112 protein-coding genes and 2 pseudogenes (1 of these 114 only partly in view) are annotated in these 111816 nt (G+C 64.9%); 58 read left to right on the forward strand and 56 right to left on the reverse strand.

Annotated features, from left to right (window positions below; genetic code table 11):
• Positions 1 to 57 precede the first annotated feature (57 nt).
• From rpsD to murI, 4 genes and pseudogenes are all read right to left on the reverse strand, one after another.
• Positions 58 to 675: a 30S ribosomal protein S4 gene (gene rpsD, locus AXW67_RS20455; RefSeq protein ID WP_018647416.1), complete on the reverse strand. Its 618-nt coding sequence runs from the start codon at positions 673 to 675 to the stop codon at positions 58 to 60.
• A 200-nt stretch (positions 676 to 875) separates the two neighbouring features.
• Positions 876 to 1229, reverse strand: a pseudogene (locus AXW67_RS20460) (acyltransferase); the annotation flags it as partial.
• Between the two features lie 156 nt (positions 1230 to 1385).
• On the reverse strand, positions 1386 to 2159 hold the full coding sequence (locus tag AXW67_RS20465; protein WP_027552563.1) for an HpcH/HpaI aldolase family protein: 774 nt from the start codon (positions 2157 to 2159) through the stop codon (positions 1386 to 1388).
• Positions 2160 to 2217: 58 nt separating this feature from the next.
• Positions 2218 to 3015: a glutamate racemase gene (murI, locus tag AXW67_RS20470; protein WP_027552562.1), complete on the reverse strand. Its 798-nt coding sequence runs from the start codon at positions 3013 to 3015 to the stop codon at positions 2218 to 2220.
• Between the two features lie 172 nt (positions 3016 to 3187).
• Between murI and AXW67_RS20475 the strand changes: the two genes are divergently transcribed.
• Positions 3188 to 3745 (forward strand): cytochrome b, encoded by a 558-nt coding sequence (locus AXW67_RS20475; protein WP_063679300.1) that lies wholly within the window; start codon positions 3188 to 3190, stop codon positions 3743 to 3745.
• Positions 3746 to 3765: 20 nt separating this feature from the next.
• Here AXW67_RS20475 and AXW67_RS20480 read toward each other — a convergent pair whose 3' ends face one another.
• Both AXW67_RS20480 and AXW67_RS20485 read right to left on the reverse strand, forming a co-directional pair.
• Positions 3766 to 4572 (reverse strand): Crp/Fnr family transcriptional regulator, encoded by an 807-nt coding sequence (locus AXW67_RS20480; protein WP_027552560.1) that lies wholly within the window; start codon positions 4570 to 4572, stop codon positions 3766 to 3768.
• Between the two features lie 283 nt (positions 4573 to 4855).
• Positions 4856 to 5938, reverse strand: coding sequence for a SecDF P1 head subdomain-containing protein (locus AXW67_RS20485; protein WP_063679301.1), 1083 nt, complete (start codon positions 5936 to 5938; stop codon positions 4856 to 4858).
• Between the two features lie 153 nt (positions 5939 to 6091).
• Here AXW67_RS20485 and AXW67_RS20490 point away from each other — a divergent pair, with 153 nt between their 5' ends.
• Both AXW67_RS20490 and AXW67_RS20495 read left to right on the forward strand, forming a co-directional pair.
• The gene (locus AXW67_RS20490) at positions 6092 to 6874 is read left to right on the forward strand and encodes a hypothetical protein (protein WP_082907970.1); all 783 of its coding nucleotides are present in this window, start codon (positions 6092 to 6094) and stop codon (positions 6872 to 6874) included.
• Between the two features lie 127 nt (positions 6875 to 7001).
• Positions 7002 to 8909 carry an acyl-CoA synthetase gene (locus AXW67_RS20495; protein ID WP_063679302.1) on the forward strand — a complete coding sequence of 636 codons (1908 nt, stop codon included), beginning with the start codon at positions 7002 to 7004 and terminating at the stop codon, positions 8907 to 8909.
• Positions 8910 to 8978: 69 nt separating this feature from the next.
• Here the strand turns inward: AXW67_RS20495 and AXW67_RS20500 are convergent, their stop codons facing one another.
• On the reverse strand, positions 8979 to 10355 hold the full coding sequence (locus tag AXW67_RS20500) for an ABC transporter substrate-binding protein (protein ID WP_063679303.1): 1377 nt from the start codon (positions 10353 to 10355) through the stop codon (positions 8979 to 8981).
• Between the two features lie 203 nt (positions 10356 to 10558).
• Here AXW67_RS20500 and AXW67_RS20505 point away from each other — a divergent pair, with 203 nt between their 5' ends.
• From AXW67_RS20505 to AXW67_RS20515, 3 genes are all read left to right on the forward strand, one after another.
• Positions 10559 to 12412, forward strand: a complete 1854-nt coding sequence (locus AXW67_RS20505) for an ATP-binding protein (RefSeq protein WP_063679304.1) — start codon at positions 10559 to 10561, stop codon at positions 12410 to 12412.
• A 117-nt stretch (positions 12413 to 12529) separates the two neighbouring features.
• The gene (locus AXW67_RS20510; RefSeq protein ID WP_063679305.1) at positions 12530 to 14380 is read left to right on the forward strand and encodes a caspase family protein; all 1851 of its coding nucleotides are present in this window, start codon (positions 12530 to 12532) and stop codon (positions 14378 to 14380) included.
• 79 nt (positions 14381 to 14459) lie between these two features.
• The gene (locus tag AXW67_RS20515; RefSeq protein ID WP_430648726.1) at positions 14460 to 16280 is read left to right on the forward strand and encodes a caspase family protein; all 1821 of its coding nucleotides are present in this window, start codon (positions 14460 to 14462) and stop codon (positions 16278 to 16280) included.
• Positions 16281 to 16443: 163 nt separating this feature from the next.
• On the opposite strand, the gene AXW67_RS20520 is transcribed toward AXW67_RS20515, so the two are convergent.
• Both AXW67_RS20520 and purB read right to left on the reverse strand, forming a co-directional pair.
• On the reverse strand, positions 16444 to 17616 hold the full coding sequence (locus tag AXW67_RS20520) for a M20 aminoacylase family protein (protein WP_063679306.1): 1173 nt from the start codon (positions 17614 to 17616) through the stop codon (positions 16444 to 16446).
• Between the two features lie 100 nt (positions 17617 to 17716).
• Positions 17717 to 19024: an adenylosuccinate lyase gene (gene purB, locus AXW67_RS20525; protein ID WP_063679307.1), complete on the reverse strand. Its 1308-nt coding sequence runs from the start codon at positions 19022 to 19024 to the stop codon at positions 17717 to 17719.
• A gap of 573 nt (positions 19025 to 19597) precedes the next feature.
• Here purB and AXW67_RS20530 point away from each other — a divergent pair.
• A complete protein-coding gene (locus AXW67_RS20530) occupies positions 19598 to 20185 on the forward strand; it encodes a TetR/AcrR family transcriptional regulator (RefSeq protein ID WP_063679308.1) in 588 nt (195 codons plus the stop codon).
• 233 nt (positions 20186 to 20418) lie between these two features.
• Here the strand turns inward: AXW67_RS20530 and AXW67_RS20535 are convergent, their stop codons facing one another.
• From AXW67_RS20535 to AXW67_RS20550, 4 genes are all read right to left on the reverse strand, one after another.
• Positions 20419 to 20724, reverse strand: a complete 306-nt coding sequence (locus tag AXW67_RS20535) for a hypothetical protein (RefSeq protein WP_027552550.1) — start codon at positions 20722 to 20724, stop codon at positions 20419 to 20421.
• A gap of 95 nt (positions 20725 to 20819) precedes the next feature.
• Entirely contained in the window at positions 20820 to 21860 is a 1041-nt protein-coding gene (locus AXW67_RS20540) for an MBL fold metallo-hydrolase (RefSeq protein ID WP_063679309.1), read from the reverse strand.
• A 258-nt stretch (positions 21861 to 22118) separates the two neighbouring features.
• On the reverse strand, positions 22119 to 22772 hold the full coding sequence (locus AXW67_RS20545) for a response regulator (RefSeq protein ID WP_027552548.1): 654 nt from the start codon (positions 22770 to 22772) through the stop codon (positions 22119 to 22121).
• 7 nt (positions 22773 to 22779) lie between these two features.
• Positions 22780 to 24150, reverse strand: a complete 1371-nt coding sequence (locus AXW67_RS20550) for a sensor histidine kinase (RefSeq protein WP_063679310.1) — start codon at positions 24148 to 24150, stop codon at positions 22780 to 22782.
• A gap of 189 nt (positions 24151 to 24339) precedes the next feature.
• Between AXW67_RS20550 and AXW67_RS20555 the strand changes: the two genes are divergently transcribed.
• The 5 genes from AXW67_RS20555 (at position 24340) to AXW67_RS20575 (ending at position 28664) form a co-directional block, all read left to right on the forward strand.
• A complete protein-coding gene (locus AXW67_RS20555; protein ID WP_063679311.1) occupies positions 24340 to 25101 on the forward strand; it encodes a MotA/TolQ/ExbB proton channel family protein in 762 nt (253 codons plus the stop codon).
• Positions 25091 to 25762 (forward strand): DUF2135 domain-containing protein, encoded by a 672-nt coding sequence (locus AXW67_RS20560; protein ID WP_063679312.1) that lies wholly within the window; start codon positions 25091 to 25093, stop codon positions 25760 to 25762. Before AXW67_RS20555 ends, AXW67_RS20560 begins: the two co-directional genes overlap by 11 nt.
• Entirely contained in the window at positions 25755 to 26360 is a 606-nt protein-coding gene (locus tag AXW67_RS20565; protein WP_063679313.1) for a hypothetical protein, read from the forward strand. The genes AXW67_RS20560 and AXW67_RS20565 overlap by 8 nt, the downstream gene beginning before the upstream one ends.
• Positions 26361 to 26478: 118 nt before the next feature.
• Positions 26479 to 27219, forward strand: coding sequence for a metallophosphoesterase family protein (locus AXW67_RS20570; protein ID WP_027552543.1), 741 nt, complete (start codon positions 26479 to 26481; stop codon positions 27217 to 27219).
• Positions 27220 to 27224: 5 nt separating this feature from the next.
• Entirely contained in the window at positions 27225 to 28664 is a 1440-nt protein-coding gene (locus AXW67_RS20575) for a serine/threonine protein kinase (RefSeq protein WP_063679314.1), read from the forward strand.
• A 20-nt stretch (positions 28665 to 28684) separates the two neighbouring features.
• Here the strand turns inward: AXW67_RS20575 and AXW67_RS20580 are convergent, their stop codons facing one another.
• From AXW67_RS20580 to rpe, 4 genes are all read right to left on the reverse strand, one after another.
• On the reverse strand, positions 28685 to 28867 hold the full coding sequence (locus AXW67_RS20580; RefSeq protein ID WP_027552541.1) for a hypothetical protein: 183 nt from the start codon (positions 28865 to 28867) through the stop codon (positions 28685 to 28687).
• Positions 28864 to 29067 (reverse strand): hypothetical protein, encoded by a 204-nt coding sequence (locus tag AXW67_RS20585; RefSeq protein ID WP_051310621.1) that lies wholly within the window; start codon positions 29065 to 29067, stop codon positions 28864 to 28866. The genes AXW67_RS20580 and AXW67_RS20585 overlap by 4 nt, the downstream gene beginning before the upstream one ends.
• A 5-nt stretch (positions 29068 to 29072) precedes the next feature.
• Positions 29073 to 29207 (reverse strand): hypothetical protein, encoded by a 135-nt coding sequence (locus AXW67_RS44770; RefSeq protein ID WP_283806462.1) that lies wholly within the window; start codon positions 29205 to 29207, stop codon positions 29073 to 29075.
• Positions 29208 to 29358: 151 nt separating this feature from the next.
• Positions 29359 to 30060, reverse strand: a complete 702-nt coding sequence (rpe, locus tag AXW67_RS20590; protein WP_063679315.1) for a ribulose-phosphate 3-epimerase — start codon at positions 30058 to 30060, stop codon at positions 29359 to 29361.
• Positions 30061 to 30313: 253 nt separating this feature from the next.
• On the opposite strand from rpe, the gene AXW67_RS20595 reads away from it, so the two are divergent.
• Positions 30314 to 31096, forward strand: a complete 783-nt coding sequence (locus AXW67_RS20595) for an EF-hand domain-containing protein (protein WP_063679316.1) — start codon at positions 30314 to 30316, stop codon at positions 31094 to 31096.
• Positions 31097 to 31184: 88 nt separating this feature from the next.
• Here the strand turns inward: AXW67_RS20595 and AXW67_RS20600 are convergent, their stop codons facing one another.
• Positions 31185 to 32180 (reverse strand): P1 family peptidase, encoded by a 996-nt coding sequence (locus AXW67_RS20600; RefSeq protein ID WP_063679317.1) that lies wholly within the window; start codon positions 32178 to 32180, stop codon positions 31185 to 31187.
• A 58-nt stretch (positions 32181 to 32238) separates the two neighbouring features.
• On the reverse strand, positions 32239 to 35022 hold the full coding sequence (locus AXW67_RS20605) for a PAS domain S-box protein (protein ID WP_201723697.1): 2784 nt from the start codon (positions 35020 to 35022) through the stop codon (positions 32239 to 32241).
• Between the two features lie 260 nt (positions 35023 to 35282).
• Here AXW67_RS20605 and AXW67_RS20610 point away from each other — a divergent pair, with 260 nt between their 5' ends.
• Positions 35283 to 35669 carry a response regulator gene (locus tag AXW67_RS20610; protein WP_063679319.1) on the forward strand — a complete coding sequence of 129 codons (387 nt, stop codon included), beginning with the start codon at positions 35283 to 35285 and terminating at the stop codon, positions 35667 to 35669.
• 66 nt (positions 35670 to 35735) lie between these two features.
• On the opposite strand, the gene AXW67_RS20615 is transcribed toward AXW67_RS20610, so the two are convergent.
• The 5 genes from AXW67_RS20615 to AXW67_RS20635 form a co-directional block, all read right to left on the reverse strand.
• The gene (locus AXW67_RS20615) at positions 35736 to 36854 is read right to left on the reverse strand and encodes a branched-chain amino acid ABC transporter substrate-binding protein (RefSeq protein WP_027552535.1); all 1119 of its coding nucleotides are present in this window, start codon (positions 36852 to 36854) and stop codon (positions 35736 to 35738) included.
• Positions 36855 to 37003: 149 nt separating this feature from the next.
• Positions 37004 to 37738 carry an ABC transporter ATP-binding protein gene (locus AXW67_RS20620; RefSeq protein WP_063679320.1) on the reverse strand — a complete coding sequence of 245 codons (735 nt, stop codon included), beginning with the start codon at positions 37736 to 37738 and terminating at the stop codon, positions 37004 to 37006.
• A complete protein-coding gene (locus tag AXW67_RS20625; protein WP_027552533.1) occupies positions 37735 to 38568 on the reverse strand; it encodes an ABC transporter ATP-binding protein in 834 nt (277 codons plus the stop codon). Before AXW67_RS20625 ends, AXW67_RS20620 begins: the two co-directional genes overlap by 4 nt.
• Entirely contained in the window at positions 38565 to 39887 is a 1323-nt protein-coding gene (gene livM / locus AXW67_RS20630; protein WP_063679321.1) for a high-affinity branched-chain amino acid ABC transporter permease LivM, read from the reverse strand. Before livM ends, AXW67_RS20625 begins: the two co-directional genes overlap by 4 nt.
• A 13-nt stretch (positions 39888 to 39900) precedes the next feature.
• On the reverse strand, positions 39901 to 40818 hold the full coding sequence (locus tag AXW67_RS20635) for an ABC transporter permease subunit (protein WP_063679322.1): 918 nt from the start codon (positions 40816 to 40818) through the stop codon (positions 39901 to 39903).
• Positions 40819 to 41084: 266 nt separating this feature from the next.
• On the opposite strand from AXW67_RS20635, the gene AXW67_RS43250 reads away from it, so the two are divergent.
• Both AXW67_RS43250 and AXW67_RS20640 read left to right on the forward strand, forming a co-directional pair.
• On the forward strand, positions 41085 to 41252 hold the full coding sequence (locus AXW67_RS43250) for a hypothetical protein (RefSeq protein ID WP_198024720.1): 168 nt from the start codon (positions 41085 to 41087) through the stop codon (positions 41250 to 41252).
• Positions 41253 to 41581: 329 nt separating this feature from the next.
• Entirely contained in the window at positions 41582 to 42103 is a 522-nt protein-coding gene (locus tag AXW67_RS20640) for a hypothetical protein (protein ID WP_027552530.1), read from the forward strand.
• Here the strand turns inward: AXW67_RS20640 and AXW67_RS20645 are convergent.
• The 3 genes from AXW67_RS20645 to AXW67_RS42035 all read right to left on the reverse strand — a co-directional run bounded on the left by AXW67_RS20645 (position 42065) and on the right by AXW67_RS42035 (position 44775).
• Complete coding sequence (locus AXW67_RS20645; RefSeq protein ID WP_063679323.1) at positions 42065 to 42457, reverse strand: carboxymuconolactone decarboxylase family protein; 393 nt, start codon at positions 42455 to 42457, stop codon at positions 42065 to 42067. The two genes, AXW67_RS20640 and AXW67_RS20645, sit on opposite strands and share 39 nt — an antisense overlap.
• 164 nt (positions 42458 to 42621) lie before the next feature.
• Positions 42622 to 43404 (reverse strand): 3-oxoadipate enol-lactonase, encoded by a 783-nt coding sequence (gene pcaD / locus AXW67_RS42030; protein WP_063679324.1) that lies wholly within the window; start codon positions 43402 to 43404, stop codon positions 42622 to 42624.
• 15 nt (positions 43405 to 43419) lie between these two features.
• Entirely contained in the window at positions 43420 to 44775 is a 1356-nt protein-coding gene (locus AXW67_RS42035) for a 3-carboxy-cis,cis-muconate cycloisomerase (protein ID WP_063679325.1), read from the reverse strand.
• Between the two features lie 170 nt (positions 44776 to 44945).
• Here AXW67_RS42035 and AXW67_RS20660 point away from each other — a divergent pair, with 170 nt between their 5' ends.
• The 11 genes from AXW67_RS20660 (at position 44946) to adhP (ending at position 54279) form a co-directional block, all read left to right on the forward strand.
• Positions 44946 to 45392, forward strand: coding sequence for an SRPBCC family protein (locus AXW67_RS20660; protein WP_027552526.1), 447 nt, complete (start codon positions 44946 to 44948; stop codon positions 45390 to 45392).
• Between the two features lie 134 nt (positions 45393 to 45526).
• On the forward strand, positions 45527 to 46012 hold the full coding sequence (locus AXW67_RS20665; protein ID WP_063679326.1) for a (2Fe-2S)-binding protein: 486 nt from the start codon (positions 45527 to 45529) through the stop codon (positions 46010 to 46012).
• A 39-nt stretch (positions 46013 to 46051) separates the two neighbouring features.
• Positions 46052 to 46858 carry an FAD binding domain-containing protein gene (locus tag AXW67_RS20670; protein WP_063679327.1) on the forward strand — a complete coding sequence of 269 codons (807 nt, stop codon included), beginning with the start codon at positions 46052 to 46054 and terminating at the stop codon, positions 46856 to 46858.
• A gap of 62 nt (positions 46859 to 46920) precedes the next feature.
• A complete protein-coding gene (locus AXW67_RS20675) occupies positions 46921 to 47844 on the forward strand; it encodes an AAA family ATPase (protein ID WP_063679328.1) in 924 nt (307 codons plus the stop codon).
• Positions 47845 to 47994: 150 nt separating this feature from the next.
• The gene (locus tag AXW67_RS20680; RefSeq protein ID WP_063679329.1) at positions 47995 to 49197 is read left to right on the forward strand and encodes a vWA domain-containing protein; all 1203 of its coding nucleotides are present in this window, start codon (positions 47995 to 47997) and stop codon (positions 49195 to 49197) included.
• Between the two features lie 9 nt (positions 49198 to 49206).
• Complete coding sequence (locus AXW67_RS20685) at positions 49207 to 49530, forward strand: XdhC family protein (RefSeq protein WP_027552521.1); 324 nt, start codon at positions 49207 to 49209, stop codon at positions 49528 to 49530.
• A 2-nt stretch (positions 49531 to 49532) separates the two neighbouring features.
• Positions 49533 to 50234: an XdhC family protein gene (locus AXW67_RS20690; RefSeq protein WP_063679330.1), complete on the forward strand. Its 702-nt coding sequence runs from the start codon at positions 49533 to 49535 to the stop codon at positions 50232 to 50234.
• Positions 50231 to 51835 carry an NTP transferase domain-containing protein gene (locus tag AXW67_RS20695; RefSeq protein WP_063679331.1) on the forward strand — a complete coding sequence of 535 codons (1605 nt, stop codon included), beginning with the start codon at positions 50231 to 50233 and terminating at the stop codon, positions 51833 to 51835. Before AXW67_RS20690 ends, AXW67_RS20695 begins: the two co-directional genes overlap by 4 nt.
• A 353-nt stretch (positions 51836 to 52188) precedes the next feature.
• Positions 52189 to 52578 (forward strand): DUF4189 domain-containing protein, encoded by a 390-nt coding sequence (locus AXW67_RS20700; protein ID WP_063679332.1) that lies wholly within the window; start codon positions 52189 to 52191, stop codon positions 52576 to 52578.
• 126 nt (positions 52579 to 52704) lie between these two features.
• The gene (locus AXW67_RS20705) at positions 52705 to 53115 is read left to right on the forward strand and encodes a DUF2000 family protein (RefSeq protein ID WP_063679333.1); all 411 of its coding nucleotides are present in this window, start codon (positions 52705 to 52707) and stop codon (positions 53113 to 53115) included.
• A gap of 138 nt (positions 53116 to 53253) precedes the next feature.
• Positions 53254 to 54279 carry an alcohol dehydrogenase AdhP gene (gene adhP / locus AXW67_RS20710; RefSeq protein ID WP_063679334.1) on the forward strand — a complete coding sequence of 342 codons (1026 nt, stop codon included), beginning with the start codon at positions 53254 to 53256 and terminating at the stop codon, positions 54277 to 54279.
• 112 nt (positions 54280 to 54391) lie between these two features.
• Here adhP and AXW67_RS20715 read toward each other — a convergent pair whose 3' ends face one another.
• Entirely contained in the window at positions 54392 to 54880 is a 489-nt protein-coding gene (locus AXW67_RS20715; RefSeq protein WP_063679335.1) for a cupin domain-containing protein, read from the reverse strand.
• Positions 54881 to 55508: 628 nt separating this feature from the next.
• Between AXW67_RS20715 and AXW67_RS40670 the strand changes: the two genes are divergently transcribed.
• The 4 genes and pseudogenes from AXW67_RS40670 (at position 55509) to AXW67_RS20730 (ending at position 59982) form a co-directional block, all read left to right on the forward strand.
• The gene (locus tag AXW67_RS40670; RefSeq protein ID WP_082907971.1) at positions 55509 to 56045 is read left to right on the forward strand and encodes a ParB N-terminal domain-containing protein; all 537 of its coding nucleotides are present in this window, start codon (positions 55509 to 55511) and stop codon (positions 56043 to 56045) included.
• Between the two features lie 293 nt (positions 56046 to 56338).
• Positions 56339 to 56464: pseudogene (locus tag AXW67_RS45060) on the forward strand (double zinc ribbon domain-containing protein); the annotation flags it as partial.
• A 105-nt stretch (positions 56465 to 56569) separates the two neighbouring features.
• Positions 56570 to 59668, forward strand: a complete 3099-nt coding sequence (locus AXW67_RS20725) for an ATP-binding protein (protein ID WP_283806463.1) — start codon at positions 56570 to 56572, stop codon at positions 59666 to 59668.
• A gap of 95 nt (positions 59669 to 59763) precedes the next feature.
• Complete coding sequence (locus tag AXW67_RS20730; RefSeq protein WP_027552513.1) at positions 59764 to 59982, forward strand: hypothetical protein; 219 nt, start codon at positions 59764 to 59766, stop codon at positions 59980 to 59982.
• 121 nt (positions 59983 to 60103) lie between these two features.
• Here the strand turns inward: AXW67_RS20730 and AXW67_RS20735 are convergent, their stop codons facing one another.
• The 3 genes from AXW67_RS20735 to AXW67_RS20745 are packed head-to-tail and all read right to left on the reverse strand — an operon-like array spanning position 60104 to position 61326.
• Positions 60104 to 60517 carry a GFA family protein gene (locus AXW67_RS20735; RefSeq protein WP_063679338.1) on the reverse strand — a complete coding sequence of 138 codons (414 nt, stop codon included), beginning with the start codon at positions 60515 to 60517 and terminating at the stop codon, positions 60104 to 60106.
• A gap of 15 nt (positions 60518 to 60532) precedes the next feature.
• Positions 60533 to 60994, reverse strand: coding sequence for an SRPBCC family protein (locus AXW67_RS20740; protein ID WP_063679339.1), 462 nt, complete (start codon positions 60992 to 60994; stop codon positions 60533 to 60535).
• On the reverse strand, positions 60991 to 61326 hold the full coding sequence (locus AXW67_RS20745; protein WP_027552510.1) for an ArsR/SmtB family transcription factor: 336 nt from the start codon (positions 61324 to 61326) through the stop codon (positions 60991 to 60993). The genes AXW67_RS20740 and AXW67_RS20745 overlap by 4 nt, the downstream gene beginning before the upstream one ends.
• Before the next feature lie 108 nt (positions 61327 to 61434).
• On the opposite strand from AXW67_RS20745, the gene AXW67_RS20750 reads away from it, so the two are divergent.
• From AXW67_RS20750 to AXW67_RS20795, 10 genes are all read left to right on the forward strand, one after another.
• Positions 61435 to 62139: a TetR/AcrR family transcriptional regulator gene (locus tag AXW67_RS20750; RefSeq protein ID WP_245315649.1), complete on the forward strand. Its 705-nt coding sequence runs from the start codon at positions 61435 to 61437 to the stop codon at positions 62137 to 62139.
• On the forward strand, positions 62136 to 62924 hold the full coding sequence (locus tag AXW67_RS20755; protein WP_063679340.1) for an HlyD family secretion protein: 789 nt from the start codon (positions 62136 to 62138) through the stop codon (positions 62922 to 62924). Before AXW67_RS20750 ends, AXW67_RS20755 begins: the two co-directional genes overlap by 4 nt.
• Positions 62921 to 63859, forward strand: coding sequence for an ABC transporter ATP-binding protein (locus tag AXW67_RS20760; protein WP_027552507.1), 939 nt, complete (start codon positions 62921 to 62923; stop codon positions 63857 to 63859). The genes AXW67_RS20755 and AXW67_RS20760 overlap by 4 nt, the downstream gene beginning before the upstream one ends.
• Positions 63856 to 65019: an ABC transporter permease gene (locus AXW67_RS20765; protein WP_063679341.1), complete on the forward strand. Its 1164-nt coding sequence runs from the start codon at positions 63856 to 63858 to the stop codon at positions 65017 to 65019. The genes AXW67_RS20760 and AXW67_RS20765 overlap by 4 nt, the downstream gene beginning before the upstream one ends.
• A 29-nt stretch (positions 65020 to 65048) precedes the next feature.
• Complete coding sequence (locus tag AXW67_RS20770; protein ID WP_063679342.1) at positions 65049 to 66356, forward strand: adenylate/guanylate cyclase domain-containing protein; 1308 nt, start codon at positions 65049 to 65051, stop codon at positions 66354 to 66356.
• A gap of 130 nt (positions 66357 to 66486) precedes the next feature.
• Positions 66487 to 66684 carry a hypothetical protein gene (locus AXW67_RS20775; RefSeq protein ID WP_027552504.1) on the forward strand — a complete coding sequence of 66 codons (198 nt, stop codon included), beginning with the start codon at positions 66487 to 66489 and terminating at the stop codon, positions 66682 to 66684.
• Between the two features lie 127 nt (positions 66685 to 66811).
• A complete protein-coding gene (locus AXW67_RS20780) occupies positions 66812 to 67543 on the forward strand; it encodes a GntR family transcriptional regulator (RefSeq protein WP_063679343.1) in 732 nt (243 codons plus the stop codon).
• A 49-nt stretch (positions 67544 to 67592) separates the two neighbouring features.
• Complete coding sequence (locus tag AXW67_RS20785; protein WP_063679344.1) at positions 67593 to 68834, forward strand: MFS transporter; 1242 nt, start codon at positions 67593 to 67595, stop codon at positions 68832 to 68834.
• A gap of 16 nt (positions 68835 to 68850) precedes the next feature.
• Complete coding sequence (locus tag AXW67_RS20790; RefSeq protein WP_063679345.1) at positions 68851 to 69750, forward strand: amidohydrolase family protein; 900 nt, start codon at positions 68851 to 68853, stop codon at positions 69748 to 69750.
• Between the two features lie 121 nt (positions 69751 to 69871).
• The gene (locus tag AXW67_RS20795) at positions 69872 to 70786 is read left to right on the forward strand and encodes a PhzF family phenazine biosynthesis protein (RefSeq protein WP_063679346.1); all 915 of its coding nucleotides are present in this window, start codon (positions 69872 to 69874) and stop codon (positions 70784 to 70786) included.
• A gap of 111 nt (positions 70787 to 70897) precedes the next feature.
• Here the strand turns inward: AXW67_RS20795 and AXW67_RS20800 are convergent, their stop codons facing one another.
• Both AXW67_RS20800 and AXW67_RS20805 read right to left on the reverse strand, forming a co-directional pair.
• Positions 70898 to 71359, reverse strand: a complete 462-nt coding sequence (locus AXW67_RS20800; protein ID WP_063679347.1) for a DUF488 domain-containing protein — start codon at positions 71357 to 71359, stop codon at positions 70898 to 70900.
• An 8-nt stretch (positions 71360 to 71367) separates the two neighbouring features.
• A complete protein-coding gene (locus AXW67_RS20805) occupies positions 71368 to 72204 on the reverse strand; it encodes a DUF72 domain-containing protein (protein ID WP_145927748.1) in 837 nt (278 codons plus the stop codon).
• A 103-nt stretch (positions 72205 to 72307) separates the two neighbouring features.
• Here AXW67_RS20805 and AXW67_RS20810 point away from each other — a divergent pair, with 103 nt between their 5' ends.
• From AXW67_RS20810 to AXW67_RS20825, 4 genes are all read left to right on the forward strand, one after another.
• Entirely contained in the window at positions 72308 to 72685 is a 378-nt protein-coding gene (locus AXW67_RS20810; RefSeq protein WP_027552497.1) for a hypothetical protein, read from the forward strand.
• A gap of 89 nt (positions 72686 to 72774) precedes the next feature.
• Positions 72775 to 72978: a hypothetical protein gene (locus AXW67_RS20815; protein ID WP_063679348.1), complete on the forward strand. Its 204-nt coding sequence runs from the start codon at positions 72775 to 72777 to the stop codon at positions 72976 to 72978.
• Positions 72979 to 73218: 240 nt separating this feature from the next.
• Entirely contained in the window at positions 73219 to 74364 is a 1146-nt protein-coding gene (locus AXW67_RS20820) for a glycosyltransferase family 2 protein (RefSeq protein WP_063679399.1), read from the forward strand.
• 17 nt (positions 74365 to 74381) lie between these two features.
• Positions 74382 to 75884, forward strand: a complete 1503-nt coding sequence (locus tag AXW67_RS20825; RefSeq protein ID WP_063679349.1) for a glycosyltransferase family 39 protein — start codon at positions 74382 to 74384, stop codon at positions 75882 to 75884.
• 12 nt (positions 75885 to 75896) lie between these two features.
• Here the strand turns inward: AXW67_RS20825 and AXW67_RS20830 are convergent, their stop codons facing one another.
• The gene (locus tag AXW67_RS20830) at positions 75897 to 77786 is read right to left on the reverse strand and encodes a CHASE2 domain-containing protein (protein ID WP_063679350.1); all 1890 of its coding nucleotides are present in this window, start codon (positions 77784 to 77786) and stop codon (positions 75897 to 75899) included.
• A 63-nt stretch (positions 77787 to 77849) separates the two neighbouring features.
• Positions 77850 to 78386 (reverse strand): FecR domain-containing protein, encoded by a 537-nt coding sequence (locus AXW67_RS20835; protein ID WP_063679351.1) that lies wholly within the window; start codon positions 78384 to 78386, stop codon positions 77850 to 77852.
• A gap of 645 nt (positions 78387 to 79031) precedes the next feature.
• Here AXW67_RS20835 and AXW67_RS20840 point away from each other — a divergent pair.
• Entirely contained in the window at positions 79032 to 80114 is a 1083-nt protein-coding gene (locus AXW67_RS20840; protein ID WP_063679352.1) for a DUF2778 domain-containing protein, read from the forward strand.
• Positions 80115 to 80121: 7 nt separating this feature from the next.
• Here AXW67_RS20840 and AXW67_RS20845 read toward each other — a convergent pair whose 3' ends face one another.
• Both AXW67_RS20845 and AXW67_RS20850 read right to left on the reverse strand, forming a co-directional pair.
• A complete protein-coding gene (locus tag AXW67_RS20845; protein ID WP_063679400.1) occupies positions 80122 to 80751 on the reverse strand; it encodes a glutathione binding-like protein in 630 nt (209 codons plus the stop codon).
• An 11-nt stretch (positions 80752 to 80762) separates the two neighbouring features.
• Positions 80763 to 81356 (reverse strand): cysteine hydrolase family protein, encoded by a 594-nt coding sequence (locus AXW67_RS20850; protein WP_063679353.1) that lies wholly within the window; start codon positions 81354 to 81356, stop codon positions 80763 to 80765.
• Between the two features lie 125 nt (positions 81357 to 81481).
• Here AXW67_RS20850 and AXW67_RS20855 point away from each other — a divergent pair, with 125 nt between their 5' ends.
• Both AXW67_RS20855 and lepB read left to right on the forward strand, forming a co-directional pair.
• On the forward strand, positions 81482 to 82324 hold the full coding sequence (locus AXW67_RS20855) for a LysR family transcriptional regulator (protein ID WP_027552488.1): 843 nt from the start codon (positions 81482 to 81484) through the stop codon (positions 82322 to 82324).
• A gap of 103 nt (positions 82325 to 82427) precedes the next feature.
• Positions 82428 to 83174: a signal peptidase I gene (gene lepB / locus AXW67_RS20860; protein ID WP_063679354.1), complete on the forward strand. Its 747-nt coding sequence runs from the start codon at positions 82428 to 82430 to the stop codon at positions 83172 to 83174.
• A gap of 75 nt (positions 83175 to 83249) precedes the next feature.
• Here lepB and AXW67_RS20865 read toward each other — a convergent pair whose 3' ends face one another.
• From AXW67_RS20865 to AXW67_RS20875, 3 genes are all read right to left on the reverse strand, one after another.
• Complete coding sequence (locus AXW67_RS20865) at positions 83250 to 83537, reverse strand: GIY-YIG nuclease family protein (protein ID WP_063679355.1); 288 nt, start codon at positions 83535 to 83537, stop codon at positions 83250 to 83252.
• A 151-nt stretch (positions 83538 to 83688) separates the two neighbouring features.
• On the reverse strand, positions 83689 to 85329 hold the full coding sequence (gene groL / locus AXW67_RS20870) for a chaperonin GroEL (RefSeq protein ID WP_027552485.1): 1641 nt from the start codon (positions 85327 to 85329) through the stop codon (positions 83689 to 83691).
• 45 nt (positions 85330 to 85374) lie between these two features.
• Positions 85375 to 85689 (reverse strand): co-chaperone GroES, encoded by a 315-nt coding sequence (locus AXW67_RS20875; protein ID WP_027552484.1) that lies wholly within the window; start codon positions 85687 to 85689, stop codon positions 85375 to 85377.
• Positions 85690 to 86054: 365 nt separating this feature from the next.
• On the opposite strand from AXW67_RS20875, the gene AXW67_RS20880 reads away from it, so the two are divergent.
• Complete coding sequence (locus AXW67_RS20880) at positions 86055 to 86342, forward strand: usg protein (protein WP_027552483.1); 288 nt, start codon at positions 86055 to 86057, stop codon at positions 86340 to 86342.
• A 173-nt stretch (positions 86343 to 86515) separates the two neighbouring features.
• The gene (locus AXW67_RS20885; RefSeq protein ID WP_027552482.1) at positions 86516 to 87064 is read left to right on the forward strand and encodes a cupin domain-containing protein; all 549 of its coding nucleotides are present in this window, start codon (positions 86516 to 86518) and stop codon (positions 87062 to 87064) included.
• Positions 87065 to 87149: 85 nt separating this feature from the next.
• Here AXW67_RS20885 and AXW67_RS42785 read toward each other — a convergent pair whose 3' ends face one another.
• The gene (locus tag AXW67_RS42785; RefSeq protein ID WP_245315651.1) at positions 87150 to 87314 is read right to left on the reverse strand and encodes a hypothetical protein; all 165 of its coding nucleotides are present in this window, start codon (positions 87312 to 87314) and stop codon (positions 87150 to 87152) included.
• A 197-nt stretch (positions 87315 to 87511) separates the two neighbouring features.
• Between AXW67_RS42785 and AXW67_RS20890 the strand changes: the two genes are divergently transcribed.
• Positions 87512 to 88729, forward strand: a complete 1218-nt coding sequence (locus AXW67_RS20890; protein WP_027552481.1) for a rhomboid family intramembrane serine protease — start codon at positions 87512 to 87514, stop codon at positions 88727 to 88729.
• Positions 88730 to 88923: 194 nt separating this feature from the next.
• Here the strand turns inward: AXW67_RS20890 and AXW67_RS20895 are convergent, their stop codons facing one another.
• Entirely contained in the window at positions 88924 to 90174 is a 1251-nt protein-coding gene (locus tag AXW67_RS20895) for a NupC/NupG family nucleoside CNT transporter (RefSeq protein ID WP_063679356.1), read from the reverse strand.
• Between the two features lie 145 nt (positions 90175 to 90319).
• Here AXW67_RS20895 and AXW67_RS20900 point away from each other — a divergent pair, with 145 nt between their 5' ends.
• Positions 90320 to 91570, forward strand: coding sequence for an MFS transporter (locus AXW67_RS20900; protein ID WP_063679357.1), 1251 nt, complete (start codon positions 90320 to 90322; stop codon positions 91568 to 91570).
• A gap of 260 nt (positions 91571 to 91830) precedes the next feature.
• On the opposite strand, the gene AXW67_RS20905 is transcribed toward AXW67_RS20900, so the two are convergent.
• The 5 genes from AXW67_RS20905 to AXW67_RS20925 form a co-directional block, all read right to left on the reverse strand.
• Positions 91831 to 92589 (reverse strand): SDR family oxidoreductase, encoded by a 759-nt coding sequence (locus AXW67_RS20905; RefSeq protein ID WP_027552478.1) that lies wholly within the window; start codon positions 92587 to 92589, stop codon positions 91831 to 91833.
• 26 nt (positions 92590 to 92615) lie between these two features.
• Positions 92616 to 93374 (reverse strand): proteasome-type protease, encoded by a 759-nt coding sequence (locus AXW67_RS20910; RefSeq protein ID WP_027552477.1) that lies wholly within the window; start codon positions 93372 to 93374, stop codon positions 92616 to 92618.
• Between the two features lie 201 nt (positions 93375 to 93575).
• On the reverse strand, positions 93576 to 94421 hold the full coding sequence (locus tag AXW67_RS20915) for a transglutaminase family protein (protein ID WP_063679358.1): 846 nt from the start codon (positions 94419 to 94421) through the stop codon (positions 93576 to 93578).
• Between the two features lie 107 nt (positions 94422 to 94528).
• Complete coding sequence (locus AXW67_RS20920) at positions 94529 to 95473, reverse strand: alpha-E domain-containing protein (protein WP_027552475.1); 945 nt, start codon at positions 95471 to 95473, stop codon at positions 94529 to 94531.
• 4 nt (positions 95474 to 95477) lie between these two features.
• The gene (locus AXW67_RS20925) at positions 95478 to 96896 is read right to left on the reverse strand and encodes a circularly permuted type 2 ATP-grasp protein (protein ID WP_063679359.1); all 1419 of its coding nucleotides are present in this window, start codon (positions 96894 to 96896) and stop codon (positions 95478 to 95480) included.
• A gap of 226 nt (positions 96897 to 97122) precedes the next feature.
• Here AXW67_RS20925 and AXW67_RS20930 point away from each other — a divergent pair, with 226 nt between their 5' ends.
• The 3 genes from AXW67_RS20930 to AXW67_RS20940 all read left to right on the forward strand — a co-directional run bounded on the left by AXW67_RS20930 (position 97123) and on the right by AXW67_RS20940 (position 99322).
• A complete protein-coding gene (locus tag AXW67_RS20930; RefSeq protein WP_063679360.1) occupies positions 97123 to 97860 on the forward strand; it encodes a competence/damage-inducible protein A in 738 nt (245 codons plus the stop codon).
• Between the two features lie 124 nt (positions 97861 to 97984).
• Positions 97985 to 98500, forward strand: coding sequence for a xanthine phosphoribosyltransferase (gene gpt, locus AXW67_RS20935; RefSeq protein ID WP_027552472.1), 516 nt, complete (start codon positions 97985 to 97987; stop codon positions 98498 to 98500).
• A 165-nt stretch (positions 98501 to 98665) separates the two neighbouring features.
• Positions 98666 to 99322, forward strand: a complete 657-nt coding sequence (locus tag AXW67_RS20940; protein WP_063679361.1) for a hypothetical protein — start codon at positions 98666 to 98668, stop codon at positions 99320 to 99322.
• 304 nt (positions 99323 to 99626) lie between these two features.
• On the opposite strand, the gene AXW67_RS20945 is transcribed toward AXW67_RS20940, so the two are convergent.
• A complete protein-coding gene (locus tag AXW67_RS20945; protein ID WP_035684879.1) occupies positions 99627 to 99860 on the reverse strand; it encodes a hypothetical protein in 234 nt (77 codons plus the stop codon).
• Positions 99860 to 100882 (reverse strand): methionine synthase, encoded by a 1023-nt coding sequence (locus AXW67_RS20950; protein WP_063679362.1) that lies wholly within the window; start codon positions 100880 to 100882, stop codon positions 99860 to 99862. The genes AXW67_RS20945 and AXW67_RS20950 overlap by 1 nt, the downstream gene beginning before the upstream one ends.
• Before the next feature lie 107 nt (positions 100883 to 100989).
• Between AXW67_RS20950 and AXW67_RS20955 the strand changes: the two genes are divergently transcribed.
• The 3 genes from AXW67_RS20955 to AXW67_RS20965 all read left to right on the forward strand — a co-directional run bounded on the left by AXW67_RS20955 (position 100990) and on the right by AXW67_RS20965 (position 103414).
• The gene (locus AXW67_RS20955; RefSeq protein ID WP_063679363.1) at positions 100990 to 101709 is read left to right on the forward strand and encodes a glutathione S-transferase N-terminal domain-containing protein; all 720 of its coding nucleotides are present in this window, start codon (positions 100990 to 100992) and stop codon (positions 101707 to 101709) included.
• Positions 101710 to 101828: 119 nt separating this feature from the next.
• Positions 101829 to 102437: a 2-hydroxychromene-2-carboxylate isomerase gene (locus AXW67_RS20960; RefSeq protein ID WP_063679364.1), complete on the forward strand. Its 609-nt coding sequence runs from the start codon at positions 101829 to 101831 to the stop codon at positions 102435 to 102437.
• Positions 102437 to 103414, forward strand: a complete 978-nt coding sequence (locus AXW67_RS20965) for an NADPH:quinone oxidoreductase family protein (protein ID WP_063679365.1) — start codon at positions 102437 to 102439, stop codon at positions 103412 to 103414. The genes AXW67_RS20960 and AXW67_RS20965 overlap by 1 nt, the downstream gene beginning before the upstream one ends.
• 105 nt (positions 103415 to 103519) lie before the next feature.
• Here AXW67_RS20965 and AXW67_RS20970 read toward each other — a convergent pair whose 3' ends face one another.
• From AXW67_RS20970 to AXW67_RS21000, 7 genes are all read right to left on the reverse strand, one after another.
• Positions 103520 to 104206 (reverse strand): alpha/beta fold hydrolase, encoded by a 687-nt coding sequence (locus AXW67_RS20970; protein WP_063679366.1) that lies wholly within the window; start codon positions 104204 to 104206, stop codon positions 103520 to 103522.
• Positions 104203 to 105093 carry a crotonase/enoyl-CoA hydratase family protein gene (locus AXW67_RS20975; RefSeq protein WP_063679367.1) on the reverse strand — a complete coding sequence of 297 codons (891 nt, stop codon included), beginning with the start codon at positions 105091 to 105093 and terminating at the stop codon, positions 104203 to 104205. Before AXW67_RS20975 ends, AXW67_RS20970 begins: the two co-directional genes overlap by 4 nt.
• A gap of 176 nt (positions 105094 to 105269) precedes the next feature.
• The gene (locus AXW67_RS20980) at positions 105270 to 106691 is read right to left on the reverse strand and encodes an amidase (protein ID WP_063679368.1); all 1422 of its coding nucleotides are present in this window, start codon (positions 106689 to 106691) and stop codon (positions 105270 to 105272) included.
• On the reverse strand, positions 106684 to 107856 hold the full coding sequence (locus tag AXW67_RS20985; protein WP_063679369.1) for a M20 aminoacylase family protein: 1173 nt from the start codon (positions 107854 to 107856) through the stop codon (positions 106684 to 106686). Before AXW67_RS20985 ends, AXW67_RS20980 begins: the two co-directional genes overlap by 8 nt.
• A gap of 13 nt (positions 107857 to 107869) precedes the next feature.
• Positions 107870 to 109375, reverse strand: coding sequence for a M81 family metallopeptidase (locus AXW67_RS20990; RefSeq protein WP_063679370.1), 1506 nt, complete (start codon positions 109373 to 109375; stop codon positions 107870 to 107872).
• A gap of 269 nt (positions 109376 to 109644) precedes the next feature.
• Complete coding sequence (locus AXW67_RS20995; protein WP_063679371.1) at positions 109645 to 111294, reverse strand: ABC transporter ATP-binding protein; 1650 nt, start codon at positions 111292 to 111294, stop codon at positions 109645 to 109647.
• A 129-nt stretch (positions 111295 to 111423) separates the two neighbouring features.
• Positions 111424 to 111816: the end of an ABC transporter permease gene (locus AXW67_RS21000; RefSeq protein WP_063679372.1), read on the reverse strand. Its footprint extends 495 nt past the window's final position; 393 of the gene's 888 nt are visible here — the last part of the coding sequence; its start codon lies beyond the right edge, outside the window — the gene reads right to left on this strand; it ends in the stop codon at positions 111424 to 111426.

Raw genomic sequence — 111816 nt, forward strand, 5'->3', positions numbered from 1 at the left:
GAGTGGCCGCCTCAAATGAAAAGGCCCCGGCGAACCGGGGCCTTTCGAACTTCGTTATCAGCGCGAATAGAATTCGACGACCAGGTGGGGCTCCATCTGCACCGGGAACGGCACGTCGGAGAGGCCGGGGATGCGCGCGTATTTCGCGGTCATCTTGCCGTGGTCGACTTCGAGATAGTCGGGCACGTCGCGCTCGGGGAGCTGGCTCGCCTCGAGGACGTGCGCGAGCTGCTTGGAGGCTTCCTTGACCTCGATCACGTCGCCGACCTTGAGCTGGTAGCTCGAGATGTTGACCTTGCGGCCGTTCACCTTGATGTGGCCGTGGTTGATGAACTGGCGCGCGGCGAAGATCGTGGAGACGAACTTGGCGCGGTACACGACCGCGTCGAGACGGCGCTCCAGGAGGCCGATCAGGTTCTCGCCGGTGTCACCCTTGAGGCGGCTCGCCTCGACATAGATGCCGTGGAACTGGCGCTCGGAGATGTTGGCGTAATAGCCCTTCAGCTTCTGCTTGGCGCGGAGCTGCACGCCGAAGTCGGAGAGCTTGCCCTTGCGGCGCTGGCCGTGCTGGCCGGGGCCGTATTCGCGGCGGTTCACAGGGCTCTTCGGGCGGCCCCAGATGTTCTGGCCCATACGGCGATCGATCTTGTACTTCGCCTCACTGCGCTTAGTCATCGCGTCCTCTTCGGGTTCATGGTTTGAAGAAACGCGCCCTCCTGTGTGCCGGGCTAGCCCGGCACCGACAGGTCCGATCCCCAAAGCTTGGAAAGGGACAGGACCACGGGTCGCGAAACGCTTCGCGGGCCGAAATCGGCCCGCGAGCAGGGGGCTTTTAGGAGAGTTTGGGCCGCCCTGTCAATGCGATTAGCCCGGAATCAGGCCCTCACCGCCCGGATCGGCTTCGACCGAGCCGTCAGCAATTCGGCAGCAATTTCAGTGTTCAGCACCTGTTCCAGCCGGGTCAGGACCCGGGCGATCGGGGCGGCATCGGTCACGCGGTGATCCCAGCGGATCACGACATTTATGGTCTGGTCGGGCTCGACCACCCCATAGCTGACGATAAAGGGGCCCGGCGTGATGGCATGGAGCGCACCGCCGCCATAGGCCGCGATAGAGGTCACCGAGAAGCTGCCGAACCAATTGCCCCGCTGCCGGCCGAAATTCAGCCCGACCGCCCAGGACAGCCGCCGCAGCGGCCGCGGCAGGCGGGTCGCCCGCCGCTTTGATCTAGCATGAGCGAACCGGTCCGGGGCCGACCGTTGTCGCGCCCCCACGACGGTTAATAACTCAGGCGAAGATCTCCATAAATCGTGTCTTATCAATGGTTTGAATGGTTAATTTGACGTAACTTCGTACCCTCCTGCAAGATCGCCGGAACCTGCAATCTACCGCTTGATCCCCTCGAATGCGGCCATGATGCCGCGCTGGAACAGCGACCAGTCGAAGCCGAGCGCGATCGCGCGGTAGCCGCGGTCGATCAGGCGGTTTGCCTGCTCGGCGGTGCGGGCGACGCCGCCGATCGGCACACCGCTTTTGAGGATGCCGGCCTCGGCGCGGGCGATCAGTTCGAGCAACTCCGGATCGTCCATCTGTCCGCGCTTGTTGATCGAGGTGGCGAGGTCGCCGGGGCCGATCACCGCGACGTCGATGCCGGGCGTCGCCATGATCTCGTCGATGCGGTTGACGGCGTCGACATGCTCGATGGTGATCATGCAGATCATCTCGTCATCGGCGCCGGCCATGTAGTCCGGCATCGACTGGCCCCAGCGGAACGGCGCGTGGAAGGGACCCCAGAGCCGGTCGCCGCGCGGCGGGTAGCGCACGCTGCGCACGGCCTTCTCGGCATCAGCGCGGCTCGCGATCATCGGAAAGTTGATGCCGAAGGCGCCGATGTCCATCGGCGCTTTCGCAAGCCACGGCTCGTTCGCCGCGATCCGCACCAAGGGCGTGCATGGCGTGCCCGTCGTGGCAGCGATCATCGCATGCGCTTCCGAAAGGCCGATGGGCCCGTGCTCGAGATCGACGATGATCCAGTCGAGCGAGCGCGCCATGATCTGCACGGTCTGCACGCTCGGGATCGTCGCTATCGCACCGAAGGCGGGACGGCCCTCGCGCCAGAGTTGGCGGAGGCGGTTGAGCGGCGTTGGCGAGACCGACATGGGAAACCTGCGGGGACGATGACGGCGGAGCCTAGCAGTGCGCCGTTGACGCGAGAAGTCAGGCCGGCACGCGGCCGCCGAAGAACGGCGTCAAGGTGGGCCCAAGCCCGTGTACGCGGTTCGAGGTGAAGATCATTTCCGCACCGGTCTGCACGATCTCCGCGGCCCGCGGACCGAGCAGGTCCGAGACGCGGCGTGCGATCGCGGGCGCTGGATCGATCCAGTCGACCGGCCAGGGCGCGAGTTTTTTCAAGCGCTCGAGCAGCAACGGATAATGCGTGCAGGCGAGCACCACCGTGTCGGTGCGCGCGCTCGCATCGTCGGGATCGCCGACAAAGCAGGGCTTCAGCTCGGCGAGAATGTCGCCGTCGCTGATCGTATGGCCGCCGAGCGCGGCTTCGGCGAGTGAGGCGAGCTCGGGCGAGCCCACAAGCGTCACCTCGCAGCCTTGCGCGAAGTCACGGATCAGCGCCTTCGTATATTCGCGCTTCACCGTGCCCTTGGTGCCGAGCACCGAGACACGGCGGGTCTTCGACTGCGCACAGGCCGGTTTGATCGCCGGCACCGTGCCGACGAAGGGCAGGGAATAAGCGGCGCGCAGATGCGATAGGACCAGGGTGGACGCCGTGTTGCAGGCGATGACGGCGAGGTCAGGATCATGTGTGCCGATCAGTTCCCCCATCAGCGGGACCACGCGGGCGATGATCTCGTCCTCGCTGTGGTGGCCGTAGGGGAAGAAGGCGTCGTCGGCGACGTAGACGTAATGCGCGTCCGGGCGCGCGGCCACGACCTCGCGCAGCACCGTGAGCCCGCCAAGGCCGGAATCGAACACCAGGATGGTTGGAGTGTCGGTCACGTGGTTACCCTAGTCCTCGCATGGTTACCATTCGGTTTTTGGGGCGGTTTTGCGGCCGAGCCGCCATGGTGCCGATTTGGAATGATTCCATTTCGCGGCTGCCGCATTGTCCCGCTATCAGCAGCCACGCTGCGGTGCGGGCCGGGATGCCTTCCGCAAACGGGGAGCTGACATGATCAGAAACACGAATGCCGGCTGGGGCAGCGTCGCCCGGTGGCTGCACTGGATTTTGGCGCTGGCGATCATCGGCATGATCGGCTTCGGCTGGTGGATGAACCACGTCCCGGCGCGCCCGGACCGGTTCTTTTACCGCTCGATCCACGCCGACATCGGCTATGTGATCCTGCTGCTCACACTCATTCGCATGTCCTGGCGCGCTTTGAACCCGACGCCGGCGCTGCCGGCCGAGACCTCGCGCTGGCAGAAGATCGCGGCCCACATCAGCCATGGCGCGCTGTATCTCGTGGTCATCCTGGTCGCGGCGCTCGGCTGGGCGCATTCCGGCGCACGTTCGCCCAACTACTCGGACTTCTTCGGCCTGTTTCACATGCCGCAATTCACCTCGCCGGACCGCGCGGCAGCGGACGCCTACGAGCACCGCCACATCTTCTTTGCCTATGTCCTGCTCGCGCTGATCGCGGTTCACGTGATCGCCGCCCTCTGGCATCAGTTCATCCGCCGCGACCGCGTGGTGGCGCGAATGGTGAGCGGCGAGGCCGAGGCGGGGTAGGAGCGTCTCTGGGCGGCCGATCACGCAATCCTGTTCGTGGTCGCGGCCCGTTCGGCAGCTAACTGCTTCTGCAAGCGGTCGATGTTTTGCAGGAGGCGCTGGCTGGTCAGTACCAGGAAGTAATAGCCGAACTGTGGGTCCTGAAAATAGATCTCGAGCAGCCGGTCATAGGTGATCGTCAGCACCTGTCCGTCTTCGACGCATTCGATCGTTCCGGTTCGCCGGTTATCCGGCGTCAGGAATCCGAGCTCTCCCATGAGAGCTCCGGGCCCGATCTCGACGTTGATCTCCTTGACCAGGAACTTGCCGGTTACCGTGAGAAGCATCTCCTTGGCTGGATCGCCCAGCCTGAACAGGGTATCGCCGCGGCGGTATTTTCGTTCGGTCATGAACGGCTTGAGCCATTCGATCGACATGTCGCCTTCGGCCGCATGGCGCGCCTTCTTGACGAGCTTGAGCATCTGCCGCAGGCGCACGGCGTTGATCGGAAGCAGCAGCAGATAGAGGAGAAACGTCGAGACATTCGCGGAGAGCGCGCCGAAGGCGGCGAAGAACACGCAGCCGACCATGTTGGCGACGCGCAACGGCACCATCGTCCGCATCAAGAGTGTGGCGACGAAGAAGCCGGCGCCGATGGCGGCGAGCAGATTGGCCAGCGTGATGTTGTGCAGGAAGATCTCCAGCAGCCGATTGAAGATCGCGTCGTAGGTGACGTTGTTGGGATCGAGGCCCATCTGGACCAAGATCTTCGCGATCCTCAGATTATCCGTTGCCGCATCGAGAATGCGGTCGAGGATCGACGAAATGTCTGCGCTGCCGGACGCCATGATATGTCCCCGCGAAAGGCCTTCAGTCCAGGTCGATGGTCTCAAGACGTATAGCCGAAATCGAATGACGACCGCTTGAATGGAATTTCCGGCGGTCTTGCCGCAAGAGGCAAATTTTAGCCTGAACGGGGGTTTCGGCAATTGCCCGTTCGTTGCGCCTGTGATCCGAGCGGTTCGTGATTCGGGAGCCCGGTTGGCGGCTTCGGACCTATGAATGGACTTGTGGGCGGGCTTGGCCCGCGTCAAGGCCATCAGCACGGGGGAGCGTCGGCGATCCCGTACCTTATGGCTTGGCGGCGGGCTGGACGACCTGCTGCTCGACGAGGGAAAGGTGCCCCGGCAGCGCGCCGGCGCGCAGCAGCATGGCGACTCTGTTGGCCTCTTCGAGAGTGAAATTGCCGGAGATCTGGACCGAGCCGCCGGTGATGGGCTCACGGATCACGGGGGCCGAAATCACCTTGTCGTCGAGCACGATGGCAAAGGGCTTGCCGATGTTCTCTTCCGTGACGTGCGCGAAGCGCCGGGCGCCGCGCGCATTGAAGGTGAACGAGGCAATCGGATCCTTGGTGCCCGTGGCAAAGCCCGGGCCGGCATAGCTGATGTCGCCGCCGTCGAGCGCGCTGTCCTTCGAAACCAGGTAGGATCGCTTGTCCTTGAAGCCGAACAGGACTTCGGAGCCGGCGGGAGGGCTGCTGAGCTCAGCCTGCTCCGCCGGCATCGAGAGGTCGACCGTGCGGAAGCTGACGCGCACTTTTTTGGCGAAGATCGCGATCACGCGCTCGGGCTCCATCATGCCCGGCAGGAAGATGCGGATGCGGTCCGGCCCGTCCGGCTGCACGCTGGCGAGCTTGATGTCGTTGTCCTTGAGGCGCTGCTCGATCATGGCGATGGAGTCTTCGACCAGATCGTGCTGCCGCGCGGCGAGGGCGGCATCCGCGGGCGTGAGCCTGATCAGTCCATCGCCGGCGTCGGCCACGGTGAACGCGTGCGCGGGCAACGTGTTTGCCACCGAGGTGAGCTTGCGCTCGAGCTGATCACGGCCCTTGGCGTCGGCGATCTTGACCTCGACGCTGCCGGCACGGATCGCAAGGCCTGAGAATGCAATGTGGCCGTCTCGCAGGTTTTTGTAGACGTCGTCGCGCAGGTCTGTGACGGCAGCCTCGCGCAGGCCATCCGTATCGACCTTGTAGACGATGCGCGATCCGCCCTGCTTCTCCATCATGTTGCCGACGAGTGCCGAGATTTTCGCTCGCATCTTGTCGAGATGGGTTTCCTCGGCGCGGGCGGTGCGGGGCAGGGCGATCGCCGATGCAATCGTGAGTACGACAATCAGCCGTGTCATCCGCTGCTGCAGGGTCGTGGTCATGGAGTCCTCAATTTGCGCAAGCGCGGGGTCAGGTGGCGAGGCCAGCGCCAGTTGTTGGTCCCCCGATCGCGCGTGGAGGTTCAAGAATGAGGGGTCGAACCTCGTGGGCGCCAGGCGCAACTCACAGCAACGCTGCCGACTTTGGAACATGCCATGCGAGCCGGGATCATCGGAATCATGTTGAGTGCGATGCTGGCCCTGGCCGCAGGCCCGGCAGTCGCCTACGACACGTATGACAGCCGAAGCCTGTTCGCCAACCCGATGTTCATCGACCGCGGTACCAGCGACGTCGCCTATGACCCCCGAAGCTGCGCCGGCGTTGATTGGGACGACGAGGTCGTGGTGGCGCGGGTGACGGCCGGCCCGCGCGTCAACTTCGTCAAGAGTCCGGACGACGAGACCGGCAAGGCCCCAAGCTGCCCCGCGGCGGGCGGGGCCTGCCGCAAGAAGTCCTATCTCGTGCCCGGCGACTTCGTGCTTGCTGGCCGGACGCGGGGCGATTTCACCTGCATCAGCTACCGCTCGCCGGTGAGAAGGATCCCGGCCTGGCGCAACGGCTGGCTGCCGCGCGCGGCGCTGAGCCCGGTCGCACCGATGCCGGCTCCACAGCTCAGCGATTGGCTGGGCACCTGGAGCCTTCCGAACGGCAGCATCGCCATCACCGACGATGGCATCGGCGGTCGTCTGCATATCGTGGGCGAGATGGCCGTGGCCACGATGCGCGACGTCCACACCGGCACGCTCGACGCGCAGGTGAAGCCTGCAACGGACAACATCGCCTTCCTCGAGGACGGCTGGCTGCCGTTCGAGACCAATTGCGACAGCGGCTGCCGGGTGCGCATGCGGCGCGCCGGCCCGTTTCTGCTGGTGCAGGACAATGGCGATTGCGGCGGCGCCGGAGCCAGTTTCACAGGGCTCTATCGCCGCAGCCCGTAGGGAATGGACGAACGCCAAATCATCCATCATTCTGTCCGCGCCCGACCGGCAATCGGCCGGGACCTCGCCTGAACCAAAATGTCAACGACAAGGGGCGGGGAATGAACATGAGGGAGGACGAAATTCCATGGCGGGCATCCACGCGCTCGATCGGCTCATCGGCAACGACTACCCGGACCTGGCAACGGACGCGGAGGTGCGGGCCTTCGAGCAGGTCCCTTACGCGGATCGCGTCGCGGCCGAGAGCACTTATGACGCCATCACGCTCGGCGCTGAGCGCAACCCCGACGGTCCGGCGATTCAGTTCCTGCAAAATGCCGATCCGGCCGACACGCCGCTCGTCGTCAGCTACCGCGACTTCATCGCGCGCGTCACGCAGGCCGCCAACATGTTTCACGCGCTCGGTGCGGAAAAGGGCGACGTCATCAGCTTCATGCTGCCGCTGGTGCCCGATGCCTTCGTGACGCTGTTCGGCGCGGAGGCCGCGGGCATCGCCAATCCCGTCAACCCGTTGCTGGAGCCGCACCAGATCGCGGAGATCCTGGAAGCCGCAAACACCAAGATCCTGGTGGCGCTCGGGCCGATGCCGGGCACCGACATCTGGCAGAAGGTCGAGCAGATCCGCCCGCAGCTGAAACATCTCAAGGCGATCGTGCAGGTGTTCGGCGGCGGCGATCCCGCCAACGGAATCTACGCGTTCAACGATCTCATCAAGCAGCAGCCGTCCGACCGGCTTGTCAGCGGGCGTAAGATTCCTGGGAGCGACATCGCCGCCTATTTCCACACCGGCGGCACCACTGGCACGCCGAAGCTGGTGCGGCACACCCATGCCAACCAAGTCTATCAGGCCTGGGCGCTCGGTCTGATGCTGAAGTCGAAACCCGGTGGCAACATGCTGTTCGGCATGCCGCTGTTTCACGTCGGGGGATCGCTGACGCAGGTGCTGCTGACGCTGTCGAGCGGCGGATCGCTCGTCGTGCTGTCGCCGAGCGGATGGCGCAATCCGAATTCGGTGAAGAACATCTGGGGACTGGTCGAACGCTTCAGGCCCGAGGCGCTGTCGAGCGTGCCGACGGTGCTCGCCGCCGCGCTCGCGGTGCCGCCGGGCAATGCCGACATCTCCAGCCTGAAATATGCCGCCGGCGGTGGCTCGGCGATTCCCGTCGCGGTCGGCTCGGCGATTCAGGACAAGCTCAGCTTGCCGGTGGTCGAGGTCTACGGCATGACGGAGACCTCGAGCGTGCATACGCTGGCCTATCCGTCGCGGCCGATCCGGCTCGGCTCGGTCGGTCTGCCGATGCCCTATGCGGGCGTGCGCATCGTGCAGCTCGATGCCGACGGCCGGCTGATCCGTGACTGCGCACCTGACGAGATCGGCGTCGTGATCATGGCCGGTCCCGGCGTGTTCGGCGGCTATCTCAACGGCGAACACAACGAGGGCGCCTTCGTCGACGAGGTCTGGGTCAATTCCGGCGATCTCGGCCGGTTAGATGCCGACGGCTATCTCTGGATCACCGGCCGCGCCAAGGATCTCGTGATCCGCGGCGGCCACAACATCGATCCGGCGCCGATCGAGGAGATCATGTTCCGCCATCCTGCCGTGGGCTTCGCCGCGGTGGTCGGCCAGCCCGATGCCTATGCCGGCGAGTTGCCGATCGGCTATGTGCAGTTGAAGCCGGGTGCCCAGGTCGAGCCCGGCGAGCTCGAGACGTGGGTACGCGAGCGCACGCCCGAGCGCGCCGCCGTGCCCGTGCAGATCATCCCGATCGATCCAATGCCGGTCACCGGTGTCGGGAAGGTGTTCAAGCCGCAGCTGCGCTGGGACGCGGCGCAGCGTGTCTTCGCCAAGGTGCTGGCGCCGATCGCCGAGCGCGGCATCGACTGCAAAGTAAAAGTCGGCGCCCATGGCAGCCACGGCTCGATCGCCACCGTCACGCTTGCGGGACTCGCGGCGGAGCAGCGCGAGGTGGTCGCCGGCGAGGTGCACGCGCTGCTTGCACCGTTCGTGATGCGGCATGAGGTCGGATTCGCCTGACCGGCATTGCCGAGCGGCTAGGCCCGATGGAGCCGCGCACAGCACGGCTCCAGCACTACCGATTGGCCGCTACCCGCGGATCGCCGCATTGGCCTGCTCGGCCGCGCCTGTCATCGCGTCCTTTGCCGATTTCGCCCCGTTGACCACTTCGTTGACGCCGATCATGAAGGCGTCGAGGATCAGCTTCGATTGCGGGTGGAAAAGAATGGCCTTGGCGCGGTCGACATCGGCATTTTGCAGGTTGGTGAGCGCCGCCTCAGCGGCCTCCGCGCCGAACGCCGTCTTGAAGCCTTCGCTGGACCACGCCGACACGCGTGTCGTGGCCAGCCCGGCTGCAGCCGTCTGCAGCGATGTCGGCTTGCTCGTCGCCCAGAGCAGGAACAGGAACGCTGCCCGTTTGTTTCGTGACTTGGAATTGATGCAGGCCTGCCAGTGCGACATGAAGGGAACGGGTGCACGGCCGGGGAGATGCGGGAAAGTTGCATACCCGGCGTGCCCAGCCACACGGCTCTTCGCGGGATTGGAGATGTCGGTCGCGAAGTTGCTGCTGTCGATGGCCATTGCGGTCCTGCCCTGCAGGAAATCATCCAGCACGTGGTACCATTCATAGCTGCCGGCGCCGAAAGGTCCGGCCTGGCTCAGTATCTGTCCGTACATCTCGACGGCCGCGATCGCCTCGGGGCTCGCGAAAGCGGCCTTGTTGTCCTTGACCATGGCTCCGCCGTACGAGAACACGAAGCCCAAGGCCGGCGGGCAGGAATTGAAGCTGGCCTGGGCCCGCATGGCGATGCCCGACATCTCGCTCGTCTTGACCGCCTTGGCTGTGGCAAGCAGCTCTTCGAATGTCTGGGGAACCGGCAGGTTCCTGGCTGCCAGCGCATCCTTGTTGATGAACAGGGTCATCGCCTCCGAGGTGATCGGGATGGCGTAGCGTTCGCCGTCCGACCACAGCGGGAAGGCTCGGGCTGTTTTCAGCAGGTCGTTCTCGTCGTACCAGCCGAGATCGGTCAGCGACCTCTGGGAGTAATAGTGGTTCAGCGGCTCGAGCCATCCTGCCGAGATGCCTTGACCGTAGATCGTGAACATGAAGACGTCGGGCGTGCTGCTGCCGCGCGCGAGCCTGATCGGCAGAGCGCTCATGAACGTGGTTTCCAGCTGGAAATCGGCGTCCACCGTGATGCCCGTGAGCCTGGTGAACTCCGGCAGCAGCGGCGCGATCGCATGCGACCAGGGATGGATCGCACCCGCAAGCGTGATCGTCTGCCCAGCAAACTGCTTCCAGTCGATGGACGCGCTTGCGTAAGCCGCAGTGGTATCCTCGGCAAAGCCCCAGCGCGGCAGCGCGGTCAGAGCCGGCAGGACTACGCCAGCCGTCCCCAATCCCCTGACGAAGCTGCGTCGGCTCGCCCGATAGCGACGGCCCGATGAGTTTTCACCCTGCGCCATGTTGATGCTCCCTCGATCACCAAGGGCATTCATTCATAGCACGCGGCGCGGGGCCGTACCCCTGCGACATCGCGGCCCTCGCCACTGACGTGGTCCGACCAATGTCGGGTTCCCGACCCACCTATCCGTGCTATTGTCCTATCATGCTCTGGCGTCGACACCAGAACACGCACGGTCACAGGAGCATCGAAGACCCACGGCCAATGTCCGTCCCTGTTCGGGCACTGTCTTTGCGATGGCTTGCTCGTCCGCTGGTCCTGGCGGTCGCGGCGCTCCTGATGCTGTTCGCCGCGACCGCAATTCTCGGCCTGCAATATTGGCAGGAGCGGCAATCCACTCATCACGTGGTCGGGCATAGCCGCCAAGTCCTCGAAACACTCGATCGGCTGCGGGCGATCATCGCGGAACTGGAGGCCGAACGTCGCGGGTATCTGATGACCCTCGACCCGGCCTATCTCAAGGCCTACGGCGTCTCCGACGAAGGTGTGCGGCGAGAGGCGCAGGCGCTGCAGGCGCTGGTCGCGGACGATCCGTTGCAGAGGCTGCGCGCTCAACATCTGGCGCTGACCGTTACAGCCAAGCTGCGCGAGATCGACGAGATGGTGAAGACGGCCGGCACGTCCGGGCTGGCGGCGCTGGCGATGATCCGCAGCATGGATGAGATCCGCTCGCAGATCGACCTGATGGTGGATCACGAGCGCTTCCGTCTCGCCGACCGCGAGGCGCGCGCCGAAGCCTTCGAGCAACGCTGGACATGGTGGATCGCCGGCGCCGTTGTCCTCGTCGTCGCGCTGGCTGGAGCTGCGCTGGCGCTCGCGCGGCTCGAAGCGAAACGGCGCAAAAAGGCGACCGAGGAGAACATCCAGCTCCAGAGCGATGTTGCAGCGCGCGATATCAAGATCCGGCGCCTGTTCGATGCCAACATCATCGGCATCATCATCTGGGAGGTCGAGGGACGCATTCTCGAGGCCAACGATGCCTTCCTGCGCATCGTGGGATACGACCGGGAGGATCTCGTCTCGGGGCGCGTGCATCGGACCGACCTCACGCCGCCGGAATGGCGCGACCGCGACCTGCAAACCGTGGGGGAATTGAAGCGGGTCGGGACGGCCCTGCCATTCGAGAAGGAGTATGTGCGCAAGGACGGAAGCCGCGTGCCCGTGCTGATCGGCGGGACCATGTTTGCAGAAGGCGGGGATCAAGGGGTCGGCTTTGTGCTTGATCTGACGCCTCTCAAGCGGGCGGAAGCCGAAGCTCGCGAACACGAGCGGCGCTACCATGAAGCCCTGATTGAGCTCGCGCACGCCAATCGCGTCACCACGATGGGGCAGCTCACCGCTTCGATTGCCCATGAAGTCAACCAGCCGATCGCCGCGATCGTGGCGAACGCCGAGGCCGGGTTGAATTGGCTTCAGGCTCAACCCCCAAATCTGGAGCGGGTCAGGCAGACGTTCGGCTGGATCACCGCTGATGGCATGCGAGCCGGCGACATCATCGGCCGGATCCGAGCGCTGATCAGGAAGGCGCCCCCGCAAAAGGAGGACATGGAGATCAACCAGGCGGTGCTCGAGGTCATTGCGCTGACCCGCAGCGAAGCGTTCAAGAACGGCGTCTCGGTGCGAACGCAACTTGCCGAAGGCTTGCCGCCCGTTCAGGCAGATCGGGTTCAACTTCAGCAAGTGATCCTCAACCTGATCGTCAACGCGGTCGAGGCGATGGCTGGGGTCGGCGAGGGGGGACGCGAGTTGCTGATCAGCACCGGCAGAGATGCATCGAACGGCGTGCAGGTCAGTTTGCGGGATTCCGGTCCGGGACTGGATCCGAAGAATGTGGAGCGCCTGTTCGACGCCTTCTACACCACCAAGCCGACAGGCATGGGGATGGGCCTCGCCATCTGCCGCTCGATCATCGAGGCGCATGGCGGACGGATGTGGGCCGGCGCGAACGAGCCTCACGGCGCCGTCTTTCAGTTCACCCTGCCTCTCGCGCCAGACGAGACTGCATCTCGCCTGCTGAGGGCGGGTGAGCCAACGGCTCTACGCTCTGCGGCCCGATGACGGGCATTATCCATAGACCCGCTTGGGTGCCTTTATGTGACGCTTGTCACAGAAGGGAGATTGCTTTCGGCCATGCTGTGAATAGTGTGTTCTGGAATTGCATCCGGGGGGACTGCAGTGATTCCGTTTCGGTCTTTTGGTTTATTGATTTTTGCAATCTGGCTGACTTGCGGACCGGCTCATGCCGAGAAGCGGGTCGCGCTCGTGATCGGCAATTCCGCCTACAAGAGCGTGCCGCGGCTCGCTAATCCCGTGAGCGATGCCGGCCTGATCGGCGGCATGTTCAAGAGGGCTGGCTTCGACGCGGTCGATGTTAAACAGGATCTGAGCGGCGCCGAGATGCGCAAGGCGCTGCGCGAGTTCGGCACCCGCGCGCGCGATGCCGACGTCGCGGTCGTCTACTATGCCGGCCATGGCATGGAGGTCGATGGCAACAACTACCTCATTCCGATCGATGCCGCTCTCGAGACCGATACCGACGTCTACGACGAGGCGTTCCCGCTTGATCGCGTGCTGGTGAGCATCGAGCCGGCGAAGCAGCTTCGGCTGGTCATCCTGGACGCCTGCCGCGACAACCCCTTCGCCAAGACCATGAAGCGGACGGTGGCCTCGCGTGCGATCGGCCGGGGCCTCGCCAAGATCGAGCCGACCAGCCCGAACACCATGATCGCCTTTGCGGCGAAGGCCGGCTCGACCGCCTCCGATGGCGATTCCAAGAACAGTCCGTTTGCGACGGCGCTGGCCGATCATCTGCCGAAGCCCGGCCTCGATCTGCGCAAGGCGTTCGGGTTCGTGCGCGACGATGTCCTGAAGGCGACGAGCTACAAGCAGGAGCCGTTCGTCTATGGTTCGCTGGGCGGCGATGACGTGGCGCTGGTGCCGGCGAAGCCCGCCGCGGCCGGCCCGCAGGCCAATCCGCAGGACAGCGTACGCCGCGACTATGAGCTTGCGCTGCAGGCGGGCCTGCGTGAGGCCTGGGAAGCGTTTCTCCAAGCCTATCCCGACGGGTTCTATGCCAATCTGGCCCGCGTGCAGCTGAAAAAGATTGCGGCCGAAGAGGAGCGCGCCACGGCGACCGAGAAGGCGCGTCTGGCCGAACAGGAGAAGACAAGGCTCGCCAGCGAGCGCGTCCAGAAGGCGGAGCTGGAAAAGGCCACTGCGGCGGCGAAGGCCGCAGAGGACGCGCGCGTTGCCGCCGAGAAGGCCAAGCAGGTCGAGCAGGCCAGGGCGGAGGCGGCCGAGCAGCAGCGCAAGGCAGCGGAAGCTGCCGCTGCGAAGGCGGTTGCGGAGAAGCAGGCGGCGGAGAAGGCCAAGGCCGAACTCGCCGCCAGGCAGGCCGCGGAGAAGGCGTCAGCCGAGCAGGCCGCAAAGCAGGCAGCCGATCGGCAGATGCCGGAGGGCGAGCAGAAAGTTGCAGCCCTTTCGCCCGCGCCGGCGTCCACACTATCGGCGGCTGATCTGGCGAAATCCGTGCAGAGCGAATTGCGCCGCGTCGGCTGCCTCTCCGCCGTTGCCGACGGCGACTGGAGCGCCGCATCGCAGCGCTCGCTGACTCTGTTCAACAAATATGCGGGCACCCAGTTCGACGTGAAGCTTGCCAGCGTCGACGCGCTCGATGCGCTGAAAGCGAAGCCGGGCCGGGTCTGTCCGCTCGTTTGCAATTTCGGCTTCAGGGCCGATGGTGATCAATGCGTCAAGATCACCTGCCGCGCCGGCTACCGCATCAACGACGACAATGAATGCGAGAAGGTTCAGGAGAAGAAGCCGGTCGCGACGCGCGAGAACTCCTCAAAGCGTGACGCGGAGCGCAAAGCAACCGAATCGTCACCGTCCAAGCCTGAGGCGAGTGGGCAGATTATTTGCACTCAGACAGGCTGTCGCCCGGTGCAAAAAGGGTGCCGGCTGGGCAGCGGAGTTATCCCCGGAAGGGTCCAAATCACCGGGGTCGGCCAAGAGGTGTGCAATTAGGTTTGCGTACGACCGGTTCTATGCCGTGCATCAAGACCCGTGGGTGACTAGCGTGAATATCACTCGATTTTGCTGTGCTTTGATTTTCGTAGCTGTCGTCACTTGCGCACCCGCGCAGGCCGAGAAGCGCGTCGCGCTTGTCATCGGCAATTCCGCCTACAAGAACGTGCCGCGGCTCGCAAACCCCGTGAACGATGCCGGCCTCGTCGGCGAGATGTTCAGGAAGGCGGGCTTCGATGCGGTCGACGTCAAGGTCGACCTCAATGCCGCCGACATGCGGCGGATGCTGCGTGAGTTTGCCGGCAAGGTCCGCGACGCCGACATGGCGGTGATCTATTACGCCGGCCACGGCATCGAACTCGACGGCAACAACTATCTGATCCCGACCGACGCCACGCTGGAGACCGACGGCGACGTTCTGGACGAGACGGTCGCGCTCGATCGCGCGTTGTTCGCGGTCGAGCCGGCGAAGCGGTTGCGTCTCGTCATCCTCGATGCCTGCCGCGACAACCCCTTCGCCAAGACCATGAAGCGCACGGTCGCCTCGCGTGCGATCGGCCGCGGGCTCGCCAAGATCGAGCCGACCAGCCCGAACACGATGATCGCCTTTTCGGCCAAGGCGGGATCGACGGCATCCGACGGTGACACCGGAAATAGCCCGTTCGCCACGGCGCTGGTCGATCATCTGCCCAAGCCCGGGCTAGATCTGCGCAAGGCGTTCGGCTTCGTGCGTGACGACGTCTTGAAGACCACCGGTAACAGGCAGGAGCCGTATGTTTATGGCTCGCTGGGCGGCGACGATGTGGCGCTGGTGCCGGCGAAGCCGGCCGCGACCGGCCCGCAGGCCAATCCGCAGGATGCCACTCGCAGGGATTATGAGCTCGCGCTCCAGCTCGCCACGCGCGACGCCTGGGAAGCGTTTCTGGCGCAATATCCGGAGGGTTTCTATGCCAATCTGGCCAAGGGCCAGTTGAACAAGATCGCCGCCGAAGAGGTGCGCGCGGCGGCGACCGAGAAGGCGCGTCTGGCCGAACAGGAGAAGACAAGGCTCGCGGCGGAGCGCGCGCAGAAGGCGGAGCTGGAAAAGGCCGCCGCGGCGGCGAAGGCGGCCGAAGACGCGAGGGTCGCGGCCGAGAAACAGAAGCAGGTTGAGCAGGCCAAAGCGGAAGCGGCCGAGCGGCAGCGCAAGGCGGCCGAGGCTGCGGCCGCGAAGTCCGCCGCCGACAAGCAGGTGGCCGAGAAGGCGGCCGCGGATCTCGCGGCAAAGCAGCAGGCCGAGCGCGCGGCAGCGGAAGCTGCGGCCAAGCCAAAGCAGGACGGAAGCGAGGCTGACAAGAAGGTCGCTGCGCTGGCCACGGGGCCAAATTCCGCATTGTCCGACGCCGACCTCGCGAAATCCGTACAGCTCGAATTGCGGCGCGTCGGCTGTCTCACCTCAGGCGCTGGTGGTGAATGGAATTCGGCGGCGCAGCGCTCGTTGACGCTGTTCAACAAATACGCCGGTACCAAGTTCGACGCGAAGCTTGCGAGCACCGACGCGCTGGATGCGCTGAAGGCCAAGCCGAGCCGCGTCTGCCCGCTGGTCTGCGATCACGGCTTCAGGGCCGATGGCGATCAATGCGTCAAGATCACCTGCCGTGCCGGCTATCGCGTCAGCGACGACAATGAATGCGAGAAAGTTCCGGACAAGAAGCCGGTCGCGACGCGCGACGACGCGAGGAAGCGGGACGGCGAACGGAAGCTAGATGAGGCCACTCCTTCCAAGCCGCAGGTCAGCGGTCAGATGATCTGTAACCAAGCAGGCTGCCGTCCAGTCAGGAGTGGGTGCAGACTGGTGGGGCAAAAATCCGGCCTCAACACGGCCGGTTACTATGGTGGACAGATGGAAGTGTGCAATTAAGCGCTCGCGTCGAGACGGCATCGTAGCCCGGATGAGAGCGGCGATATCCGGGACCTTGCTGCAACCTGGCGAGAACCCTCCCGGGTGTCGCTTCCGCCCTCGCTTCTTGAGCTACGACGGCCAAGTCCTCACCCGGCTGGAGTGACTGCGAATGCGGTCCTAGCTAACCCGCCGGCATCCTCGTCTCGATCAGGCGCACCCAATAGGAGGCGCCGTGGCCGAGGATGTTGTCGTTGAAGACGTAGGCCGGATGGTGGCACTCGTTGCCGTCGCCCATGCCGACCAGGATCATCGCGCCGGGGCGCGCTTCCAGCATGAACGAAAAATCCTCGGCGCCCATCATCGGGATGAACTTCTCGTTGACGCGCTCGGCGCCGACGATGTCGCGTGCGACATCGGCGGCGATGCCGGCCTCGCGCGGATGGTTCATCGTCACCGGATACATGCGCGTGTACTTCGTCTCGGCCGAGCCGCCATAGGCGCGCGCGACGCTGTCGGCGACCTCGCCGATGCGACGCTCGACGAGATCGCGCACTTCGGGATCGAGTGTGCGCACGGTGCCGCTGAGCTCGGCGACCTCGGGGATGATGTTGAAGGCGGTGCCGGCGTGGAATTGCGTGACGGAGATGACCGCCGATTTCAGCGGATCGACATTGCGCGCGACGATCGACTGCAGCGCGTTGACGATCTGTGAGCCGATCAGCACGCTGTCGACCGCCTTGTGGGGGCCGGCGCCGGCGTGGCCGCCCTTGCCGTAGACGGTGATCTGGATGTTGTCGGAGGAGGCGAGCATCGGACCAGGCGTGGTCGCGAAATGGCCTTCGGCGAGGCCCGGCATGTTGTGCATGCCGTAGACCTCCTGGACGTTCCAGCGCGTCATCAGCCCGTCCTCGACCATGGCCTTGCCGCCGCCGCCGCCTTCCTCGGCGGGCTGGAAGATCAGAACTGCGGTGCCGTCGAAATTGCGCGTTTCAGCGAGATACTTTGCGGCGCCCAGCAGCATCGCGGTGTGGCCGTCATGGCCGCAGGCGTGCATCTTGCCGGGGAACTTCGAGGCGTAGGGCACATCAGCGGTTTCCATGATCGGCAGCGCGTCCATGTCGGCGCGCAGGCCGATGGTCTTGCCGGACGCGCTCTTGCGGCCGCGGATCACGCCGACCACGCCGGTGCGGCCGATGCCGGTCACCACCTCGTCGCAGCCGAACTCGCGCAGCCTGTCGGCGACGATGCCGGCGGTGCGGTGGACTTCGTAGAGCAACTCGGGATTCTCGTGGAAGTCATGGCGCCAGGCGGCCATTTCGTCGGAGAGGGCGGCGATGCGGTTGACGATGGGCATGGGGAGGGTCCGTTCTCTGGGATTCTTGAGCTACCGTATCGTCATTCCGGGGCGACGCGCCAGCGTCGAACCCGGAATCTGGAGATTGTGACCAAGGGGGTTACGACTCCCCGAACACGCGCTTGAAGATCGTGTCGACGTGCTTGAGGTGGTAGCCGAGGTCGAACTGCTCCTCGATCTCGGCGTCGGTGAGATACTTCTTCACCTCGGCGTCCTTCTTCAGGAGCTGGAGGAAGTCGCCTTCGCCGCGCCAGACCGGCATCGCGTTGCGCTGCACGAGCTTGTAGGCGTCCTCGCGGCTCGCGCCCTTCTGCGTCAAGGCAAGCAGCAGGCGCTGCGAATGCACCAGGCCGCCGAGGCGGTCGAGATTCTTCTGCATGTTGGCGGGATAGACGAGGAGCTTGTCGATCAGGCCGGCGAGGCGCACCAGCGCGAAGTCGAGTGTCACGGTGGCATCGGGGCCCATCATGCGCTCGGCCGAGGAGTGCGAGATGTCGCGCTCGTGCCAGAGCACGACGTTCTCCAGCGCCGGCGTCACATAGGCGCGCACCATGCGCGAGAGGCCGGTGAGGTTTTCCGACAGCACCGGGTTGCGCTTGTGCGGCATCGCGGACGAGCCCTTCTGCCCTTCGGAGAAGAACTCCTCGGCCTCCAGCACCTCGGTGCGCTGGAGATGGCGAATCTCCACCGCGAGGCGCTCGACGGAAGAGGCGATCACGCCGAGCGTCGAAAAATACATCGCGTGACGGTCGCGCGGGATCACCTGCGTCGAGATCGGCTCCGGCGTCAGGCCCATGGCCTTGGCGACATGCTCTTCGACGCGCGGATCGATCTGCGCGAAGGTGCCGACGGCGCCGGAGATGGCGCAGGTCGCAACTTCTTTCCGCGCCGCGATCAGGCGCTCCTTGGCGCGCGAGAACTCGGCATAGGCATAAGCGAGCTTGAGGCCGAAGGTGACCGGCTCGGCATGGATGCCGTGGCTGCGGCCGATGGTCGGCGTCATCTTGTGCTCGAAGGCGCGCTTCTTCAGCGCCGCCAGCACCTTGTCGAGGTCGGCGAGCAAGAGGTCGGCGGCGCGGGTGAGCTGCACGTTGAGGCAGGTGTCGAGCACGTCGGAGGAGGTCATGCCCTGGTGCACGAAGCGCGCCTCGGGGCCGACGATCTCGGCGAGATGGGTGAGGAAGGCGATGACGTCGTGCTTGGTCTCGCGCTCGATCTCGTCGATGCGGGCGACGTCGAAAGTGGCGTTCTTGGCCTTTTCCCAGACCGTCTTGGCAGCCTGTTTCGGGATCGTCCCGAGCTCGGCCAGCGCGTCCGCCGCATGCGCCTCGATCTCGAACCAGATCTTGAACCGCGTCTGCGGCTCCCAGATCGAGGCCATTTCCGGTCGAGTATAACGGGGAATCATCTGACGGCTCCAGAAGGTGGGGCGGGGGCGCCCCGTGGGAGGCAAGGGGCGCGGCTCCGGCCAAAATGCTTTTTACGCCGCGATTTAGCAGAGCGGGGAGGGCGAAACAAACGGCCAGGACGAGGTAGCGGGGGATGACCGGAAGCCACGCGCCAAACGCGGCCGTTCCGGCCCTAACCGACGGCTCAGAAATTAACTGTCAATCACGGATCATTGACTGACAGATATTGAAATCTGTCAGCGTGAGGTGTATATCCGTTCGGGGACGCTCCACTTGGGCGTCCCGCGGTCACCTCCCGGGGGCCCCAGCGTCCGAAACAGTCACGGATCGAGGGACGTAATTGAAGGGCGAGGGCCGCGGACGAATGGAGAATAAGAAAATGACGACCGAAATCATCAACTTCACCGGGACGATTGGGCATTGGCTCAATTTGCTGGTGGCGCGCCAGATCGCGGCGCAGGCTGCAAAACTGCCTCATTAAGGCGAGAGCCTTCCGAACGACCGGCGCGGCCGCTTCGGAAGTGGTCCTATCGCCGGGTAACTGAGCCCTTTAGCGGGAACATGGTGCTGGCATGAATGAAGCCGTTGTACTGACGCCGGAGCGGATCCTCGAAGTCACCGAGGACGTGCTTCGGCGCTACGGACTTGCCAAGGCCACCGTGGTCGATGTTGCTCGTGCGCTCGATGTGAGCCATGGCAGCGTCTACCGGCATTTTCCGAGCAAGGCGTCGCTGCGCGAGGCGGTGGCCAAACGCTGGCTCGAGCGCATCGACGGGCCGTTGCGCCAGATCGCTGAAGACGCTGCTGGTCCCGCGCCGGAGCGGCTCGACCGCTGGCTGCGCACGCTGTTCGCCGCCAAGCGCGAGCGCGTCTGCGACGATCCCGAGATGTTCCAGACCTATCTGACGCTGGCGCGCGAAGCCTGCGCGGCGGTGAAGTGCCACAAGGATGGTCTGATCGACCAGATGTCGGCGATCCTCGTCGACGGCGTGAAGCAGGGCGTGTTCAGTGTCACCGACACCAAGGCCACCGCACGCGCGATCTTCGACGCCACCAGTCGCTTCCACCATCCGGCCCATGCCGACGAGTGGAAAGATGCCGATCTGCCCGCACGCGTCGACGCGACGCTGGCGCTGCTGCTGCGCGGGTTGCAGGCCTAGACCGGCACGCCCACTTTAAAGTGCGCAACGGTGCTGTCCTAGTTGGCCCGATCGTCCAGGCCCGATAAGCGACCGACGCGCTCGCCAAGGCACACGGTATCGCGGCGCACTCTGGTGATACGCTCTGTGGCGCGGATGCTCTGGCCTGAGGTCAGGCAGTCAAACGAAGAGACCGCCAACTGAGGCGGCCCCTTTAGGGCAGACAATCGGACGCCATACCTTTGAGTAAGACTTCACCCTCTCGCCTTGTGAAGAAGCGCGTCATCGCGCAGCGGCGGCGAGGGAGCCGCGTGTCTGCGCGCGTGCAACGCGGCGCGGGTCGACGGCACAACCGGCGGGCTTTCCGGGTATGCATTGACTGCGATTTCGACGACGTCCTTTGACCGCTTGCGAAGGCGGTAGAATGTCAGCTCCTGATCGAGCATGGGGCAGCGGAAGTTGACGACGGCCGTATCCGGCAAGCGGCAAAGTTCGTCGATGAGCTCGCCGACCGTGATGATCGGGGGATGAGGGACTGCCTTGTGATTAGCCTTACTCATGGCGCTACTCCTTCACTCCTCTACTAACCACAGCGTGACGGCCTCGGTTCCGTTCCGCGCAGCTCGAACAAAGGTACGAACTACGCACCTATGCGCTAGAGATTCGATCCCAACCGCAGGCCTCGCGACCGCAATATGCCGAACGGGTCTTCACGAGCGGCCAGTCTGCGATATGTCGTGAGGTCCTCGGGCGTCGGACCTTCCCCGCGTCTGACATTCGTGCCAGCAGTCGTTCCGAGCGGAATCGACGTGCCGAGGCCGGCATAGAGATAATTGTCGCCGAACGCCTTCTTGAGCGCGGCAAAAGTCGGCTCACCGGTGCAATGTCCCGGCGCGATGCTGTCGACCCTGAACCTGTCCTTCAGCGCGGTGACGACCTTCGCGATCATCTCGTCAGGCGCAACGACGAGATGAAATCCACCCGCGATGAGATGAATCCTGGGATTGATGGCGGTCGCCGCCTCGACGATGCGCTCGATCCCGGGATGCGAACAACCGACCAGAAGGACCACTCCGTCTGCAGTGTTGACGGCCAAGGACAGCTCCTTGAGTTCTTTGGTCCCGGGGGCATCGGAGACCAGCGAGATAAGCGTGATCCCGGGAGCAATCTCGGTCGCCTGGTCGATCAGTTCGAAATTTGCGTTGGCCCATGCCGAGCCGAACTTCATCACCTCGGGGGGCCTGCCAGCATAGTACCGCATCTCCGGCGGTAGCGCCTCGTCCTTCCGATAGAAGCTGGACGGCAGCGACGAGCCGTAGATGCCAAATCCCTCCTTTGGGGCATAGACCTTGACGGTCGGATTGACGCTCAGGACGTAGGACAGACCGGCCATGTGATCGGAGTGACGGTGCGAAAGAACGACAAAATCGAGGTCGGAGAGGTTGACCCCCTTGGCCTTCACGTTTGCCGCGAAGATCTCGGGGTTATCGCCCGTATCGAACAAGATGCGCTTTCCCGCGATTTCGACGAGGGCTGAATAGCCCCAGTCTTTTGTCATCGCGTCATTTGTGCCGAAGGCATCATAAAGAATGGTGATCTGATTTTTCGCTTCGGTCGCGGAGCTTTCACCTGACGGGGCCATCGCAAGAATGCCCGAGGCAATCAGTGTTGCAAGAAGACTGTCCCTGATGTTCATGGAAGCGTCTCCTGTTGTCGTGCAAAACACACAACGGGAACGAGGCGGCTTCTGAGGAGCAGTTCAAACTGGCTCGCGTTGAAAAACCCGAGCCCGATAGACAGTCGCCGACCTTGTGCCAGATGTCGCGCGCGAACCAGCTTAGCATGGTCTGGGAAAGACTGGATGTTCTTCGTTGGGGAGGCGGTCGGAACGCCGTGCGGTAGCATATGGCCGATGGAGAAGGTGCTTTGGGTGCCTCGTAGGGGCTGCGAAGCACTAGATCTTCGTCAGCCCGCACGTTGCCGCGAGTCGCACGAGCTGCGCGTCGGTGCGTGCGCCGGTCTTGGTCTTGATGAGATAGTGATAGTTCTGGACCGTCTTCACACTGAGATTGAGGTGTGAGGCGATCTGCTCGGTCGTCGCGCCGCCGGCGAATTGGCGCAAAATCTCGATTTCCCGTTCACCCAGTTGATCAAGCACCGAGCCGGTCGGCGACAGGCTGTCCTCGGCCAGCACATGGGCGATGTCGTCGCTCATGGCGCGCTCGCCGCGGGCAACGCTGCGGATCGCGGTGACGACTGCTGACGGCTCGCTGCTCTTGGTGACGAAGCCGCTGGCGCCGGCGCTGAAGGCGGCTTTCACCAGCACCGCCTCGTTGTGCATGGTGAAGACGAGAATGCGCGCACGCGGGCTGCGGGCGCGGATGTTGCGGATCGCCTCCAGCCCGCTCGCGCCGGGCATCGAGATATCCATCACGACGACGTCGGGATCGTGCACCTTGAAGGCGCCATAGGCGTCCGCGGCATTGTCGGCTTCCGCCACGACATGGAGGTCGCCCTGGCTCTCCAGCACGCGCCGATAGCCCTGCCGGACGATCGGATGATCGTCGACCAGCAGCACGGAGATGCCTGTCGCCGCAACCTCGGTCATGCCCGCCTCATGCCGCGAGCGGGATCGTGGCGGCGACGCTGAGGCCGCGCGTTGCGGGGAGGATCGACAGCGAGCCGCCGGCGGCCGCGACGCGCTCGCGAATGCCGGTGAGGCCGAAGCCGGCGGAGCGCGCCACGCGCTCGGCATCGCCGCCGCCGTCATCCTCGACCCGGATCAGAAGCGCATCATCCCCGCCGGAACGGCGCTCGATGTGCAACGAGATCTCGCGGGCCGCGCTATGGCGCAGCGCGTTGGTCAGGCACTCCTGGGCGACGCGATAGGCGGTGGTGGCGGCCGGGCCGCTGATGTCGGCGAGGTCGCCCTTGAGATCGAGCTGGATCGTCGGCTGCGCCGCGCTCTGCGAGCGCCAGCGGTCGACGAGATTGACGAGGCTAGCCTCGAGCCCGAGCTCTTCGGGCAGGGGATTGCGCAGGCGCTTCAGTGTGTCGCGCAAGGACGCCATGATGCGGTGGGTCGCCTGCGAGATCATGCGTGCATCCTGTGCGGTGCCGTTGTCCTTGCTCTCCCTTGCGGCCGCGGTCTCGATCGTGTTGGCGAAGGCGAGGATGGCCGAGAGGTTCTGCCCGAACTCGTCGTGAAGTTCGCGGGCAAGCGCGCGCCGCTCGTCGTCGCGAATCTCGATCAGTCGCCTTGTCAGCGCCGCGCGCTGCTCGGTCGCCTCTTCCAGGCGCGCGCCGAGCTCGCCGACGGCCTCGCCGATCATTGCGAGCTCCATCGAGCGGAAGCGCGGCAGCTTCGTGCGATACTGTCCGCGTGCCATGCGCTGCAACGCGGTGACGATCGCGCGCGCCGGCGCCAGCGCGTGTGCGATTGCGAGCGAGGCGAGCAGCGCGATCGCCGCCGACATCAACAGCGCGACACCGACCACGTTGAGGATGTACTCCCAGGCCAGCGAGATCGCGGCGGCGGCATCGGGTGTCGCAACGACCGTGCCGGCCGCCGCGGCGCGGGGACTGACAGGGCGCACCACCTCGGCATGGCTGCCGAGGAACGTCGGCACGATGGCTGCGAACCAGCGCGGCGGGATTTTGCCGATGCCTTGGTTCTGGCCGCAGAGCGGCTTCTCGAATGCGGCCGCCGGCTGGAACTCGACGCATACGCCGGGCGAGATCAGCTTCATCGTCTCGATCGTGCGCCAGTCGGGAACCGGCAGCAGGTGCTCGCGCATCCTGTTGCTGCGCAACAACAGCTCGTGCCAGTACAGCGCCTGAAGCGCCTTCGCGACACGCTGCGCCGACGCCGCGGTCGCGCGGTCGACGCTGCGATAGGCGTCGAACGTAGCCCATACCGTCGCCGCCCCCAAGCAGAGCACCACGATGAGAAGCAGGCGGGCGACGAGCTGGAGCACGAGACGCATGCGATCATCCCCAACGTTTGCTAAGCTCACAGTAACAACGTCGCCGCGCCTTGCCAATTCTCGGGGAAGGGCAGAGCTGCTGCTCGGGCAAATTTCCCAAGCCGATTTGGGCATGGCTCTTTGGACCGGGCGCGGCGACTTTGATCTAATCCGCGACGAAAGATCGTTGCAGGCCCGGAGCGATGCAGCATGAGCTCGATCACGATTGGACCGACCGCACGGCAACCGGCCGACCCGGCCGAGCGGAGCGCGCTCCTGTTCTGGATGATTTTCACAGGCCTTTCCATCTTCGCCGTCATCCTGTTGTGGCGGTTCGGGCTGATCCATCTGATGCTCACCTCGGACCGGACCTACATTTCGAGCGTGATCGCGGTGCTCTACATCGTCACCTGCGGTCACTGCTTCCTGCGCACGCGGGCGATCGCGCGTGAGGGGGCGGCGGCGCGGCGCTGCCGCGCGGTGCTGGCGGCAGCCGGTGGCGGCAAGGCGCTCGACGCCAGCGGGGCCGCGCTGCCGCGCGGGCTGGTGCGGGATCACATCGACAGCCTGGTGACGAAGGCGGCAGCGCAGGACTACCGGCCGGTCGACCAGACGCTGCTGCTTCGGACGCTCGCCGACCGCCTGCGCGGCTCCAACGGGTTCGGTGCCTTCGTCTCCGACACGCTGATGAAGCTCGGCCTGCTCGGCACTATCATCGGCTTCATCATCATGCTGGCACCGATCGCGGGGCTGGACGCCGCCGACAAGGTCGCGATGCGCTCCTCGATGGGGATGATGAGCGACGGCATGGCGGTCGCGATGTACACGACGCTCGCGGGTCTCATCGGCTCGATCCTGGTCCGGATCCAGTACTACATGCTCGACGCCGCGACCCAGCGGGTGTTCTCGGACGCCGTCGTGCTGACCGAGACCTACGTCACGCCGGCTCTGGAACGCCGTCATGATGGATGATTTCGGTCTCTATCCGCGCGAGGAGTCGTTCGATCCGCTGGGCGTGATGCTGTTCAAGGCGCTCCAGGTGATCGCCTTCCTGTTCTTTCTCGCTCTGCTCGCGGTGTCCCCAGATGCCAAGGACGGCAAGATCGACTCCAAGGCCGAGTTCATGATCACGCTGGACTGGCCGGACAATCACCCCGACGATCTCGACCTGTTCGTGCAGGATCCCGCCGGCAACATCGCCTGGTACCGGCACCGCGAGGCCGGATTCCTCACGCTCGACCGTGACGATCGCGGCGGCGCCAACGATTTCATCACGGTCAACGGCAAGAAGATCGCTTCGCCCATTCGCGAGGAGATCGTCACGGTGCGCGGCATCGTCGCCGGCGAATACACCGTCAACGTCTCGCATTTCCAGGCCACGACCGGCGAGCCCGTCTCGGCCAATGTGAAGGTGCAGAAGCTCAATCCGACCGCGCAGGTCGTCTTCGACAACAAGCTGACGCTCGACCACACCGGCGACGAGAAGACGGCGGTGCGGTTCCGGCTCGATGCCGAGGGCAAGGTGGTCAACGTGGATCAGCGGCCGAAATCGCTGCTGGAGACGTTCCGCAGCAGCTGGCGCAACGGCGGCGACATCGATCCGAAGACCGGTGTGAGGATACGCCGTGAGTGATCTTCAACTGGTCATCCTGACGCTGTCGATCGCCTACGCCGTCATCGGCGCGCTGCTGCTGGTCGTGCTGGTCTATGCCCGCCTGCACTGGTCGCTGAAGGCGATCGCGGTGGTCGTGACCAGCGTATTCTATGTCGTCAGCTTCGGCGGCATGCGCTCCCTGCTCGGCTGGGCCAGCGCGGAGCGGATGCCGACCTCGTTCAAGCTGCTCCAGGCGCGCATCGTCGAGCCGCATTCGCTCGCGGGCGACCCGGGCTCGATCTATTTCTGGATCGAGGAGCTCGATGAGGACAACCGCCCGAGCGGCATCCCGCGGGCCTTCCGCGTGCCCTACAACGACAGGCTGGCCGACAAGACCCACGCTGCGCAGAACGAGATCGCGGCCGGGCATCCGCAGGGCGGGCGCGCGGCGGATTTCGGCGGCGGCGACGGCAGCCTCATCGACATGGTCCGGGAATATGTGACGCCAAAGGCCGTGCTCGAGACGTCCGGCGGCGATTCCTCGACCGGCGAGTTCAACGCCCCGCCGGCCGGCGCGCAAGGCGCCGTCTTCACGCCGCTGCCGCCGCCCCGGATGCCGCCGAAGGACGAGCAATAGGCTCTTCACCATGGCAGCAAGCGACGCGCTGGAAAATAGCCCGGCGCTGGCGCATCTTGTTGACGTCCCTCAAATTGGCTTTATCGGCGTCCAGATAGCCTTCGAGGGTGGAGGGTGCGTGCTCCTAGCTGTCTTCTCGGATATCCATGGCAACCGGCAGGCGTTCGATGCCTGCCTGAAGGCCGCGCGGGCCCGCGGGGCGGAGCGGTTCGTGCTGCTCGGCGATCTCGTGGGCTATGGCGCCGACCCGGAGTGGGTGGTGGACACCGCAATGGAGCTGGTGGCCCATGGCGCCGTCGCGGTGCGCGGCAATCACGACCAGGCGGTGAATTCCTCGGCCGAGACCATGAACGCCGAGGCGCAGATCGCGATCGAATGGACGCGGGGGCGGCTCGACACCGCGCAGCGCCGGTTCCTCGCCGAGCTGCCGATGCTGGTCGAGGATGGTGACCGTCTGTTCGTGCACTCGGAAGCCTCGAGTCCCCAGCGCTGGCACTATATCCGCTCGACGGCGGATGCCGCCAAGAGCCTGATTTCGACACCCGCCCACGTCACCTTCTGTGGCCACATCCACCGTCCCGCGCTCTATTCGATGTCGGTGACGGCGAAGATGACGAGCCTCGTGCCCAAGACCGGTGTCTCCGTGCCGCTCCTGCGCGGGCGGCAATGGCTCGCCGTACTCGGTGCGGTCGGCCAGCCGCGCGACGGCGATCCGTCCGCGGCCTTCGTGCTGTTCGATACGGTCTCGTGCGAGATCACCTATTGCCGCGCGCCCTATGACATCGCGAGCGCGGCGAGCCGGATCCGCGAGAACGGCCTGCCGCCCTGGCTCGCCGACCGGCTGTCGGAGGGACGCTGACAGCGATGCCGATACCCCTGGTCAAGCCCGGCGCCGAGATCGACGGTTACACCATCGGCGAATGCGTCCATGCCGGCGGCATGGCGACGCTGTGGATGGTCACCCATCCCGGCATCGACACCCCGCTGCTGATGAAGATCCCGCGGGTGTCCGAAGGCGAGGACCCGGCGGCGATCGTCTCCTTCGAGATGGAGATGATCATCCTGCCGCGGCTCGCAGGACCGCATGTGCCGGCCTGTTTCGGCACTGGCGATTTCGCCCGCCAGGCCTATGTCGTCATCGAGCGCATTCCGGGGACCACGCTGTACAAGCGGCTGCCAGACCTGCCGCTGCCCTACGAGGAGGCGCGGTCGCTGGTGGCCAGGATTGCGACCGCGCTCGCCGACCTGCACCGGCAGAACGTGATCCATCACGACATCAAGCCGAGCAGCATCATGTTCCGCGACTCTGGCGAGGCGGTGCTGATCGATTACGGCCTGTCGCACCACAACCATCTGCCCGACCTGTTGCAGGAGGAGTTCCGCCTGCCTTACGGCACCGCGCCCTACATGGCGCCGGAACGGCTTTTGGGCGTGCGCGATGATCCGCGCAGCGATCTGTTTTCTCTCGGCGTGCTGCTCTATTTCTTCACCACCGGCGAGCGGCCGTTCGGCGAGGGCGAGACGCTGCGTGCGATGCGGCGGAGGCTGTGGCGCGATCCGCATCCGCCGCGCACGCTGCGCGCCGACTATCCGCCCTGGCTCCAGGAGGTGGTGCTGCGGTGTCTGGAGATCGAGCCGGGCTGGCGCTACCCGACCGCCGCGCAGCTCGCCTTCGATCTCACCCATCCGGACCAGGTCAAGCTCACCGCACGCTCGGAGCGGTTGAAGCGTGACTCCTTGAGCGTCGCCTGGCGGCGCCGGTTCAACCAGGGCGTCATGCAGCCGCGCGCGAAGGCCGATGTCGCGGCGCAGATCGCATCGAGCCCGATCCTCGCGGTCGCGCTCGACACCGCGGAAGGCGCGCCGGAGCTCAACGAGGCGCTGCGCGTCACCACCGAACGCATTCTCGCAACGTTGCCGTCAGCGCGGCTCGCCTGCGTCAACGTGCTCAAGCTCAACCGCATCGCCGTCGACCGGACGCTGGACGAGCAGGGCTCGAACAAGCATGTCGACCGCTTGGTGGCGCTGAGGCATTGGGCCACGCCGCTCAAGCTGGACGAGAGCCGGCTGTCGGTTCATGTGCTGGAGGCGATCGACCCCGCCGCCGCGCTGCTGGAGTTCGCCGAGGTCAACCAGGTCGACCACGTCATTATCGGCGCGCGGCAGGGCTCGTTCAGGCGGACGCTGCTCGGCAGCGTCTCGGCCAAGGTGGCCTCGGAAGCGACCTGCACCGTCACCGTGGTGCGGCCGCCGCGGTTGGCCGCTGATGCGGCCGAGGCGGATACGGACGAGGCGACAGGATAGGCCTCGTCCTGCTGGCCGGATCAGGCTGCGTGAGCGACGCCCTTGCGGCGGATGGGCCAGGAGAAGTGCGGGCCGGCTTCGCCGTGATCCGCGCTGCCACCGAAGTACTGGACGATCTCGCGGCAGGGCTCGCAATTGAAGAGGTTAGGCGAAGCGGGCCCCTTGGTCATTTCCTTCAGGCAGTTCGGGCAGTGCGGTTTCATCGGTTCAATCCGGAAAAAGATTCAATGCCGGCGCGTGACCGGAATGGGCGATCCAGGTCCACCATCTCGGCCCCGGCGTTGTCGCGCATCTCGCCTTCGGTGCGTTCGAGACGACCGAAGAAATAGTCGAGGCTCGGATGCGGGCGCCGCGGGATGCGGCACCTGCGCTTCGGCTGGCGCTTCACGATCGCGATCTGCACGGGCGTCACGCCCTGTCGCGACGGATGATGCGTGCCGAACGTGCCGGGACCTTCACCGGTCCGGCCGATCGGCCAAACACAACGAATGCACCAAAACCAAGCCACAACGCCACGCCAGTCCAAACCAGGGTCGTCGTCATGATGTGCTCCCGCCAAAACAGGCAGGAATCACTTGCTGTGATTTGCACGAATCAGGGAAGTCCGGAGGAGTACGGATTCAGGTTGCAATCTTAAGGACTGCGCTGCACCCCCGCAAGAGCCGCAGCTTCTCCGCAACTGCTGCCGCGCAGCTCAGATCGCTTCGCCGCGCGCCCCGAGCGCCGCGTTGCGGATCGCGGCGATGTTGGTCTTGTAGGCTTCCTGCGTGCCGCCCCTGAACACCGAGGTGCCGGCGACGAACGCGTTGGCGCCGGCCGCAGCCAGCGCGCCCGCGACGTCAGGGCCGACGCCGCCATCGACCTCGATGTCGATCGGGCGGCCCGCGGTCATCGCGCGGATGTCGCGGATCTTGCCGATCGCGGAGGGGATGAAGGCCTGGCCGCCGAAGCCGGGATTGACCGACATCACCAGCACGAGGTCGATCAGGTCGATGACGTATTCCAGCGTGCTGATCGGCGTGCCCGGATTGAGCGAGACGCCGGCCTTCTTGCCGAGCGCGCGGATCGCCTGAAGCGAGCGATGCAGGTGGGGACCGGCCTCGGCATGCACGGTGATGTGGTCGCAGCCGGCTTTTGCAAACGCCTCGAGATAGGGGTCGCAGGGCGAGATCATCAGGTGCGCATCGAAGATCTTCTTCGTGTGCGGGCGCATCGCCTTGATGATGTCGGGGCCATAAGAAATGTTCGGAACAAAGTGCCCGTCCATCACGTCGAGATGGATCCAGTCGGCGCCGGCGGCGTCCACCGCGCGGACCTCTTCGCCGAGTTTTGAGAAATCCGAGGCCAGGATCGAGGGCGCGATTGCCAGGGGGCGGGGGCTGAGGGCTTGGGTCATGGGCGCGGTTTCCCGTGGCGGTCGAAAGAGGATTGGCCTCGCCTAACATGGGCATTTGCGCCGGGCAATGCAGGGGAGGCCTGCTTCTTGTGGGCGGAAAATTCTGCCGCCTGCGGCATGAATTGCCGGTGTTCCTGGGTTTCGCAAGACACGGTCAGGCCGGATTTCATTGAGCTTTTCGTGCTGGCACGACGCTTGCTGACCTCCCTTCAGGACATTGGCTGCGGCATGCCGCATCGGTTGGAGTTGTGCAATGTTGTTCGCCCTCGGTGCCGTCTCGGCTGCGCTCGACGCGATTCAGTCGCTGACGAACTCGAAATCGTCGTCGTCGACGCAGAAGACGGGATCCGCGCAAGGCGCAACGAATCCGTTCGCGATCGACAGCGGCAGCAGCTCGACGACCGGCGCGACCTCGTCGGTCAACTCGGGCAATTGTCCGCAGATCGCGCCGGAGACGATGAGCGCACTGCTCGCTGCGCAAAGCCAGTCGTCGGACAGCACGAACACCTCCGCCAGCGCGACCTCCACGGGCTCGACCTCCTCGATGAGCCGGGACGATGCGCTGAAGGATCTGTTCTCGCAGATCGATGCGGACGGCGACGGCAAGATCACCCAGTCGGAGTTCGAGAAGGCGCTGGGCGCCGGCGGCACCAACCTGGCGCAGGCCGATGACGTGTTCTCGAAGCTCGACGCGAATTCCGACGGCAGCGTCAGCCTCGACGAGATGTCGAAGGCGTTGAAGAGCGGCCATCATGGCCACCATGCCCAGGGCGCGAGCGGCTCGGGCGATGCGTCCGGCAGCGGCTCGGATTCTTCGTCGCAATCGAGCGGCGGGTCGACCTCGACCACGACGACCAATGCCGATGGCTCGACCACCACCACCGTCACCTATGCCGACGGATTCAAGATGTCGACGACGGTTCCGGGTGCATCAAGCGCCGGCAACTCGGCCTACGACTTGTTTGCGCAGCTCATGCAGCGCCAGGGGCAGGCCTCGTCCGCGACTCCGTCTTCAACGATGTCGATGAGCGTGTGAGCTCGGCTAGTCCGAACTAAATAGCGCTGACGCCTTACCTCTCCCCGCAAGCGCGGCGAGGGAGCGCACCTACGCAGCGGCCACGCCGCTAGCCGAACCGATCCTTCCACGCCGGCACTATGCCCGCGAACGGCAGCGCGGTCGCGCTATGGACGCCGCGTGCAATCGCGCGCGCGACGACGTTGGCAGCGACCATGCCGAGCTCGGTGAGCTCGACCAGCGGCTCGATCGGCTTCTCGCAGGTGGCCGCCGCGAACAGCACGTCGCCGTCGAGCGGGGCATGCACGGGGTAGATGGCGCGGGCCATTCCGGTCTGCGCGATCATCGCGAGCCGCTTGGCCTGCGCCTTGGTCAGGATGGCATCGGTGACGACGAGGCCGATCGTGGTGTTCTCGCGTTCGCTTGCGGCCGGGCCGCCCTTGATGCGCATCGCCAGCATGTCCGGCGTGAATTTCGGCGGCAGGCCGCGCCCGCCGAACTCGCCGTTCTGCTCGAACGGCGCGGCCCAGAACCACGGCCCGTCGCCGACGGTGACGCTGCCGACCGCGTTGACGACCATGATCGCGGCGACCTGGACGCCGTTCGCAGTCACGGCCGACGCCGAACCGAGCCCGCCCTTGAAGGTGGCCGTCGTGGCGCCGAGGCCGGCGCCGACGCTGCCGAGCGCAAAATCGGTGCCGGCGGCCGCGGCCGCGGCGTAGCCGAGATCGCGGTAGGGCGAAAAGCGGCCCCAGGCCTTGTCGCCGCCATTGAGCAGATCGAACACGATCGCGCCGGGCACGACGGGGATCACGGCCTCGCGGATTCGAAAGCCGCGGCCTTGTTCGGCGAGCCAGGCCTGCACGCCACCGCCGGCATCGAGCCCGAAGGCGGAGCCGCCGGACAGCGCGATCGCGTCGACGCGCTCGACCGTGTTGGCGACATCGAGCAGCGAGACCTCACGCGTGCCGGGGCCTCCGCCGCGGACGTCGATCGCTGCCACCGCCGGGGAATCGAAGATGATCGCGGTCGTACCCGAGGCGAGCTTGGCGTCGTCGGCATGACCGACGCGCACGCCGGCAATATCGGTGAGAAGGTTTTTCACGGACGGCACTCCATGCGCTGCAGACGACGTGAAGCGATAGCGCAGGTGCGGGGGCCGCTCAACTGGCGAGCGCCGTCCGGATCATCCTGGCGAGCTCGGACTTGCGGTAGGGCTTTGCCAGGAGCAGCACGCCGGAATCGAGCCGGCCGTGATGGACGATGGCGTTCTCGGTGTAGCCCGAGGTGAACAGCGTCTTCAGATCGGGGCGGCGGCGTGCCGCCTCGTCGGCAAGCTGACGGCCATTCATGTTGCCCGGCATGATGACGTCGGTGAAGAGCAGGTCGATGCCGGCATCGGCATCGATGATGGTGAGGGCCTCGGCCGCATTGGCGGCCTCGAGCGCGGCATAGCCGAGGCTCTTGATCTGGGTCACGACATATTGGCGGACCAGGGTGTCGTCCTCGACGATCAGGATCTTCTCGTCGCCGCCGGCGATGGGCACGTTCTGGAGCGCCTCGTACTCGGTCTCCTGCACGCCGCTCGAGCGCGGCAGGTAGATCTTCACGCTCGTACCGTGGCCTTCCTCGCTGTAGATCTTGACGTGGCCGCCGGACTGCTTGACGAAGCCGAACACCATGCTGAGCCCGAGCCCCGTGCCCTTGCCGACCTCCTTGGTGGTAAAGAAGGGATCGAACACCCGGTCGATCAGGTCGGGCGGAATTCCGCTGCCGGTGTCGCTGACCGCGATCATCACGTAGTTGCCGGCAACCACGTCGGGATTCATGCTGGCATAGCCATCGTCGAGGAAGATGTTGCGGGTCTCCAGCACCAGGGTGCCGCCGTCGGGCATGGCGTCGCGCGCATTCAGCGCGAGATTGAGGATCGCGGTGGAGAGCTGGCCCGGGTCGATCAGCGCCGGCCAGGCATCCTCGGTGAGCATGGGCGTGATGCTGATCTGCTCGCCGAGGGTCGGGTGCAGCAGCTTGGCCGCTTCGAGCACCAGCGCGTTGACGTCGATCTCGCGCGGCTGAAGCGGCTGCTTGCGGGCGAAGGCGAGCAGATGCTTGGTCAGCTGCGCGCCGCGCTCGGCGGCATCGTCGATCAGCTTGGTGATGGCGGCAAGCTCGGGACGGTCGGCGACGGCGTCCGCCAGGATGCCGATCGTACCGGTGATGACCGTGAGCACGTTGTTGAAGTCGTGGGCGACGCCGCCGGTCAGCTGGCCGATGGAGTCCATCTTCTGGGCCTGCCGGAACTGGGCCTCGGCGGCCTGCTTCTCGGTGAGGTCGCGCCCGATGAAGAAATGGCGCTTCACGGGCTCCGACCAGGTGCCCATCCAGTTCAGCGTGACCTCGTGACCGTCGTAGTGGTAGTAGCGCGCCTCGAAGCTGCGCTTGACCTGGCCGCGGCGCGCCGCGCGCATCTCGTTGCGGGTGTTTTCGAGATCGTCGGGATGGATGAACTCGGTCGCGCTGCGCCCGATCATGTCCTCCGGCTTGAGGCCTAGGATGGCGGTCGCGCTCGGGCTGACCTGGACGAAAGTGCCGTAGCCGTCGGTGACCAGGATGAGGTCCTGCGAGGTCTCGAAGATGCGCTGGCGTTCCTCGATCTCGCGGTTGAGCGCGATCTCCGTCCGTTTCCGTTCGGTGATGTCACGGGCGACCTTGGAGGCGCCGATGATCTTACCCTCGGGCGTACGCAGCGGGTACAGGCTCAGCATGATGTCGACCGGCTGGCCGTTCTTCTTCATCCGCACCGTTTCGTGCTGGTCGACAACCTCGCCGTTGCGGGTGCGGGCCAGGATTTCCTTGGTCTCGTCGCGCCGTCCCTCGGGGACGATGATGTCGATCGGGCGACCGACCGCCTCCGTCGCGGAGTAGCCGAAGACGCGCTCGGCCGCGTGATTCCAGCTCGTGATGGTGCCGTCGAGCGACTTGGTGATGATGGCGTCGTTGGAGGATTCGACGACGGCGCTGAACAGCCGTTCCCGCTCGGCGTGATAGTCGCGCTCGGAGCTCGACTGCCGCCGCAGCCTGCCGACCTGCCTCGCCATCTGGGCCTGGAGTCGGACGTTCTCCACCAGCAGCACCGCGAGCACAAACATGGCGGCGCAGAGGCCGTAGAGGCGGCCGGCGTAGAAGCCGAGATCGAAGCGGGCACTGTTGAAGATCCCCGACAGGGCGATATCGAACAGCCAGGCGCACATCGCCGCCATGAGCCAGACGTCGAGCACCGTATGCGGCCGCCTGAACCACAGCCCGATCAGGGCGGCAAAGCTCAACGACCACACGAAGGAGATCACGCCCACCTGCGCCGCCGTGAAGCCGCCGCCTTCCTTCAACAGTGGCGGAAGTAGACCGTCTCTTGCGGTCACGATCCAGGTGAGGGCCGCCAATGCCGCGCCGACGCCAAGCAGGCTGCCGATGATCGCGTTTCGCGTCGAAGCCGACATTTCGGCCCGACCGTTCGCCCCCTTCCACCAGACATAGGCCAGCACGAACAGCGGAAAGCCGCCGTGCCAGATCATATAGAGCCAGGCGGTTGTCTGCGGGCCGGAGCCAAACAGCCCATTCGGCGCAAAAAGGCCGGGGAAGCTGAGCGCGTGGACCACGGCGGCCGCCGCGGTGAACAGATAGCCGCTCGAAAGCCACAGCAGCGCGCGGGTCCGCAACACCGCAAACTGCGAGAACAGCAGGACTGCGGTGATGATGTCGCAGACAGCAAGAGCGGATTGATAGCTCGCGATGAAGGCCGGCATGCGTTCAAGCGGAACGCTGGCGAAGGGGACGGCCAGGGCGAACAGAAACGCGGAAATGCCAACGATCGCCAATGCTGTTCTGCGATCGCTCTGTGTGGCCGGCAGGGTCGAAAGGAATGTGCTTCGGTCGTTCGGTACAGGCACGTTCACCTCTCGCTGGCCGCCGTGGATAACCGCGTCACTTCAGTCGCCGGCTGCCTTATCCTCCATGGTAGCCGGCTCCGGGCGCGTGTCCTAAGGGGACGAGCCCGCGACTCAACCGAGAGTTACAGCTTACTTAACTTGGATGGGGACGCGGAACAGGTAGCTGGTAAGGTTGGCTTTACTGGTGGGACGCATACTGCCGTACCGCACGTTTCGTTTGAATTGAACGAAATAATGATTGGAATCCGGGAGTTGTTCCCATGCCGCGAGTCCTGGTTATCGACGACCAGAAGGACGTCCGCGCGATGGTTGCCATCGTGCTCCGCGTCAACCGCTATGACGTGGTCGAGGCGGAAAGCGGCGCGGCCGGCCTGAAGGCCTTCGCCGAAGACGCTTTCGACGCTGCGATAGTCGATATTTTCCTGGCGGATACCAGCGGCATCGAGGTCATGGCCACCATCCGCGAGCGGGTTCCCGGCTTCCCGATCGTTGCGATCTCGGGCATGACCGCCCTGGATTTCATGGGCGAGGCGCCCGATCTCGCCAACGTGGTGTGCCTGCAGAAGCCGTTCCGGCCCAATGACCTGCTGCGGGCGCTCAAGGCGGCCCAAAGCCAGGAGGGGGCCGCCGAACAGGCGGCCGTCTAGCCAACGAAAACGCCCCGGCGAACCGGGGCGCCTGATGCGACTGGATGAAAGGTCAGCTTCGCTGTCTCAGGTGCCGCCGCCGACGATCTCGGCGTAGCCGCCCTTGGCGTCCCATTTGTAGACGACGTAGTCGATCTGCTTGATGTCGCCCTTGGCGTCATACTCGATCGGGCCGATCACCGTGTCCCACTTGCCGGCCTTCATCGCGTCCATGACCTTCTTGGCGTCGGTCGTGCCGGCCTTCTTGGCCGCCTGCGACCAGACCTGCATCGCAGCATAGGTGTAGAGGGTGTAGCCCTCGGGATCGATGCCCTTGGCCTTGAAGGCCTCGACGATCTTCTTCGCGGTCGGCTTGTTGCGCGGATCGGGGCCGAAGGTGAACAGCGTGCCTTCGCCGGCCGGACCGGTGATGGAGGCGTACTCCTTGTCGGCGAGCGCGTCGCCGGCCATCAGCACCGTCTTGAGACCCTGGTCGCGCATCTGGCGCAGGATCAGGCCGCTCTCCTGGTGGTAGCCGCCGACATAGACGAGATCGATGTTGTCGCGCTTCAGGCGCGAGACGATCGCGTTAAAGTCCTTGTCGCCCTTGTTGTAGGACTCGTACATCTTCTCGGTGATGCCGGCCTTGTTGAGCGCCTTCTTGGTCTCGTCGGCAAGACCCTTGCCGTAGGTGGTCTTGTCGTTGAGGATCGCGATGTTCTTGCCCTTGAAGTTCTTGGCGATGTACTGCGCCGCGATCAGGCCCTGCTGGTCGTCACGGCCGCAGACGCGCGCCACGTTCCAGAGCTTGCGCTCGGTGAACAGCGGGTTGGTCGAGGCCGGCGTGATCTGCAGGACGTTGCCGTCGGCATAGGCTTCGGACGCCGGGATCGACGACGAGGAGCAATAGTGCCCGGCGACGAACGGCATCTTCGCGCTGGCGATCTTCTCGGCGACCGAGCGTGCCTGTTTCGGATCGCAGGCGTCGTCCTCGACGTCGAGCGCGAGCTTCTTGCCGTTGACGCCGCCGGCGGCATTGATGTCAGCCACGGCCATCTCCGCGCCGTTCTTCATCTGACGGCCGAAGGCGGACTCGCCGCCGGTCATCGGGCCTGCAACTGCGACTGTGACATCCTGCGCGAATGCCGCGCTCGACAGCGCGATCGATGCGCCGAATGCCAGACCGATGAGCTTCAGTGATTTCATGAGATACCTCGCGGGTGGTCGCCTGTGGACGTTGCCGGGCATGCCCGGCTCAAACCGGCGCCATTCTCGAATGAATTTGCGGAGAAGTCACCGGCAAAATACGGGCAGGGCAGAGGATATCTCGCCGCATTTGCGGCGCTCGAGGGCGCCTAGCCGTGCCGGCCGCCTTCCAGATAGGCGGCGCGAATCTCGGAGCGCTGCAACAATTCGGCGCCGGTTCCGGCCAGCGTGATCAGGCCATTGACCATGACATAGCCGCGATGGGCGAGCTTGAGCGCGTGGTTGGCGTTCTGCTCGACGATGAGCACCGTCAGGCCGTCCTGCCGGTTCAGGACGCGGATCGCATCGAAGATCTGGCGCGCGATCAGCGGCGCGAGCCCGAGCGAGGGCTCGTCGAGCAGGAGCAGGCGCGGGCGGCTCATCAGAGCGCGGCCGATCGCCAGCATCTGCTGCTCGCCGCCGGACAGCGTGCCGCCGCGCTGGGCATAGCGTTCCTTGAGCCGCGGGAACAGCGTGAACACGCGGTCCAGCGTGGCGTCGCGTTCCGCCTCCGTGCATTCGGTGGCGTCCGCCCCCATCTGGAGGTTTTCAGCAACGCTCATGCGCGGGAAGATGCGCCGGCCTTCGGGCGATTGGGCGATGCGCAAATGCGCGATCTCGTGGGTCGGAACGTCCGTGATGTCGCGGCCCTCGTACAGGATCTGGCCGGCGCGGGCCCGCGGCTTGCCGAAGATCGTCATCATCAGCGTCGATTTGCCGGCGCCGTTGGCGCCGATCAGAGCGACGATCTCGCCGGGATTGATCTCGATGTCGACGCCCTTCAGCGCCTCGATCTTGCCGTAGGCGGCGCGCAGGCCGCGGATCGTGAGCAGGGGTGAGGTCACGACCCGCTCTCCATCACGGCGATGGCCTCTTCCTCGTCAGTGCCGAGATAGGCGGCGATCACCTTGGGATCGTCGCGGACCTCGCGGGGCGAGCCTTGCGCGATCTTCATGCCGTGGTCCATCACCACGATGTGGTCGGAGATCTCCATCACCACCGACATGTCGTGCTCGATCAGGAGGATCGAGGTGCCCAGTTCGTTACGGATCGACAGCAGCAATTCGCTCAAGGCGGCGCTCTCGCGGGCATTGAGGCCGGCGGCGGGCTCGTCCAGGCACAACAGCGCGGGCTCGGTGCACATCGCGCGCGCGATCTCGAGCCGGCGCTGGTCGCCATAGGCGAGGTTGCCGGCCGCATCGTCGGCGCGGTCGAGCAGGTTGACCCGCCGCAGCCATTCGGTGGCGAGCGCGATGGCGCTCGCTTCGGCGCTGCGGTAGGTGGGCACGCCGATGAGGCCGAGGAAGGTGAAGCCGGATGCGCGCATCAGCGCGTTGTGCTGCGCCACCATCAGGTTTTCCAGCGCCGTCATGCCGGGAAACAGTCGGATGTTCTGGAAGGTCCGCGCGACCTTGGCCTGCTTGGCGATTCGGAAATCGTTCAGCCGTTCGAGCGCGATCTGCCTGCCGTCGTCATGGGTGAGGCGGATGGTGCCGCCGCTCGGCTTGTAGAAGCCGGTGATGCAGTTGAAGACGGTGGTCTTGCCGGCGCCGTTCGGCCCGATCAGCGCCGTGATCTTGCGCCGCTCGGCCGCGAAGGACAACTCGTGCACGGCGACGATGCCGCCGAAGCGCATCGTGAGCTTGTCGACCTTCAGGATGCTCTCGCCGCTCATCCGTGCCCTTCCTTGACGAGGTCGGAGGAGATCGCCTTCGCCTTCGTCAGGAACACCGTCGGCGCACGGTGGCCGATCAGGCCGCGTGGCCGCCAGATCATGATCAGCACCATCGCCATGCCGAACACCAGCATGCGGTAGGTCTCGAGGCCGCGGAACAGCTCGAAGCCGCCGATCATCGTGAGCGCGGCGAGCGCGACGCCGAGCTGCGAGCCCATGCCGCCGAGCACGACGATAGCGAGCACCAGCGCCGATTCCTGGAAGGTGAAGGATTCCGGGCTGATGAAGCCCTGACGCGTGGCGAAGAACGCGCCGGCAAAGCCGCCGAACATCGCGCCGGTCGCGAACGCCGTGAGCTTCGTGGAGGTGGTGTTGATGCCGAGCGCGCGGCAGGCGACCTCGTCCTCGCGCAGCGCCTCCCAGGCGCGCCCGATCGGCAAGCGGCGCAGGCGGATCGTCACCCAGTTGGTGAGCAAAGCCATCGCCAGGATCAGGTAGAACAGGAAGACGATGCGATGGGTCGGCGAATATTCGATGCCGAGCTTGGCGGCGAGCCCGTCGTCGCTGTTGTCGAGCGGGATGCCGAGCAGCGTGGGGCGCGGAATGCCGGAGACGCCGTTCGGCCCGCCGGTCAGCTCCTGCCAGTTGATGATGACGAGGCGGATGATCTCGCCGAAGGCGAGCGTGACGATGGCGAGATAGTCGCCGCGCAGGCGCAGCACGGGGAAGCCGAGCAGCATGCCCCAGAAGGCCGCGAGGATGCCGGCGAGCGGCAGGCAGACCCAGAACGACCAGCCGAAATTGGTGGCGAGCAGTGCGTAGGAATAAGCGCCCACCGCATAGAAGGCGACGTAGCCGAGGTCGAGCAGGCCGGCGAGCCCGACCACGACGTTCAGCCCCCAACCCAGCATAACATAGGTGAGTACTAGGATCGCGAGATCGAGAATGTAGCGCTGGTTATAGAAGATCACCGGCACCAGCAGGGCGAAGATCAGAAGGGCCGGTGCGAGGAAGCGGCCAACGAACGCCATTCCGGTGTGCACTGCCGGCGGCACGAGCCGCTCGGCGCCGCTCGGACCGATCCATTGCCTGAGCAGCTCGATCACGATCGAGCCGCCGAACACGACGGCGACGAGCGAGGCGAGCTCGCCGAAGCGCGTCCAGTAGGTGAGCTGGCCGTCGGAGCCCGCCTCGGTGCGGATGCCGACCATCAGCGAGAACAGCACCAGCGCAACCAGCGCGTTGATGACGGCGGTCTTCAGAATGGAGGGGATGCCGGCGGTGCGACTTGCGTGCGTGGTTTGAGGAATGGTTGTCACGCGGGCCGGTCCGTCAGACTTTTTCGACTTCGGGACGACCGAGCAGGCCGGTCGGCATGAAGATCAAAACCACGATCAGGATCGAGAAGGCCGCGACGTCCTTGTACTCCACCGAGAAATAGGCCGACCAGAACGTCTCGATCAGGCCGATCGCGAGCCCGCCCAGCATCGCACCCGGCAGCGAGCCGATGCCGCCGAGCACGGCCGCGGTGAATGCCTTGATGCCGGCGACGAAGCCCATGAAGAAATCGACCAGGCCGTAATAGAGCAGGTACATCAGGCCGGCGACGGCAGCGAGCGCCGCGCCGATCACGAAGGTCATGGAGATGGTGCGGTCGACATTGACGCCGAGCAGCGCCGCCATGGTCTGGTCCTGCTCGCACGCGCGCATGTCGCGCCCGAGCCGGGTGCGCGACACCAGCCAGGTGAAGATCGCCAGCAGCACGATCGTGGTGACGACCACCATGATCTGGATGTTGGAGAGCTGGATCACGAAGCCGTCGGGGCTTTCATGCAGCGTGTAGCCGCCGGTGATGAAGGGTGGGATCGGCTTGACGCGCGCGCCCTGCGCAACTTGCGAGTAGTTGGTCAGCACGAAGGACATACCGATCGCCGACAGCATCGGGGCGAGGCGGAAGGAATGGCGCAGCGGCCGGTAGGCGATGCGCTCGATGGTCCAGCCATAGAGGGCGGTGATCGCCATCGAGACCAGCAGCACCACGAGCAGGATCACCGGAATAGCGGTCAGGCCGAGCGAGATCAGGATCAGGAAAGTGATGAGGGCGATGAAGCCGCCGATCATGAAGATGTCGCCATGGGCGAAATTGATCATGCCGACGATGCCGTAGACCATCGTGTAGCCGATCGCGATCAGGCCGTAGATCGAGCCGAGCACGAGGCCGTTGATGAGCTGCTGGGCGAAATAATCCATAGGCTGCCGTACCAAACCTGTCGCGGCTCAAAGGGAGCTCTTTAGAGAGAGAGTTCTAGGGCCCCGGCAGCCCTTGAGCGTTCGTCTCGTTTTCTAACAGGAGGGAACTGGCCGCCGCAACAGGCCAAGCCTCGACATAAAGGCTTGTGCAGAGGTGATTTTCGCCTTCTGGTTCCCCCAAAACGGAGGAACCGGGTTCCGCGGGCAACCAAAATAAGGGGCGGCCGTTGTCTCGCCTCTGACGTCCAACAAGGGAGTTCCCCCGAATGACGAAGCAGCAGAACCAGAATCCGGGCCAGCAGAGTCAGAACCCAGGCCAGCGCAATCCTCAGCAGCAGCAGGGCGGCGGTCAGAAACCCGGACAGCAGCAGCAGGATCCGATGCGCCAGGGCGAGAAGCCCGGCCAGCAGGGCGGTCAGCAGGATAACAGGTAGACTGGGAGCCCACGGGCAAGCCAAGGCCAAGTGGAGAGCAGTGGAGGTCCCGCCGAAAAGGCGGGGCCTTTTTCTTTTGGGTGCGCTAAGCTTGGGCTCTCTCGTCTTTCGGCGCGATGCGAAGCGTCGAACTATGGTGCGCATGCGCACCTGAGAATCTCGAGATTCCGGATTCGGTCCTGCGGACCGCCCCGGAATGACGAAGGTGGCGGCGGGCCAGTTAAGGTAAACAAAGGGTTTAAATTGCCGCCACAGTCTGATGCGAGTTAGCTCCCGGCAATATCGCCGCCGTCCCCCGTGGGGGCGCGGCAAACGAAGCGGGAAGCGGCATGTTCACGAATTGGCGGATCGGCTCAGTCAACGGCGCGCTGCTGGCGGCCTATTTCATTCCGGCCTGGACGCTCGTCGCCTTCAACATCGTCATCGCGCCGGTGCATGGCCTCTACGAGCGGCCGAGCGTGGCGGTGGCGCTGTTCCTCAGCGATCACCTGCAGATGGCGGGGATGAGCACGGTGCGCGCCGCCTGGCTGCTGGCCCTCGGCCGGGCGACCGTTGTGGCGTTCTTTGCGATCTATCTCGCGCTTCTGTGCATTCCCCGCACCCGCAAGAGCGGCAGCAGCGACGAAGCCCTCGGCATCGCACTTGCGATCGGCAGCCTGATCTCGTTTGCAAGCATGGTGATGGCCTCGAAGGTCGGCGAGATGGCGGCGCTCCGGCTACACGCCACCGAGTTGTTGCTGCTGCTCGGTGCTGCGATCGTGATGGTGATCGAACGGCCGGAGGCGCCGAAGGCCGTCGAGGCCGCCGCGCCGCTAGGTTTTGAGCAGGCCGAGCTCCTGCACAATCGCTGAGGCTTCCTTCACGGCGTGGTTCGCTGCCGGAACGCCGCAATAGATCGCCTGCTGCAGCAGGATTTCCTTGATGTCGTCGGGGGTGAAGCCGCCCTCGGCCAGCGCTGCGCGCACGTGCAGCCGGAATTCGTCCCATTGCCCGAGCGCGACCATGGTGCCGATCACCAGCACCCGTCTCGTGCGTTCGTCGAAATGCGGCCGGGTCCAGATATCGCCCCAGGCATAGCGGGTGATCAGGTCCTGGAAGTCGGTGTTGAACGCGTTGCGGTTGGCGATCGACTTGTCGACCCAGGCATTGCCGAGCACCTTGCGGCGCACATTCATGCCGGCATCGCGGCGCTTTTGGTCGTCCATTGATTTCTCCTCTTGCTCGGTTCTTCACCTCTCCCCATCGGGGGAGAGGTCGATTTGCGCAGCAAATCGGGTGAGGGGCTCAGGTGTCCATGAGAGACCGTAACCCCTCACCCGGCGCTTTGCGCCGACCTCTCCCGATGGGAGAGGTGTCCGAACGTGCGGCACTATCGTTGCATCAAGAACCCAACCACCGCGTCGGTGAAGGCGTGGGGCTGCTCGACATTGGAAATATGGGCGGCGTCGATGATGGTCATGCTCGCGCCGGGGATATTGCTGCGGATCAATTCGCCCGCCGCGATCGGCGTCGCCATGTCGTGGCGGCCGGCGATCACCAGCGTCGGGCTCTTGATCTTGGGCAGCAGCGCGCGCTGGTCGAGCGTCGACAGCGCCTCGCAGCAGGCGAGATAGCCTTCGACGGGGGAGGCGAGCAGCATCGACTTCATCTTCGCCGCGATCTGCGGCTCGCGCTCGCGGAAATCGGCCGTCAGCCAGCCCGCGAGCACAGCATCAGCGACCGCCGCGATGCCACCTGCCTTCACCGCCTGGATGCGCTCCAGCCATTTGGTCGGTTCGGCATAGTAGCAGGAGGTGTTGGCGAGGACGATTTTGCCGAGGCGTTCCGGTGCGTTCGCACCCAACCACTGGCCGACCATGCCGCCCATCGACAGGCCGCACCAATGCACCTTCTCGATGTTGAGATCGTCGAGGATCGCGAGCACGTCGCGGCCGAAGCGCTCCATCGAATAGGGGCCGGGCGGGACATTCGACTTGCCATGGCCGCGGCGGTCGTAGCGGATGACGCGGAACACCTGCGTCAGCGCCTTCATCTGAGGCTCCCACATCTGCAGCGTGCAGCCGAGCGAGTTGGAGAGCATCAGGGTCGGCCCGCCGTCGCGGCCTTCGACGGAGACGTTGATCAGGCAACCGTCGGCATCGATCATCGGCATGGCGGCGTCTCCGTTCTATTCGCGGTCGAGGCTGTCGAGCAGGCGGTCGATCAAGGCCTGCGACGCTCCTTGATAGGCCATCGGCTCGAACAATGCCGCAATTTTCTGGGGCGTAAGATGCGCGGTGACCTGCGAATCGGCTGACAGCACCTCGCGCAGGTGCTTCTTCTCGGCGACCGCGCGCTTGCTCGCGGCCTCGACGAGATGATGCGCGTTGCTCTTGCCGACTTTCTCGGCCAGCGCCATCGACACCGCTTCTGCCATGATCAGCCCGTGCGTCGCATCGAGATTGCTGCGCATACGGGCCGTGTCGACGTCGAGCCCCTCGGCGATGTCGACGATCGCCGCGAGCGCGCCCGAAGTGACCAGCATCAATTGCGGCAGGGTGGGCCATTCCGCGTGCCAGGGCCCGGCGCTGCGCTCGTGATCCTGCACCTGCGCGGCAAAAATCGTCGCGGCGAGCTGCGGCGCCATCGTCGCAGCCCCCAGCGCACTTGCGGCCGCAACTGGGTTGCGCTTGTGCGGCATAGTCGAAGAGCCGCCGCGGCCTTCGCCAGCGGGCTCGAAGGCTTCTCCGACATCGGTCTGCATCATCAGCGAGACGTCGCGGGCGATCTTGCCGCAGCTGCCGGCGAGAATCGCGAAGCTTGATGCGGCTTCCGCGATCCGGTCGCGATGAGTGTGCCAGGGGGCTTCGGGCAGGGGAAGATCGAGCTCCTGCGCGAGCTGTTCGGCAACTTCGAGCCCCTTGTCGCCAAGGGCTGCGAGCGTGCCGGCGGCGCCGCCGAATTGCAGCGCGAGGCCTTCGCGGGAGAGCCGCCGCAGCCGGCAACGCGCGCGGGCGAGGCTTGCGGCATATTCGGCGGCCTTCAGTCCGAACGGCATCGGTAGCGCGTGCTGGAGCCAGGTCCGCGCGACCATGGCGGTGTTGCGGTGGGTGTGCGCCAGCGCGGCAAAGCCCTTGATGGCGCCGCTGAGGTCGACGTCCAGCGCGTCGATGCCGGCGCGAAGCGTCAGCATGGTCGCGGTGTCGATGACGTCCTGGCTGGTCGCGCCCCAATGCACGTAGCGCGCAGCCTCGCCGTCCGCCCTGGCGACGTTGGCGGTCAACGTCTTGACCAGGGGAATCGCCAGATTTCCCGACCGGGTCGCGGCCTCCGCCAGCGCCGCGAGGTCGAAGGAGCCAGCCTTGCAGGCGGCTTCAATCGGAGCCACCGCGGCCGCGGGAATCACGCCTGTGGCGGCTTGCGCCCGTGCCAAGGCTGCCTCGAAATCGAGCATGTTCTGCAGGGTAGACCGATCCTCGCAGACGGCGCGCATGGCGGCGCTCGACAGCATCGGCGCGAGCAGGGGGGAGAGGGATGTGCTCATGTTGCGCGGGACCTAATCATCATGGCCCGGCTCTGCCAATCCAAAACCGCTCGCGCAAGCTTTTTGCGGTTGCGAATATGCATTGCACGTGACCGGGCGCCACCCTTTCCTTTGCGGCCTCCGTGCGTTACTTCAACAGCACGAAAGTAACGCGATCCGGGAGGCGCCCCATGGCCATGACAATGAACGGCGAAGTCCAGCTTGCGGCATCGCGCGAGGCCGTGTGGGCCAAGCTCAACGACCCCGAGGTGCTAAAGGCCTGCATCCCCGGCTGCGAGGAGCTCGAGAAGACCGAAGACGGCGGCTTTCGCGCGGTGGCCAAGATGAAGGTCGGCCCGGTCTCGGCGCGCTTCAGGGGCAAGGTGATGCTGAGCGATCTCGACCCGCCGAACGGCTACAAGATCTCCGGCGAAGGCGAGGGCGGGGTGGCCGGCTTCGCCAAGGGCGGCGCGGCGGTCAAGCTGTCCGAGAAGGACGGCGGCACGCTGCTGTCCTATGACGTCGAGGCGCAGATCGGCGGCAAGTTGGCGCAGCTCGGACAGCGCCTGATCAACGGCGCCGCCAAGAAACTGGCCGACGAATTTTTCGCGAACTTTGCCAAGGCGGTACAGGGCTAAAGCCCATCGCCTTTCGTATGGCGGCCTGCGCTCGGGGCGATGTTGCCCCGGGGCATAATGGCCCATATGATAGGCTGGAATAATTATAAGAACCGCTTCGACGGGACCCGTCGGGGCGCTGATAGAGAGTGCTTATGGCGAAAATCTCCCTCATCGTGAACGGCAATCCTGTGACGGCCAACGTCGATCCTCGCACACTGCTGGTGCAGTTCCTGCGCGAGAATCTGCATCTGACCGGGACCCATGTCGGCTGCGACACCTCGCAGTGCGGCGCCTGTGTCGTGCATCTCGACGGCAAGGCCGTGAAGTCCTGCACCACGCTTGCCGTGATGGCCGACGGCCACGAGGTGCGGACCATCGAGGGGTTGGCCGCCGATGGCGCGCCGCTGCATCCGATGCAGGAGGCCTTCCGCGAGCATCATGGCCTGCAGTGCGGGTTCTGCACGCCGGGCATGATCATGACCGCGATCGATATCGTCCATCGCAAGGGTCATGAGCTCGACGACCACACCATCCGCGAGGAGCTGGAAGGCAATCTCTGCCGCTGCACCGGCTATCAGAACATCGTCGCCTCGATCGCCGCCGGCGCCAAGGCGATGGCGAAATCCGATCTCGCCTAACACCTCTACCCGCGCGCATTCCGCGATCAGGACATTCAGATGTACGAATTCAAATATCATCGTCCCGGGACCGTGCGGCAGGCGGCCAATCTCCTGGTGAAGAACGAAGACGCCAAGGTGATCGCCGGCGGCCACACGCTGATTCCCGTCATGAAGCAGCGGCTGGCGAGCCCGCCGCATCTGGTCGACCTCTCCCATATCGAAGGTCTCGACACCATCGAGATGAAGGGGCGCTCGCTCGTGATCGGCGCCACTGCCAAGCATGCCGACGTCGCCACCTCCGCCGTCGTCGGCGAGGCGATCCCGGCGCTTGCGAGCCTTGCCGGCGGCATCGGCGATCCGGCCGTGCGTCACAAGGGCACGATCGGCGGCTCGCTCGCCAACAATGACCCGACGGCGGACTATCCGGCCGCGGTGCTCGCGCTCGGCGCGACCATCGTCACCAACAAGCGCCGCCTCAAGGCGGAAGAGTATTTCCAGGGCCTGTTCACGACGGCGCTGGAAGCCGACGAGATCATCACCAAGGTGATGTTCCCGCTGCCGAAGAAGGCGGCCTACATCAAATTCCGCAACCAGGCCTCACGCTACGCGTTGGTGGGTGTGTTCGTCGCCCGCCGTCCCTCGGACGTGCGCGTCGCCGTGACCGGCGCGGGCTCCGAAGGCGTGTTCCGTGTCACCGCATTCGAGGAAGCCCTGAAGAAGCGCTTCTCCTCGAAGGTGCTCGATGGCATCGACGTGCCGGCGGAGGGCCTCAACAGCGACATCCACGGCAGCGCCGAATACCGCGCGCATCTCATCGGGGTGCTGACGCGGCGCGCCGTCGACGCCGCCAATGCCAAGGAGTGAGGTGACCTCACTCCTCGGCCCAAACTTGTCCCCGGTGAGGGCGTAGCGAGACTGGCTCTTTCATGACTTCAGCGGCCAATATTTCCGGGGCCATGCCGGCATCGGTCGATGCGATGCTCGAACTTCTGACTTCGCGCGGCTATCTCGCAGAGCGGTCGCTCGCCACCGTGACCTATCTCTCGCTGCGCCTCGGCCGGCCGCTGTTTCTCGAGGGCGAGGCCGGCGTCGGCAAGACCGAGATCGCAAAAGTGCTCTCAACGGCGCTGGGGCGGAAGCTGATCCGCCTGCAATGCTACGAGGGCCTCGACGTCTCCTCGGCGGTGTACGAGTGGAACAGCGCCGCGCAGATGATCGCGATCCGGATGGCTGAAGCCGCCGGTGACACCGATCGCGAGCAGCTCTCCAGCGATATTTTCGCCGACCGCTATCTGATCAAGCGGCCGCTGCTCCAGGCGCTGGAGCCCGATGTCGCCGGTCCCCCGGTGCTGCTGATCGACGAGCTCGACCGCGCCGACGAGGCCTTCGAGGCCTACCTCCTCGAAATCCTCAGTGACTTCCAGGTGACCATCCCCGAGTTCGGCACCGTGAAGGCGCCGCACCCGCCGATCGTCATCATCACCTCCAACCGCACCCGCGAGATCCACGACGCGCTGAAGCGGCGCTGTCTCTATCATTGGGTCGATTATCCCGCCGCCGAGCGCGAGCTCGCGATCGTCAAGACGCGCGTGCCCGGCATCTCCGCAAAGCTGTCGCAACAGGTCGTGCGCTTCGTGCAGGCGCTGCGCAACCAGGATTTCTACAAGTCGCCGGGCGTCGCCGAGACCATCGACTGGGCCACCGCTCTGTCCGAGCTCGACGCCCGCTCGCTGACCCCGCAGGTGGTCGGCGACACGCTGGGCGCGTTGCTCAAGTACCAGGATGATATTGTCCGGATGCAGGGCGACACCCTGCAGAAGGTGCTGAAGGAAGCGACGAGCGAGAATTGAGGATCGTGCGTCACAATTGAGCTCGTCATTCCGGGGCGCGCGTAGCGCGAGCCCGGAATCCATCGGCCCGCAGTGACTGTGGATGAATGGATTCCGGGCTCGCGCCCAAGAGGGCGCGCCCCGGAATGACGAGGGGATGGATAAGAGACCATGGCCATCAACCACCTTGCGCCTGAGAAGACCGAGCAGTTCGCCGACAACATCGTCGGCTTTGCCCGTGCACTGCGCGCGGCGGGCATGCCGGTCGGGCCGGGCGCGGTGATCGATGCCATGAACGCGCTGCAGGTGATCGAGATCGGCAGCCGCGCCGACGTCTTCACCACGCTGGAGGCGATCTTCGTCAAGCGCCATGAGCATGCGCTGGTCTTCAAGCAGGCCTTCAACCTGTTCTTCCGCGCCTCGGAAGAGTGGAAGCACATGCTGGATTCGGTGCCGCTGCCCGATCACGCCAAGAAGAAGCCGCCGCCGGCCTCGCGCCGGGTGCAGGAGGCGATGTCACAGCCGCACATGACGGAGACGCCGCAGCACCAGGAGCAGGATCTGCGCCTGTCGGTCTCCGACAAGGAAATCCTTCAGAAGAAGGATTTTGCGCAGATGAGCGCGGCGGAGATCACGGAGGCGTTGCGCGCCATCGAGAGGATGCGGCTGCCGCAGGCCGAGCTTTTGACCCGGCGGCACCGGCCCGATCCGCACGGCTTGCGCCTCGACCTGCGCCGCACGCTGCGCGCGTCCTTGCGCACCGGCGGCGACATCATCGACCTCCACCACCTCGGGCGGATCGAGAAGCCGGCGCCGATCGTTGCGCTGCTCGACATCTCGGGCTCGATGAGCGAGTACACCCGCCTGTTCCTGCATTTCCTCCACGCCATCACCGATGCGCGCAAGCGTGTCTCGGTGTTCCTGTTCGGGACCCGCCTCACCAACGTCACGCGCGCGCTGCGCCAGCGCGATCCCGATGAGGCGCTGGCGAGTTGCTCGGCCGCGGTCGAGGACTGGGCCGGCGGCACCCGGATTGCGACCTCGCTGCACAACTTCAACAAATTGTGGGCGCGGCGCGTGCTGAGCCAGGGCGCCATCGTGCTCTTGATCTCCGACGGGCTGGAGCGGGAGGCGGATTCCAAGCTCGCCTTCGAGATGGACCGGCTGCATCGCTCCTGCCGGCGGTTGATCTGGCTGAACCCGCTGCTGCGGTTCGGCGGCTTCGAGGCCAAGGCACAGGGCATCAAAATGATGCTCCCGCACGTTGACGAATTCCGCCCCGTGCATAATTTGAGATCGATCCAGGAGCTGATCAAAACGCTCTCCCAGCCGCTGCCGCCGCATCACCGCAGCCTGATCCGCTCCGCAGCTTGAGAGGTAGCCATGCTCGATCGCGACGAGGACATCCTGAAGGCGGCGGAGGACTGGCAGAAGGCCGGCCATGGCGTCGCGCTCGCCACCGTGGTGGAGACTTGGGGCTCGGCGCCGCGCCCGGCGGGCTCGAGCCTCGTCATCAATGACGAAGGCACGTTCCTGGGCTCGGTCTCCGGCGGCTGCGTCGAGGGCGCCGTCGTCACCGAGGCGATGGACGTGATCGAGAGCGGCAAGCCCAAGATGCTGGAGTTCGGCGTCGCCGACGAGACCGCCTGGAATGTCGGGCTGTCCTGCGGCGGCACCATCCGCGTTTTCGTCGAGAAGGTCGGCTAGTCGTGAAGCTCGAGATCCTGCACGAACTCAATGCCGAGCGCGCCGCGCGCCGGCCGGTGATCCTGGTGACCGACACCGAGAGCGGCGAGCAGCGACTGGTGAAGGCCAGGGACTTTGCCGGGGATCCGCTGCGCGCAGAACTGGACAAGCAGCTTCGCATGGGCAAGAGCGCCAATGTCGAGGCCGGCGGCAAGAAGCTGTTCCTCAACGTCTACGCGCCAACCGCAAAGCTCGTCATCATCGGCGCCGTCCATATCAGCCAGGCGCTTGCGCCGCTGGCGCGCTCGCTCGGCTATGACGTCACCGTGGTCGATCCGCGCACGGCGTTTGCGAGCCCCGAGCGCTTTCCCGACATTCCGCTGGTCGCCGAGTGGCCGGACACGGCGCTGCCGCCGCTCAATGTCGATGCCTACACGGCGTTCGTCGCGGTGACGCACGATCCGAAGATCGACGATCCCGCGCTGCTGCACGCCTTCGAGCGCAACTGCTTCTATATCGGCGCGCTCGGCTCGCGGAAGACCCACGCCAAGCGCGGCGACCGGCTGCGGGCGCAGGGTGCGAACGAGAGCGACATCGCGCGCATCCACGCGCCCATCGGCCTTGCGATCGGCGCTGTCTCCCCGTCCGAGATCGCGGTCGCGATCATGGCCGAGATCACGGCGGTGCTCCGGCTGCCCCCAAAAGAAAAAGAAGAAGCGGCATGAAATTCGGTCCGGCGAGCCCCAAGGATGCGATCGGCGGGGTGACCGTCCACACCCTGCGCCAGGGACCGCTGGTGCTGAAGAAAGGCACGACGATCGGCCCGGCCGAGGTCGAGGCGCTGACGCGCGCCGGCATCAAGGACATCGTCGTGGTGCGCATGGAGAAGGGCGACGTCTCCGAGGACGTCGCGGCCGCCAGCATTGCGCTCGCCGTCGGCGGCGAGGGCATCCATGTCGAGCGCGCCTTCACCGGCCGCGCCAATCTGTTCGCGGCGCGCCCGGGCGTGCTGGTGATCGATCGCGCCGCGGTCGACCGCGTCAACAATATCGACGAGGCCATCACGTTTGCCACGCTCTCCGCCTTCAAGCCGGTGGTCGAGGGCGAGATGGTCGGCACCGTCAAGATCATTCCGTTCGGCGTTGAAGAAAACTTGCGCGATGCCGCGGTGAAGGCCGCGGGCAAGGACGTGCTGACGGTCGCGCCTTACGTCATCAAGCGCGTCGGCGTGGTCTCGACGCTGCTGCCGGGCCTGTCCTCCAAGGTGGTCGACAAGACGCTGCGCGTCACAGCCGAGCGGCTCGCTCCGGCCGGCGCCAGCATTATCGCCGAGCGGCGGGTCCAGCACGAGGAGCGGGCGCTGTCGGCCGCGATCAAGGAGCTGCTCGGGCTTGGCGCCGAGCTCGTGATCGTGTTCGGCGCCTCCGCGATCGCCGATCGCCGCGACGTGATCCCGGCGGCTGTCACCGGAGTCGGCGGCGAGATCGAGCATTTCGGCATGCCGGTCGATCCCGGCAATCTGCTCCTGATCGCACGTGCCGGCGGCGTGCCGGTGCTGGGTGCGCCGGGCTGCGCGCGCTCGCCGGTCGAGAACGGGTTCGACTGGGTGTTGATGCGGCTGCTCGCCGGCATCAAGGTGACGCGGTCCGAGCTGATGGGCATGGGTGTCGGCGGCCTCTTGATGGAGATCGTGACGCGGCCTCAGCCGCGCGCTCAGCCGGAGACCGAGGGCAGCAGCCAGGTCGCGGCGATCGTGCTCGCGGCGGGACGCTCGACCCGGATGGGCGGGCCGAACAAGCTGCTCGCCGAGCTCGACGGCAAGAAGCTGGTGCGCCTCGCAACCGAACAGGCGCTGGCCTCAAAAGCATCTGAGGTGATCGTCGTCACCGGCCACCAGGCCGAGCTGGTCGAGCAGGCATTGCAGGGACTGAAGGTGAAGTTCGTGCGCAATCCGGATTTTGCCGGCGGCATCGCAAGCTCGGTCAAGGCCGGCATCGCGGCTGTGCCCGAAGGATGCGATGGCGCCCTGGTCTGCCTCGGCGATATGCCGCTGATCGATGCCGGATTGATCGACCGTCTCATCGACGGCTTTGCGCCGGACCGCGGCAATCTCATCGTCGTGCCGGTCAGCGAAGGCCGCCGCGGCAATCCCGTGCTGTGGTCGCGCCGCTTCTTCAGGGAGTTGATGACGCTCGACGGCGACATCGGCGCGCGCCACCTGATCGCCAAACACGCCGAGGCGGTCGCCGAGGTGCCCGTCGACGGCGAGAGCGCCTTCCTCGACATCGACACGCCGCAGGCGCTGGAAGCGGCACGGCGCGGATAGCGATGCCGTAGGGTGGGTTAGCCCCGCGGCTGCGCGAAGCGCAGTCCGCTAGGCGTAACCCACCACTTCTCTCAACGCGGATCGCAAAGAGGTGGGTTACGCTGCGCCAACCCACCCTACGACGCTCTCAAATCCTCATGGTGAGGAGGCGCCACCAGGTCCGATGATAGGCTCCGCGCCGTCTCGAACAATGAAGGCGGATGCGCCCGCGGCCATGCTTCGAGACGACCTCAGGATGAGGTCTAAGCGTGCGGCCGCTTCGCGGGCCTCCGTTTTCAACCTCCCGTTCACCATCTGGAAACGACCGCCGCTTACAGTCGCCGCCACTTGCCTTGGGGGTGAGGGGTTTTTCCATGGCTTCGAATGTCGTCGCGCGCCGTTGCGCGATGTTTTGCTTTGTCTTGTCGGTTGTTGTCACTGGCGCCCGCTACATCACCGAAGTCCACGCCGCGGGTGCGTTCGCAGTCGGCAAGTGCGGCGCCTACGGCCAGGCTTTTGACTATGCTGCCGAACACGAGGCGCGCGCGGCGGCGCAAAAGCAGTGCAAGGGCGATTGCACGACGGTGACGATGAAGCGCGCCTGCGCCGCGATGTCGGTCGATCTCGCCAATCCTTGCGGCGCCTATGGCTATGCCGTGAAGCCGAAGATATCCGCAACGCTCAATGCCGCCACGCGCGAATGCTATAAGTATGGCGGCAAGGAATGCGTGATCCGCGCCTGGGCCTGCGACGCGAAGGGGTGATTCCTCTTGCCGTCATTCCGGGGCGATGCGTAGCATCGAACTCTGGTGCGCAGTTGCGCACCTGAGAAACTCGAGATTCCGGGGCCGGTCCTGCGGACCGCCCCGGAATGACAGTTGAGGAATTGCATGCAATTCGACACCAAGGTCGCCGTCGTGATCCGGACCGATCTTCAGGCCTGGCAGAAGCTCAATGTCGCGTCCTTTCTCACCAGCGGCGTCGCTGCGGCCTATCCCGGATGCATCGGCAAGCCCTATGAAGACGCCTCCGGAACGAAATATCTTTCGCTGATCGGCCAACCGATCCTGATCTACGGCGCCGACGGTTCGGCCTTGGCGCGTGCGCTCGACCGCGCGCTGTCGCGTGGCGTCACGCCGGCGGTCTACACCGAGGACATGTTCAAGACCACGCATGATGCGGCCAACCGCGAAGCGGTGAGGGCGGTCGCGCGCGCCGATCTCAATCTCGTCGGCATCGCCATGCGCGCCGAGCGTAAGGTGATCGATAAAATTGTCGATGGATTGAAGTTCCATAGCTGACATCGGCGCCGCGCGCGGCGCGTTGTCACCTGATTGTTATCGCGTCGCTTGCGCAAACATTGTGCTGCTTGACCCCAATCAAGGACACATTCCGCGCGGCCGTTAGTCTGCCTCCCGCAAATCAGAAGGAGCAGACCGATGCCGACCATGAAAGCTGCCCTCGTCAAGCAATTCGGCAAGCCGCTGGTGATTGAGGATGTCCCGGTGCCGCAGCCCGGCCCCGGCGAGGTTCTGGTCAAGGTGAAGGCGTGCGGTGTCTGTCATACCGATCTGCACGCCGCATCCGGCGACTGGCCAGTGAAGCCGGTTCCGCCCTTCATCCCAGGCCACGAGGTGGCCGGTACCGTCGCGGCACTCGGGCCCGGCGTGAAAAATCTCAAAGTCGGTGATGCCGTCGGCGTAGCCTGGCTGCACGATGCCTGCCTGCATTGCGAATACTGCGAGACCGGCTGGGAGACGCTGTGCGAGCACCAGCACAACACTGGCTACAGCGTGAACGGCGGCTTCGCCGAATATGTCATCGCCTCTGCCGCCTTCGCCGCAAGACTGCCCGCAAACGCGGATTTTGCCGCCATAGCGCCGATCCTTTGTGCCGGCGTAACGACTTACAAGGGATTGAAGGAGACAGACGCACGCCCCGGCGAGTGGGTTGCGATCTCAGGCGTCGGCGGGCTCGGCCATGTCGCGGTCCAGTATGCCAAAGCGATGGGGCTCAAGGTCGCGGCGATTGACATCGCCGAGGACAAGCTTGCGCTCGCACGCGCCGCCGGCGCCGATCTCGCGGTCAACGCACTCGCTGCCGATGCTGTGGACAATGTGCTGGCGGCAACCGGCGGCGGGGCGCACGGCGTGCTGGTGACGGCGGTCTCGACGGCCGCGTTCGCCCAGGCGCTGAAGATGGTGCGCCGGAAAGGCACCGTCAGTCTCGTCGGCCTGCCGCCGGGCGAATTCCCGACGCCGATCTTCGATGTCGTGCTCAAGCGCATCACTGTGCGCGGCTCGATCGTCGGGACCCGCAGGGATCTCGACGAGGCCATCGCGTTTGCCGCGGACGGTAAGGTCAAGGCCGAGGTCACCAAGGTGCCGCTCGCAGAGATCAACGGCGTCTTCGACCGGATGAAGGCCGGCAAGATCGACGGCCGTATGGTGCTCGATTTTGGCTAGAGCGTGGACTCATGACAACGCGTGACCGCGATCTTGGTCGATGTCCGCTTCGGCCTGCCCAGGCGTCCTCGTAACAGCGGCCTACCCGCCCGCGCAATCAGACCTGAGCCCGCTACTGCGTCTTCGTACGCGGATCGTCCTTCGGATTGATGTAGTTGATGCCCCACGGACCGGTGCTGTTTATCTGAAGAACCGTGTCTTCGTCGGCGAAGAAATAGTGCTCCGTACCGGGGTGCAGCGCAAAGAAACTACCCGTGGGAAGAGCCTGGGCCTTGTCGTGATTGGCCGTCGTTCCCATCCCCAAGCGCGCTGTCCCCGAGAGCACGGTGACGATCTCCGGCTTGGGATGGGTGTGCGGTGCAATGTGATAGCCCTGCGGCACTTTCAGACGAAAAGCAAACAGGCCTTCCTTGCTCGGGTCGCCGTACAGCACCGCGGACTGCGCACCGGGTGGGAGGGACGGTGGCGCCGGTCCCCATTTGACATCCTGCGGCGTGATCAACTTATGCTCGCCTGTCTCCTGACCAACGGCGCTGCCAGTCAACGCAGCGAGCCCGATCGCCGTCATCGCAACAATGTTGAAGAGGCTATGCCGATTCATTGTGGCTCCTCCTTTGACTTATGCACCTCCGCGCGCGAATCCGCGGCATGGATGGTGGAACATCAGCGGTAAAGGTGGTTGGCTGAGATTGCGGCGGCCGCCTACGGCAGTACGGCTGCCCGTTCGCCCGAACGGAATTTTCAGCACGGCCCGTCTTCAGCCCAGCCGCTTACAGTCTATCCGATCTTGCGATCGAGAGAGAGGGCACTTGTTGACGCAGGATAATCGAACGGCAATGTCGGATTCGGGTCTGGCTTTTCACACAGCCAGGGTCACAAGCCGGCATTGCTCTGTTTCAAATCGGCAGCAGGCGGAACGAGCTACCGCAAATCTCCTCAGCAGAGGCTTGCGTATCTCATCGACCGATGCCGACGAGACCGAGGATAACGGTCGCGGACTGCTCCGTTGCTCGTCACGTGATGCGCCAAAGTGGCGCCCGCCAATATCGTCCGCCACAAAACGGAACCGAGTGCTACCCAAGCCTTCGTCCCTGGGATAGCTGATGGAGGACATGACCTTCGCGACCGGCCTGCGGAAATTGCCTTGGCCGTAGAGCGCTTCATCCCTAAAGTCTTGCCACCGTCGCCGGGTGCTCCGGATCGAGTTCAGTCACTACGGAGTAGAAGCCATGCCAAAACCGGAAAGCTTCGCAATCGACAAGATCTACGTTCCGGTGAAAAGGAAGAAGGCTCTCAAGCCTGAGCTCGTTCGAGAAATTGCAGAAAGTATTTTGGAAATCGGACAACAAGCCCCCATTCTCGTTCGGCCCGACGAAGGCCGGTTCGTTCTGGTCGAGGGACTGCATCGGTTCGAAGCCTGCAAGGCTCTCGGCGAAAAAACCGTCATCGGGATCCTGGTCTCGGCTGAGATCGTTCACCAAAAGACGCTTTTGTCCGACAGCGCTGAAGCCGAAGCAGAGCGCGACAAGATGGCGCGATTGAAAAAACTGCGTCTCGAAAAGGAGGCAGCCGAGAGATCAGCCGCTGCTTCAGAGGTAGTCATGGAGACGCAATCAGCAGTGCTTCTACGAAAATCTTCGGAGAAGGAGATCCGGAGCAATCCCAAGGCGTCACGAAGCCAAGCAAATCGCGGGACTTCAGGATCAACGCCAAGAACCTTGTCGGAATGGATCACGCAACAAAAGCGCGATGGCGGCCGTTATTGATTGCCGGCTTGGCCACGATCACCGGCCTCGAGCGAGCTTGAGTTCAACAACCTAATGATAGAAAATCGGATTTTTCGTATGCGTGCGGAGTAGGAATTATAGGACGCTGCGCTGGTATAATCGGGGGCTCTCCGTGAAGCAGTTCATGCTGCTTTAGCCAGCGAGAATGCTATGATACTCATTGATGGCCGCCTCCATTGATCTCGTCGCGGGCGGCGCGGTCGTTGCGCAAATCCTCCGGGCGTTCAACGCCCGACGGAAGTTGCGATGATCCTTACATCGCGGGGAAGCTCATGAGGTGTTCGAGCTGCGCGGCCGAGATCAAGAATGGCAACAGGTTCTGCATCAGATGCGGAGCATCGGTTGCGCCGACCTGCGCCGCTTGTGGTACGCTGAACGAACCGAGTGCAAGATTCTGCGGCCAATGTGGCTTGGAGCTCGCGAGTCAGCTCCAAGCAAGTGTCGCAGCGACGGACAAGCGGCCCCGCTTCGAACCGTCTCCGCAGGCCGCCGAGCGCCGCCACTTGACGGTCATGTTTTGCGATATGGCCGGCTCGACGGCGCTTTCGACTCGCCTCGATCCGGAGGACCTGAGCGAGGTCATACGGGGATTTCAGGAGGCTTGCGTCCGGGCGATCCGTCGATTCGACGGCTTCATCGCGAGGTTCATGGGCGACGGCGTGCTGGCTTATTTCGGCTATCCAAGGGCTCATGAAGACGATGCCGAACGCGCGGTCAGAGCGGGTCTCGCGGTCGTCGATGCGGTCAGCCGGCTGATGCCGCCGACTGAGGTCCAACTAGAGGTTCGCGTGGGCATCGCCTCGGGCCTCGTGGTGGTCGGCGAGACGTTGGGTGAAGGTTTGTCTCAGGAGCAGGTCGTCATCGGTGAGACGCCGAACCTCGCGGCCCGGCTCCAGACCATCGCCGAGCCGAACACTGTTGTCATTGCCGATGGAACGAGGCAGCTGCTCGGCAGACGATTTGATTTCGAGGATCTCGGGTCGCGCTTTCTCAGGGGGATGACCAATGCAATTCCGTCGTGGCGGGTCGTTGGCGAACACGCGACCGAAAGTCGCTTCGAGGCCGGGCAGGCTCAGCGTGCGAGTGGCTTTTTTGGCCGCGAGCGCGAGGTCGATTTTCTGATGGACCGCTGGGTCCAGGCACAAACTGGCGAAGGTCAGGTCGTGCTCTTATCGGGCGAGGCCGGAATCGGCAAGTCGCGGGTCGTCGCGGCGCTCCGGCAAAAGATCGCCGACGAGGCCCATACGCGCATTCTGTATCAGTGCTCGCCTCATCACACGAATAGCCCTTTTTATCCCGTGATCTCCCAACTCGAGCGTGCGGCCGCGATTGCGCCTGATGACTCCACCGAGACCAAAATCGACAAGCTGGAACAGGTACTGGCACGTTCGTTCTCGACGATCGATGATGTTGCGCCACTCTTTGCGACGCTCCTGTCGCTGCCAATCGAGGGCCGGTACGTAGCACTCAACCTCACGCCCCGAGAGCAGAAGGAGCGCACTTTACTGGCGCTCAACGAGCTACTCGGCGGCCTGGCGAAGCAACGCCCCGTCTTGTTCATCCTGGAAGATGCGCACTGGATTGATCCGACGACTCTTGAATCGTTTACGCGAAACGTCGACCGGCTGCAGTGCTGGCCGGTCCTGCTGATCGTCACCTTCCGCCCCGACTTCGAAGTGCCTTGGGACCACTACGCTCACGTGACCAGACTCGCCTTAAATCGGCTGGCCCAGAGCCATGTGGTGGCAATGATCGACAGATTGACGGACGGCAAGATGTTGCCGGCCGATGTCCGGGACAAGATCATCGCGAAGACGGACGGGGTGCCGCTGTTCGTGGAGGAGCTCACCAAAGCAATCCTGGGATCGGGGCTCCTGGAGGAGGCCGCCGACCGCTATGTCCTGCAGGGCCCGCTGCCTCCCCTGGCGATTCCGGCAACGCTGCACGACAGTTTGTTGGCGAGGCTCGACCACCTCGCGCCCGTGAGGGAGATCGCCCAGATCGGCGCTGTCATTGGAAGGGAATTTACCTACAAGCTGCTGGATGCCGTGGCGCCAATTCACGACGAGGCGCTCGAGAACGCACTCGACGAGCTTGGCAAGGCGGAACTGATCTTTCCCAGGGGAGTGCTGCCCGAAACAACCTACATCTTTAAGCACGCGCTCGTGCAGGACGCCGCCTATCGAAGCCTCCTGCGCTCAACGCGCCGACAGCTTCACGGCCGCATCGCCGCAGCGATTGCGGAGCTGATGCCCCAAATCGTCGAGACCCAACCCGAACTTCTTGCGTATCACTATGCGCAGGCGGGGCTCATCGATGATGCCATCGCTTATAGCCTGCGAGCAGGACGGCGCTCTGCGGCGCGTTCCGCCAACGAAGAGGCGATCACGAACTACACCAAGGCGCTGGAGTTGTTGGGGACGAAATCGGCGGGACTGGAGCGAGACAGGCAGGAGCTTGACTTGCTCATCGCCCTCGGCGTACCGACGATCGCAGCGCGAGGCTACATGGCCGCTGACGTCGAAAGCATCTACGGCCGGGCGAGCGAGCTATGCGGCAGCCTGCCCGAGACTCCGCACCGCTTTACCGTGCTGCGCGGCCTCTGGAATAGCGCATTCCTGCGCAAACCGCTCCTGAAAGCGCAAGCACTGAGCGCCGAATTAGTGGCCCTGGCAGATGCGCAAGGTGATGATACACGTCGGGCGCTCGCTCATCGGGCGCAGGGCTGCGCCCTGTTTTTCAGCGGCGAGTTCGAGTCCGGCTGGGAAAGCTTTCGTCAGGCCATCGAGTTTTGGGATGCCGACACGGCGCGCGCGGAGATCCTCGTCTACGGCGAGGATCCGAGCGTGCTGTGCAGAGCCTATGGCGCGTGGCTGACATGGTTCCTCGGCTATCCGGACAAGTCGAGCAGATTGATCAGCGAGGCGTTGGCCGATGCCGAGCGGCTATCCAACCCTTTCATCAACGCCATGACCCTCGGCCTCGCATCCGCGCTGCACGTCTATCGCAACGAATTTTCTCAGGCATTGGAGCGCGCCGAGGCCTCCTCAGTCATCTGTGCCGCGTACGGTTTCCCGCAGTGGACGGCCTACGCCATGATAATGAGAGGCCGCGCTCGCGCGGCGCTCGGTCGAACCGATGACGGTATCGCCGAGATGGAAAAAGGTTGGGCCGACTGGCAGGCGTTGGGCGCCAAGCTTGCTACGACACAAATGAGCGTCGGGCTGGCGGATGTATGTATGAAGACAGGCCGCACCGCGGCGGGCCTCGATTGGATCAAGATCGCGGCCGAGCATGCTCGTACGTTCCACGAAGAGATTCTCGGGGCCGAAATCCATAGGGTGCATGGTGAACTGCTGCTCGAGAGAGCTGCAACGGGGGATGCGGAGGCGTGTCTTCGCCGCTCCATAGAGATCGCCCAACACCAAGAGGCCAAATCTCTGGAACTGCGGACAGCCATGGTCTTGGCGCAACTCTGGCAGCAGCAGGGCCGGCGAGACGCCGCGTACGATCTGCTCGCGCAGATATACGGCTGGTTCAGCGAGGGCTTCGACAGCCCGGATCTGCGGAGTGCGAGGGCTTTGCTGGACGATCTGGCATGAACGATACCGAGCGGTGCGCGGTCCAATCGTGCACCTCACTATTTTCATGTGTGCTACCTGGTTGGGTAGCAAGATGGTAGCAGGAAGGGCAGATCATGACTGACGATCAGGTCAATCTCGTCGTTCAGCACCTTTGCGAGCACTTGCACTTGGCGCTCCGATTGAAGGGCAGCGAGGCACATCCACCAAACGCCAAGGATATTGGATTCGATCCCGCGTTTGTAAGAACTGTACTGCTGACCGGGTTGCGGTCGGCGGGTGTCACGATCCACCACGAGGCAGCCGGGGCCAGCGAAGAACCGCCGTGGTCCTAAACGCAAGTCGCGGGACAGAAGCCTCCCGCCAATGTCTCAGTTGGGGCAGACTGGGTCACTCGGCGATGCTGGCTCGATCTCCGGTTTGCGCGAAAGCAGCACACGCCCTGGCGCTGGCTCCTCACGTCGGCGGCATGGTCTCGAACTTCGGCAGGTTTGGGTCGAACTGGTCCCAGTCATGTCCGCGCGCGGCATATGTGACCGCTTGCGGCTTGTAGCGCGCCGGCTCGTCGAGGCTCGCGGCGCGGATGGTGAAGATGTCGGGCATCGCGGCGAAGGTCATGTAGACCGGCAAGCCGCACACGGAGCAGAAGGCGCGCGTCTTCACGTTGCCGCTGTCGCCGACCATGTCCCATTGCTTGGCCTCGCCTGTCACCGTGACGCCGGCGCGCGCGAAGGTCGCGTACGAGCCGTGGCCGCTGCCGCTTTCACGCTGGCAGTCCCGGCACTGGCAGTGATTGCTGAACAGGGGCTCGCCGGCAATCGAATAGCGGATCGCTCCGCAGGCGCAGCCGCCGATATAGGGCTTGTTCATCGCGATATCTCCCACTCACTCTTCGCCGCTGATTTCGTCGAGCTGTCGGACGACCTTCTTCCAACCGCCGCTCATGACGTTGTAGGCCGACTCGTTCCTCGGCATGACGAAGCCTGCATGAACCAGACGTATCCGCGTGCCGGCCTCGACCGGGGTGAGGGACCAGGTCACGACGGTGTCGAGCGGCGCGCCGTAGCCGGTGTTGCGCTCATCGCCGCCCTTCCAGGCGTAGACGAGGCGCCGGTTCGGCACGACCTCCAGAACCCGGCAGTGAATGACGCCGTCCCAGGCGCCACCGGGGGTGGTCTGGAATGTGAAGGTCGTGCCTTCGGTCGCTTCAAAGCCGGTTGGCGGCATCAGCCAGCGCCCGATCAACTGTGCGCTGGTCAGCGCCTTCCAGACCGTCTCGGTGGCGTGAGGGAAGACCTCGTCGATGACGATGTCCTGTGTATTGGCTTTCAACTCGGCTGCACTCACGGATCGATCTCCTTCAAGAGGTCACGCAGGTTCTGGAAGCGCTCACGCCAGAAGACACCGTAATGATCCATCCAGGTGACCAACGGCTCGAGGCCTTCGGGGGAGGCGCGGTAATAGACGTTGCGGCCCTCGGCGCGCTCGGCGACGAGGCCGGCCTGCTTCAGCGACTTCAGGTGCTGCGAGATCGCGCCCTGGGTCACGCCGCTGCCGCGCGTCAGCTCGGCGACGCTGATCTCCTTGCTCTCGAACACACGCTCGAACACGGCGCGGCGGGTTGGGTCGGCCAGCGCGCGCATGACCGTCGTGATGGGGTTTGGGGCGGCTTCAGTCATGACCAATCAATTAGTATTTGCTAATGCATTAGTCAACACTAATTCGTTCTGCTCAGGCGCGGAGTGTGTCTTCTTGACTTTGACTGACTAGTCAGTCAAAATTCGCGCATGACAAAGAAGCCGATCGACATTTCCGCGCCGCCGCCGGACATCCGTACGGCCGCAAAGGGCCAAGCGCCCATAGCAGGAGGAGACGTCGTCGCCTCCGCCTCGAACCGCGCCGTGCGCGCAGCGGAGCGCCGTGCGGCGATCGTGGAGGCGGCGCTGGAGGAATTCATCGCGCGCGGCTTCGCCGCGACCCGGCTCGACGACATCGCGAAGCGCGCGGGCGTCGCCAAGGGAACGATCTACCTGCACTTCAAGGACAAGGAGTCGATGTTCGAGGAGCTGGTCCGCATCGTGATCGTGCCGGTGGTGGAGAAGCTCAACGCCCTGCCGCCGCCGACCGGTTCGGTGCGCGATCTGGTCGAGGCCTTTGCCAGCAACTTCCTCAAGGAGGTCGCCAACACGAGGCGCGGCGATCTCGTGCGCCTGATCGTGGCGGAGGGGCCGCGTTTTCCAGCCGTGGCCGATTTCTACTATCGCGAGGTCGTCTCGCGCGGGATCGCCGGCATGCGCGCGCTGATCGAGCTCGGCATCGCTCGCGGCGAGATCCAGCAGAAGAATCTCGCGCGCTTTCCCCAGATCCTGGTTGCGCCGGCGATGATCGCGGTGATCTGGCAGAGCCTGTTTGCGCGGCACGCGCCGCTCGATGCGCAGGAGATGCTGCGCGTCCATCTTGATTTGATTTTTGGCGAACGGAGGACGACATGAGGTCGTCGCAAGCAATTTTGAGAGTCGTATTGACCGTCGCGCTCGCAACCGGCCTCGCCGGCTGCATGGAGAAGCGCGATCCCGGTTTCCAGGGCTGGGTGGAGGCCGACATGATTTTCGTCAGCCCCGACGAGGCCGGTCGCGTGACGAAGCTCAACGTGCGCGAAGGCGACGAGGTCAAGGTCGGCGATCACCTCTATTCCGTCGACGACGATCTGCAACTCGCCGATCTCAACCAGACCAAGGCGACGCTGGCGAATGCGCGGCAGACCCATGATCGCGCGGAGTCGCTGAGAAAGACCGGCTCCGGCACGCAGGCGACGCTCGATTCCGCCGTCTCTGACCTGCGGGTCGCGGAGGCGCGAGTGGTGACGTCGGAGACTCGGCTGGCGCGGCGCAAGGGCTTCGCGCCGGTCGCCGGCACCATCCAGCAGATCTATTTCCGCGAAGGCGAGATGGTCGCGGCGCAGCGGCCGGTGCTCTCGATCATGCCGCCCGGCAACATGAAGCTGCGCTTCTTCGTGCCGGAGAGTGAGCTGCCGAAGCTCGCGATCGGCGACCAGGTCCGCGTGTCCTGCGACAATTGCTCGGCCGATCTCACCGCAAAGATCTACTTCATCGCGACCTCGGCCGAATACACTCCGCCGGTGATCTACAGCCTCGATGAGCGCAATAAGCTCGTCTACCTGATCCAGGCGCGGCCCTCGCGGCCGGATGCCTTGCGCGTCGGACAGCCGATCAGCGTCTATCTCGATCCAAAAACTCCGGTGGCGGACAAGCGATGAACGGAACACCCGGCAACGGCATCGCGATCGACGTCAAGGGCCTGACGAAGTCGTTCGGCGGCCGCGAGGTCGTGCACGATCTGTCGATGCAGGTGAAGCGCGGCTCGATCTACGGCTTCCTCGGGCCGAACGGCTCGGGCAAGACCACGACCATCCGTATCCTCTGCGGCCTGCTCACGCCGGACAGCGGCGAGGGCACCTGCCTCGGCTACGACATCCGCCGCGATGCCGAGCGCATCAAGCGCCAGGTCGGCTACATGACCCAGCGCTTCAGCCTGTATCAGGATCTCTCGGTGCGCGAGAACCTGGAGTTCGTGGCGCGGCTCTACGGCCTGCGCGATGCACGCGTCGCCGCGCGCGACATGATCAAGCGGCTCGGGCTTTCGGGCCGCGAGGAACAGCTCGCGGGCGAATTGTCCGGCGGCTGGAAGCAGCGGCTGGCGCTCGGCGCCTGCACCTTGCCCAATCCGCAGCTCTTGCTGCTGGACGAGCCGACCGCGGGCGTTGATCCCAAGGCGCGGCGCGACTTCTGGAACGAGATCCATGCGCTCGCGGCCGATGGGCTCACCGTTCTGGTCTCCACCCACTACATGGACGAGGCCGAACGCTGTCACGAGATCGCCTATATCGCCTACGGCCACCTGCTGGCGCACGGCACGGTCGACGAGGTGATCGCGAAGTCGGCGCTCACCACCTACACCGTGACGGGCGAAGATCTGAACGGGCTTGCGGCCGAGCTCACCGGCAAGCCCGGCGTCGACATGGTGGCGCCGTTCGGCACCTCGCTGCACGTCTCGGGGCGCGATGTCGCGGCGCTGGAGGCGAGCATCGCGCCATGGCGCGACCGAAGCGGCCTGCATTGGCAGAAATCGTCGCCTTCGCTGGAGGACGTGTTCATCGAACTGATGGGCCGCTCAAAGGACAACTTCCAATGACCGCCGTCGATCAGCCTTTCCCAACGCACGAGATCCGCGAGCGCTTCGGCTTCTGGAAGCGTTCCTATGCGATGCTGGTGAAGGAGTTCATCCAGCTCAGACGCGATCGCGTGTCCTTTGCGATGATCGTGATGCTGCCGGTGATGCAGCTCCTGCTGTTCGGCTATGCCATCAACACCACGCCGCACAATCTGCCCAGCGCAGTGCTGCTCCAGGAGGACAGCGATCTCGCCCGCTCGGTGCTGAAGGCGCTGGAGAACACGGCCTATTTCCGCTTCCTCTACGAAGTGCACGATGTCGATGATTTCGACAATCTCCTGAAATCCGGCAAGGTGCTGTTTGGCATCGAGATCCCGCGCGGCTTCGAGCGCGCGGTGCGGCGCGGCGACAAGCCGGCGCTGCTGGTCGCAGCCGACGCGACCGATCCGGTCGCGGCCAGCGCCGCGCTCGGCTCGCTCGGCATGGTGGTGCAGACCGCGCTCAAGCACGATCTCTATATCGGCGATCCCCCGGAGATGCCGTTCGAGATCCGGGCGCACGCCCGCTACAATCCGGCGGCGTCCTCGAGCCTCAACATCGTGCCGGGCCTCGTCGGCACCATCCTGACGATGACGATGCTGATCTTCACCGCGCTCTCGGTCACGCGCGAGGTCGAGCGCGGCACGATGGAGAGCCTGCTCTCGATGCCGATCAGGCCGGTCGAGGTGATGTTCGGCAAGATCATTCCTTACGTGCTGGTCGGTTTCGTCCAGGCCTTCCTCATCATCGGCATCGGCGTCGGCCTGTTCGGCGTGCCCGTGCTCGGCAATCTGGTCCTGCTGGCGCTCTTGTCGACATTGTTCATCACCACCAACCTGTCGATCGGCTACACGATCTCGACGGTCGTGCAGAACCAGCTCCAGGCCATGCAGATGTCGATGATGTTCTTCCTGCCGAGCATCCTCTTGTCCGGCTTCATGTTCCCGTTCGCGGGCATGCCGGCCTGGGCGCAATATCTCGGCGAGGCCCTGCCGCTCACGCACTACCTGCGCATCGTCCGCGCCATCATGCTGAAGGGCGCGACCATGCAGAACCTGCGCTATGACGCGCTGGCGCTGGCCGTCCTGATGCTGGTCGCCATGACCATCGCCGTGACGCGCTTCCGCCGCACGCTGGATTGAGGCACAATACCCCGGAATCGAGGGGAGTGATGGTCAGCTTTGCCAGCAGAAAAAAGCGGCAGCACGCCGTTTTGTCTGAGGATGTCGAGCGCGAGTTGACGCGGGAAGTGCTGCGCACCGAGTTGATGCGGGTGAGGGCGCTGATCATGACGGGATGCGTCATGATGGTCTTCCTCACCGCGATCTACCTGATCGACCCTGCCGTCGTGAACCGGGTCTGGCGCGGCACGAGCGGACTGGTCGTGGAGTACGGCCTCGTGATCGGCTTCATCCTGATCGAGGTCTGGATCTACACCCAGATCAGGCGGAACCTGAGGCTCAATCGCGATCTGCCCGTGGTCCGGCGCTACATCAGTGCGCTGATCGAGACGTCGCTGCCCACGCTCATCCTCATCCTGCAAATCCGGACCATGGGCGCGAGTCAGGCGCTCGGCTTCGCCGTGCCGCTGATCTACTTCATCTTCGTCATCCTCTCGACCCTGCGGCTCGATTTCTGGCTGTCGACCTTCACCGGTTTCGTCGCCGCGGCGCAGCTGTTCGCCGTTGCGCTGATCTACGATCCTTCGAGCGGCATCGGCGAGCCGCAGACCTATTTTCACGCGGTGCGCAGCGTCATCATCCTGGTCTGCGGCGTGCTCGCAGGGGCCGTTGGCGCGCAGCTCAGGCGGCAATTTGCCGCGAGCATCGCGGCGGCCACCGCGCGCGACCGCGTGACCAACCTGTTCGGCCAGCACGTCTCGCCGCAGGTGGTGGAACGGCTGATGACGGTGGGGACGAGCGCGGCCGGCGATGTCCGCCGCGTCGCGGTGATGTTCGTCGACTTCCGCGGCTTCACCGCCGGCGCGCAGACGCGGACTCCGCAGGAGGTCGTCGACCGCCTCGACGGCGCCTTCGCCGTGCTGGTCGACATCCTCGACCGCAATGGCGGCATCGTGAACAAGTTTCTGGGCGACGGTTTTCTGGCGTTGTTCGGCGCGCCTCTGGAAGCCTCCGACGCCGCGCATCGCGCGGTCGCCGCAGGCCGCGAGATGCTGACCGCGATGGACCACATCAACGCGGAAACGAGCTGGCCGCTCCGGATCGGCATCGGCATCCATTTCGGCGAGGTCGTCGCCGGCAATATCGGCTCGCCCCGGCGCAAGGAGTACACGGTGATCGGCGACACCGTGAATTTCGCCTCGCGGCTCGAGGCCTTGAACAAGGAGTTCGGCTCCCAGCTCCTGATCTCCGCGTCCGTGCGCGAGGCGCTTGGCGACGACGGCGAGGATGCGGTTGCGCTCGGCGAGGTCAATGTGCGCGGCTATGACCAGCCGGTGGCGGTGTTTCAGCTCGGCTAGGCTTTCGACCGCTTCAGACGCAGCTCGCGTTTCGTTGATGGCGCGTGATGAAATTTCTCGTGGTGCTTTCCGCTCCTGCACTCAGGAAGTCGAAACGTCTCGGCTTCCGTTTGTCACGCGGAGAAAACCAATGACCCGATTGACCTTTGTTTCGGCCGCCCTGATCGCCGCAGCCGTCTATCAAATTCAGACTGCAGCCGCCCGCGATGTCGCCACGCGGCGCAACGCACCCCAGGCAGCGGCGGATTGCGTGAGGGCTCCGGCAGTGGGCGCGTTTGCCTCTGCGCCCTACAAGGAGCCGCCCTGCATGCCGAAGACGACGAACTGACGAGCAGACGGAGTCGGGTTGGAGAAGCCTCCGACCCGACCTCGCGGCTCGTGGTGGCCCAGCTCCTCCGTCTACGGTATTTTAGTAGTGCTTGACTCAGATTTCATCTAGTCATCTATATGACTATATGAATTCAGCGCCGCTCGACGACCGCTTGCCACGTTACCAGCGCCTGCGCGACGATCTCGCCGCGCGGATCAACCGCAATGAATGGCGGCCGGGCGAGCCGATTCCGTCGGAGGCCGAGCTTGGCGCGCATTACGGCGTCGCGATCGGCACCGTGCGCAAGGCGATCGACCAGCTCGTCAGCGACGGCGTGCTGGAGCGGCAGCAGGGCCGCGGCACCTTCGTGCGCCGCGCGCGCTTCAACTCCTCGCTGTTCCGCTTCTTCCGCTTCCAGTCCGAGAGTGGCGAGCGGCGCGTGCCGAAGAGCCGAATTCTCCGCCGCAGGAGCGTGCCGGCGACCTCGGCGGTCGCATCCGCGCTGCGCATTCCCGTCGGGGAGCCCGTGATCAGCCTGTCGCGCCTGCGGCTCATCGACGACGTGCCGCTGCTCGCCGAAGAGATCTGGCTGCCGCAATCGCGCTTCGCGCCAATCCTCAAGATCGACACCTCCGAGTTCGGCGACCTGCTTTACCCGCTCTATGAGGAGCGCTGCGGCGAGGTGGTGGTCTCGGCCGAGGAAGTCCTGACCGTCGAGACGGCCAACGAGATGCAGGCGCGGCTGTTGCGCCTTGAGCCTCACGCACCGCTGATCGTGATTGAGCGTCTCGCGCTCGACCTGGAACGGCGGCCGATCGAATGGCGCCGTTCGCGCGGGCCGGCCGACCGCTTCCGCTATCACGCAGAGATCCGGTGAGCGCGGCTTTCAACGACATCAAGCAATAACGAATACAGGGGTAGGAACAATGTCGAACTGGTACAGCGAATGCTCGCCGCTTGAGAAGCGGACCTTCTGGGCAAGTTTTGGCGGCTGGGCGCTGGACGCACTCGACGTCCAGATGTTCGGCCTTGCCATCCCCGCGCTGATCGCGGCTTTCGGCATCAGCAAGGCCGATGCCGGCCTGCTCGGCTCGATCACGCTGTTCTTCGGCGCGTTCGGCGGCTGGCTTGGCGGCGCGCTCGGCGATCGCTTCGGCCGCGTCAAGGCGCTTCAGATCACGGTCGCGACCTTTGCGCTGGCGACCTTCGCCTGCGCATTCGCGATGACTTACACCCAGCTTCTGGTGCTCAAGGCGATCCAGGGCCTCGGCTTTGGCGCCGAATGGGCCTGCGGCGCGGTGCTGATGGCTGAGATCATCCGTCCCGAGCATCGCGGCAAGGCGCTCGGCTCGGTGCAGAGCGCCTGGGCGGTGGGCTGGGGCGCGGCCGTGCTGCTATCGGCGCTGGTCTTCACCTATGCGCCCACCGATATCGCCTGGCGGCTCCTGTTCGCGCTGGGGCTGTTTCCCGCGCTCCTGATCATCTTCATCCGCCGCGGACTGAAGGAGCCGCCGCGCTCAGCCGCGAGCGAGAAGACGCCGTTCTTCGCGACGCTCTCCGGCATCTTCCATCGCGATGTGCTGCGCTCGACCCTGATCGGCGGTCTCTTCGGCATCGGCGCCCATGGCGGCTACGCGGCGCTGACCACCTTCCTGCCGACCTATCTGCGCGAAGTGCGGCACCTCTCGGTGCTGGGCTCCAGCGGCTATCTCGCCGTGATCATCATCGCCTTCTTCTGCGGCTGCGTGGCGAGCGGCATCGTCAGCGACCGCATCGGCCGCAGGGCCAATGTCGCGTTCTTCGCCAGCGCCTGCATCGCCACCGTGCTGGTCTATATCTTCGCGCCGCTGACCAATGGCCAGATGCTGGTGCTCGGATTTCCGCTCGGCTTCTTCTCCGCGGGAATCCCCGCGAGCATGGCGGCGCTGTTCAGCGAGCTCTATCCCGCAGGCGTGCGCGGCACCGGTGTCGGCTTCTGCTACAATTTCGGCCGCATCGTCTCCGCGGCATTTCCCTTCCTGGTCGGCTTCCTCAGCGATCACATCGGGCTCGGGCCCGCAATCGGCATCGACGCGGCGTTCGCCTATTCGCTGGTGCTGATCGCGGTGCTGCTGCTGCCCGAGACCCGCGGCAAGGTCTTTGAGCAGGCCGTCGCGACGCGGGCCTGAGGCAGGATGAGACGCGATGACCACGACATCTTGTCCGAGCGGCCTCACGCGCCGCGAGTTTGCTGCGGGCCTCGCTTCGCTCGTCATGGCGAGCGCGACCAAAGCCAGGAGTGAGGCGGCCTTGCCTGCGATCGATACTCACGCCCATGTCTTCCATCGCGGCCTCAAGCTCGCGCCGGGCCGGCGCTATGCGCCCGATTACGATGCGCCGCTGGCGCTCTATCTGGAGCAACTCGACCGCAACGGCATGACCAATGGCGTACTGGTGCAGCCGAGCTTTCTCGGCACCGACAATTCCTACCTGGTCGAGAGCCTGAAGGCGGCGACCGGCCGCCTGCGCGGCATCGCCGTCGTCGATACCACAGCGTCCGCCGAGGAGCTCCGCGCGCTCGACCGTGCCGGAGTCGTCGGCATCCGCCTCAATCTCGTCGGTCAGCCCTTGCCCGATCTTGGCGCCGCTGATTGGAAGGCACTGCTGGCAGAGGTGAAGGCCATGGGCTGGCAGGTCGAGGTCCAGCGCAACGCGTCCGACCTCGCGCGGCTCGCGCCGCAGCTGCTCGATCACGGCGTCAGCGTCGTGTTCGATCATTACACGCTGCCAGATCCGAAGCTCGGCATTGCCGACCCCGGCTTTCAGTCGGTGCTGAAGTTCGGCGCGGCGCGCAACGTCTGGGTCAAGGTCTCGGCGCCGTATCGCAACGGCGCGGCGGGCGAGAGCTTTGCCAAGGCAGCCTATCCGCTGCTGCGCGAGGCCTATGGTGTCGATCGGCTGCTGTGGGGCAGCGACTGGCCGCACACGCAGTTCGAGGCGACGCAGACCTACGAGAAGAACCGGCGCTTTCTCGACGAGCTGATCCCTGACCGAAGCGAGCGCGGGCAGCTGCTCGCATCGCCCCAGCCGCTCTTTCGCTTCTGACGCGCTCAAATGGTGATTGCTCCGAATGCTCCGAGTTCTGGGGCATGACGGACGATGTCGCCGGCTTATACAATGCCCGCGATGCGGCAAGGCCGCCATGTGCGTGAAGAGGAAACGTAAGATGCAGCGGCGATACATCACCGTCGACGTGTTCACCGACCGCGCCTTCGGCGGCAACCAGCTTGCCGTCGTGCTCGATGCCGGCGGGCTTTCGACCGCGCAGATGCAGGCGATCGCGACCGAGTTCAATTATTCCGAGACGACGTTCGTGCTGCCGCCGCGCGACAGCGCCAACGATGCCGAGGTGCGCATCTTCACGCCGGTCAGGGAGCTTCCGTTCGCAGGGCATCCGAATGTCGGCTCGGCCTTCGTGCTGGCCACGATCGCAAAGGAACCGAAGCCGCGTCTCCTGTTCGAGGAGAAGGCAGGGCTTGTGCCGGTCGACATCCGGCGAGAGCAGGGCCGGGTGGTCAACGCTGAGCTCACTGCGCCGCAGCCGCTCTCGCGCCTTGCGCAACTGTCCGCCGCCGAGGTTGCACCCTGCCTGTCGCTCACTGCCGATGATATTAGGACCGATCGTCACGCGCCGCAGGTCGTCAGTGTCGGAACGCCGTTCGTGGTGGCCGAAGTGCGGTCGCGCCACGCCGTGCGCCGGGCCAAGCCCGACGCCGCGGCATTCGGCCGGGTGCTGCCGCGCGACGGCGCTTTCGCGATCTATTTCTACACGCGTGATGTCCCCGCGCCCGAGTCGCCCTGCGAATTGCAGGCGCGAATGTTCTTCCCGGGCGCGAGCGGCCTGATCGAGGATCCCGCCACCGGCAGCGCGACGGTCGCGGCGGCCGCGTTGTTCGCCGATCTCGATTCCCTGCTCGAGGGCGAATTGAGGCACACGATCGGCCAGGGTTTTGACATGGGCCGCCCGAGCATCCTGCTGACGCGCGTGCGCAAGCAGAATGGCAAGATCGTCTCCGCCCATGTCGGCGGCAGTTGCGTGCAGATGATGGAGGGGACGTTCCGGCTGGCGGGGGAGGGATGAGCCGTCATTCCGGGGCGCGACGTAGTCGCGAGCCCGGAATCCATCGGGCCGCAGACCCGGTGGATGAATGGAGTCCGGGCTCGCGCTACGCGCGCCCCGGAATGACGCAGGTTACACCTGCCGCCCCGCCAGATTCTTCACCGCCACGCCATCGCGCTCCTCGATGATCTCCGCGATCATCTGGCGGTGGCAGTGGGTGTGGTCGCGTTCGTAGCAGAGCAGGCAGACGGGACCTGCCTTCTTCACGAGCGCGGAGAGCTCGTCGAGCTCCTCCTTGGCCTGCGGCGTCTTCAGGTGTTTCGAGTACACCTTTTCCAGCACGTCGTATTGCCCACTGCGCGCGGCGAGGCGGCCTTCCTTGGGTGTGCCGAGCGCGGCGAGGTGGACGTAGGCGATGCCGCGCTCATCCAAGCCCGCGGCGAGCTGCTTCTTGGAGAAGCCCGGCCGGCGCGAAGACGTCACCGCGCGCACGTCGACCACGAGCTTGACGCCCGCCTGCTCCAGCTCGTCGAGCACGGCCTTCGGGGGCGTCTGCTCATAGCCGATGGTGAAGAGCTTCTTCGCCTTTGCCATAGGCAACCTCAGGCCACCCGCGCGATCAGTTCCATGGCGCCGGCTGGTGCGCGCACCTTGCCTTCATGGATGACGTAGGCGAACACGTCGCGCGGCTCCTTCTTGGGCTTTGCCTTGTCAACCTTCGGCAAATCGTCGGGTTCAGTCCCTTCGGCCCAGGCTTGAAACCGCTTGCTCCAGGCATCGAGCTCCTTGGGCGGATAGCAGGTCTTGATCTCGTCATTGCCCTTCTGCAGCCGGGCATAGACGAAATCACCGGCGACGTCGGCGATCGCCGGATATTTGCCGTGCTCGGCAAACACCACCGGCGTCTCGAATTCGCGGATCAGCGCGACGAAATCCGGCGTGCAGAAACTGTCGTGGCGGACCTCCACCACATGGCGCAGCGCGCGGCCGTCGAGCTTGCGCGGCAACAGTTCGAGGAACTTGCCGAAATCGGCGCCGTCGAACTTCTTCGTCGGTGCGAATTGCCAGAGCACCGGTCCGAGATGGTCGCCGAGCTCCAGCACGCCGGAATCATAGAACCGCTTGATGGAATCGCCGGCCTCCGCCAGCACGCGGCGGTTGGTGGCGAAGCGCGGGCCCTTCACCGAGAACACAAAGCCTTCCGGTACCTCGCTCGCCCATTTGCGAAAGCTCTCCGGCTTCTGCGAGCCGTAATAGGTGCCGTTGATCTCGATCGAGGTCAGCTTCGAGGCGGCGTAGGACAGCTCCTTCGCCTGCGCGAGCTTCTCCGGGTAGAACACGCCGCGCCATGGCTCGAAGGTCCAGCCGCCGATGCCGATGAAGATGTTGCCGGATTTTTTTGACGCGGTTTTTGCTTTGGCCACGGGGGAATCTCGCATCGACGAGGAGGGGAGGCCATCATCCTAGTCAAACGAGTTGTGATTGGCCAGTTCTCGCGTCCCGTCTAAGCTTTGCGCCGGATCTGCGAAAAAGGAGAACAAGATGCGGATGCTGATGGTGGGAGCGGCGCTCGTGATGATGACATCTGCTGCCATATCTACTGTTCTGGCGGATGACGATGATGCGCGCGGCGCGCAGAAGCTCGCCATTCAGGGCCGTGACGATTACTGGCATTGCCTGGCACGGGAATATTCGCGCGACAGCAATCAGGGACTGTCGGAGCAGGATTTCAGCCGCTCGGTCGCGGGCGCCTGTCCCTCGGAGCGGCAGTATTATCGTGTGGCGTTGCTCGATTTTTTGACCACGCAATATCCGAACATCGATTCCGGGGCCCATCTCGCCACTGCGAATAAGGCGGTCGAATCCGCGCAGAAGGACATCGTTACCGCCTTCGTCAAGCGCCGGCCGCCGCAGAAGTAGCTGCATGAACCATTGCGGTCCGGAGCCCTTCCGGCATCGCATTCATCCATGATATCACTGGGAACATTCTGGAGCAGGGATAGGGTCGCATGTCGTCTGAGTCGGTGGGTGGCATTTGTGGCGCGATCGTCGCGGCGATCGTGCTGGCGGTCGCCGTCGTCTTCGGGCCGATCGGCCAGTTCGGCAAGCCGCCCAAGCCCGCGAAGGCCGAGTCCGCTCCTGCGGCGGCGTCCGCGGCACCGGCCGCACCTGCGCCGCGCGGCCCCGTGATCCGGGAAGTGCCCAACCAATAGGGGCATGAAAAGGGGATTCTAACCCCTTGCGAAGCCGCTTTGCCGTGCCCATTTACCGCATAACGGCGACGTTGAGCGAAGAGCTCCGGAGCTGGGACGACCTTGGAATAGCTTGGGCCTGCGCCGGATGTACGCGCGGTCCGCCGTTCCGGGGTCGTTGGCATTTTAAGGCCCCTTTTCGGCCGTTCCCCCGAGAACCCCGGCTTGGCAGCGCAGGACGTGGCGGATATACGCTCCGTCATGAATGAAGCGATCAGACCGGGCCCCGAAAGCCCGCCGCAGGGCCAACAGATGGGTTCGCGGTCGCCAGAGCTTTCGGTCGTCGTCCCGACTTTCAACGAACGCGATAACGTCACGGTGCTGTACCGGCGGCTGGAGGCGACGCTTGCCGGCATCGCCTGGGAAGTCGTGTTCGTCGATGACAATTCTCCGGATGGCACCTGGGACGTCGTGCGCGCGCTGGCCCGGCGCGACAGCCGGGTGCGCTGCATCCGCCGCATCGGCCGCCGTGGCCTGTCCGGCGCCTGTATAGAGGGCATCCTGGCCTCCAGCGCGCCTTACGCGGCCGTGATCGACGCCGATCTCCAGCATGATGAGACGCAACTGCCGCGGATGCTGTCGCTGTTGATGAGCGGGCAGGCCGAACTCGTCGTCGGCAGCCGCTACATCGAGGGCTACAAGAGCGAGGGTTTCAACAACCAGCGCGCCGGCGCCAGCGCGCTCGCCACCGAGGTCGCAAAGCAGGTGCTGCGGGTCGAGATCGCCGATCCCATGAGCGGCTTTTTCATGATTCGCCGTGACCGTTTCGAGGAACTGGCGCCAAAGCTTTCCGTGCACGGCTTCAAGATCCTGCTCGACGTCGTCGCGAGCGCGCACGGTACGTTGCGCGCGGTCGAAGTTCCCTACACGTTCGGCGCGCGGCAGCACGGCGAGAGCAAGCTTGATTCCATGGTCGCGCTGGACTTTATCGGCCTCGTGCTGGCAAAGCTGACCAACGACATCGTCTCGCTGCGCTTCATCCTGTTCGCGATGGTGGGCGGCATCGGCCTCGTCGTGCACCTCAGCACGCTGTTCCTCGCGCTCGAGCTGTTCAATGTTCCGTTCGCGGAGGCGCAGGCGGCAGGCGCGCTCGTCGCCATGACCAGCAATTTCATCCTCAACAACTTCCTCACCTATCGCGATCAGCGACTCAAAGGCTTTGCGATCGTGCGCGGCCTGATCGCCTTCTACATCGTCTGCAGCGTCGGCCTGCTCGCCAATGTCGGCGTCGCCTTCTCGGTCTACGACCAGGAGCCGATCTGGTGGCTGGCGGGCCTCGCCGGCGCGCTGATGGGCGTGGTGTGGAACTATGCGATGTCCGGACTGTTCGTCTGGCGCAAGAAGTAGCGCGCCAAGGATCTGGCATGGGCGGGGCTGACGCGCGGATCGTCCGTAACACGGCGTTGGTGATCGTCGCGCTGGTCGCGCTGCGGCTGGTGGCCGCCGCCTTCACACCGATCACCTTCGACGAAGCCTATTACTGGATGTGGTCGAAGAACCTTGCGGGCGGCTACTACGACCACCCGCCGATGGTCGCGTTCGTGATCCGCGCCGGCACCATGATCGCCGGCGATACCGAGCTCGGCGTACGCTTGGTCTCGATCCTGCTCGCACTGCCGATGAGCTATGCAATCTACCGCTCGGCCGCGATCCTGTTCGGCGGGGCGCGTGTTGCCGCGACCAGCGTCATCCTGCTCAATGTGACCCTGATGGCCGCGGTCGGCACGATGATCGTCACGCCGGATGCGCCACTGCTGGTTGCCTCGAGCTTCGTCCTGTTCTTCCTCGCAAAGGTGCTGGAGACCGGGCGCGGCGCCTGGTGGCTCGCGGTCGGCGCCGCCGTCGGCGCGGCGCTGCTGTCGAAATACACCGCGATGTTCTTCGGTCCGGCGATCCTGATCTGGCTTGCCGTCGTGCCGAAGCTCAGGCGCTGGTTTCTCTCGCCCTGGCCCTATCTCGGCGGTCTCGTCGCGTTCGCGCTGTTCCTGCCGGTGATCCTCTGGAATGCCGACCATCAATGGGTTTCGTTCGCAAAGCAGCTCGGCCGCGCCAGGATCGAGGACTTCCGCCCCGTCTTCATCGCCGAGCTGATCCCGACCCAGATCGCCTTCGCGACGCCGCTCGTCTTCATCCTCGGCGCGATGGGGCTGCACGCGCTGACCTGGCGCAGGGCCGGCGCGCTCGCCTCGCGCGTGCTGATCGAGACGATGTTCTGGACCATCGTCGCCTATTTCGTCTGGCATTCGCTGCATGCCCGCGTCGAGGCCAACTGGTTCGCGCCGGTCTATCCGCCCTTCGTGGTCGCGGCTGCGGCCGCGGCCAATCTCTCGCAGTGGAAACCGCGCGAGCGGCGGTTGGTGGATTTCTGCCTGCGTTGGGCCGCGCCCGTCGGCATCGTGATGTTCGCCGCGCTCATCGTGCAGGCCAATACCGGTGTGCTGTCCGGCTACCGTCGCGATGCGACGGTGCGCAGCGTCGGCGTCGGCTGGCCCGAGCTTGCGGCGGAGATCGAAGCCGCGCGTGTCCGCAGTGGTGCGAGCTGTGTTCTCGCGCCGGACTACGGCACGACCGGCTGGCTCGCCTTCTATTTGCCGCGCGGCACCTGCGTGGTGCAGCAGAACCAGCGCATCCGCTGGATCAATATGCCCGAGCCTGATCCAAGGCTGCTCGCGGGCAAGCTGATCTATGTCGACGAGCTCCGCCCCTCCGGCCATCCCTTCCTCAACGACCTCTTTGCGCAGGTGACGCGCGTTGCGGAATTGCAGCGCAAGCGGGGGCCGCTCGTCGTCGAGACCTACGGCATCGATTTGCTGGAAGGCGCCAAGGGCGATGTGCTGGACCGCTCGCCGCCGCCGGAAGCGCAGTAGCGGTCCGCGGCCTCAGCCCGCCGCGTCGGCTTCGGCAGCCGCCTGTCCCGGTTGTCTCTCATCGCGCCAGAACCAGACCGTGACCGTGCCGGAGCGGCCGCGAACCTGCGTGCGCAGCGGGCCTCTCAGCGTGCTGTCGGGATCGCCGAGGAAGTCGGCCGCATCCAGCAGCGTATCGCTGAGCGCGAGCCTTGCATCGTGCTGGGCGGCGACCTCCATCAGCCGGCTCGCGATGTTGACGGTGTCGCCGGTCGCGGTGATGTGCTGGTGGCTTCCGCCGAGGCGCGAGGCGACGATGGGGCCGAAATGCGCGCCGATCTTGAAGTCGAGCTGATCCCGGATCGAAGGCTGCAGCGATGCAATCCAGCCCTGAACGGCGCGATGCAGCTCGACTGCGCATTTCATCGCGCGCGCGGCATCATCTGGCATCGCGCGCGGCAGGCCGAACAGGATCATGGCGCCGTCGCCGAGAAAGCCGGTGATCATTCCGCCGGAGGAGACCGCGGATTTGTCGATCAGCGCGTGAAAGGCTTTGAGCAAGTCGCGAAGCGTATCCGGATCGATCCATTCGCTGAGCGAGGTGAAGCCGGAAAGATCAATGAAGACGACCGCGGCGTTCTGCCGGACCGGTTTTGCCAGGAAATCGGGATCGCGCGCCAGCCACTCCTGCACTGCCGGCGCCTGGAATTGCGCCAGTGATCGGCTCTTGGCGGCGAGATATTGCGTCCGGCGGCCTCCCGCCCACAATTGCACGCCGGCGAAGACCGCGACGGGCGGCACCGCTGCGGCAAGCGTGGTTGCGGCGTTGAGCCAGATGCCGTGCGTGAACGCGAACAGGTTCAGCGCCGCCCAGGCCATCATCACCGCGGCGGCTGCGACGAGCCCGAGCGCGCTTCGCCGCCAGGCGAGCAGGCCCACCAGCAGCATCGGCAGCAGGATCGCGGCGAGCGCGTCGGCGATATGAACCCTGCGATCGCGCACGATGCCGTCGCCGGCAACGAGATGGGTGATGGCGGTCGAGACCACTTCGACACCGGGCATCAGGGTATCGAACGGCGTCGGGAAGAAATCGCCGCCGCCGGCGACGGAGGCGCCGATCACGACGATCCGGTTCTCGATCGCTGCGCGGTCGAGCGTGCCGTCGAACACGGTCTGCGCGCTGACCGTGCGGATCGTACGGCGCGGACCGTAATAGGTGATCGGCAGCGCGAAGTCGGTGTCGGTCGGTACCGCGCGATCGCCGAGCATGAGATGGTCCGGTGCGATCGTCAGCGGCTTGTCGAGCGCCCGGCTCGCGACCCGCAGGGGAAACGACAATTCGACCTTGTCGTTCGTCTTGAACAGCATCGGGACCGAGAGCGGGGAGCCCGACTGTCCCGTCGCGACGTTCACGACGCCGACCTCGGCGCGATCGGCGAAGGCCGGTAGCGGCAGCAGGAAGCGTTCGGCCTGGGGCAGGGTGGCGAGCGGCCCGTCGCCGGTCGCCGCCACGGTGTCGATGGCGGCCGGAAAGATCGCCGCAGCGGCGAGGATCGCGGGACTGCTGGCGAGCGAATGCGCCAGCGTGGCATCGCCGAGTCCACCGCTGCGATCGACCAGCAGGAGGTCGACGGCAATGACCTTCGGCTTGAATTGCGCGACGGTGTCGACCACGCGCGCGAGATCGGCACGCGGCAGCGGGTAGCGGCCGCCGCGCTTCACGACGGCGTCGTCGATCGCAACGATGGTGACGAGATCGGGTGGACGCTGCACGCCGCGCGCCAGCGTGCGCAAATCCGTCAGCGTTGCCTCGAGACGATCCAGAAACCGCAGATGGCCGTTGGCATGAGCCGCATAGATGCTGGCGCCCCACAGCGCGGTGAGGACGAGCGCAACCAGGATCTCAACGCGTCGGCTACTCATATGGCCGTTTGCAATCCGCTCTCTTGTCCAAAACTTACTGTCCGAGCCTTATTGTCCGAGCCCCTATTGTCCGAGCCTTGCCATCAAGGCGTCGATGCGCGGCTGGCCCCAGCGCTTGACCTCCAGCGTGCCGGCCGCTTCGACGTCGACGCCGTCACCCGGTCCGAGCACGACGGCGCGTCCGCGAGTCCTGCGGCCGACGCCGACACGTCCGTCGGCGACGAAGACGGACGTCTTGCCGTCGGCGGCATCGACGGCCCATCTGGTGCCGCGCACCGCCGCGATCGCCTGCGGTGTCAGCACCTTGAAGGGATTGCCGCCGGGCTTCTTGGGAACCTCGATGAGCAGGGCCTTGCTGCTCAATTCCACGGAATCAATATGTCCGTCGCGGTTGGCGTCCTTAAGTTCAAATCTGGCGCCGTTTTCAGCAATGATCGTGATGCCGTTGTCGCAGCGCCAGGTCTGCGCATGAGTGGCCTGGGTGCCGGCGGCGGATGGCGACGACGTGCAACCTGCGTTGGCGGGCTGCGCGGCGGCCTGTCCCATCAACAGAAACGACCACGCCAGAGCCAGGCATCCGGCGCGTATGCCCCTTTTCATGTCAGCCTCCATTCGCGTGGTCGGCACATTTCAAGGCGATGTTGATACGGTACCGTATCACGCGCTGAGGCTGCTGAAAAGTGCCGTGCTCGCAGCTATTTTGTCGCTGGGCACATTTCCAGATTGAGCGCGATCAACTTTCGGTCACGCCGCCGTGTCGCGGAAGACCGCAACAGCGGCGCTGCGTGCCCGCATCATCTCGCGCGCGTCGAATGGAAGGACTCACCAGCCTCGCGCAACGCTTCGTCGCTATGGTCGGACGGCATTTTGAGATCACGAAAATGGCGTAGTTGGATGCGTCATACAGCGTGCTGCAGAGCCCAGATGATCGCGCCGAGAGGCGTGAGAATTATGGTTAACAGCCCCGCCTAAGTCCGTAGTTCTTCGGGCTTTTTTCCCTAAATGGGACAGCATTAACGAGTTGCCCCATATCTGCCCGAACTTAATCCGCATTTAACTAAAAGTGGCCTTAATGACGCTCCGACCTCCTGCGAGATGCTGCAGTCGGAACGTGACCAGCAGCGGCACTTCGAAGGGGGACTGAGTGACACCGTCCTGGACGCAAGGCGAATGAGTACGAGTATCGCTGCGCAGAGTTACGCGGCACGGAAGTCCAAAGATTCTTTTCGGAAGTCTTCCCGGAACATGACCACCCAAAAGGTGCTTGGCGCCGCTGCGATCGGCTGCCTCGTGCTGGGAGCCGGCTGGACCGTCTACAGCAACATCTTTGCCGCGAGCGTCTATCCGACGGTCGGCAGCACCGGCTACGACGAGCCGGTGATCAAGCGCGCGCCGAGGGTGGCGCTGCGCGAGGCGGGCGAGGCGGTGAGGGAAGCTTTCTCGCTGCTGCCCGACCGGGTGCAGGTCGCCGCGCCGATCACGCAAGAGATGTTCAACGAGCGCTTTGCGGCCGCTGCGACCCGGGGTGTGGAGTCGAACGCGGCGAGCGCCGCGCTGCAGGCTCCTGCGACGAAGATGGCGGATGCCAAGGACGCGAAGCCCGCCGCGCCCGTGAAGGTTGCGGAAGCGCCGAAGTCGCAGGGCCCGGCCAAGATCGCTGACGCCGCGAAGGCCAAGCGCGGCGCTGACGCGCCAGTGCAGCTTGCGGCCGCCGAGCCGGCCGAGACCGCGCACCTGCCCGAGGCGAAGCCGAAGTCGTTCGCCGATCGCGCCAAGGCGGCGGTGATGTCGATCACCGGCCCGCGCCAGTCGATGATCGAAAAACTCTGGGGCAAGCGCGAGCCCTCCGGCGGGCTGCTCGCCTATGCGTCGGCCGATGCCAGCGTGACCGCGAGCATCGCGCCGAAGGAGCAGAATCCCATGCTCGGCGGTGCGCCGCCCTATGAGCGCGACACGGCGGTCTACGACATCACCGCCAAGACGGTCTACCTGCCCGACGGCACCAAGCTCGAGGCGCATTCCGGCCTCGGCTCCAACCTCGACGATCCGCGTTCCTCGCGCGTCCGCATGCGCGGCGTGACGCCGCCGCACATCTACACGCTGAAGCCGCGCGAGGCGCTGTTCCACGGCGTGCCCGCGCTGCGCCTGACCCCGATCGGCGGCGAGAACGCGATCTATGGCCGCGACGGCCTGCTCGCCCACACCTTCATGCTCGGGCCGAACGGCGATTCCAACGGCTGTGTGTCGTTCAAGGACTACTACGCCTTCCTCGACGCCTATCGCAACAAGGGCATCCGCAAGCTCGCGGTGCTGTCGCGGGTGGAGTGATCCGCGCTTAAGACGCGACCGTCTTTCGCAGCGCCATCTCGGTCGCAATCGCTTCCCTCACGGCCGGCCGCGCCTGCATGCGGCCGAGATAGGCTGACAACGACGGCCATTGCGCGATGTCCACGCCTGCGGGACGGAGCAGCAGCAAGGCCCAGGTGAGATGCGCATCCGCAACGGTGAAGCGGTCGCCGACGAGGAATTCGTGGGTTTCGAGATGCGTGGCCGGCACCGACAGCGTCTGGCCGATCCTTGCACGCGGCTTGGCGAGCGACGCGTCGTCCTTGTACCAGAAGGTCGGAAACAGGAACGCCTTGTGGATCTCGGCGCCGATGAAGCTTAGCCACTCCTGCAGGCGATAGCGATTGGGATCGCCGGGCCGCGCCGCGAGGCCGAGCTCAGGCTTCAAATCGGCGATATATTGCAGCACCGCTGCGCTCTCGGTCAGCCGTTCGCCGTTCTCCAGGATCAGGACCGGCACGGCGCCTTTCGGCGAAACGCCGCGGAAGTCGCTGCCGTCGTCCACGACCTTCTTGGTCCAGATATGGGCGAGGTGATAGCGCGCCTCGATGCCGGCCTCCATCAACGCGATGCGGCTCGCAAGCGAGCAGGCCATGGGAAAGAAATAGAGCTGCAGCATCGCGTGCTCCGTCACGTCAGCGCGTCGCCGCGCGCGATGAGCGCGAAGCGATCCGACAGCTCGGCCAGCGCGACCTCGTGAATGGTGGCGGCGGCGATCGTCCCGCCGCGGCCGTCGGGCAGGTCGCGGGTGGCGCAGGCGTCGGCGGCGATGGTGGTGCGGAAGGCCAGATCGAGCGCGGCGCGCGCGGTCGAACTTACGCACATATGGGTCATGAAGCCCGCCAGCACGATGTTCTTGCGTCCGGTCGCGGCAAGGCGGGCTTGCAGACCGGTGCCGGCAAAGGCGTTCGGCAAGGCTTTCTCGATCACCGGCTCGCTCGCAAGCGGAGTCAGGCTCGTGACGATCGCACCGCGCTCGGCCTCGCGGTCGAACAGGCTTCCGGCGCGGCCCTTGTGCGCGATGTGGAAGATCGCAGCGCCGCTTTGTCGCGCGCGTGCGAGCAGGCGAGACGCGCTCGCGATCGCGGCCTCGGCGTCGGGCAGCGCGAGCGGGCCGGCGCGGTATTCGTTCTGGATGTCGATCAGGATGAGACAGGACGCGCCAAGCGTGGGCGGGTTCAGGTCGGCGCCGGCGAGTTCGAGCAGGGTCTTTGGGGCGGTCATGAGAGCCTTTCCATGAAGTCGGACCGCCGCAGGCTAGCGCGGCCGCGGCCAGCATTCGTGCAGGACTATTGCAGCAGGTGGCTGCATATTTGCAGGCAAGGCAGCCTGCGTGCTAATCGTTGCGGATGAACTGGGACGACCTGCGCATCATCGCCGCCGTGCGGGACGAGGGCACCTATGCCGGTGCGAGCGCGCGGCTGCGCATCGACGAGACCACGGTCGGGCGGCGTCTTGCCCGCATCCAGCGCGACCTTGGCGTGCCGCTGTTCGAGGCCGTGGACGGCGTGCGCCGGCCGACAGGGCATTGCGAGAAGGTGCTCGCGCATATCGGTGCGATTGCCGGACACGTCGCCGAGATCGGGCGGATCAGGGAAAGCGAGCCGGGCCCGGTCGGGCGGCTGCGCATCGCCTCCACCAATTCGGTCGCGGAGGAGCTGCTCGCGCCGCGCGCCGAGCCATTCTTGCGCGAGAACCCGGGCCTGACCCTGCAATTCCTCACCTCGAGCGAGAACGTCAAGTTCTCGCGCTGGCAGGCCGATCTCGCCATCCGGCTGCGCAAGCCGGAGAAGGGCGACTTCACCATCTCCAAGCTTGCCGAGGTGAAGCTGTATTTCTTCGAGCCGGCGGAGGCAGTCGATGCCGCGCCGGTGGTCTGCGCCTATCCGGACGAGCTCGATGCGATTCCGGAGTCGCAGTACTTGCGTGCAAGGCGCCTCGGTGCTGCGCGCTGCATCACCGACAATGTCCGCGTCATCCAGACGTTGATCAGGTCGCATCGCGCCGTCGGTGTCTTGCCGGAGCACAATTGCGCGACGCTGCTGGCCGATCGCAGCCTGCGCGCAACGCTCCTCGGCAAGCGTCGCGACGTCTGGCTGCTGGTGCAGAACCATCTGAGACGCGATCCGGCGACGCGTTTGACCATCGAGTGGCTGCGGCTCTGTTTCAGGGACCTCGCGCACCCGCGTTGAACGCAGGTAAGGCGCCGTGCGACCAAGTTGGGGATTGCAGGGATTGCGCGCGTCCCTAGGTTGCGCAATCTCGCGATCACCACAATCTCGATCGGGCAGGTGCATGACCACTCTTCAGGAAACCATCCGGCCGTCGGCGCAGTCCAGGGAATGGAAGGCGATCGTCATCCTGATCCTGCTGATCCCGTTGCTGTGGTCGCCGCCGTTCTTGATCCGCTTCTTTCTGTTCCAGCCGTTCAACATACCTTCCAGCTCGATGGCTCCGACGCTGGTCGTCGGCGATTACGTGTTCGCCGCGAAATATGCCTATGGCTACAGCCGCTATTCGTTTCCCTATTCGCCGTCCTGGCTCTCAGGCCGCGTCTTTGCCGCCGAGCCCGAGTACGGCGACCTCGTCGTGTTTCGCTCGCCGAAGGACACCTCCATCGACTACATCAAGCGCGTGGTCGGGCTGCCCGGCGATCGCATCCAGGTGCAGCTGGGGCAGCTTATCCTCAACGACCGCGCGGTGACGCGCGTCCCGCTCAAGGACACGCCCGGCGGCTCCGTCTGCGGGGGCGATGCCGGCGCGAAGGTCAAGCGCTGGCGCGAGACGCTACCGAACGGCACGAGTTACGTGACCTACGACTGCATCGACAACGGTTTCTACGACAACACCAACGTCTACACGGTGCCGCCAGGCCATCTCTTCGTGCTCGGCGACAACCGCGACAACTCGAGCGACAGCCGCGCGACGAAGGCGATGGGCTTTGTGCCGATGGACAATCTCGTCGGCCGGGTGACGCGGATCTTCTGGTCGCTCAACGCCGACGGCGAGCCGCGGTTCGAGCGGCTGGGGAAGGTGCAATAAGCTTGCGGGCCAACCTCCTTTCGTCATTCCGGGGCGGCGCGCAGCGCCGAGCCCGGAATCCATTGCTCCACAAGCTCAGCCCGCAATTTGCGGATACGAGTCGATCCACTCGGGATTCTGCTCCTCAATGAGCCGGATCTTCCATTCCCTCCGCCACTTCTTCAATTCCTTCTCACGCTCTATGGCGGTGACGGGATCGTCGTAGACCTCGAACCACACCAGCCTGTCGACGGCGTATCGCTTGCTGAAACCAGCAACAGCTTTGCTCTTATGCTCGTGGGTGCGGCGGACGATATCGTTCGTCACGCCGAGATAGAGCGTGCCGTATTTCTTGCTGGCGAGGAGATAGACGCAATAGGCCATGAGCGAGTGGTGAAATGGATTCCGGGCTCGGCGCTGCGCGCCGCCCCGGAATGACGAGTAAGATACCACTTTTGCGTGTACTGTCCGAAAACAAAAACCCCGGCATCGCTGCCGGGGTTTCGCATTCTTGTCGTTCGCCAGAACGGCTGGATTAGAAGTCCATGCCGCCCATGCCGCCACCCGGGGGCATCGCCGGACCGGCGCCGCCCTTCTTGGGCAGCTCGGCGACCATGGCTTCGGTGGTGATCAGGAGAGCCGCAACCGAGGCTGCGTTCTGGATCGCGGTGCGCACGACCTTGGTCGGGTCGATGATGCCCTTGCTGACCAGGTTGACGTATTCGCCGGTCTGGGAGTCGAAGCCGTAATTGTAGGTCTTGTTCTCCAGGATCTTGCCGACGATCACCGAGCCGTCTTCGCCGGCGTTGATCGCGATCTGGCGGGCCGGCGCGGACAGCGCCTTGCGCACGATCTCGACGCCGGTCTTCTGGTCGTCGTTCTTGGTGCGCAGGCCCTTGAGCTGCTCGGAAGCACGGAGCAGGGCGACGCCGCCGCCCGGGACGATGCCTTCCTCGACAGCCGCGCGGGTCGCATGCATCGCGTCATCAACGCGATCCTTGCGCTCCTTCACCTCGACCTCGGTCGCGCCGCCGACGCGGATCACCGCGACGCCGCCCGCGAGCTTGGCGAGACGCTCCTGGAGCTTCTCACGGTCGTAGTCCGAGGTGGTCTCCTCGATCTGCGCCTTGATCTGGGCCACGCGCGCCTCGATGTCGGCCTTCTTTCCGGCGCCGTTGACGATCGTGGTGTTCTCCTTGTCGATCATCACCTTCTTGGCGCGACCGAGCATGTTGAGCGTGACGTTCTCGAGCTTGATGCCGAGATCTTCCGAGATCGCCTGGCCGCCGGTCAGGATCGCGATGTCCTGCAGCATGGCCTTGCGGCGATCGCCGAAGCCCGGAGCCTTGACGGCCGCGACCTTCAGGCCGCCACGGAGGCGGTTCACGACGAGGGTGGCGAGAGCTTCACCTTCGACGTCCTCGGCGACGATGACCAGCGGCTTGCCGGTCTGCACCACGGCCTCGAGCAGCGGGAGCAGCTCGTTCAGCGAGGAGAGCTTCTTCTCGTTGATGAGGATGTAGGCGTCGTCCATCTCAACGCGCATCTTGTCGGCGTTGGTGACGAAGTAGGGCGAGATGTAGCCACGGTCGAACTGCATGCCCTCGACGACGTCGAGCTCGGTCTCGAGCGACTTGGCTTCCTCGACGGTGATGACACCCTCGTTGCCGACCTTCTTCATGGCGTCGGAGAGGAACTTGCCGATCTCCGCGTCGCCGTTGGCGGAGATGGTGCCGACCTGGGCGATCTCGTCGTTCGAGGTGACCTTCTTCGAGTTCTTCTCGAGGTCGGCCACGACGGCTTCGACCGCGAGGTCGATACCGCGCTTCAGGTCCATCGGGTTCATGCCGGCGGCGACCGACTTGGCGCCTTCCTTCACGATCGCAGCCGCGAGCACGGTCGCGGTGGTGGTGCCGTCGCCGGCCGCGTCAGCGGACTTGGAGGCGACTTCGCGCACCATCTGCGCGCCCATGTTCTCGAACTTGTCCTCGAGCTCGATCTCCTTGGCGACGGTGACGCCGTCCTTGGTGATGCGCGGAGCGCCGAACGACTTGTCGAGCACGACGTTGCGGCCCTTCGGGCCGAGGGTGACCTTCACCGCATTGGCGAGGATATCGACGCCGCGCAGCATCTTGTCGCGGGCTTCAACCGAGAATTTGACTTCTTTGGCTGCCATCTGGATTTTTCCTTGAGGTGTTTGACTTGAGGGAGAGGGGGGCTGTTAGGCCGCCTTCTTCTTGGAATCGCTGACTTCGAGAACGCCCATCACGTCGCTCTCCTTCATGATCAGCAGGTCCTGGCCGTCGATCTTGACTTCGGTGCCGGACCACTTGCCGAACAGCACGCGGTCGCCGACCTTCAGGTCGATCGGGATCAGCTTGCCAGCCTCGTCGCGGCCACCGGGGCCAACGGCGACGACTTCGCCCTGGGAGGGCTTTTCCTTGGCAGTGTCGGGAATGATGATGCCGCCAGCGGTCTTCTCTTCTGCGTCGATGCGCTTGACCACGACGCGGTCGTGAAGCGGACGGAATTTCATGCAGTCCTCCTAAGTAGTTGCACGAGTTGGAGATTTTCAGGTGTTAGCAATCGCTGCCCGCGAGTGCTAGCACGAGCGAGGCTGAAATAGGACAGGAATTTTGCGGGGGCAAGGGCTTGTAGCAGAAAAATCAGCAGTCCCAAGCGTGCTCTGCCAATTTCTCTTTACCATCGTTAACCCGTATTAGCACGGGCATGCATCTGCTGCTAACGCATTGAATTTCAACAGCTTGTTAAACCTTTGGGCTTGAGATGGATTGTCAGTTTGCGTCACATTTCTCTCATGTGAGCGCATCTCCGCCGGGTGGCTCCCGGGGCACGGATCAAGCCACCCGCTGAATATGCGCTCCTGCAAAGGAGGTTGGCATGGGCTTACGGGTTGGGGGCGTTTCCGAGGACTTCCGGAAACAGATGCTGGGTTACGGGCTGACGACGGCGCAAATTCTCTATCGGATGCCGGATCACCCCTCGCTGCTGCAGACCTACGTCTGGCAGAACTACGATGTCTTCCCGAAATTCCCGGCGCTGACCGACTTCCTGGCATTCTGGGAGGAGAAGCTCGACGGCCCGCTATTCTCGGTGACTGTAGCGCACTCCAAGCTGATCAAGCCCGCCGAGCTGCGCGCCGTGGACGGGGTGTTCAGGTTGCATTGACGCCGGACGCGGCGCCGCAGCACTGGTAGGGTGGGCAAAGGCGCGCTCGTGCGCGCCGTGCCCACCATCTCTCCACGATCGCATTTGCATGGTGGGCACGCTCCGCTTTGCCCACCCTACGATTTCTCATTTCTGTGCTAGCCTCTTGTCCATAACAACAACGGGAGGCAGCCATGGCCAAGTCCAAGAAGCCGGCATCGCGCAGCGCCGCGCAGTCCGCGGTCCGGAAGAAGTGGAGCGGCAACAAGACCGCGGCGCGGTCCACCGCACGCAAGACGGTGAAGGCGAAGGCCCGCACGACAGCGGCCAAGTCAACTGCCAGGAAACCTGCACGGCCCAAGCAGCGCATTGCCGTCAGCCATCACCGCGAAGAAGATTTCAAGGCCGACGGCCTGCGCGCCTACGCCCAGTATCGCGACCTCGGCATTTCCGCCGCAACCCACGGTCTCGCGCAAGCGCATGTCATTCGCCTGCTGCCGCCGTGCAATCCGGCCGAGGTCTCGAAGCTTCACTATCACGACGTCGAATTCCAGATGGTCTATGTGCTCAAGGGCTGGGTGAAGACCTACATGGACGGGCAGGGCGAGACCATGATGATGCAAGGCAGCGCCTGGACCCAGCCGCCGAAGATCAAGCACATGATTTTGGATTATTCGGACGACGTCGAACTGCTGGAGGTGATCCTGCCGGCGGAGTTCAAGACGGTGGAGTTGAAGGCGTAGGCCGCTGTCAGGAAGGGCGCACACGTCTCTCCACTCGTCATTCCGGGGCGCGACGAAGTCGCGAGCTATGATGCGCAATTGCGCATCAGAGAATCCATCGGGCCGCATCACACGCGGCAAAATGGATTCCGGGCTCGCCGCTCCGCGGCGCCCCGGAATGACGGGTGGAACACGTCGTCAGCGGCGTCGGCGACAGCTTTGAGAAGTCGACATAGGCGACCAGTTCGTTGAGCACGGTCTTGGTGCCCATCAAGCTTCTAGCGGTCACGGCCTGATCCCAGATACTGCGGTCATGTGGCAGTACAGGCGATCGCTAGAATGCGCCCGATCCGCGAAACCGGGCAGTTACCTATCGGATGATTTCAGCCGCCGCGCAGGGCGGCCGCTAACCTGTCGAAAATACCCCTCGCGTCAACTCAAGGCTGTGAAAATGCGGGAAATGCTTTCATGGCGACCAACACTTTTGGCCGACGCGGCGCGGTGGCGCCACCCCCAAGAGCATCGTTTCAACCCGTCGCCGCGCCGATCGCGTCAGCGGTCGTGCGCGACCGCGCTCGGTCCTTGTCCAGTGAGGGGACGCTTTTTGGCGACAACAAGCTTCTGGCCGATATCCCTTTCCTCACCATTGGCCTGATTTTCGGTCTGCTCCTGATCTTCGCTCTGCAACGCAGTCTGGCCATCGACATTGCGCCGGACGGCTCACTCGATGTCCACTCGCTGATCGCTCAGGGCGCGTCCGGCTATGATCTGGTTGTCGGAAGGGGAGAGTGGTGGCGGATTGGCCTTGCGCCGCTTCTGCATGGCAGCGATTGGCACCTCATAGGCAACGCCATTGCGCTGTTCATCGTCGGCGTCAGGCTGGAGCCTCTGATCGGCCGTGGCTGGTTTTCGCTGATCTTTGTTGCCAGTGCGTTGGTCGGCGAGGCCGGCTCGCTCCTGGGCAATGCGCCCGGCGTGCCAGGCGTCGGTGCGTCCGGCGCCATTACCGGGCTCATCGCCGCGCTGTTTGTCGCGAGCTTCGATCCCGAAGCGGACGCCGATCAAACAATGTCGAGACTGAAGACGTCGCTCTTCTTCGGTGTTCCCGCACTGCTGCCGCTTGCCTTTGGAGCCTCCGGCAATGTTGACTATTTTGCCCATGCTGGTGGTGCGCTGGCCGGCGGCGCGCTTGCCATCATGCCGTGGCTCGTCTTCTGGTCCTATGACAGCCTGCCGCGGAGCGCCAGTATGACGCTGCTCGCAGGATGCGTCGGATCTCTGATCTGCGCCGGCTTCGCCGCTGCTCATTATTCGTCCTACATGGCCGACGCCGCGCACTATATCCCCGCGTCGGAAATGCCGGCGAATGGCGACGAGCGCGTCAGCCGGTCTTTCGATCTCGTCACCCGCTACCCGAAAGACCCGCGGGCTCATCTGTTCCATGCGATCTTCCTCATGGGACAAAAGAGCTTCGCTGCCGCCGAGGCGGAAGTGCGAACCGCCATGTCGCTCGCCGCATCAGATGTGGCGGGCGGGCCGGTGCGCTCCGCGGCGCCGGCCGTGATGGCGGTGGTGCTGTACGCGCAGGGACGTGACAGTGAGGCGAAGGCCATGGCGGCCGAGCCGTGCCGTGCCAAGCAGGGTGAGGTGCGTCGTATCTTGGAGAAGACGAAGTTGTGCGGTTGACCGGAAGGTGGAGCTGAAGGCGTAGGCACTGTTAGGAGGGCGCCCACTTCTCTCCGTTGTCATTCCGGGGCGCGTGCAGCGCGAGCCCGGAATCCATTTCACCGCAAGCGCTGACGCTCGATGGATTCTCTGATGCGCAATTGCGCATCATAGCTCGCGACTTCGTCGCGCACCGGAATGACAGGCGGAGAGAGCTAACTCAACACCCCCACGATCGCGCCCATCAGGCAGGTCGTCAGTGTCCCCGATACGATCGACTTCAGTCCGAGCGCGTTGATCTCGTCGCGCCGCTTGGGCGCCATCACCCCTAAGCCGCCGATCATGATGCCGAGGCTGGCGAAATTGGCGAAGCCGCACATCGCATAGAGCATGATCAGGCGCGAGCGTGCATCGAGCGCGTCCGGCGACAGCTTCGACAGATCGACATAGGCGATCAATTCGTTGAGCACGGTTTTCGTGCCCATGAGACTGCCGGCCGTGACGGCCTGATCCCAGGGCAGGCCCATCAGCCAGCACACCGGCGCCATCACCAGCCCGAGCAGCCGTTGCAGCGAGATCGCGGCGCCGCCAATGTTGGGCAGCAGGCCGAGGATGGCGTTGACGAGATAGACCAGCGCCACCAGCACCAGCAGCATCGCGACGATGTTGAGCAGCAGCTCGAGGCCTGCGCTCGTGCCTTTCACGATGGCATCCATCGTGCTGGAGACCTCCATCTCGGGATCCTCCAGCGCGCCGCCGGTGCGCTTGTCGCTGGTCTCGGGCACCATGATCAGGCTGACGAGGATCGCAGCCGGCGCGCCGAGCACGGATGCGATGACGAAATGCGCGGCTGCATCGGGGATCAGCGGCGCCAGCAGCGTCGCATAGAGCACGAGCACCGTGCCGGCGATGCCGGCCATGCCGCCGGTCATCACCAGGAACAATTCGCTGCGGGTCATCTGCGCCAGATACGGCCGCACGAACAGCGGCGCCTCGACCATGCCGAGGAAGATGTTGGCGGCGGTCGACAGCCCGACCGCGCCGCCGACGCCGAGCGTACGTTCGAGCAGCCAGGCCATGCCGCGCACGATCGGCGGCAGTACGCGCCAATAGAACAGCAGCGTCGTCAGCACGCTCATGACCAGGACGATCGGCAGGGCCTGGAACGCCAGGATGAAGTCGGCTCCGGGCACCTTGACGTCGAAGGGCGGGGGGCCGCCCCCGATATAGCCGAACACGAAGGACGAGCCGGCGCGCGAAGCCGACGAGATCGCGCCGACTGCGTCGTTGATGGCGCCGAAGGCGTGCGCGACGACCGGCAGCTTCAACAGGACGACCGCGGTGACAAGAGTGACGACGAGCCCGATCGCCGCCTGGCGCAGCGAGACCGCGCGGCGGTTTTCGCCGAGCGCCCAGGCGATCAGCAGCAATGCAAAAATGCCGAGTGCCGATTGCAACCGCAGCATGATGTCCCCAAACCCCCAATGATTATGGCAGCTCGTGCATTGCAAACGCAATGCCGGGAGCTGACCAAAGCCTCCCGCTGTTGACAAGCAAGCCGGTGTCAGCCACGCGGGGCTACGTCAAGATCCGGCGCGGATGGTCGAATAGGTGAGTCAAGAGCTAAGTGAAGGGCAGGCGGTGCCGGCGAATCCGCCGGTCAGTGCCCGCGCGCTCCTCTCCCATCGCGCCTTCCTGTTCTTCCTGCTCTCGCGCAGCCTGTCGCGCTTTTCCAGCCAGATCGCGGCGGTCGCGATCGGTTGGCAGATCTACGATCTCACCGGCTCGGCCTTCGACCTCGGCATGGTCGGGCTCGTGCAGTTCCTTCCCACGGCGCTGCTGGTGTTCGTCGCCGGCCACGCCGCCGACCGCTTCGAGCGCAAGCGCGTCGTGCAGCTCTGCCAGCTCGTGGAAGCGGCGACCGCGCTCTATCTCGCCGTCATCACCTGGCTCGGCGCGGTCGGCGAGGTGCAGATTTTCGTCGCGACCTTCGTGCTCGGCATCGCCGGAGCCTTCGAGAGCCCGACGACCGCGGCGATGCTGCCGCTGATCGCACCGCAGGGATCGCTCCAGCGCGCGACCGCGATCTCGAGCGGCGCGGCGCAGGTCGCGACCATCACCGGGCCCGCGCTCGGCGGCTTCGCCTATGCGATCGCACCGCATCTCGCTTACGCCGTGATGGTGCTGTTCTGGCTTCTCGGCATGATCCTGACCGGCTTCATCCGGCCGCGCCCGCAGGCGATCGCCAAGGATGCGAGCGGGGACAACATCTTTGCCGGCGTCCGCTTCATCCGCGGCAATCCGGCGATCCTCGGTACCATCTCGCTCGACTTGTTCGCCGTGCTGTTCGGCGGCGTCACCGCGCTCTTGCCGATCTATGCCCGTGACATCCTGCAGACCGGCCCGGTCGGGCTCGGCGTGCTGCGCGCCGCGCCCGCGGTTGGCGCGCTGCTGATGACCATGGTGCTGGCGCGACACGCCATCTCGCGGCATGTCGGCCTGCGCATGTTCCAGGCCGTGATCGTGTTCGGGGTTGCCACCGTCGTCTTCGCGCTGTCGTCCTGGATGTGGCTCTCGGTGCTGTCGCTCGCAATTCTCGGTGCGGCCGACACGATCAGCGTCGTGATCCGCTTCTCGCTGGTGCAGTTGGCTACGCCCGACGAAATGCGCGGCCGCGTCGGTGCGGTGAACTTCCTCTTCATCAACGCCTCGAACCAGCTCGGCCAGTTCGAGAGCGGCCTGACAGCCGCACTGTTCGGCGCCATGCCCGCTGCCGTGCTCGGTGGTGTCTGTACCGTCGCGGTGGCGCTATTGTGGATGAAGCTGTTTCCGAGCCTTCGGCAGGTGGAGAGTCTGGAGTAGGGGTCTGAGCCCCCTCCGCCGTCATTGCGAGCGCAGCGAAGCAATCCAGAATCCCTCCGCAGAAAGACTCTGGATTGCTTCGCTGCGCTCGCAATGACAATTGTAGAGGCAGTGCACGGGATTACGTCATCTCACCCCGCCAGCCGAGCAGCAGTCGGCGCCCCTTGACGCCTACTGTGCATGGGGTTGTTTTTCAGTTTTTGAATAAGGCGCAGGGCGCCAGCCCTCTCCCGCAAGCGGGAGAGGGCTGAGGAAAGACCTTAGCCGCGCCCGACGAACGGCATCTTGGTGGCCATGACCGTCATGGTCAGCACGTTGGCATCGAGCGGCAGGCCCGCCATGTAGGCGACGGCATCGCCGACTGCTTTCGCGTCCATGCGCGGCTCGTGCTTGGTCGTGCCGTCGGGCTGCAGCACGCCGGGGCCGTTGACCATGCGGTCGGTCATCGGCGTTGCCGCGTTGCCGATGTCGACCTGGCCGACGGCGATGTCGTACATGCGGCCGTCGAGGTTGCTGGCCTTGGTCAGGCCCGTGATGGCGTGCTTGGTCGAGGTGTAGGCGGCCGAGAACGGCCGCGGCGCATGGGCCGAGATCGAGCCGTTGTTGATGATGCGGCCGCCGCGCGGGGTCTGGTCCTTCATGATGCGGAAGGCGTGCTGGGTGCACAGGAACGGGCCGGTGAGATTGGTGTTCACCACCGCCTGCCACTGTTCGAGGCTGAGGTCCTCGAAGTTGACGGGCGGCGCGCCCATGCCGGCATTGTTGAAGAGCACGTCGAGACGGCCATAGGTCTCCTTCACCTTGGCGAACAGCGCGGCGATCGAGTCCGGTTTGGTCATGTCGGCGGTGACGCAGAGGCTCTTGCCGGCTGGACCGAGCTTTGCCGTCTCCTCGAGCATGTCGAGCCGGCGACCGGTGAGCACCACGGTGAAGCCGGTGTTCATCAGCGCCAGCGCTGCCGCGCGTCCGACGCCGGTGCCGGCGCCCGTCACCACTGCGATCTTCTTTGCTTCACTCATTGTTTCCTGCCTTTTCTCTGGAGCTGTCAGGTTTTGGGTTCTTTTTCATTCTTGTAGGGCGGCCGCGGGATGTTCTGATGCGCGGCGCGCAAGGCCGCCGACCAGCGCGAGCGCAGATCGTGGAAATAGGGCTCGCCGGCCTCGATGCGGTGATTGAGATCGGCATCGCAGGCATCCGCGCGCACCACCAGCACGTCGATGGGAAGGCCGACGCCGAGATTGGAGCGCATCGTCGAGTCCATCGAGATCAGGCCGGTCTTCAGCGCCTCGTAGAGTTCGACGTCGTAATGCATGGCGCGGTCGAGCACCGGCTTGCCGTATTTGTGTTCGCCGATCTGCAGGTACGGCGTGTCGGTGGTGCATTCGATGAAATTGCCGGCGGTGTAGACCATGAACAGGCGCATGCGCGCACCCTTGATCTGGCCGCCGAACAGGAAGGACACGTCGAACGAGACGTCTTCGGATTTCAGCGCCGGTCCTTCGGTGGCGTGCACCGCCCGGATCGCGCGGCCGATGCGCTGTGCCGCCTGGAACATGGTCGGCGCGTTCATCAGCGTCTCGATCTCGCCCGTGTCGGGATCTTCCAGGCCCTCGGTCAGGGTCGACAGCACCGACTGGCTGATGGCGAGATTGCCCGCGCTCGCAATCGCCATGATGCGCTCGCCGGGCTTGGAGAAGATGTGGAGCTTGCGGAAGGTCGAGACGTTGTCGAGGCCGGCATTGGTGCGGGTGTCGGCGATCATGACGAGCCCGTCCCGAACCAGGATTCCGCAACAATAGGTCATTTCCAGTCCCCGAACGCGTTTGCGCGGAATTACTAGCCAATTTCAAAGGCCGGTCCAACCCCAATTCCCGTGAGGCGGCTGGGTGAGTTCGTCATTCCGGGGCGCGACGAAGGCGCGAGCCCGGAATCCACTTCATCCCAAGCGCTGAGGCCTGATGCCGGGTTCGCGCTGGCGCGCGCCCCGGCATGACGAGCTAGACAGTCACCCCTGCCACTGCGATTGCGACTGCCCGCCGCCGCGGCCGGCCTGCTCGACCTTGACCGCCACCGTCAGCGTCTCCAGGCCGCCGCCATAGCGGGTGCCGCGCACCGGGGCTGCGCCGAGATAGTCGAGCCCGATCGCGACGCGGACATGGGCATCGGTCGAGCAGATGCAGTTGGCCGGATCGAAGCCGATCCAGCCGAGATCCGGCACGAAGGCCTCCGCCCAGGCGTGGCCGGCATTCTGGTGGATGGTGCCGTCGGAGCGCAGGAAGTGGCCGGAGACGAAGCGCGCCGGCACGCCGCCGGTACGGGCGCAGGCAATGAAGATATGCGCATAGTCCTGGCAGACGCCGCGCTTGAGCGTGAACGCCTCCGCCGCCGAGGTGCCGCTGTTGGTCGGGTCCTCGTCGAAGGTCATGTGGTCGCTGATCTGCGTCATCAAGGTGTGGAGGAAGCCGAGCGTGTCGCTCTCGGCTTCCGCGCGCAACTGACGCGCAACCGCGGACATCGCCGGATTGACTTCGGTCAGCTCGGTCGTACGCAGGAACATGCCCGGTGGAAAGCGTTCATCGGTGCCGCGCAGCACGCCACCGGTGTCGTGCGTCTCGATCAGGCCCTCGGCAAAGATCTTGATGTCGCCGACAGACCCGCAGGACAGGACATGGGTGACGTTGCCGAAGGCGTCTTCATGGGTGTCGAGCTTGGTGTCGGTCGAGACGTCGATCTGCCATTCCGCCACATATTGCCCGTCATGGCTGCCGGGCGTCATGCGCAGGATCTGGATCACGCTCGTCGCCGGAGGTTCGTAGCGATAGGTCGTGGTGTGCTGGATTCGCAGGCGCATGGTGGACCGGTTGTTCTGGCGTCGTCATTCCGGGGCGCCCGAAGCGCGCCCCCGGAATCTCGAGATTCCGGGTTCGCCCTGCGGGCGCCCCGGAATGACAGCTTGTATCAGATCAAATACTGCCTCGTGATGATTTCGCCCAGCCTGGAATTGTCGGCAATGAATTCCTGAATGAATTCATGCACGCCGTGCTGGAAAATGTCGTTCATGTTGGAGTGCTCCAACCGGTTGCGGATGCCGCGAGCGTGGCGCTGGGCCGGGCCTTGCCGGCCATAGGCGACGCCGATCTGGTCGAGGTTGCGCACGAGATTGCCGTAGCAGCTCGCGAGTGACCGCGGCAACGTGTCGTTGAGGATCAAGAGATCCGCGATCAGCCACGGTTTCAGCGTCTCGCGATAGACCCAGTGATAGGCGGTGAGCGCCGACACCGAGCGCAGGATCGAGCTCCACTGATAGAAGTCGAGCGGGCCGCCGACATGCTCCTCCTCGGGCAGCAGCACGTGGTACTTCACGTCGAGGATGCGCGCGGTGTTGTCGGCGCGTTCGAGATGCACGCCCATCCGCGAGAACCAGTAGGCGTCGTTGCGCAGCATGGTGCGGTAGGCCGAGCCGTCGAAGCGTAGCGAGGTCTCCTGCACGAAGCGCAGGAACTTTGCCAGATCCTCGCGCGTCGAGGTGCCCTTGCTCCAGACCGCCTGGAGCTCGATCCAGGCCGAGTTGATGGTGTCCCACATCTCGCTGGTCAGCGCCGTGCGCACCGAGCGCGAGTTCAGCCGCGCCGCCTCGATGCAATTCCGGATCGACGACGGATTGTCCGCCGAGAAGGAGAGATAGTCGACGACGTTGGTTTCGTTGGCTTCCTGATATTGCTGATAGAAGCTTGCGGCGACGCCGGCGGTGAGCAGCGCCGAGTCCCATTCATTGGTCTTGCCGATATAGGCGGCGGGAAGCGCGGTAACGCGCAGCGTCGCATCGATGGTGCGCGCGAGATATTCGGCCCGTTCGACGTAGCGGGCGAGCCAGTAGAGGTTTTCGGCGGTACGCGACAGCATCTCTCTACTCGTCCAGAATCCAGGTGTCTTTGGTGCCGCCGCCCTGACTCGAATTCACCACCAGCGAGCCCTCCTTCAGAGCGACGCGGGTGAGCCCGCCGGGCACGATCGTGGTGCGCCTGCTGCCGGTCAGCACGAAGGGCCGCAGGTCGACATGGCGCGGAGCAAGGCCCGACGCCGTGCAGGTCGGACAGGTCGAGAGCGCCAGCGTCGGCTGGGCGATGAAGCCTTCCGGCTCGCGCTTGAGCTTCTCGCGGAAGGCTTCGATCGTCGCCTTCGTTGCCGCGGGGCCGATCAACATGCCGTAGCCGCCGGAGCCGTGGACTTCTTTCACGACCAGATCATTGAGGTTGTCGAGAACGTAGGCGAGATCCTTCGGCTCCCGGCAGCGCCAGGTCGGCACGTTCTTCAGGATCGGCTCCTCGCCGAGATAGAATTTCACGATATCCGGCATGTAGGAGTAGATCGCCTTGTCGTCGGCGATCCCGGTGCCGACGGCGTTGGCGAGCGTGATGTTGCCGGCCGCATAGGCCGACATCAGCCCGGGCACGCCGAGCACGGAGTCGGGACGGAAGGTGAGGGGATCGAGGAAATCGTCGTCGACGCGGCGATAGATCACGTCGACCCGCTTCAGCCCCTCGGTCGTCCGCATGAACACTTCGTTGTTCTTGACGATGAGGTCGCGGCCCTCGACGAGCTCGATGCCGAGCTTGTCGGCGAGGAAGGAGTGCTCGTAATAGGCCGAGTTGTAGACGCCGGGGGTGAGAAGAGCGACCGTCGGCTCGCCGGAGGCGCTTTGCGGCGCGACCGAGCGCAAGGCTGCGAGCAACTCGTCCGGATAGCGCTCGACCGGCGCCACCCGGTGCCGGGCGAACAGGTCCGGAAACAGCCGCATCATGATCTCGCGGTTTTCCAGCATGTACGACACGCCCGACGGCGTGCGGGCGTTGTCCTCCAGCACGATGAAGTCGTTGGCGTCGACCCGGACGATGTCGATGCCGGCGATGTGCACATAGACGTCGTGCGGCACCTGCTGGCCGTTCATCTCGGGGCGGAAGACCGGGTTCTGGAAGATCAGATCGTCGGGCACGACCTCGGCGCGCAGGATGTCGCGGCCGTGATAGATGTCGCGCAGGAACATGTTGAGCGCGCGCACGCGCTGCTTCAGGCCCTTTTCCAGCAGCGCCCATTCCTTGCCCGACATGATCCGCGGGATCACGTCGAAGGGGATCAGGCGTTCGGTGGACTCGGCCTCGCCATAGACCGCGAAGGTGATGCCGATGCGGCGGAACAGCAGCTCGGCCTCCTGGCGGCGATATTCGAGCGCCTCGGGAGGCGTCTCCTTGAGCCAGCGTGCCAGCTCCTGATAGGCGGGGCGAAGGTCCCCGCCGGGAATATTCATTTCATCAAACGCGACTGCCATAGATCCCGACTGTTCTCCGTGGCCATGCTTGGGAGAGTGCATGACTTCCCGGGGTGGTAGCAAGGCCCGGGCCAGCGCGATAAGCATGGACTGTGGGCATTTGCCGGGGATAGTCGGCAGGCTGCCTGAAAAAATGGCTGAGGACTGCTTATTTCGGCAGCAAAACCGCGTGACTTCAACGCGTTACCTCGGCAAAGTCGGCGCGACAGGTGAGGGACTTTGATTTATGAGCGAGATCGTCACGGCGGGCATTCTGGTCATCGGGGATGAAATCCTGTCCGGCCGGACCAAGGACAAGAATATCGGCTTCATCGCCGAATACCTGACGAACATCGGCATCGACCTGAAGGAGGTCCGGGTCGTCTCCGACGACGAGGACGACATCATCGCCGCGTTGAATGCACTGCGGCAACGCTACACCTACGTCTTCACCACCGGCGGGATCGGGCCGACCCATGATGACATCACCGCCGACAGCGTGGCCAAGGCGTTCGGCGTCGGCATTGATCATCATCCGGAGGTGGTCGCCCGCTTCCGCGAGCGCTGGAGCGGGCAGGATCTCAACGAGGCCCGCTTGCGCATGGCCCGCATTCCCGACGGCGCCGAACTGATCCAGAGCGCGACCATCCTCGCCCCCGGCTTCAAGATCGGCAATGTCATCGTGATGGCCGGCGTGCCGTCGATCATGCAGGCGATGATGGACATCGTCTCGCCCAAGCTGAAATCGGGCGTCCGCATGCTCTCCGAATCGGTCCGCGCCAATGCGCGGGAGGGCGACATCGGCAGCCCGCTGCGGGCGATCGCCGCCGCTCATCCCGACACCATCATCGGCAGCTATCCCTTCATGGATGAGGAGCAGAAGCCGAACACCAATCTGGTGGTACGCTCGCGCGATCCTGAGAAGCTCGCGGGCGCGATGGCCGCGGTGAAGGAAATGCTGGCAGGATTGAACATCACCCGCTAAAGCGCTTGCCTTGCACGCGCTTTAGCTTCTTCTTTGAGCATGATCTTGTCGGAAAACCGCTGCACACTCTTCCGGATCATGCTTGAGCACGGAGCTGCTGGACGACGATTGGCAGGAGACGACAATGGCTGGTGAAGCACCGGAACTGAGCGCGCAGAAGGCTTTCCCGGTCTCGTGGGATCAGTTCCACCGGGATTGCCGGGCGCTGACCTGGCGGCTCAACGAGGTCGGTCCGTTTCACGCGGTGATCGCGATCACGCGCGGCGGCCTGGTGCCGGCCGCGATCGTCGCGCGTGAGCTCGGGGTGCGCGTGATCGATACGGTCTGCATTGCCAGCTACGACCACACCAAGCAGGGCGACCTGCAGGTGCTCAAGGGCGTTTCCGAAGCGGCGATGAAGCTAGGCGGCGGCACCGGCAAGGGATTATTGATCGTCGACGACCTCGTCGACACCGGCAAGACCGGCAAGCTGGTGCGCGAGATGCTGCCCGATGCGCACTTCGCCACCGTCTACGCCAAGCCCAAGGGGCGCCCGCTGGTCGACACCTTCATCACGGAAGTGTCGCAGGATACGTGGATATTCTTCCCCTGGGACACCGCGCTCTCCTACCACCCGCCGCTCCGCGACGGCGCGGCTTGATCTTTTGCCTCTCCCCGCGTGCGGGGAGAGGCCGGACTGCATCGAAGATGCAATCCGGGTGAGGGGGAGCTCCCGCGAGTTCGTCTCTCACCATATTTGTGGATGCAGCCCCTCACCCCGACCCTCTCCCCGCGAAGGGCGGGGAGAGGGAGGAGAGCCGCGCTCATGCCCCTGCAAAATCGCGTTACGCCGACCGGCGACATCATCGCCACCCCGCACCGGGGCATGTTTACCGGCAACCGCGGCATCATCCATGATCCCGCAACGAAGACGCTGCTGAAGAAGCGCTGGTCGACGCCGGCCTGGCTGACCTGTACTTGCGAATTCCGTGGCCGCCGCCGCGAGGTGATGGCGACGCAAAGCTGGACCGAGCTGTTCTTCCTGGACGAGGCCACCGCGCTCGCCGCTGGCCATCGTCCCTGCTTCTATTGCCGCCGCGACGATGCCAATCGCTTCCGGGCCGCATGGGAGAAAGGCAATCGCGTGCACGATGTCCGCATGCACGACATCGACACGGTGCTGCACCACGAGCGGCTGGAGCACGGCAAGAAGCGGCTGCACGCACTCGTGATGCCGCTCGACCAGCTCCCTGACGGCGCGATGGTGAGCCAAGGCGAGGAGAGCTTTCTGGTGACGCAGGGCAGGGCGCTGTTGTGGTCGCCGGCGGGTTATGTCGCGGTGGAGCGTCAGCCGGACGAAGCAACACTGCTGACGCCACCGTCGACGCTACGCGCTTTGCATGCCGGCTATGAGGTTACACTGCATCCCAGCGTACAGTCAGTTCCCTCTCCCCTTGCGGGGGAGGGCCAGGGAGGGGGGTAGCCCCAAGCGAGAGCGGAGTTCGTGGCTACCCCCTCTCCAGCTCTCCCCCTTGCGGGCAGGGCTATCGCATATACCCTTGTGGCGCGCGCTCGGCCTTCATGGTTCGAGACACGCCGTAAGGCGGCGCTCCTCACCATAAGGGTCTAAGATTTTGCCGCAAAACAAGACCTCATCCTGTGGAGCCCGCCAAAAGCGGGCGTCTCGAATGATGGGCCGCAAGGAGGCTGCCTGCCAAACTCTCTCTCATATGCGATAGCCCTGCCCGCAAGGGGGAGAGAGCGCAGTGTGCACGTGGCAATACCTGCTACCTCAGCGGCCGCCCCTGCTCATCTACCGTCATCCGCGCGTCGCGCAACGCCCATTCGCGGATGACCTGGCGGCAGCGGGTGAGCTCGGCCTCGCTGGCGGTGCCCGCATCTTTCGACGCGCGCTCCACCATTGCCTTGCAATTGAGAAGCACGGAGCGGTCCTCAGCGCGTGCCGGCAAGCTGATCGCCGCAATCGCAGCGACGACGAGTGCCAGACGGACCAAAGCCATCACCCCAGCTTCTCGCGCGCCAGCGCGGCGCCGGCGCCGAGCGCCATCAGCTTGGCTTCCGCGATCTCCCGCCGCATCGGCGCCATGCCGCAATTGGTGGTCGCGATGATGTTGCTCTTGGGCACGAATTTCGACACCGCATCGATCACCTGCACGACGTCGTCGGCGGTCTCGACCGTATCGCTGGCGACATCGATCACGCCGGCCTGCACGATCTTGTTCTTGAGCAGCGCGAGCAGATCCAGCGGCACCTTGGAATTGCGGCACTCGATCGCGACCTGCTGGATCGAGCTCGCATCGATCGCCGGAAAGATCTGCTCATACTGCCGCCACTGGCCGCCGAGCGTTTCCTTCCAGTCGGTGTTGGCCTTGATGCCGTAGCCGTAGCAGATGTGAACGGCGGTCGCGCAGGTGAGGCCCTCGGCGGCGCGCTCCAGCGCCCTGATGCCCCAGTCGTTGACCTCGTCCATGTAGACGTTGAAGGCGGGCTCGTCGAACTGCACGATATCGACGCCATCGGCCTGCAGCGCCTTGGCTTCCTGGTTCAGCAGCTCGGCAAAGGCAAAGGCCATCTTCACCCGGTCGCCATAATAGCGATCGGCGACGGTGTCGATGATGGTCATCGGGCCGGGCAGGGTGAATTTCAGCTTCTTCATCGTATGCGTGCGTGCCACGCGCGCTTCATCAGCGTGGACGCGCCCCTTGAGCTGGAGCGGCGCGACCACCTGCGGCACCATTGCCTTGTAGCGGTCTTTGCGGATGCCCATCTCGACCTTGTGGGCGAAATCGATGCCGTCGATCTTCTCCAGAAAGCCGTGCACGAAATGCTGCCGGGCCTGCTCGCCCTCGGTAACGATATCGATGCCGGCGTCTTCCTGGACCTTGACCGCAAGCATCGTCGCGTCGCGCTTGGCGCGAGCAAGCTCATCGCCTTTCGACTTCCAGGGCGCCCAGAGCATGTTGGGCTCGGCGAGCCAATCCGGCTTCGGCAAGGAGCCGGCGATCGTGGTTGGAAACAGCATGGCGGCCCTCCGCATCGGTTGTGATTGCGCCCCTTCCTGCCATGTCTTAACGTCGAGGTACAGAACAACAAAAGTCGCTGAAACCGGCGATATCGACAGGGAAGGCGATGATCGATCTCTACTACGCGCCGACACCGAACGGCTGGAAAATCTCGATCATGCTGGAGGAACTCGGGCTTTCCTATAACGTGATCCCCGTCAACATCCGCGCCGGCGAGCAGTTCAGCGCCGAGTTTCTGGCGATCTCCCCGAACAACCGGATTCCCGCAATCGTCGATCGTGCACCCGCCGATGGCGGCGCGCCGTTCTCGGCCTTCGAGACCGGTGCGATCCTGGTTTATCTGGCGGAGAAGACCGGCCGTTTCCTGCCGTCCGATCTGCGCGGCCGGTCCACCACCATCCAGTGGGTGATGTGGCAGATGGCCGGGCTGGGGCCGATGCTCGGCCAGCACGGCCATTTCGCGCTCTATGCGGCGGAGAAGATTCCTTATGCGATCTCGCGCTACCGCGATGAGGCGGCGCGGCTCTATGGCGTGCTCGACCGGCAGCTCGGCAAAACCAGTGCCTATGTCGCCGGCGACTATTCCATCGCCGACATCGCCTGCTTCCCCTGGGCCATGACCCACAAGGCGCAGGGCTTTACGCTCGACGACTATCCGAACGTGAAGCGCTGGTACGCCGAGGTGCGGGCGAGGCCGCAGGTGCAGGCGGGACTTGCGATCGGCAAGTTCGTGAAGGAGCCGTTCGACGAGGAATCACGCAAGATTATGTTCGGCGAGCGTGCAAGGAGCTGTTGGGAAAGAAGTAGTGCCTGGTCCTCATGGTGAGGAGGCGCGTAGCGCCGTCTCGAACCATGAAGGCCCGACTGTCACCCGCGGCCATCCTTCGAGACGACCGCTGCGCGGTCTCTCAGGATGAGGACCGCGAAATAGAAAAAGGAAACGCCATGATCGAGTTCTTCTTCGACTGTTCCAGCCCCTGGACCTATCTCGCCTTCCACAATATCCAGCCGCTGGCAAAAGAGCTTGGCGACGAGATCTCCTGGCGGCCGATTCTGGTCGGCGGGATATTCAACACGGTCAATCCCAGCGTCTACGCGCAGCGCGAAAAGCCGGTGCCGCTGAAGGCGCGCTACATGAAGAAGGACCTCGAGGACTGGGCACGTTCAGCCGGTCTGGCGATCAAGATGCCGCCGACGGTGTTTCCGGTCAACAGCGTGAAAGCGATGCGCGGCTGCATCTGGCTCGGTAACGACATGGTGCCGTTCGCGACCGCATTGTTCGAGGCCTATTGGGGCGAGGACAAGGACATCTCGCAGGACGCGGTGCTCGCCGAGATCTGCAGGAAGGTCGGCGTCGACGAGCAGAAATTCTTTGCCGGCATTTCCGATCAGGGCATCAAGGACCAGCTCAAGACCAACACCGAGGAGGTCGTGGCCCGCGGCGGCTTCGGCTCGCCGACGATCTTCGTCGGCAAGACGGACATGTATTTCGGCAACGACCGGCTGCCTTTGATCCGCGAGGCGCTGCTGCGCCGCAGGGCGAGCGCGGCCTGATGGTGCGGGCTGTCGTTTGCCGCGCGCTCGGTGCGCCCGAGACTTTGCGGCTCGAGGAGTTTCCCTCCCGGCCGCTCGGGCCGGGCGAGGTGCGTGTCGCGATCCGCGCTGCCGGGCTCAATTTTCCCGACGTGCTGATGGCCGCGGGCGAATATCAGCTCAAGCCGGAGCTGCCCTTCACGCCGGGGATGGAGGCCGCCGGCGATGTGAGCGAGGTCGGGTCGGAAGCGAGCGGCTTCGCTGTTGGCGACAGGGTCATCGTCAAGATGCGCCACGGCGCATTCACCGATGAAGCGGCGGTGACGACGTCGCAGCTCACCCCAATGCCGTCGACGTTCGACTATGCGGAAGCGGCGACCTATCTCGCCGGCCACGGCACCGCCTATCATGCACTGATCGATCGCGGCAGGGTCGAGCCGGGCGAGGTCCTGCTGGTGCACGGCGCCGGTGGCGGCGTGGGTCTTGCCGCCGTCGAGATCGGCAAGCTGTTGGGGGCTACCGTGATCGCGACGGCCTCCAGCGACGAGAAGCTGGCGATCGCCAAGGCGCGCGGGGCGGATCATCTCATCCGCTATGACCGCGAGCCGTTCCGCGATGCCGTCAAGCGCATCACCGAGGGCCGCGGCGCGGACGTCGTGTTCGATCCCGTCGGCGGCCAGGTCTTTGAAGACTCGATGCGCTGCATCGCCTGGGGCGCGCGGCTCTTGGTGATCGGCTTCACCGGCGGTATCGGCTCGGCGAAGACCAATCTGCTGCTGATCAAGGGCGCCAGCGTGCTCGGCGTGCGCGCCGGCGAAGCGGTACGAAAAAATCCGGCGCTCGGCGAGGTGCGCTTGAAGGCGCTGCTGAAATGGGCGGAGGAGGGCAAGCTCCGCCCCAACGTTTCGCACCGCCTGCCGCTGGAGGATTTTGCGAAGGCGATGCGGCTGTTGCTCGACCGCAAGGCCATCGGCCGCGTGGCGCTGGTGATGGAGTAAGAAAGTAGGGTGGGTTAGCGAAGCGTAACCCACCGCTTCTCTCAATGCGCGGAAAGTAAAGAGGTGGGTTACGCCAAGCGGACTGCGCTTTGCGCAGCCGCAGGGCTAACCCACCCTACGAGCTGATCCCGGCGTAAATCGTCCATCCTGCAAGAATGCAAGGGTCGCGGCGATCGCCGCGTCATTGCGCACAAGCCATGGATGCGAGGCGTGCACCACCATGTGATCCGCCATGCCGTCGACGCCGGTGTTTGCAACCGATACCCGGCCGTCATGGGGGCGCGGCAGCAGGGCGCCAGCCACAGGATAGATCGAGCGGTCGCCCGCAATGATCCCGACGGGATAGTCGACCGGCGGCAGGAGTGCCGCTGTCGTGGTGTCACGACGTGTGCCGAGCTGTTGTCCGGCGGGACCGAAGAAGGTGCGATACAGGGGAAACCTCTTCAATCGATCGGCGATCTCGCTGCCGCCGTTCGGCGTACCGAGCATCACGACGCGGCCGAGATTCCGCGGACGACGCCGAGCGAGATAGGCGCGAGCAACGAGCCCTCCCATGGAGTGACAGACAAAATGCACGGAACCATCGAGGGCGCCCGCAAACAATTCAATTGCAGGATCGATATCCTCGACGAGCTCCTGGAGCGCCTTGCGGCGGCTCGCATAGTCGACATTGAGCGTTGCGTAGCCGGCGCGCTCGATCGCAATTTCCATCTTGCGAAACGAGCGCGCCGTCCGGCTGATCCCGTGCAGGAGGACGACGCCGTCTTGCGGCTTCGTCGGCTCCAGGGTCACTTGTACTCGCGCTCCGTCCACCACGGGAAATAGTCCGGCATGTCCGTCGAGACCTTGTTCTTGAACTGCGCGGGGCGCTTCTCCAGGAACGAGACCACGCCTTCCTTCACGTCGTCGGAGCGGCCGCGGGCGTAGATGCCGCGGCTGTCGACCTTGTGGGCCTCCATCGGATCGTCGGTGCCCATCATGCGCCACATCATCTGACGGATCAGCGCCACCGACACCGGCGCGGTCTTGGCGGCGAACTCCTTGGCGAGTGCGCGCGCGGTCGGCAAGAGGTCATCCGGCGGCACGACCTTGCTGACGAGGCGGCCGGCGAGCGCTTCCTGCGCCGGGAAGACGCGGCCCGAATAGCACCATTCCAAGGCCTGCGAGATGCCGACGATGCGCGGCAGGAACCAGCTCGAGGCCGCCTCCGGCACGATGCCGCGCTGGGAGAACACGAAGCCGAACCGTGCGGCGTCGGATGCGATGCGAATGTCCATCGCGAGCTGCATGGTGACGCCGATGCCGACCGCGGGGCCGTTGACCGCGGCGATCACCGGCTTCAGGCACTTGAAGATGCGCAAGGTCACCTGGCCGCCGCCGTCGCGCACCTGTGGATCGCTGTAGTCGACCTTGCCGTCGGCAAACCGCTTCACCGGCCCGCGCCGCGCGTCGCGATCGAAGGTGTCCGCGCCGGAGGAGAGGTCGGCGCCCGCGCAAAAGCCGCGGCCGGCGCCGGTGACGATGATGGCGCGGACGTTGTCGTCCTTGTCGGCGGCGTCGAACGCGTCGATCAGCTCGGCTTGCATCTGCGCGTTGAAGGCGTTGAGCTTGTCGGGCCGGTTCAGCGTGATGGTGAGGATCTGCTCGGCGACCTCGTATTTGATCGTCTCATACGCCATGGGATTTCCTTCCTTGGTTTCTTATCGTTCTCTCTAACACGTCATTCCGCGGCGCGCGAAGCGCGAGCTACGGTGCGCAATTGCACCTGAGAATCCATCTCTCCGCACCAGTTGTGCCGATGAATGGATTCCGGGCTTGCGCCAAGAGGGCGCAACCCGGAATGACTGAACTGCAGTTATTTCGCCGGAGGGCTGGGCCAGGGCCGCTGCGCGCCACGCAGGCCTTCGAACGCCTTGGCCAAGCCGAGCACACCGATATCATCGAAGCGGCGGCCGACGATCTGCACGCCAATGGGAAAACCCTTGGCATCGAAGCCGCCGTTGATGGAGACAGCGGGGTTCTCCGACATATTCCACGGCACGGTATAGCAGATGTGCTCGAACGGCTTCATCGGATCGTTGGTTGGCGACGCCAGCTCGGCCGGAAAGTTCACGTTCGGCGCGGTCGGCGAGATCAAATAGTCGAGCTCGCAGAACAGCTTTGCCGCGGCGGCGCGGATCGCCATGGTCTGGTTGAAGCCGCGGATCACCTCGACGCCCGACAGCTTTGCGCCCGACTCGCCCCATTTGAAGATATAGGGCAGCACCTTGGCCTGTTCGGCTGGTGAGAGCTTCGACAGATCGTCCCACATCCGCGCGCGCCAGAAATTGTCGAGACCGTCGAGCATCTCGCGCGTGAGGATGCCGTCGACTTCGGTGATGACGGCACCTGCGGATTCGAACGCCTTGGCGGCCTTGACCGCGACCTCGCGCACCGGCTTCTCCAGCGGCAGCCCGACGCCGAGGTCGAGCATCAGGCCGATGCGGAGCTTGCGCGGCGACTTGTCCAGCGTCTTCCAGTTGAGGGGCTCGGCGGGCAGGCTCATGCCGTCGCGCCGGTCGGGCTTTGCGATCACGCTCATCATCAGCGCGCAATCGTCGACCGTGCGGGTCATGGGACCGGCAACGCGGCCGACATAGGTTGGATCGATCGGCACGCGGCCAAAGCTCGGCTTCAAGCCGACGAGGCCGCACCAGCCCGCCGGCAGGCGCACCGAGCCGCCGATATCGGTGCCGAGATGCAGGGGACCATAGCCAGCGGCAGCGGCGGCGCCGGCGCCCGCGCTGGAGCCGCCGGGGTTCTTGGAGAGGTCCCAGGGATTGCGCGCGAGCGCATGGAAGCTGGAGAGCCCGGAGGACAGCATGCCATAATCGGGCATGGTGGTCTTGGCGAAGATGATCGCGCCGGCCTCGCGCAGTCGCGCGGCGGGCGGCGCATCTTTCTCGGCCGGCACGAGCTTGACGCTCGCCGCGCCCAGCGGCACCGGCACGCCCTTGGTCGCGATGTTGTCCTTGATCGTCACCGGCACGCCATCGAGCGGGCCGGACGGCTCGCCGCCAGCCCAGCGCGCGGTCGAGGCCTTGGCGACCTCGCGAGCGCCGTCGGGGTCGAACGCATAGAGCGCCTTGAGGTGCGGCTCCCACGCAGCGACGTGCTCGAGCACGTCCTCCAGCACCTCGCTCGGCGAGAACTGTTTCGCGCGATAGCCCGCGATCAGGTCGACCGCGGCCAGATCGTGCAGCGAGGTGACCGCCTCGTCGGCGCCGTGCTTATGCATTGCTACCTGCCGGCATGCGCGTTTCGATGATGCGGGCGAACATGCTGGCACCGATCGGCAGGATCTTGTCGTCGAGCACGTAGCCGGGATTGTGCACGGGCACCGAGCCGTCATGGCCGACCCAGAAATAGGCGCCGGGAATGGTCTGCAGCATGTCGGCGAAATCCTCGCTGCCCATCTTCGGCTGGGTGCGGGTGATCACGTTGGCGGGATCGACGACGGTGCGGGCGACTTCCTCGACCACCTTGGACTGCTCGACCTGGTTGACGAGCACGCCAAAGGCATCGCGGATTTCGGCTGCGATCTCGCACTGGAAGGCGCTCGCGACGCCGGCGCAAATGGTGCGCATGCGCTCGCGGATCAGGGCGCGGACTTCATCCGAGAAGGCGCGCACGGTGCCGCAGAGATGGGCTTCGCCGGGGATGACGTTATAGGCCGAGCCGGCATGGATCTGGGTAATCGACACCACGGCCGACTGAAGCGGCTCGACATTGCGGCTGACGATGGTCTGAATGGCTTGCGCCAGCGTGGTCGCGATCACCACCGCGTCCTTGGAGCGCTCCGGCATTGCGCCATGCGCGCCATAGCCGTTGATCCGGAGGTCGAAGAAGTCGGCGCCGGCCATCGCCGGTCCCGGCAGGATCGCAATCTCGCCGTGATTGAGATCGGGCGCGTTGTGCAGGCCGTAGAGCTCGTCGCAGGGGAATTTCTCGAACAGCCCGTCCTTGATCATCGCGCGGGCGCCGCCGAGGCCTTCCTCGGCTGGCTGGAAGATCAGATGCACGGTGCCGTCAAAGTTCCTGGTCTCGGCGAGATAGCGCGCGGTGCCGAGCAGCATGGTGGTATGGCCGTCATGGCCGCAGCCGTGGAAGCGGCCGGGAATGGTCGAGCGCCATTTCAGGTTGGTATTCTCTTCCATCGGCAGCGCGTCCATGTCGGCGCGAAGGCCGATGCGCTTGCCGCTCGTGCCTTTGCCCTTGATGACGCCGATAACGCCGGTGCCGCCGAGACCACGATGCACCTCGATGCCCCAGCTCTTCAGCTTGTCGGCGACGATGCCGGAGGTGCGCACTTCCTCGAAGCCGATCTCGGGATGGGCGTGCAGGTCGCGGCGGATGGCGGTGAGTTCGTCGGCATAGCCGTCGATGCGGTCGATCGTGGGCATGTGTCCTGTCCAGTTAGCGTGAAAGGGGCGTGAAAACGGGGCCGTTCGGCTTGATGCGGATGCCTGGGCGCAGTTTGGTCCAGGGCAGGGAGGCCGTGTCCGCCGGCATCGCGCCCGGTGCGGCGCAGATCAAAAGCTTTGCCGCGATCGGCTCGAAATCGGCGCGGAAGTGCACCGAGCTCTTGTTGACGAGAATGGCCTGCTCGGTCGGTTCGATGCCGACATAGCGATACATCGCCTGGTCGGCGAGCTGCGCCTTGTGCGAGCTCACGACCACGCGGACGTCGCCGATGCGAAGGCACGCGGACGGACCCATCTCCATCTCGCGGCCGCCATAGTAGGGGCCGGGCGCGATGAAGCGGCCGTCGGACAGCTTTTCGACGACGAAGGTCTCGCGATAGGGCTCGTCGCCGGGAATGCCGGACTTGCCGCCGAGCGACAGCGTCACGGTCGCGCCGGTTCCGGCCGCATGCGCGGCCTTCGCCGAGTCCGGATCGTAGATCACGCCGGTCGCGGCACTCGCCTTGTTGCGCACCAGCGCGCGCAGCATGCCGGTGGTGTCGGAATCGCCGCCGGCGCCCGGATTGTCCTGGGTGTCGGCGATGATGATCGGCTTGCTCGCGCTCCTGGCGAGTTCCATGGCGTGGCGCACGCCTTCATCCGGTGCGTAGATCTTGCCGTCGAAATCGTCCTCGTGGCTTTCGATCAGCTTCACGATCGCGTCCGCGGCGCGATCAGCGTCAGCTTGCGTCTTGCCATAAGCGAACACGCTCGGTCCGCAGTCGCGGAAATCGGCCGCCGGAAAACCCGGCGCGAAGGACAGCGTTGGCACGGCATCGCTTTCGAGCGCGGCGAGCTTTTCGTAGATGCCCTTGGTGGGCTGGTCGTTGGTGCACTGCCAGCTGATCGGAATCAGGAACGGCAATTGCCGGAACGCTTTTGCGAAGCGCATCTTCGTCTTGAGCAGCAGCGCAAGATGCCTCGCGGAAGCGCGGCCCGTGTCGGCCATGTCGACGTGGGGATAGGTGCGGTAGGCGATCAGCGCGTCGGCATGCGCGATCATCTCGGGCGTGACATTGGCGTGCAGGTCGAGGCTCGCAACGAGGGGAACATCGTTGCCGATGATGCGGCGCACGCGCGCCAGAATCTCGCCTTCGCCGTCGTCGAGATGCTCGGTCACCATCGCGCCGTGCAGGTCGAGATAGACCGCATCGAGGGGACCTGCCGATTTGATGCCGTCGACCATGACCTTCACGATGCGCTCGTAGGCATTCTTGGTGACATGCGCCGACGGGCTTGCGCCGCAGGCGATCGTCGGAACGAGTTCCCAGCCATTGGCCTCGGCGCTCTCGGCGAAACCGGCGAGCCCGACATTGATGCGGCGCATCACCTTCAGCACGTCGGCGCCTTCGGTCATCGCCGGCCAGCCGCCGCCATGCTGGAAGTCCTCAAACGTCGCCTTCGTCGGAGCGAAGGTGTTGGTCTCGTGCAGGAAGCCGCCGACGGCGATACGGGTCATTCAGTTCAGCCCAACGCGATTGAAAGTGCGCGACGTTAGCCTTGGCCTTGCGGCCAGAGCAAGGTGGGAAGCAATTCGAAAGCGCATGGGGTCAAGCTGTTTTGGGAATGCTGCGGATGCGGTGGGTTTGAGCGAAGCCAGCTCCTTCCGCCGTCATTCCGGGGCGCGCCCACTTGGGCGAGCCAGGAATCCATTGTGCAACAGTGTCCGCGGCCCGATGGATTCCGGGCTCATCGCTTCGCGATGCCCCGGAATGACAGCGGCGAAAGCTACACGCTCGCTGCCACACCCTCCGCCACCGGCCGGAAGTTCGCGAAATCCCAGCCGCGGCCGGGCGCCGCATCCAGCAGCGACTTGGTGTAGGCCTCCTTCGGGTGCATCAGCACTTCGCCCGCCGGGCCCTGTTCGACGACGCGGCCGTGTTGCATCACCACGACCTCGTCGCAGATTTGGGCTGCGACGCGCAGATCGTGGGTGATGAACAGGATCGCAATACCGAGGCGCTTCTGGATCTCGTCGAGCAGTTCCAGCACCTGCGCCTGCACGGAGACGTCGAGCGCGGAGACCGCTTCATCGGCGACCAGCACGTCGGGATCGAGCGCGAGCGCGCGGGCAATGGCGATGCGCTGGCGCTGGCCGCCGGAGAACTGGTGCGGATAGCGCGCCACGGCGTCGGCCGGCAGGCCGACGAGCTCGAGCAGCTCGCGGGCGCGCTTCATCGCATCGGCGTGCGCGACGCCGTAGTTGATCGGGCCTTCCGCGATGCTCTCGCCGACGGTGACGCGCGGGTTGAGCGAGCGGTAGGGATCCTGGAACACGATCTGGATCTTCTGGCGGTGCGGCTGCAGCAGCCGCCGCGACAGGTCGGAGATCTCGCGGCCGGCAAGGCGCACGCCGCCGGAGGTCGGGTCGATCAGTCGGACGATGCAGCGCGCCACCGTCGATTTGCCCGAGCCGCTTTCGCCGACGATGCCGAGCGTGCGCCCCTTGCGCAGCGTGAGGGTGACCTTGTCGGCGGCGACGACTTCGCGGCCTTTGCCGAAGAACGAGCGCTCGCGATAGACCTTGCCGAGATCGTTGGCTTCCAGCACGATCGGTTCCTTGGTCTCCTCGCGCGCCGGCCGTGGCACCAGGCTCGGCACCGAGGCGAGCAGGTTGCGGGTGTACTCCATGGTCGGATTGCGCAGGATGGAGTCGAGCGGTCCGGTCTCGACCAGCCGGCCCTGCCGCATCACCGCGACGCGGTCGGCGATCTCCGCCACCACGCCCATGTCGTGGGTGATGAACAGCACGGCGGTGCCGTGATCGCGCTGGAGATCGCGGATCAGGGTGAGGATCTGCTTCTGCGTGGTGACGTCGAGCGCGGTGGTCGGCTCGTCCGCAATGAGGAGCTTCGGCTCCAGCACCAGCGCCATCGCGATCATGATGCGCTGGCGCTGGCCGCCGGAGAGGCGGTGCGGGTAGGAGGCGAAGATGCGCTCGACCTGCGGCAGGCGGACATGCTCCATCATGTCGAGGATGCGCTTCTTCCGCGCTCTGCCGTCGAGATCGGTATGGGCGCGCAGCACCTCGTCGATCTGGCGGCCGACCGGCACGACCGGATTGAGCGCGGTCATCGGCTCCTGGAAGATCATCGCCATCTGCGTCGCGCGGAGCTGCCGCAGGCGGCGGTCGGTCGCTGTGAGCAGCTCTTCGCCGACCAGCTTGACGCTGCCGCCGGTCGGGTTCAGCGAGCCCTTCTGCAGCAGGCCCATCACGGTCAGCGAAGTCACCGATTTGCCCGAGCCGCTCTCGCCGACGAGGCACAGCGTCTCGCGCTCGCGGACCTGGATCGAGATGCCGTCGATGATCTTCGGCCCGCTCGACTTCTTGCCGACGGTGACGACGAGGTTGTTGATGTTCAGGACGGTGTTGGTCATGCAAGCTCTCTCGTCATTCCGGGGCGCGCGGAGCGCGAGCCCGGAATCCATCGGGCCGCAGTACAGGTGGTGAAATGGATTCCGGGCTCGCGCCAAGGGGCGCGCCCCGGAATGACAGCGTTACTTGCATCACTTCCCCTCACGCTGCTTCATGCGCGGATCGAGTGCGTCGCGGGCCGCGTCGCCGATCAGGTTGATGCTGAGGATCGCGATCGACAGCAGCAGGCCGGGCCAGAAGATCAGCGACGGCTTGAGCTGGAAGTACTGGCGGCCCTCGGCCATGATGTTACCCCAGGTCGGCGTCTCCGGCGAAATGCCGGCGCCGAGGAAGGAGAGAATGGCCTCGGTGAGGATCGCTGACGCGCAGACATAGGTTCCCTGCACGATCAGCGGCGCAATCGTGTTCGGCATCAGGTGACGCCACATGATCTTCGGCAGGGACGAGCCGACCGAGATGGCGGCCTCGACATAGGGCTCCTCGCGCGCCGACAGCACGACCGAGCGCACAAGGCGCGCCACGCG

The organism is Bradyrhizobium neotropicale (genome assembly GCF_001641695.1).
GTDB lineage: Bacteria > Pseudomonadota > Alphaproteobacteria > Rhizobiales > Xanthobacteraceae > Bradyrhizobium > Bradyrhizobium neotropicale.

Bases quoted from the DNA above. Each gene is read 5' to 3' on its own strand.
- AXW67_RS20930 (WP_063679360.1), top strand. From the start codon at position 97,123: ATGAGCGAGATCGTCACGGCGGGCATTCTGGTCATCGGGGATGAAATC.
- AXW67_RS20595 (WP_063679316.1), top strand. From the start codon at position 30,314: ATGTTGTTCGCCCTCGGTGCCGTCTCGGCTGCGCTCGACGCGATTCAG.
- AXW67_RS20990 (WP_063679370.1), bottom strand. From the start codon at position 109,375: ATGACCCGTATCGCCGTCGGCGGCTTCCTGCACGAGACCAACACCTTC.
- AXW67_RS20815 (WP_063679348.1), top strand. From the start codon at position 72,775: ATGTCGTCTGAGTCGGTGGGTGGCATTTGTGGCGCGATCGTCGCGGCG.
- adhP (WP_063679334.1), top strand. From the start codon at position 53,254: ATGCCGACCATGAAAGCTGCCCTCGTCAAGCAATTCGGCAAGCCGCTG.
- AXW67_RS20540 (WP_063679309.1), bottom strand. From the start codon at position 21,860: ATGAACATCAGGGACAGTCTTCTTGCAACACTGATTGCCTCGGGCATT.
- AXW67_RS20550 (WP_063679310.1), bottom strand. From the start codon at position 24,150: ATGCGTCTCGTGCTCCAGCTCGTCGCCCGCCTGCTTCTCATCGTGGTG.
- AXW67_RS42035 (WP_063679325.1), bottom strand. From the start codon at position 44,775: ATGAGCACATCCCTCTCCCCCCTGCTCGCGCCGATGCTGTCGAGCGCC.
- AXW67_RS20635 (WP_063679322.1), bottom strand. From the start codon at position 40,818: ATGGATTATTTCGCCCAGCAGCTCATCAACGGCCTCGTGCTCGGCTCG.
- AXW67_RS20840 (WP_063679352.1), top strand. From the start codon at position 79,032: ATGACCACCCAAAAGGTGCTTGGCGCCGCTGCGATCGGCTGCCTCGTG.
- lepB (WP_063679354.1), top strand. From the start codon at position 82,428: ATGACCACTCTTCAGGAAACCATCCGGCCGTCGGCGCAGTCCAGGGAA.
- AXW67_RS40670 (WP_082907971.1), top strand. From the start codon at position 55,509: ATGCCAAAACCGGAAAGCTTCGCAATCGACAAGATCTACGTTCCGGTG.
- AXW67_RS20895 (WP_063679356.1), bottom strand. From the start codon at position 90,174: ATGCTGCGGTTGCAATCGGCACTCGGCATTTTTGCATTGCTGCTGATC.
- AXW67_RS20530 (WP_063679308.1), top strand. From the start codon at position 19,598: ATGAATGAAGCCGTTGTACTGACGCCGGAGCGGATCCTCGAAGTCACC.
- AXW67_RS20905 (WP_027552478.1), bottom strand. From the start codon at position 92,589: ATGAGTGAAGCAAAGAAGATCGCAGTGGTGACGGGCGCCGGCACCGGC.
- AXW67_RS20800 (WP_063679347.1), bottom strand. From the start codon at position 71,359: ATGGCAAAGGCGAAGAAGCTCTTCACCATCGGCTATGAGCAGACGCCC.
- AXW67_RS20645 (WP_063679323.1), bottom strand. From the start codon at position 42,457: ATGGACGACCAAAAGCGCCGCGATGCCGGCATGAATGTGCGCCGCAAG.
- AXW67_RS20890 (WP_027552481.1), top strand. From the start codon at position 87,512: ATGGCGACCAACACTTTTGGCCGACGCGGCGCGGTGGCGCCACCCCCA.
- AXW67_RS20505 (WP_063679304.1), top strand. From the start codon at position 10,559: ATGTCCGTCCCTGTTCGGGCACTGTCTTTGCGATGGCTTGCTCGTCCG.
- AXW67_RS20830 (WP_063679350.1), bottom strand. From the start codon at position 77,786: ATGAGTAGCCGACGCGTTGAGATCCTGGTTGCGCTCGTCCTCACCGCG.
- AXW67_RS20910 (WP_027552477.1), bottom strand. From the start codon at position 93,374: ATGACCTATTGTTGCGGAATCCTGGTTCGGGACGGGCTCGTCATGATC.
- AXW67_RS20805 (WP_145927748.1), bottom strand. From the start codon at position 72,204: ATGCGAGATTCCCCCGTGGCCAAAGCAAAAACCGCGTCAAAAAAATCC.
- AXW67_RS20785 (WP_063679344.1), top strand. From the start codon at position 67,593: ATGTCGAACTGGTACAGCGAATGCTCGCCGCTTGAGAAGCGGACCTTC.
- AXW67_RS20940 (WP_063679361.1), top strand. From the start codon at position 98,666: ATGCCCCTGCAAAATCGCGTTACGCCGACCGGCGACATCATCGCCACC.
- AXW67_RS20535 (WP_027552550.1), bottom strand. From the start codon at position 20,724: ATGAGTAAGGCTAATCACAAGGCAGTCCCTCATCCCCCGATCATCACG.
- AXW67_RS20730 (WP_027552513.1), top strand. From the start codon at position 59,764: ATGACTGACGATCAGGTCAATCTCGTCGTTCAGCACCTTTGCGAGCAC.
- AXW67_RS20575 (WP_063679314.1), top strand. From the start codon at position 27,225: ATGCCGATACCCCTGGTCAAGCCCGGCGCCGAGATCGACGGTTACACC.
- AXW67_RS20735 (WP_063679338.1), bottom strand. From the start codon at position 60,517: ATGAACAAGCCCTATATCGGCGGCTGCGCCTGCGGAGCGATCCGCTAT.
- pcaD (WP_063679324.1), bottom strand. From the start codon at position 43,404: ATGCCGATGATCGATGCCGACGGTTGCCTGATCAACGTCTCCGTCGAA.
- AXW67_RS20790 (WP_063679345.1), top strand. From the start codon at position 68,851: ATGACCACGACATCTTGTCCGAGCGGCCTCACGCGCCGCGAGTTTGCT.
- AXW67_RS20615 (WP_027552535.1), bottom strand. From the start codon at position 36,854: ATGAAATCACTGAAGCTCATCGGTCTGGCATTCGGCGCATCGATCGCG.
- AXW67_RS20695 (WP_063679331.1), top strand. From the start codon at position 50,231: ATGAAATTCGGTCCGGCGAGCCCCAAGGATGCGATCGGCGGGGTGACC.
- AXW67_RS20745 (WP_027552510.1), bottom strand. From the start codon at position 61,326: ATGACTGAAGCCGCCCCAAACCCCATCACGACGGTCATGCGCGCGCTG.
- AXW67_RS20545 (WP_027552548.1), bottom strand. From the start codon at position 22,772: ATGACCGAGGTTGCGGCGACAGGCATCTCCGTGCTGCTGGTCGACGAT.
- AXW67_RS20495 (WP_063679302.1), top strand. From the start codon at position 7,002: ATGGCGGGCATCCACGCGCTCGATCGGCTCATCGGCAACGACTACCCG.
- AXW67_RS20660 (WP_027552526.1), top strand. From the start codon at position 44,946: ATGGCCATGACAATGAACGGCGAAGTCCAGCTTGCGGCATCGCGCGAG.
- gpt (WP_027552472.1), top strand. From the start codon at position 97,985: ATGGCTGGTGAAGCACCGGAACTGAGCGCGCAGAAGGCTTTCCCGGTC.
- AXW67_RS20640 (WP_027552530.1), top strand. From the start codon at position 41,582: ATGTTCACGAATTGGCGGATCGGCTCAGTCAACGGCGCGCTGCTGGCG.
- AXW67_RS20670 (WP_063679327.1), top strand. From the start codon at position 46,052: ATGTACGAATTCAAATATCATCGTCCCGGGACCGTGCGGCAGGCGGCC.
- AXW67_RS20950 (WP_063679362.1), bottom strand. From the start codon at position 100,882: ATGCTGTTTCCAACCACGATCGCCGGCTCCTTGCCGAAGCCGGATTGG.
- rpe (WP_063679315.1), bottom strand. From the start codon at position 30,060: ATGACCCAAGCCCTCAGCCCCCGCCCCCTGGCAATCGCGCCCTCGATC.
- AXW67_RS20975 (WP_063679367.1), bottom strand. From the start codon at position 105,093: ATGGCGTATGAGACGATCAAATACGAGGTCGCCGAGCAGATCCTCACC.
- AXW67_RS20920 (WP_027552475.1), bottom strand. From the start codon at position 95,473: ATGCTGTCGCGTACCGCCGAAAACCTCTACTGGCTCGCCCGCTACGTC.
- AXW67_RS20475 (WP_063679300.1), top strand. From the start codon at position 3,188: ATGATCAGAAACACGAATGCCGGCTGGGGCAGCGTCGCCCGGTGGCTG.
- AXW67_RS20480 (WP_027552560.1), bottom strand. From the start codon at position 4,572: ATGGCGTCCGGCAGCGCAGACATTTCGTCGATCCTCGACCGCATTCTC.
- AXW67_RS20855 (WP_027552488.1), top strand. From the start codon at position 81,482: ATGAACTGGGACGACCTGCGCATCATCGCCGCCGTGCGGGACGAGGGC.
- AXW67_RS20625 (WP_027552533.1), bottom strand. From the start codon at position 38,568: ATGAGCGGCGAGAGCATCCTGAAGGTCGACAAGCTCACGATGCGCTTC.
- AXW67_RS20760 (WP_027552507.1), top strand. From the start codon at position 62,921: ATGAACGGAACACCCGGCAACGGCATCGCGATCGACGTCAAGGGCCTG.
- AXW67_RS20955 (WP_063679363.1), top strand. From the start codon at position 100,990: ATGATCGATCTCTACTACGCGCCGACACCGAACGGCTGGAAAATCTCG.
- AXW67_RS20995 (WP_063679371.1), bottom strand. From the start codon at position 111,294: ATGACCAACACCGTCCTGAACATCAACAACCTCGTCGTCACCGTCGGC.
- rpsD (WP_018647416.1), bottom strand. From the start codon at position 675: ATGACTAAGCGCAGTGAGGCGAAGTACAAGATCGATCGCCGTATGGGC.
- AXW67_RS20915 (WP_063679358.1), bottom strand. From the start codon at position 94,421: ATGCGCCTGCGAATCCAGCACACCACGACCTATCGCTACGAACCTCCG.
- AXW67_RS20700 (WP_063679332.1), top strand. From the start codon at position 52,189: ATGGCTTCGAATGTCGTCGCGCGCCGTTGCGCGATGTTTTGCTTTGTC.
- AXW67_RS20520 (WP_063679306.1), bottom strand. From the start codon at position 17,616: ATGCCCATCGTCAACCGCATCGCCGCCCTCTCCGACGAAATGGCCGCC.
- AXW67_RS20555 (WP_063679311.1), top strand. From the start codon at position 24,340: ATGAGCTCGATCACGATTGGACCGACCGCACGGCAACCGGCCGACCCG.
- AXW67_RS42785 (WP_245315651.1), bottom strand. From the start codon at position 87,314: ATGGGCACCAAGACCGTGCTCAACGAACTGGTCGCCTATGTCGACTTC.
- AXW67_RS20880 (WP_027552483.1), top strand. From the start codon at position 86,055: ATGGGCTTACGGGTTGGGGGCGTTTCCGAGGACTTCCGGAAACAGATG.
- AXW67_RS20780 (WP_063679343.1), top strand. From the start codon at position 66,812: ATGAATTCAGCGCCGCTCGACGACCGCTTGCCACGTTACCAGCGCCTG.
- AXW67_RS20750 (WP_245315649.1), top strand. From the start codon at position 61,435: ATGACAAAGAAGCCGATCGACATTTCCGCGCCGCCGCCGGACATCCGT.
- AXW67_RS20820 (WP_063679399.1), top strand. From the start codon at position 73,219: ATGAATGAAGCGATCAGACCGGGCCCCGAAAGCCCGCCGCAGGGCCAA.
- AXW67_RS20580 (WP_027552541.1), bottom strand. From the start codon at position 28,867: ATGAAACCGCACTGCCCGAACTGCCTGAAGGAAATGACCAAGGGGCCC.
- AXW67_RS20755 (WP_063679340.1), top strand. From the start codon at position 62,136: ATGAGGTCGTCGCAAGCAATTTTGAGAGTCGTATTGACCGTCGCGCTC.
- AXW67_RS20765 (WP_063679341.1), top strand. From the start codon at position 63,856: ATGACCGCCGTCGATCAGCCTTTCCCAACGCACGAGATCCGCGAGCGC.
- AXW67_RS20875 (WP_027552484.1), bottom strand. From the start codon at position 85,689: ATGAAATTCCGTCCGCTTCACGACCGCGTCGTGGTCAAGCGCATCGAC.
- AXW67_RS20500 (WP_063679303.1), bottom strand. From the start codon at position 10,355: ATGGCGCAGGGTGAAAACTCATCGGGCCGTCGCTATCGGGCGAGCCGA.
- AXW67_RS20610 (WP_063679319.1), top strand. From the start codon at position 35,283: ATGCCGCGAGTCCTGGTTATCGACGACCAGAAGGACGTCCGCGCGATG.
- AXW67_RS20465 (WP_027552563.1), bottom strand. From the start codon at position 2,159: ATGTCGGTCTCGCCAACGCCGCTCAACCGCCTCCGCCAACTCTGGCGC.
- AXW67_RS43250 (WP_198024720.1), top strand. From the start codon at position 41,085: ATGACGAAGCAGCAGAACCAGAATCCGGGCCAGCAGAGTCAGAACCCA.
- AXW67_RS20775 (WP_027552504.1), top strand. From the start codon at position 66,487: ATGACCCGATTGACCTTTGTTTCGGCCGCCCTGATCGCCGCAGCCGTC.
- AXW67_RS20770 (WP_063679342.1), top strand. From the start codon at position 65,049: ATGGTCAGCTTTGCCAGCAGAAAAAAGCGGCAGCACGCCGTTTTGTCT.
- AXW67_RS20560 (WP_063679312.1), top strand. From the start codon at position 25,091: ATGATGGATGATTTCGGTCTCTATCCGCGCGAGGAGTCGTTCGATCCG.
- AXW67_RS20945 (WP_035684879.1), bottom strand. From the start codon at position 99,860: ATGGCTTTGGTCCGTCTGGCACTCGTCGTCGCTGCGATTGCGGCGATC.
- groL (WP_027552485.1), bottom strand. From the start codon at position 85,329: ATGGCAGCCAAAGAAGTCAAATTCTCGGTTGAAGCCCGCGACAAGATG.
- AXW67_RS20810 (WP_027552497.1), top strand. From the start codon at position 72,308: ATGCGGATGCTGATGGTGGGAGCGGCGCTCGTGATGATGACATCTGCT.
- AXW67_RS20675 (WP_063679328.1), top strand. From the start codon at position 46,921: ATGACTTCAGCGGCCAATATTTCCGGGGCCATGCCGGCATCGGTCGAT.
- purB (WP_063679307.1), bottom strand. From the start codon at position 19,024: ATGATTCCCCGTTATACTCGACCGGAAATGGCCTCGATCTGGGAGCCG.
- AXW67_RS20685 (WP_027552521.1), top strand. From the start codon at position 49,207: ATGCTCGATCGCGACGAGGACATCCTGAAGGCGGCGGAGGACTGGCAG.
- AXW67_RS20680 (WP_063679329.1), top strand. From the start codon at position 47,995: ATGGCCATCAACCACCTTGCGCCTGAGAAGACCGAGCAGTTCGCCGAC.
- AXW67_RS20795 (WP_063679346.1), top strand. From the start codon at position 69,872: ATGCAGCGGCGATACATCACCGTCGACGTGTTCACCGACCGCGCCTTC.
- AXW67_RS20485 (WP_063679301.1), bottom strand. From the start codon at position 5,938: ATGACCACGACCCTGCAGCAGCGGATGACACGGCTGATTGTCGTACTC.
- AXW67_RS20965 (WP_063679365.1), top strand. From the start codon at position 102,437: ATGGTGCGGGCTGTCGTTTGCCGCGCGCTCGGTGCGCCCGAGACTTTG.
- AXW67_RS20705 (WP_063679333.1), top strand. From the start codon at position 52,705: ATGCAATTCGACACCAAGGTCGCCGTCGTGATCCGGACCGATCTTCAG.
- AXW67_RS20845 (WP_063679400.1), bottom strand. From the start codon at position 80,751: ATGCTGCAGCTCTATTTCTTTCCCATGGCCTGCTCGCTTGCGAGCCGC.
- AXW67_RS20960 (WP_063679364.1), top strand. From the start codon at position 101,829: ATGATCGAGTTCTTCTTCGACTGTTCCAGCCCCTGGACCTATCTCGCC.
- AXW67_RS20985 (WP_063679369.1), bottom strand. From the start codon at position 107,856: ATGCCCACGATCGACCGCATCGACGGCTATGCCGACGAACTCACCGCC.
- AXW67_RS44770 (WP_283806462.1), bottom strand. From the start codon at position 29,207: ATGACGACGACCCTGGTTTGGACTGGCGTGGCGTTGTGGCTTGGTTTT.
- AXW67_RS20665 (WP_063679326.1), top strand. From the start codon at position 45,527: ATGGCGAAAATCTCCCTCATCGTGAACGGCAATCCTGTGACGGCCAAC.
- AXW67_RS20865 (WP_063679355.1), bottom strand. From the start codon at position 83,537: ATGGCCTATTGCGTCTATCTCCTCGCCAGCAAGAAATACGGCACGCTC.
- AXW67_RS20835 (WP_063679351.1), bottom strand. From the start codon at position 78,386: ATGAAAAGGGGCATACGCGCCGGATGCCTGGCTCTGGCGTGGTCGTTT.
- AXW67_RS20925 (WP_063679359.1), bottom strand. From the start codon at position 96,896: ATGGCAGTCGCGTTTGATGAAATGAATATTCCCGGCGGGGACCTTCGC.
- AXW67_RS20715 (WP_063679335.1), bottom strand. From the start codon at position 54,880: ATGAATCGGCATAGCCTCTTCAACATTGTTGCGATGACGGCGATCGGG.
- AXW67_RS20980 (WP_063679368.1), bottom strand. From the start codon at position 106,691: ATGCATAAGCACGGCGCCGACGAGGCGGTCACCTCGCTGCACGATCTG.
- AXW67_RS20825 (WP_063679349.1), top strand. From the start codon at position 74,382: ATGGGCGGGGCTGACGCGCGGATCGTCCGTAACACGGCGTTGGTGATC.
- AXW67_RS20885 (WP_027552482.1), top strand. From the start codon at position 86,516: ATGGCCAAGTCCAAGAAGCCGGCATCGCGCAGCGCCGCGCAGTCCGCG.
- AXW67_RS20490 (WP_082907970.1), top strand. From the start codon at position 6,092: ATGCGAGCCGGGATCATCGGAATCATGTTGAGTGCGATGCTGGCCCTG.
- AXW67_RS20850 (WP_063679353.1), bottom strand. From the start codon at position 81,356: ATGACCGCCCCAAAGACCCTGCTCGAACTCGCCGGCGCCGACCTGAAC.